100 protein-coding genes and 1 pseudogene are annotated in these 112,687 nt (G+C 63.3%); 55 read left to right on the top strand and 46 right to left on the bottom strand.

The window, feature by feature from the left end:
- The first annotated feature begins 9 nt into the window (after positions 1 to 9).
- Both typA and EWM57_RS06365 read left to right on the top strand, forming a co-directional pair.
- On the top strand, positions 10 to 1,818 hold the full coding sequence (gene typA, locus EWM57_RS06370; RefSeq protein WP_129920302.1) for a translational GTPase TypA: 1,809 nt from the start codon (positions 10 to 12) through the stop codon (positions 1,816 to 1,818).
- Between the two features lie 114 nt (positions 1,819 to 1,932).
- Complete coding sequence (locus EWM57_RS06365; protein ID WP_129920301.1) at positions 1,933 to 3,273, top strand: carboxylesterase family protein; 1,341 nt, start codon at positions 1,933 to 1,935, stop codon at positions 3,271 to 3,273.
- Here the strand turns inward: EWM57_RS06365 and EWM57_RS06360 are convergent.
- Complete coding sequence (locus EWM57_RS06360; RefSeq protein WP_129920300.1) at positions 3,270 to 3,542, bottom strand: acylphosphatase; 273 nt, start codon at positions 3,540 to 3,542, stop codon at positions 3,270 to 3,272. The two genes, EWM57_RS06365 and EWM57_RS06360, sit on opposite strands and share 4 nt — an antisense overlap.
- Before the next feature lie 258 nt (positions 3,543 to 3,800).
- Between EWM57_RS06360 and EWM57_RS06355 the strand changes: the two genes are divergently transcribed.
- Complete coding sequence (locus EWM57_RS06355) at positions 3,801 to 6,881, top strand: DUF7948 domain-containing protein (protein WP_129920299.1); 3,081 nt, start codon at positions 3,801 to 3,803, stop codon at positions 6,879 to 6,881.
- A 93-nt stretch (positions 6,882 to 6,974) separates the two neighbouring features.
- Here the strand turns inward: EWM57_RS06355 and EWM57_RS06350 are convergent, their stop codons facing one another.
- On the bottom strand, positions 6,975 to 7,781 hold the full coding sequence (locus EWM57_RS06350; RefSeq protein ID WP_129920298.1) for a TrmH family RNA methyltransferase: 807 nt from the start codon (positions 7,779 to 7,781) through the stop codon (positions 6,975 to 6,977).
- Positions 7,782 to 7,880: 99 nt separating this feature from the next.
- Between EWM57_RS06350 and EWM57_RS06345 the strand changes: the two genes are divergently transcribed.
- The 7 genes from EWM57_RS06345 (at position 7,881) to EWM57_RS06315 (ending at position 13,093) form a co-directional block, all read left to right on the top strand.
- Positions 7,881 to 9,389, top strand: a complete 1,509-nt coding sequence (locus tag EWM57_RS06345) for a sensor histidine kinase (protein ID WP_129920297.1) — start codon at positions 7,881 to 7,883, stop codon at positions 9,387 to 9,389.
- A gap of 73 nt (positions 9,390 to 9,462) precedes the next feature.
- Positions 9,463 to 9,873, top strand: coding sequence for a response regulator (locus EWM57_RS06340; protein ID WP_129920296.1), 411 nt, complete (start codon positions 9,463 to 9,465; stop codon positions 9,871 to 9,873).
- Positions 9,874 to 10,021: 148 nt separating this feature from the next.
- Positions 10,022 to 10,915 (top strand): hypothetical protein, encoded by an 894-nt coding sequence (locus EWM57_RS21375; RefSeq protein ID WP_207218273.1) that lies wholly within the window; start codon positions 10,022 to 10,024, stop codon positions 10,913 to 10,915.
- Between the two features lie 37 nt (positions 10,916 to 10,952).
- Positions 10,953 to 11,693 (top strand): endonuclease III domain-containing protein, encoded by a 741-nt coding sequence (locus tag EWM57_RS06330; protein ID WP_129920295.1) that lies wholly within the window; start codon positions 10,953 to 10,955, stop codon positions 11,691 to 11,693.
- A 61-nt stretch (positions 11,694 to 11,754) separates the two neighbouring features.
- Complete coding sequence (locus tag EWM57_RS06325; RefSeq protein WP_129920294.1) at positions 11,755 to 11,940, top strand: hypothetical protein; 186 nt, start codon at positions 11,755 to 11,757, stop codon at positions 11,938 to 11,940.
- Between the two features lie 5 nt (positions 11,941 to 11,945).
- The gene (locus EWM57_RS06320; protein WP_165370435.1) at positions 11,946 to 12,236 is read left to right on the top strand and encodes a DUF167 domain-containing protein; all 291 of its coding nucleotides are present in this window, start codon (positions 11,946 to 11,948) and stop codon (positions 12,234 to 12,236) included.
- 59 nt (positions 12,237 to 12,295) lie between these two features.
- The gene (locus EWM57_RS06315) at positions 12,296 to 13,093 is read left to right on the top strand and encodes a ZIP family metal transporter (RefSeq protein WP_129920292.1); all 798 of its coding nucleotides are present in this window, start codon (positions 12,296 to 12,298) and stop codon (positions 13,091 to 13,093) included.
- Between the two features lie 86 nt (positions 13,094 to 13,179).
- Here the strand turns inward: EWM57_RS06315 and EWM57_RS06310 are convergent, their stop codons facing one another.
- Positions 13,180 to 14,499: an ammonium transporter gene (locus tag EWM57_RS06310; protein ID WP_129920291.1), complete on the bottom strand. Its 1,320-nt coding sequence runs from the start codon at positions 14,497 to 14,499 to the stop codon at positions 13,180 to 13,182.
- 260 nt (positions 14,500 to 14,759) lie between these two features.
- Entirely contained in the window at positions 14,760 to 15,635 is an 876-nt protein-coding gene (locus EWM57_RS06305) for a class D beta-lactamase (protein ID WP_129920290.1), read from the bottom strand.
- A gap of 100 nt (positions 15,636 to 15,735) precedes the next feature.
- On the opposite strand from EWM57_RS06305, the gene EWM57_RS06300 reads away from it, so the two are divergent.
- Positions 15,736 to 17,919, top strand: a complete 2,184-nt coding sequence (locus EWM57_RS06300; RefSeq protein WP_129920289.1) for a penicillin acylase family protein — start codon at positions 15,736 to 15,738, stop codon at positions 17,917 to 17,919.
- Between the two features lie 63 nt (positions 17,920 to 17,982).
- A complete protein-coding gene (locus tag EWM57_RS21100; protein ID WP_165370434.1) occupies positions 17,983 to 18,123 on the top strand; it encodes a hypothetical protein in 141 nt (46 codons plus the stop codon).
- A gap of 86 nt (positions 18,124 to 18,209) precedes the next feature.
- Here the strand turns inward: EWM57_RS21100 and EWM57_RS06295 are convergent, their stop codons facing one another.
- Positions 18,210 to 18,446, bottom strand: a complete 237-nt coding sequence (locus EWM57_RS06295; protein WP_129920288.1) for a hypothetical protein — start codon at positions 18,444 to 18,446, stop codon at positions 18,210 to 18,212.
- Positions 18,447 to 18,608: 162 nt separating this feature from the next.
- Here EWM57_RS06295 and EWM57_RS06290 point away from each other — a divergent pair, with 162 nt between their 5' ends.
- The gene (locus EWM57_RS06290) at positions 18,609 to 18,887 is read left to right on the top strand and encodes a DUF202 domain-containing protein (protein WP_129920287.1); all 279 of its coding nucleotides are present in this window, start codon (positions 18,609 to 18,611) and stop codon (positions 18,885 to 18,887) included.
- Here EWM57_RS06290 and EWM57_RS06285 read toward each other — a convergent pair.
- Positions 18,879 to 19,424, bottom strand: a complete 546-nt coding sequence (locus tag EWM57_RS06285) for a hypothetical protein (RefSeq protein ID WP_129920286.1) — start codon at positions 19,422 to 19,424, stop codon at positions 18,879 to 18,881. The genes EWM57_RS06290 and EWM57_RS06285 overlap by 9 nt on opposite strands.
- A gap of 191 nt (positions 19,425 to 19,615) precedes the next feature.
- Here EWM57_RS06285 and EWM57_RS06280 point away from each other — a divergent pair, with 191 nt between their 5' ends.
- Positions 19,616 to 25,180, top strand: coding sequence for an alpha-2-macroglobulin family protein (locus EWM57_RS06280; protein WP_165370433.1), 5,565 nt, complete (start codon positions 19,616 to 19,618; stop codon positions 25,178 to 25,180).
- A gap of 235 nt (positions 25,181 to 25,415) precedes the next feature.
- Here EWM57_RS06280 and EWM57_RS06275 read toward each other — a convergent pair whose 3' ends face one another.
- Together EWM57_RS06275 and EWM57_RS06270 are read right to left on the bottom strand one after the other, a co-directional pair.
- Positions 25,416 to 26,957: a SusD/RagB family nutrient-binding outer membrane lipoprotein gene (locus tag EWM57_RS06275; RefSeq protein WP_165370432.1), complete on the bottom strand. Its 1,542-nt coding sequence runs from the start codon at positions 26,955 to 26,957 to the stop codon at positions 25,416 to 25,418.
- A gap of 64 nt (positions 26,958 to 27,021) precedes the next feature.
- Positions 27,022 to 30,180, bottom strand: a complete 3,159-nt coding sequence (locus EWM57_RS06270; protein WP_129920283.1) for a SusC/RagA family TonB-linked outer membrane protein — start codon at positions 30,178 to 30,180, stop codon at positions 27,022 to 27,024.
- Positions 30,181 to 30,589: 409 nt separating this feature from the next.
- On the opposite strand from EWM57_RS06270, the gene pbpC reads away from it, so the two are divergent.
- The 9 genes from pbpC to EWM57_RS06225 all read left to right on the top strand — a co-directional run bounded on the left by pbpC (position 30,590) and on the right by EWM57_RS06225 (position 43,579).
- Positions 30,590 to 32,890 carry a penicillin-binding protein 1C gene (pbpC, locus tag EWM57_RS06265; RefSeq protein WP_129920282.1) on the top strand — a complete coding sequence of 767 codons (2,301 nt, stop codon included), beginning with the start codon at positions 30,590 to 30,592 and terminating at the stop codon, positions 32,888 to 32,890.
- A 334-nt stretch (positions 32,891 to 33,224) separates the two neighbouring features.
- Entirely contained in the window at positions 33,225 to 34,577 is a 1,353-nt protein-coding gene (locus tag EWM57_RS06260) for a TolC family protein (protein WP_129920281.1), read from the top strand.
- A gap of 153 nt (positions 34,578 to 34,730) precedes the next feature.
- A complete protein-coding gene (locus EWM57_RS06255; protein WP_129920280.1) occupies positions 34,731 to 35,864 on the top strand; it encodes an efflux RND transporter periplasmic adaptor subunit in 1,134 nt (377 codons plus the stop codon).
- A gap of 81 nt (positions 35,865 to 35,945) precedes the next feature.
- Positions 35,946 to 39,173: an efflux RND transporter permease subunit gene (locus tag EWM57_RS06250; protein ID WP_129920279.1), complete on the top strand. Its 3,228-nt coding sequence runs from the start codon at positions 35,946 to 35,948 to the stop codon at positions 39,171 to 39,173.
- Positions 39,174 to 39,403: 230 nt separating this feature from the next.
- Positions 39,404 to 40,009: a nitroreductase family protein gene (locus EWM57_RS06245; protein WP_129920278.1), complete on the top strand. Its 606-nt coding sequence runs from the start codon at positions 39,404 to 39,406 to the stop codon at positions 40,007 to 40,009.
- Positions 40,010 to 40,260: 251 nt separating this feature from the next.
- Positions 40,261 to 40,977 carry a nitrogenase component 1 family protein gene (locus tag EWM57_RS06240; protein WP_129920277.1) on the top strand — a complete coding sequence of 239 codons (717 nt, stop codon included), beginning with the start codon at positions 40,261 to 40,263 and terminating at the stop codon, positions 40,975 to 40,977.
- Positions 40,978 to 41,363: 386 nt separating this feature from the next.
- On the top strand, positions 41,364 to 42,284 hold the full coding sequence (locus tag EWM57_RS06235; RefSeq protein ID WP_129920276.1) for an alpha/beta hydrolase: 921 nt from the start codon (positions 41,364 to 41,366) through the stop codon (positions 42,282 to 42,284).
- Positions 42,285 to 42,481: 197 nt separating this feature from the next.
- Complete coding sequence (locus EWM57_RS06230; protein ID WP_129920275.1) at positions 42,482 to 43,021, top strand: glycine zipper domain-containing protein; 540 nt, start codon at positions 42,482 to 42,484, stop codon at positions 43,019 to 43,021.
- An 87-nt stretch (positions 43,022 to 43,108) separates the two neighbouring features.
- Positions 43,109 to 43,579: a DUF4440 domain-containing protein gene (locus tag EWM57_RS06225; protein WP_129920274.1), complete on the top strand. Its 471-nt coding sequence runs from the start codon at positions 43,109 to 43,111 to the stop codon at positions 43,577 to 43,579.
- A 50-nt stretch (positions 43,580 to 43,629) separates the two neighbouring features.
- Here EWM57_RS06225 and EWM57_RS06220 read toward each other — a convergent pair whose 3' ends face one another.
- From EWM57_RS06220 to EWM57_RS06210, 3 genes are all read right to left on the bottom strand, one after another.
- Positions 43,630 to 43,938, bottom strand: coding sequence for a hypothetical protein (locus EWM57_RS06220; protein WP_129920273.1), 309 nt, complete (start codon positions 43,936 to 43,938; stop codon positions 43,630 to 43,632).
- A 67-nt stretch (positions 43,939 to 44,005) separates the two neighbouring features.
- The gene (locus EWM57_RS06215) at positions 44,006 to 44,413 is read right to left on the bottom strand and encodes a DUF779 domain-containing protein (protein WP_129920272.1); all 408 of its coding nucleotides are present in this window, start codon (positions 44,411 to 44,413) and stop codon (positions 44,006 to 44,008) included.
- Between the two features lie 156 nt (positions 44,414 to 44,569).
- Positions 44,570 to 46,096: an aldehyde dehydrogenase family protein gene (locus EWM57_RS06210; protein ID WP_129920271.1), complete on the bottom strand. Its 1,527-nt coding sequence runs from the start codon at positions 46,094 to 46,096 to the stop codon at positions 44,570 to 44,572.
- A 183-nt stretch (positions 46,097 to 46,279) separates the two neighbouring features.
- On the opposite strand from EWM57_RS06210, the gene EWM57_RS06205 reads away from it, so the two are divergent.
- The 3 genes from EWM57_RS06205 (at position 46,280) to EWM57_RS21095 (ending at position 49,415) form a co-directional block, all read left to right on the top strand.
- A complete protein-coding gene (locus tag EWM57_RS06205; protein ID WP_129920270.1) occupies positions 46,280 to 47,209 on the top strand; it encodes an AraC family transcriptional regulator in 930 nt (309 codons plus the stop codon).
- Positions 47,210 to 47,307: 98 nt separating this feature from the next.
- The gene (locus tag EWM57_RS06200) at positions 47,308 to 48,525 is read left to right on the top strand and encodes an MFS transporter (protein WP_129920269.1); all 1,218 of its coding nucleotides are present in this window, start codon (positions 47,308 to 47,310) and stop codon (positions 48,523 to 48,525) included.
- Between the two features lie 734 nt (positions 48,526 to 49,259).
- A complete protein-coding gene (locus EWM57_RS21095; RefSeq protein WP_165370431.1) occupies positions 49,260 to 49,415 on the top strand; it encodes a hypothetical protein in 156 nt (51 codons plus the stop codon).
- Positions 49,416 to 49,497: 82 nt separating this feature from the next.
- On the opposite strand, the gene rfbD is transcribed toward EWM57_RS21095, so the two are convergent.
- The 5 genes from rfbD to EWM57_RS06170 all read right to left on the bottom strand — a co-directional run bounded on the left by rfbD (position 49,498) and on the right by EWM57_RS06170 (position 53,913).
- Entirely contained in the window at positions 49,498 to 50,367 is an 870-nt protein-coding gene (gene rfbD / locus EWM57_RS06190) for a dTDP-4-dehydrorhamnose reductase (RefSeq protein WP_129920268.1), read from the bottom strand.
- Positions 50,368 to 50,479: 112 nt separating this feature from the next.
- On the bottom strand, positions 50,480 to 51,412 hold the full coding sequence (locus EWM57_RS06185; protein ID WP_129920267.1) for a TIGR03915 family putative DNA repair protein: 933 nt from the start codon (positions 51,410 to 51,412) through the stop codon (positions 50,480 to 50,482).
- Positions 51,413 to 51,427: 15 nt separating this feature from the next.
- Entirely contained in the window at positions 51,428 to 52,294 is an 867-nt protein-coding gene (locus tag EWM57_RS06180; protein WP_129920266.1) for an alpha/beta fold hydrolase, read from the bottom strand.
- A gap of 44 nt (positions 52,295 to 52,338) precedes the next feature.
- Positions 52,339 to 52,518 carry a hypothetical protein gene (locus EWM57_RS06175; RefSeq protein WP_129920265.1) on the bottom strand — a complete coding sequence of 60 codons (180 nt, stop codon included), beginning with the start codon at positions 52,516 to 52,518 and terminating at the stop codon, positions 52,339 to 52,341.
- A gap of 129 nt (positions 52,519 to 52,647) precedes the next feature.
- On the bottom strand, positions 52,648 to 53,913 hold the full coding sequence (locus tag EWM57_RS06170) for a putative DNA modification/repair radical SAM protein (RefSeq protein WP_129920264.1): 1,266 nt from the start codon (positions 53,911 to 53,913) through the stop codon (positions 52,648 to 52,650).
- 326 nt (positions 53,914 to 54,239) lie between these two features.
- Here EWM57_RS06170 and EWM57_RS06165 point away from each other — a divergent pair, with 326 nt between their 5' ends.
- From EWM57_RS06165 to EWM57_RS06150, 4 genes are all read left to right on the top strand, one after another.
- On the top strand, positions 54,240 to 56,156 hold the full coding sequence (locus tag EWM57_RS06165) for a BamA/TamA family outer membrane protein (RefSeq protein WP_129920263.1): 1,917 nt from the start codon (positions 54,240 to 54,242) through the stop codon (positions 56,154 to 56,156).
- A 159-nt stretch (positions 56,157 to 56,315) separates the two neighbouring features.
- On the top strand, positions 56,316 to 57,152 hold the full coding sequence (locus EWM57_RS06160; protein WP_165370430.1) for a CvfB family protein: 837 nt from the start codon (positions 56,316 to 56,318) through the stop codon (positions 57,150 to 57,152).
- A gap of 101 nt (positions 57,153 to 57,253) precedes the next feature.
- On the top strand, positions 57,254 to 57,934 hold the full coding sequence (locus tag EWM57_RS06155) for an NAD-dependent epimerase/dehydratase family protein (protein WP_129920262.1): 681 nt from the start codon (positions 57,254 to 57,256) through the stop codon (positions 57,932 to 57,934).
- A gap of 49 nt (positions 57,935 to 57,983) precedes the next feature.
- On the top strand, positions 57,984 to 58,574 hold the full coding sequence (locus EWM57_RS06150; RefSeq protein WP_129920261.1) for a hypothetical protein: 591 nt from the start codon (positions 57,984 to 57,986) through the stop codon (positions 58,572 to 58,574).
- A gap of 78 nt (positions 58,575 to 58,652) precedes the next feature.
- Here the strand turns inward: EWM57_RS06150 and EWM57_RS06145 are convergent, their stop codons facing one another.
- The 6 genes from EWM57_RS06145 to EWM57_RS06120 all read right to left on the bottom strand — a co-directional run bounded on the left by EWM57_RS06145 (position 58,653) and on the right by EWM57_RS06120 (position 63,844).
- Entirely contained in the window at positions 58,653 to 58,916 is a 264-nt protein-coding gene (locus EWM57_RS06145) for a hypothetical protein (RefSeq protein ID WP_129920260.1), read from the bottom strand.
- Between the two features lie 163 nt (positions 58,917 to 59,079).
- Complete coding sequence (locus EWM57_RS06140) at positions 59,080 to 59,733, bottom strand: OmpH family outer membrane protein (protein WP_129920259.1); 654 nt, start codon at positions 59,731 to 59,733, stop codon at positions 59,080 to 59,082.
- Positions 59,734 to 59,895: 162 nt separating this feature from the next.
- Positions 59,896 to 60,963: a succinylglutamate desuccinylase/aspartoacylase family protein gene (locus EWM57_RS06135; protein ID WP_242509997.1), complete on the bottom strand. Its 1,068-nt coding sequence runs from the start codon at positions 60,961 to 60,963 to the stop codon at positions 59,896 to 59,898.
- 126 nt (positions 60,964 to 61,089) lie between these two features.
- On the bottom strand, positions 61,090 to 62,043 hold the full coding sequence (gene rimK, locus EWM57_RS06130; protein WP_129920258.1) for a 30S ribosomal protein S6--L-glutamate ligase: 954 nt from the start codon (positions 62,041 to 62,043) through the stop codon (positions 61,090 to 61,092).
- Between the two features lie 64 nt (positions 62,044 to 62,107).
- Complete coding sequence (locus EWM57_RS06125; protein WP_129920257.1) at positions 62,108 to 62,581, bottom strand: ATP-dependent zinc protease family protein; 474 nt, start codon at positions 62,579 to 62,581, stop codon at positions 62,108 to 62,110.
- Between the two features lie 144 nt (positions 62,582 to 62,725).
- Positions 62,726 to 63,844 (bottom strand): PQQ-dependent sugar dehydrogenase, encoded by a 1,119-nt coding sequence (locus EWM57_RS06120; protein ID WP_129920256.1) that lies wholly within the window; start codon positions 63,842 to 63,844, stop codon positions 62,726 to 62,728.
- Between the two features lie 181 nt (positions 63,845 to 64,025).
- Here EWM57_RS06120 and EWM57_RS06115 point away from each other — a divergent pair, with 181 nt between their 5' ends.
- On the top strand, positions 64,026 to 65,150 hold the full coding sequence (locus EWM57_RS06115) for an MBL fold metallo-hydrolase (RefSeq protein ID WP_129920255.1): 1,125 nt from the start codon (positions 64,026 to 64,028) through the stop codon (positions 65,148 to 65,150).
- Positions 65,151 to 65,160: 10 nt separating this feature from the next.
- Here the strand turns inward: EWM57_RS06115 and EWM57_RS06110 are convergent, their stop codons facing one another.
- Positions 65,161 to 65,466 carry a 2TM domain-containing protein gene (locus EWM57_RS06110; protein WP_129920254.1) on the bottom strand — a complete coding sequence of 102 codons (306 nt, stop codon included), beginning with the start codon at positions 65,464 to 65,466 and terminating at the stop codon, positions 65,161 to 65,163.
- 175 nt (positions 65,467 to 65,641) lie between these two features.
- Between EWM57_RS06110 and EWM57_RS06105 the strand changes: the two genes are divergently transcribed.
- Positions 65,642 to 66,211, top strand: a complete 570-nt coding sequence (locus EWM57_RS06105; RefSeq protein WP_129920253.1) for an O-acetyl-ADP-ribose deacetylase — start codon at positions 65,642 to 65,644, stop codon at positions 66,209 to 66,211.
- Between the two features lie 6 nt (positions 66,212 to 66,217).
- Here EWM57_RS06105 and EWM57_RS06100 read toward each other — a convergent pair whose 3' ends face one another.
- From EWM57_RS06100 to EWM57_RS06070, 7 genes are all read right to left on the bottom strand, one after another.
- The gene (locus tag EWM57_RS06100; RefSeq protein WP_165370429.1) at positions 66,218 to 67,012 is read right to left on the bottom strand and encodes an alpha/beta fold hydrolase; all 795 of its coding nucleotides are present in this window, start codon (positions 67,010 to 67,012) and stop codon (positions 66,218 to 66,220) included.
- A gap of 78 nt (positions 67,013 to 67,090) precedes the next feature.
- A complete protein-coding gene (locus EWM57_RS06095; RefSeq protein WP_129920251.1) occupies positions 67,091 to 67,648 on the bottom strand; it encodes a DUF502 domain-containing protein in 558 nt (185 codons plus the stop codon).
- 68 nt (positions 67,649 to 67,716) lie between these two features.
- Positions 67,717 to 68,598 carry a 4-hydroxy-3-methylbut-2-enyl diphosphate reductase gene (locus EWM57_RS06090; protein WP_129920250.1) on the bottom strand — a complete coding sequence of 294 codons (882 nt, stop codon included), beginning with the start codon at positions 68,596 to 68,598 and terminating at the stop codon, positions 67,717 to 67,719.
- Positions 68,599 to 68,664: 66 nt separating this feature from the next.
- Complete coding sequence (gene cmk / locus EWM57_RS06085; protein ID WP_129920322.1) at positions 68,665 to 69,390, bottom strand: (d)CMP kinase; 726 nt, start codon at positions 69,388 to 69,390, stop codon at positions 68,665 to 68,667.
- A 47-nt stretch (positions 69,391 to 69,437) separates the two neighbouring features.
- Positions 69,438 to 69,830 carry a hypothetical protein gene (locus EWM57_RS06080; RefSeq protein WP_129920249.1) on the bottom strand — a complete coding sequence of 131 codons (393 nt, stop codon included), beginning with the start codon at positions 69,828 to 69,830 and terminating at the stop codon, positions 69,438 to 69,440.
- 13 nt (positions 69,831 to 69,843) lie between these two features.
- Positions 69,844 to 70,446, bottom strand: coding sequence for a hypothetical protein (locus EWM57_RS06075; protein WP_129920248.1), 603 nt, complete (start codon positions 70,444 to 70,446; stop codon positions 69,844 to 69,846).
- Positions 70,447 to 70,550: 104 nt separating this feature from the next.
- Entirely contained in the window at positions 70,551 to 71,240 is a 690-nt protein-coding gene (locus EWM57_RS06070) for a hypothetical protein (protein WP_129920247.1), read from the bottom strand.
- A gap of 291 nt (positions 71,241 to 71,531) precedes the next feature.
- Here EWM57_RS06070 and ade point away from each other — a divergent pair, with 291 nt between their 5' ends.
- Positions 71,532 to 73,184 (top strand): adenine deaminase, encoded by a 1,653-nt coding sequence (gene ade, locus EWM57_RS06065; protein WP_129920246.1) that lies wholly within the window; start codon positions 71,532 to 71,534, stop codon positions 73,182 to 73,184.
- Positions 73,185 to 73,266: 82 nt separating this feature from the next.
- On the opposite strand, the gene EWM57_RS06060 is transcribed toward ade, so the two are convergent.
- Positions 73,267 to 73,689 (bottom strand): response regulator, encoded by a 423-nt coding sequence (locus EWM57_RS06060; RefSeq protein ID WP_129920245.1) that lies wholly within the window; start codon positions 73,687 to 73,689, stop codon positions 73,267 to 73,269.
- 63 nt (positions 73,690 to 73,752) lie between these two features.
- A pseudogene (locus tag EWM57_RS06055) lies at positions 73,753 to 74,727 on the bottom strand (PLP-dependent cysteine synthase family protein); the annotation flags it as partial.
- Positions 74,728 to 75,040: 313 nt separating this feature from the next.
- On the opposite strand from EWM57_RS06055, the gene sucD reads away from it, so the two are divergent.
- From sucD to EWM57_RS06040, 3 genes are all read left to right on the top strand, one after another.
- Complete coding sequence (gene sucD / locus EWM57_RS06050) at positions 75,041 to 75,922, top strand: succinate--CoA ligase subunit alpha (protein WP_129920243.1); 882 nt, start codon at positions 75,041 to 75,043, stop codon at positions 75,920 to 75,922.
- 122 nt (positions 75,923 to 76,044) lie between these two features.
- A complete protein-coding gene (locus EWM57_RS06045; protein WP_129920242.1) occupies positions 76,045 to 77,733 on the top strand; it encodes a T9SS type A sorting domain-containing protein in 1,689 nt (562 codons plus the stop codon).
- 106 nt (positions 77,734 to 77,839) lie between these two features.
- Positions 77,840 to 78,940, top strand: a complete 1,101-nt coding sequence (locus EWM57_RS06040; protein WP_129920241.1) for a hypothetical protein — start codon at positions 77,840 to 77,842, stop codon at positions 78,938 to 78,940.
- Positions 78,941 to 78,945: 5 nt separating this feature from the next.
- Here the strand turns inward: EWM57_RS06040 and EWM57_RS06035 are convergent, their stop codons facing one another.
- Positions 78,946 to 79,701, bottom strand: a complete 756-nt coding sequence (locus EWM57_RS06035) for a hypothetical protein (protein WP_129920240.1) — start codon at positions 79,699 to 79,701, stop codon at positions 78,946 to 78,948.
- A gap of 154 nt (positions 79,702 to 79,855) precedes the next feature.
- Between EWM57_RS06035 and EWM57_RS06030 the strand changes: the two genes are divergently transcribed.
- Positions 79,856 to 81,250 (top strand): mercuric reductase, encoded by a 1,395-nt coding sequence (locus EWM57_RS06030; RefSeq protein WP_129920239.1) that lies wholly within the window; start codon positions 79,856 to 79,858, stop codon positions 81,248 to 81,250.
- Between the two features lie 103 nt (positions 81,251 to 81,353).
- Entirely contained in the window at positions 81,354 to 82,346 is a 993-nt protein-coding gene (gene rlmF / locus EWM57_RS06025) for a 23S rRNA (adenine(1618)-N(6))-methyltransferase RlmF (protein ID WP_129920238.1), read from the top strand.
- On the opposite strand, the gene EWM57_RS06020 is transcribed toward rlmF, so the two are convergent.
- Together EWM57_RS06020 and EWM57_RS06015 are read right to left on the bottom strand one after the other, a co-directional pair.
- Positions 82,343 to 83,143: a hypothetical protein gene (locus tag EWM57_RS06020; protein WP_129920237.1), complete on the bottom strand. Its 801-nt coding sequence runs from the start codon at positions 83,141 to 83,143 to the stop codon at positions 82,343 to 82,345. The genes rlmF and EWM57_RS06020 overlap by 4 nt on opposite strands.
- 52 nt (positions 83,144 to 83,195) lie before the next feature.
- Positions 83,196 to 83,969, bottom strand: a complete 774-nt coding sequence (locus EWM57_RS06015; protein WP_129920236.1) for a hypothetical protein — start codon at positions 83,967 to 83,969, stop codon at positions 83,196 to 83,198.
- Positions 83,970 to 84,329: 360 nt separating this feature from the next.
- Between EWM57_RS06015 and EWM57_RS06010 the strand changes: the two genes are divergently transcribed.
- Positions 84,330 to 85,817 (top strand): serine hydrolase domain-containing protein, encoded by a 1,488-nt coding sequence (locus tag EWM57_RS06010; protein WP_129920235.1) that lies wholly within the window; start codon positions 84,330 to 84,332, stop codon positions 85,815 to 85,817.
- Between the two features lie 69 nt (positions 85,818 to 85,886).
- Positions 85,887 to 86,351 (top strand): GNAT family N-acetyltransferase, encoded by a 465-nt coding sequence (locus EWM57_RS06005; RefSeq protein WP_129920234.1) that lies wholly within the window; start codon positions 85,887 to 85,889, stop codon positions 86,349 to 86,351.
- Positions 86,352 to 86,431: 80 nt separating this feature from the next.
- On the opposite strand, the gene rny is transcribed toward EWM57_RS06005, so the two are convergent.
- The 4 genes from rny to pheT form a co-directional block, all read right to left on the bottom strand.
- Positions 86,432 to 88,129 (bottom strand): ribonuclease Y, encoded by a 1,698-nt coding sequence (gene rny / locus EWM57_RS06000; protein WP_129920233.1) that lies wholly within the window; start codon positions 88,127 to 88,129, stop codon positions 86,432 to 86,434.
- 126 nt (positions 88,130 to 88,255) lie between these two features.
- Positions 88,256 to 88,546, bottom strand: a complete 291-nt coding sequence (locus tag EWM57_RS05995) for a cell division protein ZapA (protein WP_073109462.1) — start codon at positions 88,544 to 88,546, stop codon at positions 88,256 to 88,258.
- 33 nt (positions 88,547 to 88,579) lie between these two features.
- Positions 88,580 to 88,876: a hypothetical protein gene (locus EWM57_RS05990; RefSeq protein WP_073109464.1), complete on the bottom strand. Its 297-nt coding sequence runs from the start codon at positions 88,874 to 88,876 to the stop codon at positions 88,580 to 88,582.
- Between the two features lie 348 nt (positions 88,877 to 89,224).
- Positions 89,225 to 91,660, bottom strand: coding sequence for a phenylalanine--tRNA ligase subunit beta (gene pheT, locus EWM57_RS05985; protein ID WP_129920232.1), 2,436 nt, complete (start codon positions 91,658 to 91,660; stop codon positions 89,225 to 89,227).
- A gap of 400 nt (positions 91,661 to 92,060) precedes the next feature.
- Here pheT and EWM57_RS05980 point away from each other — a divergent pair, with 400 nt between their 5' ends.
- Positions 92,061 to 93,671 (top strand): sensor histidine kinase, encoded by a 1,611-nt coding sequence (locus tag EWM57_RS05980; protein WP_129920231.1) that lies wholly within the window; start codon positions 92,061 to 92,063, stop codon positions 93,669 to 93,671.
- Positions 93,649 to 94,701: a response regulator gene (locus EWM57_RS05975; RefSeq protein WP_129920230.1), complete on the top strand. Its 1,053-nt coding sequence runs from the start codon at positions 93,649 to 93,651 to the stop codon at positions 94,699 to 94,701. The genes EWM57_RS05980 and EWM57_RS05975 overlap by 23 nt, the downstream gene beginning before the upstream one ends.
- Positions 94,702 to 94,717: 16 nt before the next feature.
- Here the strand turns inward: EWM57_RS05975 and EWM57_RS05970 are convergent, their stop codons facing one another.
- Positions 94,718 to 95,209: a hypothetical protein gene (locus EWM57_RS05970; RefSeq protein ID WP_207218272.1), complete on the bottom strand. Its 492-nt coding sequence runs from the start codon at positions 95,207 to 95,209 to the stop codon at positions 94,718 to 94,720.
- Positions 95,210 to 95,399: 190 nt separating this feature from the next.
- Here EWM57_RS05970 and EWM57_RS05965 point away from each other — a divergent pair, with 190 nt between their 5' ends.
- Positions 95,400 to 97,823 carry a heavy metal translocating P-type ATPase gene (locus tag EWM57_RS05965; protein WP_242509996.1) on the top strand — a complete coding sequence of 808 codons (2,424 nt, stop codon included), beginning with the start codon at positions 95,400 to 95,402 and terminating at the stop codon, positions 97,821 to 97,823.
- 120 nt (positions 97,824 to 97,943) lie between these two features.
- Here EWM57_RS05965 and EWM57_RS05960 read toward each other — a convergent pair whose 3' ends face one another.
- Together EWM57_RS05960 and EWM57_RS05955 are read right to left on the bottom strand one after the other, a co-directional pair.
- A complete protein-coding gene (locus tag EWM57_RS05960) occupies positions 97,944 to 98,591 on the bottom strand; it encodes an NADPH-dependent F420 reductase (protein WP_129920228.1) in 648 nt (215 codons plus the stop codon).
- A 75-nt stretch (positions 98,592 to 98,666) separates the two neighbouring features.
- Positions 98,667 to 99,098 (bottom strand): MarR family winged helix-turn-helix transcriptional regulator, encoded by a 432-nt coding sequence (locus EWM57_RS05955; protein ID WP_129920227.1) that lies wholly within the window; start codon positions 99,096 to 99,098, stop codon positions 98,667 to 98,669.
- A 122-nt stretch (positions 99,099 to 99,220) separates the two neighbouring features.
- Between EWM57_RS05955 and ccoS the strand changes: the two genes are divergently transcribed.
- Positions 99,221 to 99,367: a cbb3-type cytochrome oxidase assembly protein CcoS gene (gene ccoS / locus EWM57_RS05950; protein WP_129920226.1), complete on the top strand. Its 147-nt coding sequence runs from the start codon at positions 99,221 to 99,223 to the stop codon at positions 99,365 to 99,367.
- Between the two features lie 13 nt (positions 99,368 to 99,380).
- On the opposite strand, the gene EWM57_RS05945 is transcribed toward ccoS, so the two are convergent.
- Together EWM57_RS05945 and EWM57_RS05940 are read right to left on the bottom strand one after the other, a co-directional pair.
- Positions 99,381 to 100,079 (bottom strand): hypothetical protein, encoded by a 699-nt coding sequence (locus EWM57_RS05945; RefSeq protein WP_129920225.1) that lies wholly within the window; start codon positions 100,077 to 100,079, stop codon positions 99,381 to 99,383.
- A 73-nt stretch (positions 100,080 to 100,152) separates the two neighbouring features.
- On the bottom strand, positions 100,153 to 100,797 hold the full coding sequence (locus EWM57_RS05940; RefSeq protein ID WP_242509995.1) for a Crp/Fnr family transcriptional regulator: 645 nt from the start codon (positions 100,795 to 100,797) through the stop codon (positions 100,153 to 100,155).
- 111 nt (positions 100,798 to 100,908) lie between these two features.
- Here EWM57_RS05940 and ccoN point away from each other — a divergent pair, with 111 nt between their 5' ends.
- From ccoN to hemF, 9 genes are all read left to right on the top strand, one after another.
- Positions 100,909 to 103,119, top strand: a complete 2,211-nt coding sequence (gene ccoN / locus EWM57_RS05935) for a cytochrome-c oxidase, cbb3-type subunit I (protein WP_129920224.1) — start codon at positions 100,909 to 100,911, stop codon at positions 103,117 to 103,119.
- A 77-nt stretch (positions 103,120 to 103,196) separates the two neighbouring features.
- Positions 103,197 to 103,409: a hypothetical protein gene (locus tag EWM57_RS05930; protein WP_129920223.1), complete on the top strand. Its 213-nt coding sequence runs from the start codon at positions 103,197 to 103,199 to the stop codon at positions 103,407 to 103,409.
- Positions 103,403 to 103,726, top strand: coding sequence for a hypothetical protein (locus EWM57_RS05925; protein WP_129920222.1), 324 nt, complete (start codon positions 103,403 to 103,405; stop codon positions 103,724 to 103,726). The genes EWM57_RS05930 and EWM57_RS05925 overlap by 7 nt, the downstream gene beginning before the upstream one ends.
- On the top strand, positions 103,723 to 104,601 hold the full coding sequence (locus tag EWM57_RS05920) for a cbb3-type cytochrome c oxidase N-terminal domain-containing protein (RefSeq protein WP_129920221.1): 879 nt from the start codon (positions 103,723 to 103,725) through the stop codon (positions 104,599 to 104,601). The genes EWM57_RS05925 and EWM57_RS05920 overlap by 4 nt, the downstream gene beginning before the upstream one ends.
- A gap of 3 nt (positions 104,602 to 104,604) precedes the next feature.
- Entirely contained in the window at positions 104,605 to 106,014 is a 1,410-nt protein-coding gene (ccoG, locus tag EWM57_RS05915; protein ID WP_129920220.1) for a cytochrome c oxidase accessory protein CcoG, read from the top strand.
- A 51-nt stretch (positions 106,015 to 106,065) separates the two neighbouring features.
- Complete coding sequence (locus EWM57_RS05910) at positions 106,066 to 106,539, top strand: FixH family protein (RefSeq protein WP_129920219.1); 474 nt, start codon at positions 106,066 to 106,068, stop codon at positions 106,537 to 106,539.
- 74 nt (positions 106,540 to 106,613) lie between these two features.
- The gene (locus EWM57_RS05905; RefSeq protein ID WP_129920218.1) at positions 106,614 to 107,357 is read left to right on the top strand and encodes a sulfite exporter TauE/SafE family protein; all 744 of its coding nucleotides are present in this window, start codon (positions 106,614 to 106,616) and stop codon (positions 107,355 to 107,357) included.
- Between the two features lie 51 nt (positions 107,358 to 107,408).
- Positions 107,409 to 108,329, top strand: a complete 921-nt coding sequence (locus EWM57_RS05900) for a universal stress protein (protein ID WP_129920217.1) — start codon at positions 107,409 to 107,411, stop codon at positions 108,327 to 108,329.
- Between the two features lie 38 nt (positions 108,330 to 108,367).
- The gene (gene hemF, locus EWM57_RS05895) at positions 108,368 to 109,291 is read left to right on the top strand and encodes an oxygen-dependent coproporphyrinogen oxidase (protein ID WP_129920216.1); all 924 of its coding nucleotides are present in this window, start codon (positions 108,368 to 108,370) and stop codon (positions 109,289 to 109,291) included.
- Between the two features lie 96 nt (positions 109,292 to 109,387).
- Here the strand turns inward: hemF and EWM57_RS05890 are convergent, their stop codons facing one another.
- Both EWM57_RS05890 and radC read right to left on the bottom strand, forming a co-directional pair.
- Complete coding sequence (locus tag EWM57_RS05890; protein WP_129920215.1) at positions 109,388 to 110,029, bottom strand: DUF1684 domain-containing protein; 642 nt, start codon at positions 110,027 to 110,029, stop codon at positions 109,388 to 109,390.
- Positions 110,030 to 110,131: 102 nt separating this feature from the next.
- A complete protein-coding gene (gene radC / locus EWM57_RS05885; RefSeq protein WP_129920214.1) occupies positions 110,132 to 110,875 on the bottom strand; it encodes a RadC family protein in 744 nt (247 codons plus the stop codon).
- 114 nt (positions 110,876 to 110,989) lie between these two features.
- On the opposite strand from radC, the gene EWM57_RS05880 reads away from it, so the two are divergent.
- Together EWM57_RS05880 and EWM57_RS05875 are read left to right on the top strand one after the other, a co-directional pair.
- Complete coding sequence (locus EWM57_RS05880) at positions 110,990 to 112,252, top strand: metallophosphoesterase (RefSeq protein ID WP_129920213.1); 1,263 nt, start codon at positions 110,990 to 110,992, stop codon at positions 112,250 to 112,252.
- Positions 112,253 to 112,434: 182 nt separating this feature from the next.
- Positions 112,435 to 112,687: hypothetical protein (locus EWM57_RS05875; RefSeq protein WP_207218271.1), on the top strand; the 253-nt coding region annotated here is incomplete at its 3' end.

Genomic DNA, 112,687 nt, shown 5'->3' with positions numbered 1-112,687 from the left:
ACCCTTTGTATGCAGAACATCCGGAATATCGCAATCATTGCGCACGTTGACCACGGCAAGACCACGCTCGTGGACAAAATCATTCACGCCTCGAAGCTATTCGACGAGCACCAGCAGTTCGACGACCTGATCCTCGACAACAACGACCTGGAGCGCGAGCGGGGCATCACCATCGTTTCCAAGAACGTGTCCGTCCGCTACAAGGACGTTAAAATCAACATCATCGACACCCCCGGTCACGCCGACTTCGGCGGTGAGGTGGAGCGCGTGCTCAAGATGGCCGACGGCGTGCTGCTGCTCGTCGACGCCTTCGAAGGCGCCATGCCCCAGACCCGTTTCGTGCTGGGCAAAGCCATCGACCTGGGCCTGAAGCCGATTGTGGTGGTCAACAAAGTCGACAAGGAAAACTGCCGCCCCGACGAGGTGCACGAGCAGGTATTCGACCTCATGTTCAACCTGGGCGCCAACGAAGACCAGCTGGATTTCGTGACCCTGTACGGCTCTTCGAAGCAGGGCTGGATGAGCACCGACTGGAAAACCAAAACCGACAGCATCATTCCGCTGCTCGACGCCGTGGTGGCCTCCATTCCGCCGGCTCCGACTCTGGAAGGCACCCCGCAGATGCAGGTGACCTCGCTCGACTACTCCTCGTTCGTGGGTCGTATCGCCATTGGCCGCGTGCACCGCGGTACGCTGCGCGAAGGCGCCAACATGAGCCTGGTGAAGCGCGACGGCACCATCAAGAAAGTGAAGATCAAGGAGCTGCAGGTGTTTGAAGGCCTCGGCCGCACGAAAGTAGCCGAGGTGAGCTCGGGCGAAATCTGCGCCGTGACCGGCATCGAAGGCTTCGACATCGGCGACACCCTCGCCGACGCCGAAAACCCCGAAGGGCTGACCACCATCAGCATCGACGAGCCGACGATGAACATGCTGTTCACCATCAACAACTCGCCCTTCTTCGGCAAGGAAGGCAAGTTCGTGACCTCGCGCCACCTGCGGGACCGGCTGTTCAAGGAAACCGAGAAAAACCTGGCCCTGCGCGTGAAGGAAACCGACCGCGAAGACACCTTCCTGGTGTACGGCCGCGGCATTCTGCACTTGTCGGTGCTCATCGAGACCATGCGTCGCGAAGGCTTCGAGCTGCAGGTAGGCCAGCCCCAGGTACTGTTCCGCGAGGACGAAAACGGCAACCGCACCGAGCCCATCGAACACCTCGTGGTGGACGTGCCGGAGGAAACCGCCGGTAAGGTTATCGAGCTGGTGACCATGCGCAAGGGCGAGCTGACCATCATGGAGCCCAAGGGCGACCTGCAGCACCTGGAGTTCAACATTCCGGCCCGCGGCCTGATCGGTCTGCGCAACAACGTGCTGACCGCCACCGCTGGTGAGGCCATCATGAACCACCGCTTTGCTGCCTACGAGCCCTACAAAGGCGTAATTCCCGGCCGTATTGCTGGTTCGCTGATTTCGATGGACACCGGTGCCGGCACCGCGTACACCATCGACAAGATGCAGGACCGCGGCGAGTTCTTCGTTGATCCGGGCGAAGAAGTGTACGCTGGCCAGGTTATCGGCGAGCACACCCGCCCCAACGATCTGACCATCAACATCCAGAAAGGCAAGAAGCTCACCAACATGCGTGCTTCCGGCTCCGACGACAACGCCAAGATTATCCCGAAGCGTCAGTTCTCGCTGGAAGAAGCCATGGAATACATCCAGAAGGATGAGTACCTGGAGGTAACGCCGAAGTCGATGCGGATGCGCAAAATCCTGCTCGACGAAAACGAGCGTCTGCGCTCGGCCAAGAAGGTTGACTAGATTATAGTCTATTCAGTTGCAAAAAGGGGCCGCCATGCGCGGCCCCTTTTTTTGTCCCGGGCCCTGCCGTTTTTCTCCGCGGCAGCTCGGGGAGTAATTCGTATCTAATCCGCCATGTCCGCAGCTTCTGCTCCCCAGTTTCACGCCCCGGCGGGCACCATTATCGGCTGGACCGACGGCCCCGTGGTACGAGCTACCGGCATTCGGTACGCCCGGGCCGCCCGGTTTCAGCCCCCGGTAGCCGAACCCGCCGCCGTTGAGCCAATTCTGGCCACGGCGGCGGCGCCGGCCTGCCCGCAGGTGGCCGACCCGCGCCTGGCCGTGGCCTTTGGTGACTTCTACGCCGATGCCACCTTCGACGAGGACTGCCTGCGCCTGTCCGTAACCCGCCCCGCCGACTTCCGCCCCGGCGAAACCCTGCCCGTGCTGGTGTGGGTGCACGGGGGCTCCTACGTGACGGGGGCCGGCGACGTGCCCCTATACGACCCCGCCGCCCTGGTGCAGGAGCAGCGGGTAGTCTTCGTGGCTGTGACTTACCGGCTTGGGCTGCTGGGCTTTCTGGGTGGCCCTGGCGGCAGCCCGCCCAACCTGGGTCTGCTCGACTTGCGGGAAGCCCTACGCTGGGTGCAGCGCAACAGCGCAGCCTTCGGGGGCAACCCGGCCCTGGTCACCCTGCTGGGCCATTCCTCCGGGGCCGACGCCATTGCCCACCTCATGGTGGCCGAAGGCACGGCAGGCTTGTTCCGGCGCGTTATCCTGCACAGCGCCCCGCTGGGGCTGGCGCCCAACCGCGGGGCCATGACCCAAGCTATGCGGGCCGCCGTCGGCGACGTGGAGCCCGCGGCGGACGTGGCGCAGGTGCTGGCCCGGGAAGAGTCCGTTAACCAGGCCGTACGCCGGTTTGGGCTGAAAAGCGGCATGCCCTTCGGCACCCAGTACGGCGCCTACCCCTTGCCAGCCGAAGCAGATGTGGAGCAAGCCTGGCGGGCCGTGGCCCCGGCCGTCGATGTGCTGGTAGGGGCCACGGCCGAGGAAACCCGGTTCTTCGCCTTCATCGACCCGCGCCTGGCCTGGATTGAGCGCGTGCCAGTGGTGGGCGGGCTGCTGACGCGGGCCTTGGTGCGCATCACCTCCAACCGGATTTACCTCAAGCCGGCCCGAACGTTTGCCCGGCGGCAGTCCGAAGCCGGCGGACGCGCTTACCGCTTCGAGGTGCTGTTCAGCCCGGCGGGGCCGGCCCTGGGCGCGGCCCACACCGTCGATTTGCCCCTACTGCTGGGCACTCGCGCGGGCTGGGCGGCCACGGCGTTGCTCGGAGCCTCGTCCTGGGAGAGAGTAGACGCTGCCGGCCGGCAGGTGCGCCAGCTCTGGACCGACTTTGCCCGTACCGGCGTGCTGCCCGCCGCGGTGGATATTCCGGGAGTGCTGCGCCTGCGACAGGAACCCGCCGCCTAGCGCCGAACTTCGAACGTGGCGTACTGCTGCACTGGCCCCGGCTCCACTTCCACTTTGTCGACCCGGGCGGCCGGGGGTCCCTGGCGGCACCAGGCTTCGAGTTGGTCGAGGGCGGCGGCCGGGCCCTCGGCTTCAATGGTCACGGTGTCGTCGGCATTGTTGCGGGCATAGCCGGTGAGGCCCAATTGCTGGGCCTGCTGCCGGGTGCTCTGACGGAAGAAGACGCCCTGAACGCGGCCGTGAATGCGGAAGGTGCGGTGCTGAGTCATGGAGGGAAAGTAAGGGTAGTTTGGAGCGGTCTTACGGCGCCGGGCCCGCGGGGGTAGAGACGGGTTGCGGGGATGCCGAAGTGCTGCACAGTGATGCAACCAATTGCTCCCCGGCCTGCTCAGCAATTAGATTGCTGGCCTCTAGAATACTTGCCCAGGATTGGCCAACTTTGTCAGCGTTCAAGAATGCCCACTTTACACTATTAGCGGCACTGTTGAACGTCTTTTTATCGACTTCCCCACCTTTATCTTTTTGCTATGAGGCTACTGCTTACCCTCAGTTTACTGCTTTCCGCGCTGCTGGCCACGGCCGGCCCGGGCCCCGCTTTCAGCTTTGCTCCCAACCAGCGCCAGTGGCCCGCGCAGGTGCGCTACAGCACTACTATTCCGGGTGGGCGGCTGTTTTTCGAAAACTCCCGCTTCACCTACTCCATCGTGGAGGGCAGCCCTGAGCCGCACGCCGCTCCCGCCAAGCCCCAGCCCCGCAAGGGCCACGCCTTCCGCATGCAGCTCGTGGGGTCTCAGACCACCCCCGTTATCAGCGGGGAAGCCCCGAGCGAAACTTACCAAAACTACTTTCTGGGCAATGACCCGCAGCAGTGGGCCAGCCACGTCCCCGAATTCGGGCAGCTGCGCTACCGCCAGGTGTACGCCGGCATCGACATGCTCTGGCATTCGGAAGCCGACCAGCTCGAGTACGACTTCGAAGTGGCCCCCGGCGCCGACCCGGGCGCCATCCGCATGCGCTACGAGGGCCTCGACCAGCTCACCCTCTACAACGGGCAGCTTCAGCTCCACACCAGCCTCGGCATACAAACTGAGCAGGCCCCGGTGGCCTACCAGTTGGGCCCCAACGGGCAGCGGGAGCTGGTGGCCTGCCGCTTCCGCCTCCGCGGCCAGGAAGTGAGCTTCGAGCTGACCGGCACCTACGACCACCAGCGCCCCCTCATCATCGACCCGACGCTGATTTTCTGCACGTATTCCGGCACCACCGGGGGCTTATCGGCCAACTGCACGGCCTCGGATGCGGCCGGCAACGTCTACTCCGCCGGCCTCGTAATTGGCACCCCCTACCCCGTCACGGTCGGGGCTTTCCAGGTGAACGGGCAGGTAGGCAACATGGGCATTTCCAAGTTCAGCCCCGACGGCCGCACGCTGCTCTACTCCACCTACCTGGGCGGCTTCGGCAGCGGCGGGCCCAGCGGCTACAGCGAGTATCCGCTGAAGCTGCTCGTGAATGCCGCCGGCGAACTCCACATTGTGGGAATAACCAGCGCCAACAACTACCCGGTGACGGCCAGCGCCTACCAGCGTCAGCTGCGCGGGTCGCAGGATTTGTGCATCACCCACTTTTCGGCCTCCGGCACCAGCCTGCTGGGCTCCACTTACCTGGGCGGCAGCGCCCAAGAAGCCGGCAGTCTGTCGAGCATTCCCGCGGCCCTGACCCTGGACGCCGCCGGCAACATTCTCGTTGGCAGTACCACCACCTCCCGCGACTACCCCATTCTGGCGGGCCTGCAAACCGTGGCGCCCTCCCTGAGCGGCTTCACCACCGACGGCTTCGTCAGCAAACTCAACTCGAGCTTGTCGACCATGATCTGGTCGACGTACCTGGGTGGCGGCAGCAACGACCAGGTGCACGACATTCGGGTGGCGGCCAACGGCACGCTCTACGTGTGCGGGCAAACCGAAAGCAACAATTTTCCCACCACGGCCACGGCCCTGAACCGGCTGCAACCCGGCGGCATCGACGGGTACGTGACCAACCTGAGCGCCACCGGCAACACCCTACTGGCCTCCACCTACCTAGGCACCAACAATATTGAGTCGGCCCGCTTCCTGGACTTTGATTCGCAGGGACGAGTATGCGTAGCTGGTGAAACCCTGGGTTCCTACCCCGTCAGCACCGGCGCCTTTTCCTTCAGCGGCAATTTCAACAGTCAGTCGGTATTTATCCACTGCCTGAACCAGACGTTGAGCGCCACGGCCTACTCCACCCGCATTGCAACCAGCAACAACAACAGCTTCGGCGGCCCCGTTTCCGGCGTTACGGCCTTCGGCATGACCGACTGCGACCAGATCATGTTCAGCGCCTACGCCAGCCAGGGTATCAATCAGCCTACTACCAGCGATGCCTTCAGCCGCTCGTTTCGCAGCATCTACCTCTGCTCGTTGAATCCCAGCGCCCAGAGCATGTCGTACGGGTCATTCTTTGGCAGCCTCAACGACTTCTCCACGCACCTGCACCCCGCGGCCTCCAGCCAGATTACCCGGTCCGGCATTCTGACTCACATTGAGTGCACCACGGCTTCCGACTACCCTACTTCCCCCGGCGTAGTGGCCCCCATCAAGCGCACGTTCAGCAACGACGGGGCCATCTTCAAGTTTAGCGTCAACGGGGCGCTGATATCCGACTTCAAGGCGGCGGTAGCCCCAGTACCAGCGGCCTGCGCGCCCTATCAGGTGCAGTTCACCAACACCAGCGTGGGTGCCAAAACCTACTCCTGGAATTTTGGCGACGGCAGCGCCCTCGACACGGCCCGCTCCCCCAGCCACGTGTTTGCCAACGCCGGCACCTACCAGGTGCAGCTCATTGCCCGGCGCGTGCTGACGGGCTGCGGCCGCACCGCCGATACTACCCGCACCACGGTGACGGTAAAGCGCGTGCCGGCCGACGAGCACCGCACGCTGTCGTTGAACTGCAACGCGAACCTGACGCTGGACGCGGGGGTGGAAGCGGCGGCCTACGAGTGGTCGACGGGCGAAAAGACGCGCACCATCCTGCGCGTCAACCAGCCCGGGCACTACATCGTGCGCATTCTGGATCCCGCCAGCTGCCCGTACCAGATTGATTTCGAGGTGGTGCAGGGCGGAAATCCCCCGACCAGCAGCCAGCAGACGATACCACTGAACTGCAACAGCGAGCTAATCCTGGACGCGGGCACCGCCGCCACTTCCTACCAGTGGTCGACGGGCGAAAAAACCCGTACCCTTCAGCACGTCAAAAAAACCGGGCACTATATCGTCCGCATCGTTGACCTGTCGGGGTGCTCCTACCAAATCGATTTTGAGGTGGTAGGCAGCCTGGAGAAGCTGGAGCTGCCCAACGTTATTACCCCCAACAATGACACGTTCAACGATGCCTTCCGCCTGCCGGGCACGCTGGCCGGCAGCAAGCTGAAAGTGTTCAACCGCTGGGGAAGAATGGTCTACCAGAGCGGCGCCTACGCCAACGACTGGCAGGGCGAAGGGCTGCCCATGGGCGTTTACTACTACGAAGTCAGCCCGCCCTCCGACTGCGGGGGCGTGCTCAAAGGTTGGGTGGAAATAGCCCGTTAGCGGCTCCCTTCCCGTAGGCTGCTTAACCCAACGGCCCCCTGTTCTTCCCAGAGCAGGGGGCCGTTGGGTTAAGCAGCAGTCCTTTGAGCCGGCTTAGCTGCGCTGGCGCACGGCTTCGAAGGTCAGGATGGCCGTAGCGGTGCTCACGTTGAGCGAGTCGATGTAGCCGCCCATCGGGATGATGATGGTCTGGTCGCAGGCGTGCATAAGCTCCGGGGTCAGGCCGTCGGCTTCGGTGCCCATCACGAAGGCCGTAGGACCGCGAAAGTCGAACTCGGTGTAGGGCCGGGCGTGGTCGGTGAGGGCGGCCGCGTAGGTGCGGATGCCGCGCTGGGCGCACCATTCCAGCAGCTCGGCGCGGGTGGTAGCCACGGTGGGTACCGTGAAGATGCAGCCGATGCTGGAGCGGATGGCGTTGGGATTGTAGAGGTCGGTGCGCGGGTCACAGATGATGACGGCGTCGGCCTGGGCCGCGTCGGCGGTGCGCAGGATGGCGCCCAAGTTGCCGGGCTTCTCTACCGCCTCCAGCACCAGCAGCAGCGGGTTGCGGGGCAGCTCCAGGTCGGTGAGGGTGCGGCGTGGGGGCCGGGCCAGGGCCAGCACGCCGTCGGAGCCTTCCCGGTACGCTACTTTCTCGAACACGGCCCGGGACACCGAAAACCACTCTGTAAGCTGCCCAAACCGGCTTTCCAGCTCCCGCATTTTGGTTTCGCCGGCCAGCTCGGGGCACACAAACAACGCCTGCACCGCCACGCCCGCCTGGTGGGCAATGGTCAGCTCCCGGTGCCCCTCGATGATGGTCAGGTCCTGAGCGCGCCGCTCGGCGGGCTTCTGCTGGAGCCGAAGCAGGTTCTTGATGCGCGGATTCTGGGGGCTGGTGATAAGGTCGGCGGCGGGCATGGCGGAAAGCGGCGGGTGAAAGGACGAAGATAGGGCCTAACTTACCGGCTCAGCTTACGTTGGGAGCCTGACGGCCCCTGTTTTTCCACTTCGCTGCCTATGCGCCTCAAGCTTAATACCAAAATTATCCTCGGCTTCGGCATTGCCCTTACCATGCTGCTGGCCACGTCCCTGACTGCTTACTACAGCATTCAGAAGCTGGCTTTCTACACTCGCATGGTGGAGCACACCTACGAAACCCTGCGCGCTTCCAGCCAGATCAGCCAGCACACCCGCGACGGGCAGATGTACGTGCGCAGCTACCTGCTGCTCAACGATACCACTTACCAGAGCATGTACCAACGGTCGGTGCGCGACGGCCAGCTGGCTGCCGCCCAGCTCGAACGCCTGACGGCCGACAACGGCCCCCAACAGCTGCGCCTCGATACCCTGAACCGGCTGGTGCGGGAGGAGCGCCAGTTGCTGGGCACCTGGCTGCAGCGCCCGCCCAGCCCCACCGCCGCCCGCGACCTGGTGCAGGCCGACCGGGGCCGCATTGAGGTGCTGCGCCGGCTGATCGGGCGCATCACCCGGGAAGAGACTATGCTGCTCCAGCAGCGCAACCAAGGCCAGGCTTTCTACGCCTCGGTGGCGCCCATTGCCATTGTGGTGTCGGCCATTTTGGCCATTATCATCGTGCTGTGGCTGTTTTTCAAGATTTCGCGCGAGCTCACGGCCAATGAGCAGCTGCAGCAGGAACTCACGCTCACCAACCAGGACACCGCCCGCCGCATCGAAATCGTGGAGCACCTCGCCGCCCAGGTTCTCGACGGCGACTACACGGTCAAAATCAAGGACAAGGAAAAGGACAGCCTGGGCAATTTGGCTAACCTGCTCAACCGCATGACCCAGCGGCTCGACGAAAGCTTCGGGGCCCTCGAAAACCGCAATAAGGAGCTGGATCAATTTGCCTACGTGGCTTCCCACGACTTGAAGGCCCCGTTGCGGGGCGTGACGACCATCGTGAAATGGATTGAGGACGAGCTGGCCACCGAGCTCAGTCCGCAGATGCATCAGTACTTGGACATGATGAAGGGCCGGCTGGCGCGCCTGGAAGACCTCATCAACGGCCTGCTGGCCTACGCCCGCATCGGGCGCACCGAGCAGAAAACGGAGGAAGTAGATGTGCGCCAGCTCGTGAGCGAAGTCACGGATCTGGTGGTACCGCCCGATTTCAAAGTAGAGCTTCCCGACTCGCTGCCCACGTTTTTCACCGACCGGCTCAGCCTCCAGCAGGTGTTTACCAACCTGTTCAGCAACGCCGTCAAGTACCACCACCGGGGCGCGGGCACCATCACGGTCCGTTGCCAGGAAAACCGCAAAGACTACGAATTTACCGTCGCCGACGACGGCCCGGGCATTGCGCCGGCTTACCACGAGAAGATCTTTTTGATGTTTCAGACCCTGCGCGACCGAAATACGGCCGAAAGCACCGGCATCGGGCTGAGCATCGTCAAGAAAATCATTGATGAGCAGAAGGGTACGATGCGCGTCAGTTCGGCGGAAGGCCAGGGCGCGGCCTTTATTTTTACCTGGCCCAAGCAGCCGGTTACCGGCAAAATGGCGTAATTCCCGATTCCGGCCCGCTTTGTGTAACGCCGCCCGCTCGACCTGCTTCTATTCTTCTCCTGACCCTACCGTTATGCGCTCCGTTCTGCTCGTGGAAGACGACTTTTTTGACACGATGACCGTGAAAAAGTCCTTCGAAAAATTCAGTGTTCAGCACCACCTCCACACGGCCTTCAACGGCCTGGAGGCCCTGGACATGCTGCTGGGCCGTAACGGCATGGAAGCCATCAGTCCACTGCCGGAAGTGATTCTGCTGGATTTGAACATGCCCAAAATGAACGGGCACGAGTTTCTGACCGAAATTCGCCAGCACGAGGACCTGCGCCATATTCCGGTGTTCGTCATCACTACCTCGGCCATGGACGTGGACCGGCTCAGCGCCCAGAACCTGGGCGTGGAAGGCTACATCATCAAGCCCCTGGACTTTGAAACCAGCACCGACATGGTCGACAGCATCAGTCTGCTGGAGCGCCTGCTGAAGTAAGGGCGGAACCCGGCCGGGCGGCTCCGTGGTTTTTTCCGGTGAAAAGTGTTGTTTCGCCCTGGCAACGCGTTGTAGCGAACCGGCGGAGCAGGGCTTCACCAAAACTCCACCGACGCTCCGTTTTTTGCTGCTCCTCACGTCCTCTCCTATGCGCGCCCGCCTTCTTTTCCTGCTGCTGCCCCTGTGGGCCACCACCCCGCTGGCCCAGGCCCAAACCACGCCCCGCCAGCTCAACACCCTGCCCAGCCTGCCCGACTCCACCCGGCAGCAGCCCGCCCGGCGCCCGGCGCCCACTCCGGCCGCCGTGCCAGTGCCGGCACCCGCTGCCATCACCGGCTCCGACGTGGCCGCGCCCACCGCTCCTTCGCGCTACTCCGTAGGCCTGAAAAATGGCCAAGTCTACCGCGTTTACGACGTGGAAGTAAAGCAGCCCGTGTTTGGCCGCTCCTTTCTGCTGCTCGACGGGCAGCAGCGCCTCGACATGAGTGAGGTAAAATATTACGACGACGAGACGGGCCACTACGTGCGCGCCATCCTGCCCGGCTCGTCCCGCGAAACCACCCTGCGCCGCGACAAAATCGGGCGCATCAGCCTGTACTCAATCCTCAGCTCCCAGTACGCCGGCAACTACGGCGGCTACGGGCCGGGCTACGGGCGCTACGGCGGCTATGGTTACGGGGGCTACGGCATGGGTGGGCCGGTGTACCGCACGGTCAAGACCGAGTATTTCACCAAGGACAACGGCCCGGTGCAGGACATGAGTGTGAAAAACCTGGCCCTGGCCACCGCCGACAACCCCGCCAGTACGGCCCTGCTGCTCGACGCCCGCCGCTACCAGCGCTACGCCACGGCCAGCTACGTGGCGGCCGGGGGCCTGCTGGTGGCCGGCCTGGTCAGCTCCCTGCGCAACGACGGCAGCGGCCCCAGCGTGTCGCCGCTGATGTTTGCGGCCCTGCCCTTCTCCATTATCCCGGTAATCGTGCAGAGCAAGCAGCAGCGCAACATCAAGCAGGCCATTGCCCTCTACAACCGCGCTCAGTAGCAAACCCCGGCGGGCCCGGGCTGCGTAAGCCGCTACCATGCCCGCTTCCTCCGCCCCCACCCTTCCCGACTTTGCCACCCTCCAGGCCAAGGCCCTGCTGGTCCACGAGCGGCTGTGCGCCGCCTACGGGGCGCCGTTTCGCTTTTTCAGCGACAAAGACGCCCTGAGTGAGCTTATCAGCGCCCTGCTTTCTCACCGCACCAAGAATGCCGACTCGCACCGGGCCTACCAGCAGCTGCGGGCGCGGTTTCCCACCTGGGACGAGGTGCGCGACGCGCCCGTGGCGGAAGTAGAAGCCGCCATCAGCCCCTGCACCTGGCCCGAACAAAAAGCGCCGCGCCTGCAGGCCGTGCTGCGCGAAGTAAGTGCCCGCTGCGGCGGCCCCTGCAACCTCGATTTTTTGGCCGACCAGCCCGTGGCCGAGGCCCGGGCCTGGCTGGAGTCGATTTCCGGGGTCGGGCCCAAAACCAGCGCCGCCACCCTGCTTTTCAGCACCCTGCGCATCCCGGCCATGCCCGTCGACAGCCACCACCACCGCGTGGCCCAGCGCCTCGGGCTCATCGGCCCCAAGGTGGGCGAAGGACCGGCTCATAAGCTGCTCGAAGCCCTGCTCCCGCCCGACTGGAACGCCCAGCAGGTCTACGACCACCACGAGGCCTTCATGTTTCACGGGCAGAAATGCTGCTACTTCCACGCCCCGGCCTGCGGGCGGTGCGTAGTGCTGGACCAGTGCCCCTTCGGGCAAGCCCGCCTGGGCGGCGAAGCGGTGAAGGCGTGAAACGTTATTATTACGTATTGCTGTCTGCCTTTCGACAGCGTCCTCTTTCACAACGTCACCCATGCGACCAACCTACGGAGTGCCCGCCCATTTTTCCTTCATAATTTCCGGCCTGGGGCAGCTGGTGAAGGCGTTTATCATCTGGGTCGTGGGCGGCGCCATCGGCTTTCTGCTGGCCTGGACCCTGGTTGTGCCCTTCGGCATCTGGGCCTGGAACGTGTACGACGCCTACAACTCCCCGGCCTAAGCGACGTGGCCATTCTGCACCTCAAAGCCAAACCCAACGCCCGCGCCAACCAGTTGCTGGTGGCCCCCGACGGCTCCGTGACCGTGCGCTTGCAGGCTCCTGCCCAGGATGGCCGGGCCAACGCCTGCCTGCTGGCCTATCTAGCCGAGGTATTTGGCGTCAGTAAGTCCAGCCTCACGCTGCTGGCGGGCCACGCGGCGCCCTTCAAGAAAGTGAACCTGCCCACGGTGGACGCGGCCACCCTGCTGGCCGTGCTGGACCGCTACCAGAACAGCGGACCAGCGGCCGGCGCGTAACCCTGGGCCGCGGGCACGTATAACGGCCCAGCTTTTTACCCGCTCATTATTCTTTCACTATGACTTTTCCTACCTGGGCTCTGGCCGGTTTTTGGGGACTGGTTTCGGGCTCGGCTCTGCTGCTCGGTGCCGCTATTGGCTACTACGCCCACGTACCCCAGCGCCTGATTGCCGCCGTAATGGCCTTCGGCAGCGGCGTACTGATTTCAACGCTCTCCCTCGAGCTGATGGAGGAAGCCTACAAAAAGGGCGGGCTCGACTCCACGGCCCTGGGCTTTGTGGGCGGAGCGGCGGCTTACACGCTGGCCAACTGGGTGCTGGCCCGCGCCGGCGCCAAGCACCGCAAACGCTCGGGGGAGCACCAGCGCACGGAGCGCGAAAAGGTGCAGACCGGGCAGAAAGAAGGCACCGAGGCCGGCGACGACAACGGTATGGCCCTGGCCATCGGGGCCCTGCTCGACGGCATTCCGGAAAGCATCGTTATCGGGCTGAGCATGCTGGCCGGGGGCTCGGTGAGCATGGTGGCGGTGGTAGCTATTTTTATGTCGAACCTGCCGGAGGGCCTTTCCAGCTCGGCGGGGATGAAGAAAGCCGGCCGCCCGGCCCGCTACGTGTTTTTGCTCTGGGCCGGCATCATGCTGATTTCGGGCGTGGCGTCGTTGGCTGGCTACTCGGTTTTCAGCCAGTTCTCGCCCGAGGTGGTGGCCGCCACCACGGCCGTAGCCGCCGGCGCCGTGCTGGCCATGATTGCCGACACAATGATTCCCGAGGCCTTCGAAACGGCGCACAATTTCACCGGCCTAATTACGGTGCTGGGCTTTCTGGCCTCGTTTTTCCTGAGCAAGATGGGAGGCTGAACCGGCACCAGCACGCATTAGAAAAGGCCGCCAGAATCTCTTCCGACGGCCTTTTCTGCCTGAGTCCCCCCGGAATCAGGACTTGGTTATACCTGCGCCACGACGGGTTCTTTGCGGTAGGTTTGCTCAAACTCCTCGTCGATGTGGTAAGTAGATTCCTCGTGCTGGCTCAGGTCGAGGCCCAGCTCTTCGTCGCTGGCTTTCACGCGCAGCCCGAAAAGGGCATCCGTAACCTTGAGCAGCAGCCAGGAGCCCACAAACGTGTACGCTACCACAATCAGCAGGCCCAGCACGTGGTAGCCAAACAGCGTAGCGCTGCCGTGCACCAGTCCGCCTTTCTCGGCAAAGACGCCCGTGAGCAGCATGCCCACGATGCCGCCCAGCCCGTGGCAGGGAAACACGTCGAGCGTGTCGTCGATGCTGGTGTAGCGGGTCTGCCAGTGCACGGCGGCTTGGCTGATCAGCGAAGCTACCACCCCAATCAGGATGCTTTGACCGTAGGTGACGTAGCCGGCCGCGGGCGTAATGGCCACCAGCCCCACCACGGCCCCGATGCAGGCTCCTACGGCCGTGGGCTTGCCCCCACGGGCCAGTTCGATAAGCATCCAGGCAATCAGGGCCGCCGCCGAGGCCAGGTTGGTATTGACGAACGACTGGGCCGCCAATTCGTTGGCTCCCAGGGCCGACCCGGCATTGAAGCCAAACCAGCCAAACCACAGCAGGCCGGTGCCGAGCAGCACGTAAGGCACGTTGGGCGTGGAAAAAGCCTGATGCTTGGCCCGCCCCGACCGGGGCCCCAGCACTAGGGCCCCCGCCAGCGCCGCAATGCCGGCCGAAATGTGCACCACCGTGCCGCCGGCAAAATCCAGCACGCCCCAGCGGTGCAGAAACCCTTCGGGATGCCAGGTCCAGTGGGCCAGGGGGCAGTAGATAAACAGGCAGAACAGCACCATAAACGCTAGGTAGCCCTTGAAGCGGACCCGCTCGGCGAAGGAGCCCGTAATCAGGGCCGGGGTGATGACGGCGAACTTAAGCTGGAAGGCAAAAAAGAGGATAAATGGAATGCCGGGTGACAACACCGGGTGCGGGGCCGTGCCTACGCCCCGCAGCAGCACAAACGTGAGCGGGTTGCCAATCAGCCCCCGCCAGGAGTCGCCGTAGGCGAGGGAAAATCCCACAAAGTACCAGACCAGCGAAATCACGCCCAGGGCCACGAAGCTCTGGAGCATGGTGGAAATGACATTTTTGGGTCGGACCATGCCGCCGTAGAAAAACGACAGCCCGGGCGTCATTATCAGCACAAAGGCGGTGGCGGTGAGCATCCAGGCCACGTCGGCGGTGTTGAGCGAGCCAGCCGCAGCCACGGGGTGCGCTACCTCAGTAAAGGCCGCCAGAAAGCTGAACATGACCAGACTAAGCAGGGCAAATAACCCATACCCAAATCGAAAACCAGCGCCGGTACTCATAGCCTTGTAATAACCCGTTGTTGTGCGACGGCACCCTGCCGTTTCATGGGCAATATATTGAATACGTTGCTTATTTTAAAAATACCCCCCTTCAATACTAAGCCTAATTTTGAAATTATTGCCATTTACGTCCAAACACCCCTCATATCTCACACCCATAATCTTTAAAATCTCGCACATTATCCTCCACCCCCTAAAATTTACTGGGCTGAGGTCAGCAGCCCGAACTCCTGCCGCAGAATCTGCTCCGTGACGGCGCGGCGGCCCTGAATAAACTTGTTGGTAGCTGCGCCGCGGCGGGGCTCTGCGTTCAGGGCAAAAAAGCAGGCGCGGCCTCTCTGTTCCACCCAGCCCACAAACCAGCCGTTGTCGCGGCCGGCCTGCATGGTCCAGCCAGTTTTGCCGCGCAGGGTCCAGCCTGGCCCGCGCGCCAGCACCAGCAACGCCTGGGTAATTTCCTGGTTGCGGGACGTAACGGGCAAGGCTCCACGCTGCAGACGGCGCAGAAAGTCGATTTGTTCAAACTGGGTGATGCGCGACGAGCCGGCCAGCCAGAATGTGTCGACGGTGGCGGGCGTGACCTGCATGCGTCCGAACCGAAGCCGAGGCAGCCACTGCCCGTACCGCGCGGCACCTACCCGGCGAGCCAGTTGCTGGTAGCAGGGCACGCACGACACGCGCAGGGCTTGGGCCATGCTCATATTCTGGTTCCACTGCGGAAACCGGCGCGGCACCCCGTCCCAGCGACACACCTCGGCCGTATCCCGAATGGCCCCGGTTTCGAGCCCGATCAGAGTGTTGGGAATCTTAAAGGTGGAGGCGGGCAGGAAGCCCTGGCGGCAGCGGGCCGGGTTGTAGGCCGCGTAGCGTCCGGTGCGGGCATCGAGCAGCAAAAAGGAACCCTGCAGGTCGTAGGCCGCGAAATAGGCGCTGAAATCCCGTTCCGTCACGCGGGGCTCGGCCGGCGCGGCGCCCAGGCCCACCAGCAGCCCCAGCCTCAGTGCCCACCGGCGCAGTACCGTTTTTGAAAGCAGCTGCCGGCTCCGGCGCCCTGCAGATTTTATATAGCTTGCCATGCCTACCACAACGAAAAAAGCGTTGCGGGCGTGTCCGGGCCGAAACTACCCGGCCGCGACCCTCGCTCTGTGCCGCAGCCTCACTTCCAAGCTACTTGCTATGCGCTTCCTTTGCACCCTCACGCTGCTCCTGGCCGCCCTCGGCACCCGGGCCCAGGCGTTCAGCGCCGCCGAAATAGCCAGCTGGCAGCAGCAGGCCCAGCAGGTTACCATCACGCGCGACACCTGGGGCGTGCCGCACATTACGGGCAAAACTGACGCCGACGCCGTGTTTGGGCTGCTGTATGCCCAGTGCGAAGATGACTTTGCCCGGGTCGAAGACAACTACATCGTCAACATCGGGCGGCTGGCCGAGGTGGAGGGCGAGGCGGCCCTTTACCAGGATCTGCGGGCCCGCCTGTTTCTCGACAGCACCCAGGCCATCAGCGTCTACCAGAAAAGCCCCCAGTGGATGCGGCAGCTACTCGATGCCTTTGCGGCCGGCACCAACTACTACCTGCACACCCACCCCACCGTGCGGCCCCGGCTGCTGCGCCGCTTCCAGCCCTGGATGCCGCTGATGTTCAGCGAGGGCAGCATCGGCGGCAATATCAGCGTGGTGTCGGTGGAGCGGCTCCAGGCATTTTACAGCCAGAAAAAGTCGAGCTCCTGGCTCGACACCGACTTCCAGCGTCCCGACCGGGAACCGACGGGCTCCAACGGTTTCGCCATTGCTCCCCAGCGCACTGCCGCCGGCCACGCCCTGCTGCTGATTAACCCGCACACCTCGTTTTATTTCCGGCCGGAGGTGCAGGTGACCAGCCAAACGGGGCTGAATGCCTACGGGGCCGTGACCTGGGGGCAGTTTTTCGTGTATCAGGGTTTCAATGAGCACTGCGGCTGGATGCACACCTCCAGCAATGCCGACTCCATGGACGAGTACCTGGAAACCATCGAGCAGCAGGACGGCAAGTTCGTGTACCGCTACGGCAACAAGACCCGGCCGGTGCAGGTGGGCACCGTGTCGTTGGCCTACCGCAAGGACGGCCGGCTCCTGCGGCGCGAATTCACCACCTACCGCACCCACCACGGCCCGGTGGTGGGCCAGCAGGACGACGCGCACTGGGTGGCCGTGCGCATGATGGACACGCCGCTGGAAGCCCTGGAGCAGTCGTACCTGCGCACCAAGGCCACCGACTACGCCAGCTTCCGGAAAGTCATGAAGCTCAATGGCAACGCTTCCAACAACACCGTTTTTGCCGACTCCAAGGGCACCATTGCCTACTGGCACGGCAATTTCATGCCCCGCCGCAACCCGAAATTCGACTGGAGCCGGCCCGTGGACGGCAGCAACCCGGCCACCGAATGGCGCGGCCTGCACAAGGTGGGCGAACTGGTGCAGGTGCGCAACCCGGCCAGCGGCTTTATTCAGAACTGCAACTCCACGCCCTTCACCGTGGCCGGCCCCGGCAGCAGCCCCGACAAAGCCCGTTACCCAGCCTACATGGCCCCCGACGCCGAAAACTACCGCGGCCTCAATGCCGTGCGGGTGCTGCGCCGCCACCGGGCAGCCTTTACGCTCGACACGCTCATTGCCGCCGCCAAGGACCCGTACCTGGCCGGCTTCGAGGAGCTGCTGCCTTCCCTGCTGTCGGCGCAGGCCGGCCCCCAGCCCCCGGCCGTGGAGGAAGCCCGCACCGTGCTCCGTCGCTGGGATTTGCGCTACAGCAACGCGTCGGTAGCTCAGACCCTGGCCATCTACTGGGGAGAAAAAATCCAGAAGCTGGCCCGCGCCCGCACCACTCCCGACCAACGCTTCGACAACCTCACGTTCACCGACTTCACCATTGCCCACACCACGGCTTCGGAGAAGCTGGCCGCCCTGGCCGAGGTGCAGGCTGAGCTCACCCGGGACTTTGGCACCTGGAAAATGCCCTGGGGCGAAGTCAACCGGTTTCAGCGCCTGACCGGCAACATTCAGGAAACCTACGACGACCGGCAGCCCAGCTTGCCCGTGGCCTTCACCTCGTCGGCCTGGGGCTCGTTGGCGGCCTATGGCTCGCGCACTTTTCCGGGCACCACGAAGCGCTACGGCACGGTGGGCAACAGCTTTATTGCCGTCGTCGAGTTTGGGCCCCGGGTGCGGGCGCGCTCGGTGCTGACCGGCGGCGAGAGCAGCCACCCCGATTCCTCCCACTTCCGCGACCAGGCCGCGCTCTACTGCGAGGAGAATTTCAAGGAAGTACTGTTCTACCCCGAAGACGTGCAGCGGCACGCCGAGCGCACGTATTCACCCGGGCAGTAGCTATATAGGCTAACTCATGTGCCCAAGAAGCGTATCTTTGGGCAGAACTTAATTTTTTTCAAGATGTCGACTAAGACCACCAACACCGAAAATACCCAGTCGGAAGCCGCCCCGCGCGTAGAAAGCGCCGTGGAAGCCCTGCACCGCCGCGTAAAGCAAAACCAGGAGCGTCGTCGCCTGAAGCTGAAGCACGTGAATCCGTAATTACGGACTTCGTGCCTACGAAAAAGCCCTGTCTACTCGCGTAGCCAGGGCTTTTTGCTTTCCTGAGGGTGTAGCGCAGGCAGAGCTTAGCGCTTGTCCTGCCCGGGCTTCGACCGGCTGTCATCTTCGGGCGTTTCGCCGTTGATATAGTCCTCGTCGCCCTTGCTCAGGCTGTGCAGGTGATGAATACCGTCGCCCATCGTGACGCCGGCTTCGGTGTCGATGGTCGGGGAGGTGGTTTGCGGATCCACGGGCGTGGCGCGGGTGGCGCCTACGGCTTCGGAAGTATCGTCGGCGGGGGTAGGTTTCTTGTTGTCGGCCATGATTGGTTGCGCATAGGCTGCCGGGGCAGCGGTGGAAAAGACGGGCGCCGTGCTCACCGGCAGGCGGCCCCTGCTGTCTATACGGGTGGTCTTATCGGTGGTTTCTGTCCGGCGCGGCGGCCCGGGCTGCGTATACGGCTGCTCATCCGTTTCTCTTCCCGTATGCCCTCCCCTACTGACTCCCACCTCAGCCTCAGCGACGTGCTGGCCCTGGAACGCACCCGCCTGGCCAATGAGCGGACCGTGTTGGCCTACCTGCGCACCGGCATGGCCCTGCTCATTGCCGGGGTGTCGTTGATCAACTTTTTCCACGAGAATATCTACGTCTGGCTCGGCGTGCTGTGCCTGCCCCTGGGCCTGGGCGTTATCGGGCTGGGCTGGGTGCGGTTTCGGGCTAGGCGCCGCCACGTGGCCGCGGCCGTGGCCGCGCGCCTACAGTAGCACGTCGAGCGACAAAGCCGGCAGCACCAGCAGCCGGCGCTCCACGATCCGCATGTCATTCTCCACGTACTCGGCCCGGAAGCCGTTGGCGGCCAGCAGGCTGAAGCCGGCCCGAAAGCCGTTGCTGAAGCGCAGATTCATACCCGCGCCCCCGCCCAGGTTGACGTCCTGCAGGTTGCCCTTGGTATTGCGCATATTGGTTGTGATGCCCAGATTCCAATGGTAGAGTGAATACACCGCGCCCACACCCAGCACCGGCTCAATGCGGGAGTTGCGCACCGGCAGATAGTAGGTAAGCAGACCCAGCCCACCGGCGCTGAACTCATTTTGGCGCTGGTGGTAGTCGAACACCTGGGTGGCGGCGAGGCGCAGGCCGAAGTGCGGACCCACCCGCCGCTCGGCCTGAATGCCCAGCAGGCGCGGATTGGCCAGAATCCCGACGGCGGTTTTGTAGGGCTCGTAAGGTGAAGCCGGTATATCCTGCGCCGCCAGACCAGTGGAAAGCAGCAGCAAGGGCAACAGTAGCTGTTTTTTCATAGCAATACTTGAATCGAAGCCTGAATGTAGAGCTTTCCCCACCGGGTTCAATGCTTGGCGGCAGCCCAAGCCCGGAGAAGCTTCAGAACGGCTTCTGGCAGCCGAATTTACCCGGGCAAACTCCTTTATAAATAGCTGCAAACATGCCGTTTTATCTATACCTTCCGCCGTCCCTTAACCCCTTTATTCTTATGGTTATTCCCCGTTTATCCCGCCTGCCCCTGCTGGTGTTGCTGGCCGTGCTGAGCGCCTGCTCCAAGTCCGGCTCTAGTGCTGATTCCAGCGCCGAGGGCGAAGAAATCAGTCCCTACCAGAACCTTACCTTCACTTTCGACGAGCCCATCGGGGCGGGCAAAGTCAGCCGCTGGGACACGCTCCAGTACGTGCAGTTTGAGCCCGCCGTACGCGGCAAGTTCAAGTGGACCAGTGACCGGGAGCTGACCTTCTCCCCGGCCGAGCCCTTCCGGCCCGCCACTTCTTTTCAGGCCCAGTGGCGGCCGGTGGCCCTGGCCTCGCTCAACCTCAAGAAAGAGCCCAGCCTGAGCAAAACCCGGTTTCACACCCCCGGCCTGCAGATGCACGAGCCCCAACTATTCTGGAGCCAGAGTCGGCGCGTGGCGGGCACGGCCGAAATGCGGGCCAACCTGCTGTTCAACTACGCCGTGAAGCCCGCCGATTTGCAGCCCTTGCTTAAGGTCACGCAGGATGGCAAAGCCGTGGCCTTCGAAGTGGTGACGGCTGAGGCCGACAGCGTGGTGGGCGTGGCCCTGACCCAGGACGTGCGCGCGGGCTCCCCAGTCACGCTCGAAATCGGGCCCGGCCTGCACCCGGCGGGCTCCGACCAGACCACCAAACAGCCCCTGACGGCCCAGGTAGCCGTGCCCGACCAGCAAACCCTGCTCGTGCGCGAAGTCGTGGCCTCCATCGTGGAAGGCGACCCGGTTATCACAGTGCTCACCAACCAGCCGGTATCGGCCACCGACGTGCCGGCCCTGCTCACGGTAGAGCCGGCCGTCGACTACGCCGTGGAAGCCCTGGAAAGCGGCTTTGTGCTGAAAGGCGGCTTCGACGTGGATAAAACCTACCAGCTCAGTTTGCGCAGCGGCCTGCGCGGGGCCTTGGGCGGGCAGCTGGCCGAGCCCTTCACCCAAACGGCCTCCTTCGTAGATGAGCGGCCCAGCCTGAGCTTTGCCAACGGCGACAAGGCCATGTACCTCGACGCGCTGGGCACCCGCAACCTGGGCGTGCGCATTGCCGAAGTTGAGAAGGTGCAAGTCACCATTGCCAAGGTCTACGCCAACAACATCCAGCAGCTCCTGCGCGGCGGCCAGCAGTACGGCTACGATTACGAGGAGGACGGCGAAGAAGGCGGGGACGGGGGCGAGTACGAAAACAAGTCCTACCACTACTATGACGTCGAGAACCTGGGCAACGTGCTGACCGAGCGTACCTACACCGTGGCCGGCCTGCCCAAGGAAAACGGCCTGCGCCTGCTCAACCTGAGCTTCAAGGACCTGGAATTCACCGGCCCGATGAAAGGGCTCTACATTGTGAAGGTCCAGGACACCGAGCGGCAGTGGTTGCAGGTCAGCAAGCTGGTGTCGGTGTCGGACATCGGCCTGATTGTGAAGCAGGGCAAGGCCGGCCGCACGCTGGTCTTTGCCAACTCCATCCGCACCGCCCAGCCCCTGAGCGGGGTCAGCGTGCGGTTTGTAAGCTCCAACAACCAGGTTATCCGCACCGGCACCACCAACGGGGCGGGCGTGGCCGTGTTCGACAGCACGGCCGCCACCAGCCGCTTCCGCCTGACGATGGTCACGGCCCAGCGCGAGTCCGACTTCACGTTTCTGAACCTGCCCACGAGCCGGGTGGAAACCTCCCGCTTCGAGGTGGGCGGCCTGCAAAGCAACGCTGCCCGCTACCAAGCCTTCCTCTACGGCGACCGGGACCTGTACCGCCCCGGCGACACCATCCAGACGAACACCGTGATTCGCACCGAGGGCTGGCAGGCACCACCTTCGAATCTACCGGTGAAAATCCGCCTGCTGCTACCCACGGGCAAGGAATACGCCAGCCTGCGCAAGAAGCTTTCGGCCGACGGCTCGTTTGAGTCGCGCTTTATTCTGCCCGCCAGCGTCATGACCGGCCTCTACACCCTGGAGGTCCTCACCGGCAACGACGTGCTGCTGACCTCGCGCAAACTCTCGGTGGAGGAGTTTATCCCGGACCGCCTCAAGGTAACCGTGACGGCTGCGCCCGCCGTGGTGGGTCCGGGCCAGGCGGTGAATGCCAACATCACGGCCCTGAACCTGTTTGGCCCGCCCGCCGCCGACCGGAAGTTTGAGGTGGAATTCTCGCTGAAGGAAAAACGCTTTAACCCCAAAAACTACCCCGGCTACTCGTTCGGCATCAGCTCGGGCGAGACGAAGCGCCGCAACTACAACGACGAAGAGGAAAACACTTCGATTTCGGACCGCTTCGAGAAAACCACCCGCGAAGGCACCACCGACGCCACGGGCAAGGGCACGGCCACCTACGAAGTGCCCAACTACGAAGACCTCGGCACCCTGGAAGGCGCCGCCTTCGCCACCGTCTTCGACGAATCGGGCCGGCCGGTCAACCGCCTCGCCACGTTTGAGGTGCAAACCCAGCGGGTGATGTTCGGGGTGCAGGACGTGCCCGAGCTGGTCAGCACCCGCCAGCCGCTGGCCCTGCGCTTCGTGGCCCTCACGCCTAAAGGTCAACCTACCAGCGCCCCCGCCCAGATCAAGGTGGTGCGGCTGCTGTGGGAAACGGTCATTGCCCGTCAGGGGGGCCGCTACCAGTACACCTCCCAGAAGCGCGAGCAGGCCATCCTGACCCAGACCCGCACCGTGGGCACCGAAACCACGCTCAACTTCACCCCGGCTTCCTCGGGTGAGTACGAGGTGCGCGTGGCCCGGCCCGGCGCCGAAACCTACGTGGCCAGCCGCTTCTACGCCTACGGCTACGGCGACACCCAGAGCAACGCCTTCGAGGTCAACAACGAGGGCGAAGTCACCATCGAGGCCGACAAGGCGAAGTACCAGCCCGGCGACGTGGCCAAGCTCCTGCTCAAAACGCCCTTCGCCGGCCGCGTGCTCGTGACGGTGGAGCGCGACAAGGTGCTCGACCATTTCTACGTGACCACCGACGAGAAGTCGGCCCGGGTAAGCATCCCAATTCGGGGGAATCACGTGCCCAACATCTACGTGACGGCCACCGCCATCCGCGAAATCACCGACAACCGCCTGCCGCTCACCGTGGCCCGGGGCTTCGTGCCGCTGACCGTGGAAAAACCCGGTACCCGGCTGCCCATTGCGCTGAAAGTGCCCGCCCAGAGCCGCTCCCAGACCTGGCAGACCATCGAGGCCAGCACCGCCCCCGGGGCTTCGGTCACCTTCGCGGTGGTGGACGAGGGCATTCTGCAGATGAAGGACTACCGCACGCCCGATCCTTACGCCTACTTCTACCAGAAGCGCGCCCTGGAAGTGCAGGCCTACGACGTATACCCCTTCCTGCTGCCCGAGCTGGGCACCAGCTCCTCCGGCGGCGACGGCGCCGACCTCTCCCGCCGCACCACGCCCGTGCCCTCACGCCGGGTGAAGCTGCTGGCTAAGTGGAGCGGGGTGCTCCGCGCCGACGCCAGCGGCAAGGTGCGCTACAAAGTCCGCATTCCGCAGTTCAGCGGGGCTGTGCGGGTGATGGCCGTGGCCTACAAGGGCGACGCCTTCGGCTCGGCCGAGCAAACCATGCGCGTGGCCGACCCGGTAGTTATCAGCACCAGCCTCCCCCGCTTCCTCAGCCCCGGCGACACGATTGACGTGCCGGTGACGCTGACGAATACGACGGGGAAAGTGCTGGATTTCTATGCTGGCGGCCCAACAAGTCAGTTGTTAAATAGAGTTGCCGAAAATCCAAAGAACGACTTGATAGTTTCAGGCAAGCATTTTTCAGCAATGGCTATATACTCTGGGCCGTTGCAACCTAACGCTGAGAAAAGGATAGTTTATCGTTACACTGCTTCAGCTATAGGTTCTGGATTTATTGATGTCAAAATCAACGTCTACGTCCGTAAAAAACCGAATGTACCGGGGAATGACGATGATGCAGCTACCCCAACTTATGTATTAAATGAACGAGTCGAAATACCCGTTCGCCCAGCTTCCCCGCTGGAAAAAGTATCCGGCTCGGGCGTGGTGAAGGGCGGCAGCGTCCAGAATCTGAACTTGAAGACGGCCTTTATTCCGGCCACCCTGCGCAGTCAGCTGGTGGTGAGCCGCTCGCCGATGACGGAGTTTGCCAAGGACTTGCGCTACCTGCTGCAATATCCCTACGGCTGCCTGGAACAAACCGTGTCGGCCGCTTTCCCCCAGCTCTACTACGGCGACCTGACCGCCACGCTGGGCCAGAAAGCGGGCAAGCAGCTTAAGGGCACGCGCTTCAACCCCAACTACAACGTGCAGGAGGCCATCCGCAAAATCGAGGCCCAGCAGCTCTACAACGGCAGCCTGAGCTACTGGCCCGGCGGCGATTACGACAACTGGTGGGCCACCACCTACGCCGCCCACTTCCTGCTCGAAGCCCAGCGCGCCGGCTTCGACGTCAATAAGTCCACGCTCGACAAGACCCTGCAATACCTGCAGGCCCGCACCCGCCGGCGCGAAACCGAGGAGTATGATTACTTCGACGTGAATCAGATTGCCCGCCGCAAGGTCATTGCCAAAAAGGAAATTGCCTACTCCGTGTACGTGCTGGCCCTGGCCGGCCGCCAGGATGCCGTGGCCCTGAATTACTACAAGGCCAACCGCCAGCTGCTGGCCCAGGATTCGCGCTTCCTGCTGGCCGCGGCCCAGGCCGTGGGCGGCAACCAGACCGGCTTCCGCGACCTGCTGCCCACCACGTTCACCGAAACCGCCGCCCGCCGCGCCTTCGACGGCTCGTTCTATTCCCCCGTCCGCGACCTGGCCCTGGAGCTCAACGCCCTGCTCGAGGCCGACCCCGGCAATGCGATGGTGCCCAAAATCACCCGCCTGCTGAGCCGACAGGTGAAAGCGGCCCGCTGGCTCAGCACCCAGGAGCGCGCCTTTTCCCTGCTGGCCCTGGGCAAAGTAGCCCGGCAGAACGCCGGCAGCACCGCCACCGCCACCCTGCTGGCCGACGCCAAGGAAATCGGCCGGTTCTCGGGCCCCGACCTGACGGTCAACAACGTGGCCAACCGCCAGGTGGCGTTGCGCACGGCCGGCACCGGCAGCCTCTACTACTTCTGGGAAACCGAGGGCGTAGCGCCGACCAACACCGTGCGCCAGGAGGACTCCTACCTGAAAGTGCGCCGGCAGTTTCTGGACCGCAACGGCAACCCCGTGGGCTCGGCTACCTTCCGGCAGAATGATCTGGTGGTCGTGAAAATCACGCTGCAGGCGGCCGACGCGGCGGGTTCGGTGCCGAACGTGGCCATCACCGACCTGCTGCCCGCGGGTCTGGAAATCGAGAATCCGCGCATCGGGGCCGTGCGCGACATCAGCTGGGCCAAGGACGCGGCCACGCCCGACTACCTCGACCTGCGCGACGACCGGATCAATCTGTTCACCACCGCCACCACTTCGCCCAAGTCGTTTTACTACGCGGCCCGGGCTGTGTCGAAGGGCACCTTCCGCCTCGGCCCGGTCAGCGCCGACGCCATGTACAATGCTGAGTACCACTCCTACAACGGGGCCGGCATGGTGCGGGTGCGGTAGCGCCCGGCCCTGCCGCGGCCAGACGTTGGAAGCATCGGCCGCGGCAGAACCAGCAGGCTTGAATAGACGGCCAGAGCCTAGTAGCCAGAGTTGAAGCGCTGGCCTTACGTTCTCTCCGAAAGTAACCTGACCGCCTAGGAATGATGCCCTGAATACTAAGACGACCAGTGGCTGGAAGACACAAAAAAAGCCCCGACCACTTGGTCGGGGCTTTTCTTATTTGTAAGTCAGACGCTTAGTTTACGTCCCACCATACGCGGGTCTGGATGTCGCCGGGGGCCAAGCCCGTGGCCGAAACGTTGGCAGTGTTGCGCTGCAGTTCCGAGTCAACGTAGGGCAGGCGGTTCACGAATTTACCCGCGCCCAGCGTGTTCACGATTGGCGACGTCAGCGGCGGGTTGTTCGTCCGACGCTGATCCGACCAAGCTTCCATACCGTTGGTGCCGTAGTACGACAGCCACTTCTGGGTGCTGATGGCCTTCACTTTGTCGGCCGTGCTACCCGTGGTTGGGAAAGCTACGCGGGTCTGCGCCAGGTAAGCCGTGGCACCGGCGCCTACGCCGTAGCGCGTCAGCGAGGCCGTTACGGCGTTATCGTACAGCGTTTTGGCAACCTCGCCAGCCGGAGCCCAGCCGCGGGAAGCCGCTTCCGAGCGCAGGAACAGGCTTTCTTCGTAGGTCAGCAGCAGCGTGGGGCGCGACTTAGCCGCGGCGTCCGTAGCCGAAATGCCAGCGTACGTGCTACCAAGCGCGCCGGAGTTCGTGAAGTTCTGGCCAATGAACCACGTTCCGGGCCACGAGTAACGAATTGCGTTGAGCGTGGTTCCGGGAGGGTTGATGTAGTTGTTCACGTACACGTTACGACCGGGCTCCACGAACAGGTAGTCGATAGGCGTCGTCTTCAGGTCAGCATCCAGGAAGTACACCGGCAGACGGGGGTCGTTGGTGCTGGTCATGATGTTGCCAATCGTGGCGCTGCCCGCCAGGTTGTTGGGCAGACGGAAGTTGGCCTGGTAGAACGGGTTCTCCGTGTTGGTCGCCGTGCCGTTGTTGAACTGGAAGCTTTCACCCGAGCGCATGAACAGTGCCGTCACGTCGGTGTTGCGAGCGTACAGGGCTTTGATGCCGGCTTCAGCACCCGCTGGATCCACCTCGCTGGTGCGCATGTACATGCGCAGTTTCAGCGTGTTGGCCAAGCGCACCCACTTCGCCATGTTGGCTTCGTTGTTGGCCTGGTAGTTCAGGTCAGCGTTGGCAGGGAAACGACCCTGCTGCTTGTTGATGTCGTTGATGGCCTCGTCGAGCAGCAGCTGCAGGGACTTGTAGATGTCCTGCTGCTTGTCATACTTCGGCGTGGTGTTCACCCCGGTCAGGGCCTCGCTGTAGGGCAGGTCGCCGTACAGGTCGGTCAGCACCTGGTAGGTGTGCGCCTTCAGGATCTTGGCAATGCCCACCATGCGGAGTTCACCGGCCGGAGTGCCCTGGTTGATGACGTTCTGGAAGTCTTCCAGCGCGCCGGCGTACAGGTTCTGGAACTGGCGGCCGTCGAAGGTGCCCGAGTTGATGTTGAACTGGTCGTAGCTGCGGTACTGGTTGGCACCGTTGGGAATACCCATGTGCTGCGCCAGAATCTCACCCATGATGTTGTACTGACCACCCACCACGAAGCTTACGAAAGCCTGGCCCGAGGGCAGTACCAGCGCAATGTCCGCGCTGGTTGGGTTGTTCGGATCAGTATTGATGTCGAAAATGTCCTTTTTGCAGGCACCAGTGCTCAATAAAAGCCCAATGAGTGCAATAGACCGTATGTTTTTGAATTTCATCGGTTGACTTTTAATAAGATTACAGGGTGAGCTTCAGGCTGGCACCGTACGAACGGGTCGTCGGATAAGCGAAGAACTCGTAGCCCTGGTTGTTACCCGAACCAAAAGAGCTTACTTCCGGATCCATGTGCTTCTGCGACTTTGGGGTCCACAGAGCGAGGTTACGACCAATCAGCGAGAACTGAACGCCGGTCAGCTTCACTTTGCTTACCAGGTTCGTTGGCAGGCTGTAGCTCAGGCTGGCCTCACGGAATTTAACGTACGAAGCGTCAAACAGCGTGTTTTCGCCGATGTTGGCAACCTGCGACCAGTAGGTGAAGCCGCCGTTGGCGAGAACAGTCGTGTTGGGGGTAAAAGTGCCATCGGCGTTACGCAGTACCGAGTTGGGGTAGAGGAAGGGCTGACGGTCGTTGGCCGTCGTCTCTTCCAGAGCACCCGTGAAGTAACCCGAGGTGATGGTCTGCGAGTAGAATTTGCCACCCTGCTTGGTGTCGAACAGCACGTTCAGGGCCAGGCCCTTGAACGAGAACGTGGACGACAGGCCAGCCAGGTAGTCCGGCTGGATCGAGCCCAGAGGAGCCAGAACCGGATCAGCCAGCGGGAAGCCCGTGGTTGGGCTTACTACTACGCGGCCTTCGGGGTCGCGCAGCATTTTGCTGCCGAAGAAGCTCTGGTAAGGCTGGCCTACGCGGGCTTCCAGCGATACGCTGCCCAGACCACCTACGCCGATGTTAGGCGTGTTGCTGGTCACGGCCGTCACGCGGTTGCGGTTGCGGGTGTAGGTCATGTTCACGTCCCACTTGAAGCCGTTGGTCAGCTGCACGGGGGTCAGGTTCAGCGCTACTTCGATACCCTTGTTCTCCATCGAGCCGGCGTTGGCGTACTGCGAGGTGAAGCCCGAGGTGCTCGATACAGGTACGGCTACGATGATGTCCTTGCTCTTGGCGTTGTAGTACGTGAAGTCGATGCCGATGCGGTTCTTCAGGAAGTTCAGCTCGGTACCTACTTCGTACGAGGTGGTCAGCTCCGACTTCAAGTCGGGGTTGCCCAGGGTGTTACCCACGCGGAAGCCGGGTACGGAACCCAGGGGGAATACGTACTGGCCGCTGAAACCATCGTCAATCGAGGACTTGGTGAACACGGGCTGGATCGAGTACGGCGGAGCCGACTTACCTACCGAGGCGATGTTGGCACGTACTTTACCCGACGAGAAGATGTCGTTCTGGATCTTCAGAGCGTCCGAGAACACGAAGCTCACGTTGGCGCTTGGGTAGAAGAACGAGCGGTTTTTCTTGGGCAGCGTCGAAGCCCAGTCGTTACGACCGGTCAGGCCCACGAACAGGTAGTTGCGGAACGCCAGCTGCAGGTCGGCGAAAGCACCGGCTACGCGGGTCTGGGTCTCAGTCTTGGTCACCAGTACGGCGGCGGCCGAGTTGCTCAGGTCGTAGAAATCCGGAACTACCAGACCTACGCCGTCCATGTTGTTGCGCTCAAACGACTGCTGCTGGTACTGACCACCCAGAATTGCTTTCACAACGAAGTCTTCGTTGATGCTCTTGGTGAAGTTGAACAACAGGTCGGTGGTAGCGTTGCGGCCGTAGAGTACGTCCTCAATGTAACGACCGGTAGCGTTGTTGATAGTACCCTGCGCGATGCGCTGACGACGACGGTCCGAGTAGAAGTCAACCCCCTGACGCAGCGTCACGTTCAGCCACGACAGTGGGTCGTAGCTAACGGCAGCCGTACCCAGGATACGGTCCACGTTGTCGGTGAGCAGGTTTTTGTCGAGCAGGAAGTACGGGTTGTTGCGGAAACCAGCCAGGTAGTAGGTCGACAGGTTGTAGCGCGGATCGTTGTAGTCCTTCTGATCCTTAATTTCAATGTCGCGGGGCGTGTTGGCAATCGTCTGGATGATGTTGGCACGCGACTGACCCTGGATACCACGGTCACCGCCCGACTTCACGTAGGTTACCGAACCGTTGGTCGATACGCGGTTGAACAGGCGAGTGCCGCCGCTCAGGCTAACCGAAGTCCGCTTGTAGTTCGTGTTTGGAATGATCGACTTGGTGCGAACATCCGACAGCGACACGTAGTAGTTCGAAGCCTCGTTCGAGCCAGCGAAGGAAATCGAGTTGTTGAAGGTCTGACCCGTCTCGTAGAAGTTACGAACGTTGTCGGGGTGAGGAACCAGCTTGATGGAGTCAGCAGGCTGACCGGCGGCATTGCGGATGCCGATGGTGTGCCAGTCGGCTACGTTCTGACCCAGCATTTTCGGACCCCAGCTCGTGTTGTTCTCGGGGTCGTACACGCCGTCGTTACCGCTACCGTAGGTGTTCTGGAAGTTGGGCAGACGGTTTACGCGGTCCAGCGTGAGGGAGCTGTTGAGCGTGATCTGCGACTGGCCTTTCGTACCGGTGCCTTTCTTGGTGGTAATAACGATAGCACCCGAAGCAGCGCGGGCGCCGTAGAGGGCGGCAGCGGCGGGGCCTTTCAGAATCGTAATCGACTCCACGTTGTTGGGGTCGATATCACCGGCGCGGTTGGGAAGGTCGACGCCGTTGTTGAGGTCACCACCCGAGCCAGCCGAGCTGTTCACGGCGCTGTTGCTGATGATGTTACCGTCTACTACGTAGATCGGCTGGTTATCGCCCGTGAACGACTGCGAACCCCGGATTACTACGCGGGTAGCACCACCGGCCGAGCCGGAAGCACCCGAGATCTGTACCCCGGCTACGCGGCCCTGCAGCGAGCGAACCAAGTTGGATTCGTTGGCGCGGGTGATTTCCTTGTTATCCAGCGTCTGCACAGCGTAACCCAGCGACTTGCGCTCCCGCTCGATACCCAGAGCGGTTACCACAACTTCGCTCAGCTGCTTGGAGTCGGTAGCCAGACCGATGTTGATTTGGGTGTCGGTGCCCACGGGACGCTCCTGAGTCAGGAAGCCAATGGAGCTGAATACCAGCGTAGCACCGCTTTCTGGTACGTTCGTCAGCGTATACGTACCGTCGGAATTGGTAGAAATACCATTCGACGTACCTTTTACCAGGATGGTGACACCGGGTACACCTTCACCAGTTTGTCTGTCCGTGACCCGCCCAGAAATACTCCGGGTTTGAGCCGTCACCTGCTGTAGCAAGGTGATCATGAGCAAGAAACTCATGAGTAAGATTTTTTTCATGCAAAAATGGTGTTGAGTAAAAAAGTGTAAGTGTGAGGAGATGCGTACAAGCCTCCAATTTAATACAAAGAGTGCGAACAACGGCAATACACCAACTTACTATTTCTGTTTTTAACCCTATTCTAATTTCTAATCCGGTGGCGACTAATTGGATATATCTAACCCTATACAAGGAAAATTAAGCCCCCGAGCCAACAAACGCTTGTTAGTTTCCCGCTGATTAGTACAATCTTCATGTTCATGCTAGTCGCCTGCCGAGCCGCCGGGCCGACAAAAAACTCGCTCCACTTCGGCACCCAATCTGGTCGGCGGCTCGGCACCTATATAAATAAGGTGTCGGGAGCACTGCTAAGTCAGTATCTTGTTGCTTTCGACCACTGACCCCCGAGCGCCCGATGGGCTGGAGTGCATGAAACGACGCGTAGCCATAGTGGCGGGCACTCTGCTGGTCCTGGCCGGGCTGCTTGGCGGCCTGAACTGGCTGTTTCCGCTGCCCCCAGCCCCTCAGTACTCTCCCCTGGTGCTGGCCGCCGACGGCACCGTGCTGCACGCCTTTCTGAACCCGACCCAGAAGTGGCGCATGAAAACCGAGTTGCGCGAAATCACCCCGGCCCTGCGCCAAACCATCATTGAGAAGGAGGACCGTTACTTCTACTACCATCCCGGCGTCAACCCGCTGGCCATTCTCAAGGCCGCGGGCCGCAACCTGACCGGCTCGGGCCGCACCACCGGGGCCAGCACCATCACCATGCAGGTGGCTCGGCTGCTGGAGCCCAAGGAGCGCACCTGGCCCAACAAGTTGCTCGAAATGCTGCGCGCCCTGCAGCTGGAGGCCCACTATAGCAAGGCCGAAATTCTGCAGCTCTACCTGAACCTGGTGCCCTACGGCGGCAACGTGGAAGGCGTTAAGTCGGCCGCGCTGCTGTATTTTCAACAGCCCCCTGACTACCTTTCACTGGCCCAGACCGTGACGCTGGCCATTATTCCGAACCGTCCGCGCGGGGTGGTGCTGGGCCGCCACAACGCGGCCATCCGGCAGGAGCGTAACCGCTGGCTGCGCCGCTTCGATGCTCAGCGGCTGTTTCCCCACCAAGCCATTGCCGATGCTCTGCTCGAACCTCTGGATGTGCAGAGGCACGCGGCCCCGCGCCTGGCCCCCCACCTGGCGCGGCGGCTGGTGCGGCAATTTCCCGGCCAGCCCAGCCTGCGGGCCACGCTCGTGCGCAGCAAGCAGGCCAAAGCTGAGGACCTGACCCGCAACTATGTCCGCCGACTGCAGGAACTGGGGATTACCAACGCCGCGGTGCTGGTGGTCAACAACCGTAGCCGGGCCGTGGAGGCGTACGTGGGCTCGGCCGACTTTCGGGATGCGGCCAGCAAGGGCCAGAACGACGGCGTGCAGGCCATCCGCTCCCCGGGCAGCACCCTCAAGCCCCTGCTCTACGCCGTAGCCCTCGACAAAGGCTTGGTCACGCCCAAGCTGCTGCTGCCCGACGTGCCCACCAACTTCAACGGCTACCAGCCCGAAAACTTCGACAAGCGCTGCAACGGGGAAGTGCCCCTGGACCGGGCCCTGGCGTATTCGCTCAATATTCCGGCCGTGCGGGTGCTATCGGAGCTGGGCGTACCCACGTTTACCGACAAGCTGCGGGCGGCCGGCTTTCGGCGCGTGGCCCGCGACGCGCCCCACCTGGGTCTGAGCACCATCCTGGGTGGCTGCGGGGCGACGTTGGAGGAGCTGACCAACCTGTACGTGACCCTGGCCCGGGGCGGGCAGTACGCTCCGCTGCAATGGCAAGCCCCGGCTCGGCCGCAGGCTCCGACGGCGCTGTTTTCCGACGCTTCAGCTTTCCTCATCACCGACATCCTGGCCCAGCTCACCCGCCCCGATTTGCCCGTTGGCTACGAAGCCAGCCTCCGTCTGCCCAAGGTTGCCTGGAAAACCGGGACCAGCTACGGCCGCCGCGACGCCTGGAGCATCGGCTATAATAAGGAGTATACCATCGGGGTGTGGGTGGGCAACTTCAGCGGACAGGGCAGCCCGGCCCTCACCGGCTCCGACGTGGCCACGCCCCTGCTCTTCGACTTGTTCAACGCCCTGGCCTATAACTCACCCAACAACTGGTTTCAGCCCCCGGCCAGCCTCGACTTCCGGCTGGTGTGCGCCGAAACGGGCCTGCCCCCGGGGGAAACCTGCCCCAACCAGCTCATCGATTACTTTTTGCCCGGTATTTCCACCACTAGGCGCTGCCAGCACCAGAAGGAAGTGTTGCTCTCGGCCGACGGGCAGTATGCCTACTGCCGGGCCTGCGCGCCCCCCGCGGGCTACCGCCGCGAGCTGTACCCAAATTTGCAGCCCGAAGTACTGGCTTTCAAGGAAGCCCAGGGCATTCCGTACCGCCGCCTGCCGCCCCATAATCCCGCCTGCCAGCTCGTGCGCGGGGGCCGCGACCGGGCCCCCAGCATTACCTCGCCCCTGGCCAACTCGGAGTACGTGCTGACCAAAGGGGAGCGGCAGCAGCTCTTGCTCAGCTGCACCACCGACAACGAGGTGCGCCAAGTGTACTGGTACGTCAACGACCGGTTTCTGCGCGCAGCGGCGGCCAACGAGCGGATCTTTTTCCGCCCGCCCGCGGGCTCGGTCAAGATTTCCTGCGCCGATGACCACGGCCGCAATACCGACGTGCGGGTGCTGGTAACCGAGCTCTAGGCCCGAGAATCGGCTTTTGCGAGGGTAGTGGGCCACCGACTGGTTCGGCTCGGTCTGCAACCTTTTGCCCGGCCGCTGGTTTAGTGGACTTGTATTCCTGTCCACCCCGGAATGCTCCGCCCTGCGTCGGCCGCACTATCCCACCCCACCGGCGCCCTTCTAAGCCTACCCCCCCGCCAGGCCGGCCGGGTTTGCCCGCTCGGCTTCGGGCCCTCGCGCAGCGCAGCTTTCCGGGCTGGGTTCGCGCTATTGGGCTGCCGCTCTATCCGCCCCTATTGGGTTATCCCGCCCAGCACCTTTCGGCTACTGAAGTGGTAGCTGTCTTTTCTTTGCTATGAAACAACGGATTCAGACGCTTCGGCTTCTGCTCGGCCTGCTCCTGTTTGCCCCGCTTGGGGTGCGGGCGCAACTGGTGGCCACGCCGCCACCGCCCAGCCAGCTCACCCTCGACCAGTGCCTGCAGTTTGCCCTGCAAAACCAGCCCTTGCTGCGCCAGGCCCGCATCGACGAGGAAACCAACGAGGCCAACATCCGCATCGGGCTGGCCGGCTGGCTGCCCCAGGTCAACCTCAACGCCACCGGCCAGCACTACTTCCAGCTGCCCTACACCGTGTTTCCCAACGCGGAGGGCGTGAACGTACCCCGGCAGATTGGCCTGCGCAACACGTCCACTATCGGGCTGGCCGGCACCCAGGCCATTTTCAACAACGACGTGCTGCTGGCCTCCCGCAGCGCCCGGCCTTCCCGCCAGCTCTACCAGCAAACCACCGCCAACGTGCGTATCGACGTGGTGGCAGGCGTGAGCAAGGCCTTCTACGACGTGCTGCTCTCCCAGCGCCAGCTCGACGTGCTGGGCGAGGACATCGTGCGGCTGCAGCGCAGCCTGAAAGACGCCAAGGCCCGCTACGACGCCGGCATCGTGGATAAAATCGACTACAAGCAGGCAGAGATTTCGCTCAACAACTCCATCGTGGCCCGCAAGCAGGCCGTGGAAGCCATCAAGGCCAAGTCGGCCTACCTGAAGGACCTCATGGGCCTGCCCGGCGCCCAGCCCCTGGCCCTGCAGTACGACACGCTCCAGCTCATGCGCGACGCCGTGGCCGACACGGCCCTGGGCCTGGACCCCGCCAACCGCATCGAGCTGCAGCGCCTGCAAACCCAGAAGGCCCTCCAGGAAGCCCAGATCAGCTTTTACCGCTGGGGATTCCTGCCCTCGCTGTCGGCCTTCGGCAACTACAACGCGGCCTTCCAGAACAACAACTTCGGCGACCTGTACTCCCAGCGCTTCCCCAGCTCCTACGCGGGCCTGCAGCTGAGTCTGCCCATTTTCCAGGGTACGCGCCGGCTGCAGAACCTGCGCCGCGTCCGCCTCGGCGACCAGCGCCTCGACCAGGATATTGTGGCCACCCGCAACAGCATCAACACCGAGTATGAACAGGCCCTGGCCAGCTACAAGGGCTACTATACCGACTACCTCATCGGCCAGCGCAACCTGGCTTTGTCGAAGGAGGTGTACTCGGTGGTGGACTTGCAATACCGGGAGGGCATCAAAACCTACCTCGACGTGATTGTGGCCCAGACCACGCTGCGCACCGCCCAGCTCAATTACTACAGCGCCCTGTTTCAGGTGCTGAGCAGCAAAGTTGACCTGCTCCGCGCCCAGGGCAGCCTGCCGACTTCGTACTAACGGCTGAACGGCTGTAGAGACGCGTATTCGCGTCTTTTCGTCCACGCCGCACCACCGGGGACGTTGCCTACCGTAGTTCAACACCGAGACGCGAGTATGCGTCTCTACATCGGTCAACGATTCCTTTTCCTTCGCTCCCGCTTACCTCTTCATATGAACAAGCTTTTCCTGGCCCTATCCTGCTCCGCCGGTCTGCTCACCCTCGCCGCCTGCGGCAAGAAAGACGAAAAGGCCGCCGGACCGCCCCCGCCCACGCCCGTGACGCTGGTGGCGGCCCGCACCTCCGAGGCGGTGTACTACGACGAGTACCCGGCCACGGTGGTGGCCATCAACAACGTGGAGCTGCGCAGCCAGATTACTGGCTTCGTGACGGCCATCAGCTTCCGGGAAGGCGACATCGTGCCCAAGGGCAAAACGCTCTACGAAATTGACCGGCGCAAATTCGAGGCCGCCTACCAGCAGGCCCTGGCGGGGCTGCGTACGGCCCGGGCCCTGGCTCAGAATGCCAAGGTGAATCTGGACCGCTACCAGCGCTTGTTGCAGCAGGACGCCATTGCCCGCCAGATTGTCGATAATGCCGCAACTTCCTACGCCACGGCCCAGGCCCAGATTGCCCAGGCTCAGGCCGTGGTCAACTCGGCCCGCACCGACCTCGACTTCGCTGCCATCAAGGCTCCGTTTACCGGGCGCATCGGCATCTCGCAGGTGCGGCTGGGCTCCCAGGTCAGCGCGGGCAGCACCCTGCTCAACACCGTCAGCGCCGAGGACCCGATGGGCGTAGACTTCGTGGTGCCCGAAGCCGACCTGTCCCGCTTCGTGGCCTTGCAGAGCCAGCGCGCCGCCGCTTCCGACTCCACCTTCCGCCTCGACCTGCCCGATGGCACGACCTACGCCCAGCCGGGCAAAATCCTGGCTATTGACCGCGGCGTGGACCAGCAAACCGGTACGGTGCAGGTGCGCGTGCAATTTCCGAACCTCGACCGCAAGCTCAAGGACGGCCTGAGCGGGGTGCTGCGGGTGCTCAACCGGCAGTCGGGCCGCCGCCTGGTGGTGCCCTTCAAGGCCGTGGTGGAGCAGATGGGCGAAAACTTCGTCTTCATTGCCGGCGACTCCAGCAAGGCCGACCAGCGCAAGGTGCAGCTCGGCCCGCGCCTACGCGACCAGATTGTGATTATGTCCGGCATCAAGGAAGGCGACCAGGTGATAACCGAGGGCCTGAACCGCCTGCGCGACGGCGGCCAGATTCAGACCGGCCCCGCCCCGGCCCCAGCTCCCGCCGCTAAATAAAGAGCCCGTCTTGCCGAGCGCGGCCGTGCCAGGCGGCCTGGACGAGTTGCCGGCATTGGCTCCAAGCATAACTATCGAACCATGATTGCAGAAACCTTTATCCGGCGCCCCGTCACGGCCATTGTCACCTCGGTGGTGATTGTGCTGGTGGGCCTGCTGGCCATTTTGAACTTGCCCGTGGGCCAGTACCCGGAAATCACGCCGCCCACGGTGTCGGTGAGCGGCACTTACACCGGCGCTGACGCCCAGACCGTGGAGCAGACCGTGGCCACGCCCGTGGAGGTGCAGGTCAACGGCACGCCGGGCATGACTTACCTGCAAAGCAACAGCACCAGCAACGGGCAGATGAGCATGACGGTCAATTTCGAGGTCGGCACCGACATCAACATCGCCGCCCTCGACGTGCAGAACCGCGTGGGCATTGCCCAGCCGACCCTGCCCCAGGAAGTGCAGCGCCTGGGCCTGGTAGTGCGCAAGCGCAACCCCAGCATCCTGATGCTGGTGGCCATGTATGCCCCCAAGGGCACCCACAACACGACCTTTCTCGACAACTACGCCAACGTGTTCATCAAGGACGCCCTGCTGCGGACCAAGGGCGTGGGCGACATCGTGAGCCGGGCCGATGACTTCTCGATGCGGGTCTGGCTCAAGCCCGACAAGCTCAGCCAGCTCGGCGTGACGGCCCAGGAAGTCACGGCCGCCATTCAGGAGCAGAACGCCCAAATTGCCGCCGGCTCCATCGGAGCCCCGCCCGCCCAGACCGGGCAGACGTTTGAGTACATCGTATTCGTGAAAGGCCGCCTGACCAACACCGAAGAGTTCGGCAACGTCATCGTCAAGACCCGGCCCGAGGATGGCTCAGTAGTGTACCTCAAGGACGTGGCCCGCCTGGAGCTGGGCAAGTTCAACTACGCCAACAACTCGTTCGTGGACGGCAAGCGCGCGGCCTATCTACTCGTCTACCAAGCCCCTGGCGCCAACGCCCTCGAAACCTACGAGAACGTGAACAAGACCATGGAGCAGCTCAAAAAGCAGTTCCCTGCCGACCTCGACTACGTGGTACCGTTTGAGTCGGCTACGGTGGTCAAGGTGTCCATCAACGAGGTACTGCACACGCTGGTGGAAGCCCTGGTGCTGGTCATTATCGTGGTGTTCCTGTTTCTGCAGAGCTGGCGCTCCACGCTGATTCCGGTGCTGGCCATTCCGGTGTCCATCATCGGCACGTTCATCATGTTTATCCCCCTGCACTTCACCATCAACACGCTGACCATGTTTGGCTTCGTGCTGGCCATCGGCATCGTGGTCGACGACGCCATTGTGGTGGTGGAAGCCGTGGAGCACAACATGAACGAGCGGGGCCTTTCGCCCCTGGAAGCCACGCTGGCCGCCATGCGCGAGATTTCCGCGCCCGTTATTGCCATTGCCCTGATTCTGGCGGCCGTGTTCGTGCCCGTGGGCTTTATTCCCGGCATTACCGGCCGCCTCTACCAGCAGTTTGCCATTACCATTGCCATTTCGGTGGTCATCTCGGCCTTCGTGGCCCTCTCGCTCACGCCGGCCCTGTGCGTGCTGCTGCTCAAGCCCCACAAGCGCGACGAGAACTCGCGGGGCCTCGACAAGTTCTTTTACCGCTTCAACACCTGGTTTGACAAGGTAACCGGCCAATACGGCCGGGGCGTGCAGCGGGGCATTAAGAACTCCCGCTTCGTGGTCATCCTCCTGCTCTGCATCGTGGTGGGCACTGGCCTGTTGTTCCGTGCCAAGCCTTCGGGCTTCATCCCGACCGAAGACGAGGGCCGCCTGTTCGTGACCTTCACCCTGCCCGAGGCTTCCTCCACGGAGCGCACCGTAAGCACCCTGAAAGAGGTGATGAAGGAGCTGGGCCAGATCAAGGGCATCAAGCACTACGCCGGCCTGGGCGGCCTGAACGTGGTCAACTTCTCGTCCAAGTCGAACAGCGGCACCGTATTCTGCCAGCTCGAGCCCTGGGACGACCGCAAGGAGAAGGAGCAGCAGCTCCAGGGCCTGATTGCCACCGTGCAGCAGCGCCTGAGCCGGCTGCGCGAGGCCAACATCGTGGTCATCTCCCCGCCCGCCATTCCGGGCCTGGGCAACAGCGGGGGCTTCAGCTTCATCTTGCAGGAGCGCGAGGCGGGCGGCGACATCAAGAACTTCGACGCCACGCTGCAAAACTTCATCGGGGCCCTGCGCAAGCGGCCCGAAATTGTGAATCCCTTCTCGTTTTTCACCGCCAACACCCCCGGCTATCAGCTCACCATTGACAGGGAGAAGGCCAAGAAGCTCGGCGTCTCGATTTCCGACATCGGCACGGCCCTGCGCACCTACCTGGGTTCGGCCTACGTGAACGACTTCACCGTCTATGGCCGCAACTTCCGCGTCGTCACCCAGGCCGACAGCATGTACCGCGGCGACATCTCCAACCTGGGCCAATACTACGTGCGCAACAGCCAGGGTGGCATGGTGCCGCTGAGCACGCTCACGACCTACAAACGCACGGAAAGCGCCCCGCTCATCTCCCACTACAACCTGTTCCGCTCGGCGGAAATCAACGGCAACGCCGCCCCCGGCTATTCCTCCGGCGACGCGCTGAAAGCCCTCGAAGAAACCGCGGCCCAGAGCCTGCCGGCCGGCTACGGCTACGAATTCTCGGGTCTGAGCCGGGAAGAGCAGCTGGCCGGCGGGCAGACGGTGTACATCTTCGCCCTGTCTTTGACCTTCGTGTTCCTGTTTCTGGCGGCCCTCTACGAAAGCTGGTCGGTGCCCTTCTCGGTGCTGCTGGCCGTGCCCCTGGGTGCGTTCGGGGCCATCCTGGCCCTGTTTTTCCTGCCCAAGCTCACCAACAACGTCTACGCCCAGATCGGTCTGATTACCCTCATTGGTTTATCGGCCAAGAATGCCATTCTGATCATCGAGTTTGCCAAGGAGCGGGTCGATAAAGGCATGCCGTTGGTCGAGGCCACACTCGAAGCCGTGCGCCTGCGCCTGCGCCCCATCGTGATGACCTCGCTGGCCTTTATCCTGGGCGTGCTGCCGCTGGTATTCGCCTCCGGCGCCGGCGCCCAAAGCCGGCAGACCATCGGCTGGACCGTGCTCGGCGGGATGCTGTCTGCCACGCTGCTGGCCATCTTCATCGTGCCGGTGCTCTACGTGCTGATTACGCGCTTCGCCTACGGCAAGGAGAAGCTCGCCGAGCTTGAGGCCAACTACCAGCCCGACGAAGAGCACGGCGGCTCCGCCCCCGACCAGCCCGCCGGCGAAGGCCAGCACCCCACCCCGAGCCCGGCATAAATTGGGTTAAGTAAGAACCTCATGCCGAACGAGACCGAGGCGTTTCGCACGCGCCCGTTGCCAACGCAACTGTCATCCTGAGCTTGTCGAAGCATCTCTCCCGCTTCGTTGGAGGGGTATTTACTATGGCGGGAGAAATGCCTCGACTACGGCTGCACCTTCGCCCAGCCTGACGTTCTTCTCTACCTGATTTCTTCTTCCCCTGATTCCTTCGTTCAATCCTCCTGCTCATGTCCGACGCCCCCGACACCACTGCCCTGCCCACGCCCGCCCAGTTTGACGCCCTCATCCGGGCCCGGCGCAGCATCCAGCCGATTCAGTTTGAGCCCGGCCGCGTGGTGCCCGACGACATTGTGGAGCAGATGCTGGAAAATGCCAACTGGGCGCCCACCCACAAGCGCACCGAGCCCTGGCGGTTCGTGGTGTTCAGGGGTGCGGGCTTGCGGAAGCTGGCCGAGTTTCAGTCGGGCCTCTACCGGCAGCAGGCCGGGGAGTTCGTGGATGAGAAGAAGGCCCAGAAGCTGGCCCAGAATCCGCTGCTGGCCTCCCACGTCATTGCCATCGGCATGAAGCGCCACCACGTGCTGCCCGAAATCGAGGAAATTGAGGCCGTGGCTTGCGCCGTGCAGAACCTGCACCTGACGGCCGTGGCCCACGGCGTGGGCGGCTACTGGGGCTCAGGCGGCATTACTTACCTGGAGGAAGCCAAGCCCTTCTTCGGCCTCGGCCCCGAGGACAAGTTGCTCGGCTTCTTCTACCTGGGCTACGTGGCCCAGCAACCCGGCCGCAACCTGCGCAAGCCCATCGAAGACAAGGTGACCTGGGTGACGGAGTAGCTACCATTACAAAGGCCCGCTGCACGCAGCGGGCCTTTTTTTGTGCCTTTACGCCCCGACTTGCGCCGGACGCAGCCCGCCGACAGCTGGCGCACGGTTCGTAGTGCACGGGTTGTATTTCTTGACGGTTCTGTGCATCTTACCTCCAGTTACCGCTACCCTATCCGCCTGGCCCGGGCCCCGTTACACACCGCGCTTATCCCCCGCTCCGGCCACTTGTCCTATCCTTTTCCTTTTTCCTACTCCCCGTTATGTACGACGAACGGTACGACAACCATTTCCGGCGCCTACAGGCCTCGCGCGACGCGCTGGCCGCCTTTGCCGACTTCACCCTGGAAGCCCTGCGGCCCGCCGCGGTAGCCAAACTATTGCGCGATGAGCGGCCCGCCCTGCAAGCCGCCCTCGAAGCCTTCCGTAGCCGCCTGAGCGGGCGCACCGCCGGCGGCGGTCAGCGGCAAAGCGGTACCCAAACTGAGGACGAGGCCTTCGAGAGCCTCAAGAAGCAGGTGCAGGCCACCGACAAGAAGCTACTCCAGCCGCGCTTCTATGATTACCCGGCAGAAAAGGCGCTGTTTTATCCCGATAAGCTCAGCGGCCTCACTCAGGCCTCGAAGGTAAAGCGCCTGATCCGCTTCACGGCCTACGTGGAGCAGCTCGAAAAGCACGAGGAAACGGCCATCCAGGCTGCCGGGGCCCAAACCCGCGCTCTGCTCACGGCCTATACCGGCGCCACGGCCACCAAAAATCAGGGCCGCAAGGCCATAAAAGATACCATTCTGGCCCTTGGTCCCGAGGCCTTGGCTCTGGCCGACGCACTGTGGACTGTACATTGCGCGGCCCTGTACGTGCACCGGCTGCACCCGGCCACGGCCCGCACTTACTTCGCTTACGACCGGCTTCCCACGCGCAACCCCAAGCGCAAGGCTCCGCTCAAAAGCCCGGTAGTAGCCCTGCTGCCGCCTCATTAAGTCCGGCAGCAGCATTGTTTTCTCCAAAGCCCTCGGGATAGGTTCAGCACGTGTGCAGGACGTATCCCGAGGGCTTTGCTTATAGCTAGCACCGGTGCTGAGGCTTTCCTAAGGGCTTCGGATATATCCTGCACGTGTGCTGATCTTATCATAAGGTCTCGGGATAAAACCAGCACACGTGCTGATGCCTTCCGAAAGGTTCGGGATACGTCCTGCACACGTGCTGGACCTATCCCGGGGCATTAGAGGGGTAGTCGGCTCTGCTCCGGACTTTCCGCACAGGGCGGCGCACGACCCAGGACCCGGCCCCGGGCTGTTAGGAAAACTCCCTACTGGCGGCAGCGTGAAACGCCACCTATCTTACGCCCTCCAACGTATGTTTCTCCATGAAAAAGCTACTTGCTACTCTCCTGATGATTGGCGCTGCTACTCACTTGACCTCGGCCCAGGCGGTGGTGTCGCTCTACAGCGGCACGATTCCCAACTCCATTGCCTCCGACGTGAAAGAAACCAGCATCACGCTGCCCAACGGTGGGGTGCGGGTGTCCAATGTGGTGCAGCCTACGCTCCAGGTGTTTCGGCCAGCCAAGGATAAGGCCAACGGCACGGCCGTCATCGTGTGTCCGGGCGGCGGCTACGTACGCCTGTCGATGGACCACGAAGGTACCGACGTGGCCAGGCGCCTGACCGAGTTGGGCATCACCGCTTTCGTGCTCAAGTACCGCCTGCCCAACGACCACAGCCAGGTTGACAAAGCCACGGCTCCGCTCCAGGATGCCCAGCAGGCCCTGCGGCTGGTACGGCAGAAGGCTGCCGAGTACGGCGTTAACCCCGCCCGCATCGGGATGATGGGCTTCTCGGCCGGCGGGCACTTGGCGGCCACCGCCGGCACGCACTTCGCCAAGCCCGCCGGCGAAACCACCGACAACACCTCCGTCCGGCCCGACTTTCTGGTCCTGCTCTACCCCGTTATTAGCTTCACCGACAGCCTGGCCCACGGCGGCTCCCGCAAGAGCCTGCTCGGCGACGCTCCTACCCCCGAGCAGATCCGCCTGTACTCCAACGAGCAGCAGGTCACGGCCCAGACGCCGCCCACGTTTCTGGTCCACGCCCAGGACGACAAGACGGTGCCCGTGCTCAACAGCGTGCGGTTCTACGAAGCCTGCGTGCAGCACCGGGTGCCGGCCGAAATGCACCTGTATCCGAAGGGTGGACACGGCTTCGGGCTGAACAACAAGACCACCAAGGACAGCTGGATGGACCGCCTGCAGAACTGGCTCGATGCCAACGGCTGGCTAACCAAATAACGGCGCCCAGAGGCCTGAATCAGCAAAAAACGAGGCTACGGCGCAGTGCAGTCGTTGGGGGCAAGGGAACCAAATACCCCCCGAATGGCGTATATGCAGCCACTTCGCTAAAACGTGGCGACCTGCCTTGGCACGGTGCTTGCAAAAGTCCCGGTAGAACTGACCAAGCAGGTTGCTTAACCCCTAAAGATTTAGCCATGAAAAAGTTCAGTTGGATTCTCGCCCTGGTAATGATGGTTACGGCTGTATTCAGCAATCAGACCCAGGCTCAAAATGGTAAATGGAGCCCCCAGGCTAAAGGTGCCGTTATCGGCGCGCTGGGTGGTGGTGCCGCCGGTGCCCTCATCAACAAGCGCAACCGCGTAGTGGGTGGGGCCGTGGGTGGCGTGGCTGGTGCCGGCGTAGGTTACGCCATCGGTAAGCACACCGACAATAAGCGCAAGCAGGCTGCCGCCGCCGCCGCCGCCCGTCAGGCTGCCGCTAACCGCGCCGCTAATGAGCGGGCCGAGCGCCAGGCCCTGGCCCGCCGCGTCGATGCTGCCGAGCGTAAGGCCGAGCTGGCTCAGGCCAAGCAACAACAGCAGTACCCCGCCATGGCCAGTGGCTTCGCCGCCTCCACGCCCATGATGCTGACGGCTAGCAACGGCCCCGTAGCTTCAGGCTACCTGCCTAACGAGTCGTACGGTGACCGGAACAGCGCCTACTCCACCTCGGAAGTACGCAGAAAGAGCTGGTAAGTCCCGATTTCCGCTAATTTCGCCGACTCCAGCCCTGCGCCGGGGTCGGCGAAATTCTTTTTACATCATTCACCAAAACCTGGATTTATGAAGTCCCTCCTTTGGATGTTGCCTCTCTCCGCGGCCCTGGCCACTTCCTGCACCAAGACGGCCGACACGGCCGCCAACCCGGCAGTAACGGCGCAGACCCTTGATCAGCAGTTTATCAGCGCCTGGAACAGCAAAAACGCCATCCAGCTGGATACGATGTTCGCGGACGATGTGCACTTTTTGCAGGGTGAAACTCATTTTCAGGGCCGATCCGAAGTTTCCAACCGCTGGGTGCGCGAAACGATGGGCACTATTTCCAATCTGCGCCTGAACGTAGCCAGCTCAGGCACCGACGCGCAGACGGCCTACGAAGGCGGCACCTATAACGTGGACGTCATCCCAACCTCGCCCGGCGTTCCGATGGGTCAGGGCGAAGGCAACTTCATCCTGCTCTGGAAAAAGAACGCCAAGGGCATCTGGAAGCTCAGCTACGCCCAGCTCGAAGGCTTGCCCGTACGGGTGCGCTAGTCCGCTAGCCTCTCTTTGAAAAGCCCGTTGTGCCCCGCACGACGGGCTTTTTACATTGCCGCCGGCTCCGCCAGGAACACCCGCGTGCCGGTGGGCACGGTCGCGGCTCCTTCGTGCGTCAGCAGCAGGCCCCGCTCCTGGGTTGCCCCACCGCTCGCGCTGCTGCCAGGCCGGGTTATTTCCTCCACGCTCGCCACGGCCGCCTCCCGGTGCCCGTCGGGCCACAGTACCTCTACCGCCCAGACCGTGTGCAGGTCTAGCTGGGTGAGGGCGGGCACGGAGCCGGCGGGCAGCAGCAGCACGCCCAGCCCGGTGAGGGTAAAACTGTCCTTTACTTGCAGCAGCAGGTCCGAAGTCATGCCCGTACTACGCGCAAAAGGCCCGGCTGGTAGCAGCCGGGCCTTTTTTCTGGCCTCAGAATTTCACTTAGACCTCGGGAGGCCGGGTCAGGTACTGCTCCCCGTCGTAGATGGGCGCCATGTGCCGGGCCTCTTCCTGCGTAAACAGCCGGGAGCGAATCAGGAACCGCACGCCCAGCGGAATTTCCAGGGAGAAGCTCGCACCCCGGCCCCTGGTCACGTCGACGGTGAGCTGGGTGTGCTGCCAGTACGCAAACTGGGCGGCGCTCATAAAGAAGTCGCAGCCGTGGATCTGGCCCAGCCACACGTCGGAGGCGCCCACGCGGAACTCGCCTTGGGTGAAGCACATCGGCGAGGACCCGTCGCAGCAGCCCCCGCTCTGGTGAAACATCAGCGGGCCGTGCTCGTCGCGCAGCAGGTCAATGGTAGCTTCGGCGGCCGGGGTAGACAGGACGCGGGGAGTGAGAGCGGACATGGGGGCGTGCACAAAGGGAAAAGATAGAACGCCATGCTGAGCTGAAGCATTTCATGGGCTGGCCTCGGATTGGTACTCCAACCAGGGCACGCCAGATGCTTTGACTTCGCTCAGCATGACGTCCTTTTACGTGCTACTTACGCAGCGGCAGCCGGTCTAAAAGAACCCCAGCGGTTTCTGGCTGTAGCTGATGAGCATGTTTTTGTTCTGGCGGTAATGGCTGAGCATCATCTTGTGGTTTTCGCGGCCGAAGCCCGAGGCCTTGTAACCGCCGAAGGGCGCACCGGCGGGGTAGTCGTGGTAGCAGTTGACCCAAACCCGGCCGGCCTGAATGGCCCGAGGCACCTCGTAGAGCTCGTGGGCGTCGCGGGTCCAGACGCCGGCGCCGAGGCCGTAGAGCGTGTCGTTGGCAATGTCAATAGCCTCTTCCACCGTTTTGAACGTGGTAACCGACAAGACCGGGCCGAAGATTTCCTCCTGGAAGATGCGCATCTTGTTGTGGCCCCGAAACACGGTGGGCTGGATGTAGTAGCCTTCGGCCAGGGCGCCGTCCTGCTGCTGGTAGGCGTCGCCGCCGCAGAGCACCTCGGCACCCTCGGCCTTACCGATTTCGAGGTAGCTCAGGATTTTCTCAAACTGGTCGTGGCTGGCCTGGGCGCCCATCATCGTGTCGAGGTCGAGGGGGTTGCCGAGCTTGATGGCCTTCACCCGCTCGATGACGCGGGCCACGAACTCGTCGTAGATGTCTTCCTGCACCAGCATGCGCGAGGGGCAGGTGCAGATTTCCCCCTGGTTCAGGGCAAACATGACGGCGCCCTCAATGGCCTTGTCGAGGAAGTCGTCGTCGGCATCGAGTACGCTCTTGAAGAAGATATTCGGCGACTTGCCACCCAGCTCCATCGTGACGGGAATGATGTTTTCGGCGGCGTACTGCAAAATCAGGCGGCCGGTGGTGGTTTCCCCCGTGAAGCTCACCTTCTGCACCCGCGGCGAGGAGGCCAGGGGCTTGCCGGCCTCCAGCCCGAAGCCGTTGACGATGTTGATAACGCCAGCGGGCACCAAGTCCTGAATCAGCTCCATGAGCACCAGAATGCTGGTTGGCGTCTGCTCGGCGGGCTTCATCACCACGGTGCAGCCGGCGGCCAGGGCCGGGGCCAGCTTCCAGGTGGCCATCAGCAGTGGGAAGTTCCAGGGAATGATTTGCCCAATCACACCCAGCGGCTCCTGAATGTTGAGCGAGAGGGTCGTTTCGTTCAGTTCGGTAGCGGAGCCCTCCTCGGCCCGAATCACGCCGGCGAAGTAGCGGAAGTGGTCCACGACCAACGGCAGGTCGGCGGCCATGCACTCGCGCACGGCCTTGCCGTTTTCGATGCACTCCACGGCCGCCAGGTGGGCCAGGTTTTGCTCGATGACGTCGGCAATCTTCATCATCATGTTACTGCGCGTGGTAGCCGAGGAGTGCTTCCAGGTCTTGAACGCCGCGTGGGCCGCATCCAGGGCCATTTCAATGTCTTCCTTGGTCGAGCGGGCCACCTGACAAAACACCTGCCCGTCGACGGGGGAGCTGTTGTCGAAGTACTGTCCTTTGACGGGCGCGACCCACTGGCCGCCAATGAAGTTGTCGTACTTGGCTTTGAACTCGGGGCGGGCCACGAGGGTGGAGGGTTTTTCGAGAGTTTCCATGGGGTAGCTGTTGGAGTGGGAAGGCGGTGCGTTTTTGACGAGGCCAAGCTAGGTTGCTGGGCGGCCCGGATCAGTCTCTTATCGTCGCACAAATGCGGTGTATCGTCGCAACTTTGGTGAGGACTTACTACCTTAAGTAACAGCTTGCTATTTTCGGTTTTCTGCCCGCCTAACCCGCCGCTCATGTCCGCTGCTCACCTGCCCACTGCCTTGCCCCTGCACCCCACGGCCCAGCTTTCCACGCTGGTCGAAAACCGCACGGTCTACAGCCGGGAGGCGATTGAGCTCAACGTGTTCGAAACCCACCGCCAGGCTCACCAGGTGCCGCTGAGCATGGGCAACCTGGTGCTGACCACCATGCTGCGGGGCAAGAAAGTGATGCACTTGGCCGGCCGCGCCGCCTTCGAGTACCTGCCCGGAGAATCGGTGATTGTGGGCGAAGACCAGACCATGGTCATCGACTTCCCCGAGGCCGACGCAGCCACGCCCACCCAGTGCCTGGCCGTGGCCATTCCCACCGATACCATCCGCCAGACCATCGACCTGCTCAACGAGGAGCATCCCCGGGCCGAGGCCACCATGCCCTGGCAGCTCGACACCACCGAGCACGCCCACTTTCAGAACACGCCCGAACTGACCGGCACCCTGGAGCGCCTCGTGCAGCTCAGCCAGGATACGGGCCGCGTCAAGGACGTGCTGGCCGGTTTCACGGTGCAGGAAATGCTGGTGCGCCTGATGCAGACCCAGGCCCGGCAGCTGATTTTCCACAACTACCAGCAGCACGTTACCACCCACCGCTTCGCCCACGTGGTGCAGTACATCAAGCAGCACCTCACCGAGCAGCTCACCGTCGATAAGCTCTCGGCCCTGGCCTGCATGAGCAAAGCCACGTTCTTCCGGGTGTTTAAGCGGGAACTGGGCATCACTCCGGTCGAGTACATCATTCAGGAGCGGCTGGCCGAGGCCAAGCGGCTGCTGCGCCATCCTCTGAACACCGTCGCCGACGTTTGCTTCCGGGCCGGCTTCAATAACACGGCGTATTTTCAGAAGCTGTTTAAGCAGTACGAAGGCATGACGCCGGGCTTGTACAAGAAGCAATACGCGGCGGGGTAAAGCCCAAATAGTGCCGGGCCACCAACTTTCCCGTCCTGCTGGCTGTTTACCAAGGCCAACCACGCCGCCGCTACCCCGCGGCGGCGGTATTTTGCCTTATGAAAGTAGCCGTAGCGGCTGAAGCCCAGCCCGTGACAGAGGACCTGCGTCCTAGTTTCTCTCCCCCCTCTTCTCCCCTCGCGCCGGCCCTGGTGTGGCTGATGGCCATTACCTGCGGGCTGGTCGTGGCCAATATTTACTACAACCAACCCCTGCTGGCCGAAATCGGGAAGACCTTCGGCGTGTCCGACAGCCGAGTGAGTTTGGTGGCCACCGTCACCCAGGTCGGCTACACGCTGGGGCTCTTGTTCGTGGTGCCCCTCGGCGACAAGCGGGAGCGGAAAAGCCTGATTCTGGGCTTGCTGTTGTGCTCGGCCGTGTGCCTGGCGGGTGCAGCAGCGGCTCCTTCATTTGCTCTGCTGGCCCTGGCCAGCCTACTCATCGGCATTTTCTGCGCCGTGCCCCAGCTGCTGATTCCGATGGCGGCCTCCCTGGCCAGCGACGAAGAGCGGGGCCGGGTTATCGGCAAGGTGATGAGCGGGCTGCTGATTGGCATTCTGGTGTCGCGCACCATCAGCGGCTACGTGGGGGCTCATTTTGGCTGGCGCACTATGTTCTGGCTGGGCGCGGGCCTGATGGTAGCGCTCTGCGGCATTCTGGCCCGGATGCTGCCCCGCAACCAGCCCGTGTTTGCCGGCAGCTACGCCAGCCTGCTTAAGTCGTTGGGCCCACTGATTCGAGACCTGCCCATGCTGCGCCGCTCGGCGCTGGTAGGGGCCTGCATGTTTGCCGGCTTCAGCGCCTTCTGGACCTCGCTGGTGTTCTTTCTGGAAAGCACCTACCACTACCACAGCGACGTGGCCGGGCTATTCGGCATCATCGGGGCCAGCGGCGCCTTTGCGGCCTCTTTCGCCGGCAAGTCCGCTGACCGCAAAGGTGCCGACTACGCGCTGAACCTGGGGATTCTGCTGTTTTTGGGCGCTTACGCCCTGCTGGCCGGTGGCGGGTTGTACCTGATTGGGTTGATCCTCGGCGTCGTGCTGCTGGACGTGGGCCAGCAGATGACCCACATTTCCAACCAGGCCCGCATCTTCCTGCTGCTGCCCGAGGCCCGCAGCCGGCTCAACACGGTGTATATGACGGCCTGCTTTATCGGGGCCTCCGCTGGCTCCTACCTGGGTGCTCTGGCCTGGACCCACCTGCACTGGCCGGGCGTGTGTGCGGTGGGCCTCGGGTTTGGCGTCACGGCGTACCTAGTCAACCGCTTTTACGGCTGATATACCGCGAAAAAGCCGTGCGTTTCCGTTCGTTTTTTAGTATATTCATATTCTAATATTCACTCCTGACCGGCGACCGGAAAGACGCTAACGGGATAGTACGCTCTAAGCGGCGCAAGTTTGTTGGGGGAGTGATGAGGCCGGTTAACACGGTTCGGGCGCAGGCAGGCAAACAGGGTTAGGTTGCGAGTTGCGCGGGCCGCAATAGAAAGTCAGGTCGGGCTTGGCCCGTTTGTTTTTCACCCTTTTCCTTCTTTCCAATGGACGCGCAAGACCATTCCACCCCGCCGGCCGACTCTTCCAACGCGCCGGCCCCGGTTCCCACTCCCGCCCCGGTTGCGGAAGCACCAGCAGCCCCTACCGCGGCCGCAGCACCCACTCCGCCTTCGGCGTTAGCTCCGGCTCCGGCAGCTACCGCGGCCCCGGCCCCAACCGCCCAGGTAAACCTTGTTGCGCAGCCCCAAGGCGGCCCGGCTCCAGCCCCGGCAGCGGCGGCAGGTCAGAGCCCAGCGCCCGCCGCGACGGTGGTGAACCTTCCCGTCGGCGCCCTTAGCGTTGCGCCGGCGGCGGAAGCGGCGGCTCCTGCGGGCGGGATACTTGGCAATGCTGGCTCACCCGCCGTTCCGGAAAATCCTGCCAAGCTGACCTTCTCCATTCCGATAGAAATATCCGTCAGCACGCCGCTCCAACCAGCTGCTGCGGCCGCTCAGGCCGTTGGGAGCATGCCGCCCCCAGTGCCCGCACCTACTCCCGAGGTTCCGGCCGCCGACAAGCCCGCCATTGGCTTTCAGTACGCGGCCAATCCGGGAGTGGCGGCCACGGCGGCAGAGCTGCAAAATCCACCGCCTGCTCCTACCGCGCCCGACCCGGCCGCGGAGCCAGGACAGTAGCTGCCGGTACTGAAAATGCGAAAAAGCCGCCCGAAACCTTATGTTCGGGCGGCTTTTTCGCAGCAGATTGGTTTACTCTGCCTTAGGCGGGCTGCTGCTGGGCCAACCGGCTGATGCACTCGCGCAGACTTTCGCGCCAGTGCGGAATGGCAATCTGCAGCTGAGTTTTCGCTTTGGTTTTGTCCATCACGGAGTAAGCGGGCCGGGTAGCTTTGGTCGGGTACTCGGCCGTGCGAATGGGCACCGTGCGCGTGGGCAGGCCCCCGAGCTCAAAAATAGCCACCGCAAAATCGTACCACGACGTGACGCCCTCGTTGCTGTAGTGGTAGACGCCGTAGGCCTTGTTCGCGCTTTCGATGATGGTCAGGATGCAGCCGGCCAGGTCAATGGCGTAGGTAGGCGTGCCGAGCTGATCCCAGATAACGCGCATCTCGTCCCGCTCCCGGCCAAAGCGCAGCATGGTCTTGACGAAGTTGTTGGCGTATTCGGAGTACAGCCAGCTGGTGCGCAGAATGAAATACTGGGCGGTATGGGCCGGAATCACCTGCTCTCCTTCGAGCTTGGTGAGGCCATATACGCTGATGGGCGCCGTTTCGTCGGTTTCCACCAAGGGCTGGTTACCGGTGCCGGCAAACACGAAATCGGTGGAAATGTGAATGAGCGTAGTGCCATGCTTGCCGCACAGCCGGCCCAGGTTTTCCACTCCCTCTTTGTTGATGCGGCGGGCCAGCTCCAGCTCGTCCTCGGCCTTGTCGACGGCCGTGTAGGCGGCGCAGTTGATGCAGTAGGCGGGTTGATGTTGGGCAAAAGCCGCTTCCAGCACCTGCACGTCCAGGATGTTGGCCTGCTCTTCCGGCAGAAAAATAATGTTCGTCAGGTTTCGGTCCTGCGAAACGCGTTGCAGGCATTGGCCCAACTGGCCGGAGCCCCCGAAAACGAGTACGTTACCCATGAAATACGCTGGTTGAGAAGGTGCGACCCGGCTTCCGGTGGCAGTAGTTGGCCGGAAGCCATACGCCACCGCCGGAAGTTTGGCCGGCGAAAGCGCCGCAAATTAGCGCTTTTCATTCCAGCAACGCATTTCCCGGCTGAATCGGGCGCTTATTCTTAATGGGCTCGAAGCGCTGTTCCCGGGGTTGTTTTTCGCTCAGGTATTTCCAGTAGCGCAGGGGCATGTGGCGGCGGTGCAGCTTGATGTTGCGGCGCTCCGGGATGTTGACGTGGTCGAAATACGCCTGCCAAAGCACCTTGAACAGCGGCTCCCGCTCGTCGAGCACGGTGGCCGAAATATCGGTGGTGCGCTGGGGGCTGGCGCCGGCATCAAACTGCACGACGTCGGTCCGGTGCAGGTCGTAGTACAGGCCGTAGCGGCGACGCTTGTCGAAAATCAACCAGCGCTGGTCGGCGTAGCGCTTGGTGAAGTGCGGGGCAATGAGGGGCAGCACGTCGAAGTCGGGCTCGATGGTGGCGTGGAACAGGCCATCGGCGGTTTTCTCGAAGCGTACGAAAGCCTCCATCCGGTGCTTTTCGCGGTACATCTGCTGGGCAATGCGGGCCACGCGGCGCACGTTGTCGTCGGCGTAGTTGTCCGCAATGTCGCGGGCAGAGCGCATGGCCAGGTCGGCGTAGCGGAAAATCAGCAGCTCCCGGTCGGGCTGCTCGCTCAGAAAGGTGTGAAACAGCCGGGTACGGGCCTCTTCGTCCATGTGGCGCAGCAGCCCGTCCCAGACCCGGGCGGCCGTGGCCTCGTGGGTTTCTACTTCCACGGCCTGGGCAAACAACCCGCCTTGTACCGCGTCCGTGGGCTGGATGCTGTTGGGCGCCGCCCGCCGGTCGTAGATGGCAAACAAAACCGTCAATAGCCCCTCAAACGAGCCGTCGTAGGTGTAATCGAGCGGGGCGTTGGTCAGGGCCGGGGCCGCCGGCCGTGGCAGGCGCGGTTCGGTCGGGCCGGGCACGTGCTGGGGCCGGCGCAGCGGCAAGCGGGAAGAAGCCATACGAGGAGAGGATAACTAAGCGCCGCCTAGGAAGTCGAGCAGCAGGTGGTTTACGGCCGCGGACTCTTCCTGGTGCAGCCAGTGAGTGGCCGAATCAAAATACGTGAGCTGGCCCTGCTCGCACTCCTGCAAACTCAGCTCGGCCAGAATCGGCTCCAGAAAGGCATCCTGCCGCCCCCAGAGCAGGCGTACGGGAATGCTGACGCGCCCGATTTTCTCCCGCCGCCCTCCCCGGCGAAAAGCCGCCCGGTACCAGTTAATCATGCCGGTAAGGGCCCCGGGCTGCGACCAGGCGGTGGTGTAGCGACGCAGGTCGTCGGCGCTGAACGTGCCGAGGCGGCTGGTGCCGCGCAGGGCGCCGCGGCCAAACCGGAAGTGGCGCCGTCCAAACAGCTTTTCGGGCAGCCACGGCAATTGGAAAAAGAAGATGTACCAGCTTTTAAGCAACTGCCGCGGCGTACGACGCAGGGCGCGTCCCAGCACCGCCGGGTGCGGCACGTTCAGCATAGCGACCCGCGTGAGCCGGTCGGGGTGCTGCGCGGCCAGCCACCACGCCACGGCCGCGCCCCAATCGTGCCCGACCACAACGGCTGTTTTTTGGCCTGCCGCTTCTAACAGCCCCAGCACATCGGCGCCCAGCGTGGGCAGGCGGTAGTCGGCCACGCGGGCAGGTTTGTCGCTGAGATTGTAGCCGCGCTGGTCGGGAGCCCACACCCGGTAACCGGCAGCTGCCAGGGCCGTCAGCTGATGCCGCCAACCGTACCAAAACTCCGGAAAACCGTGCAGCAACACCACCAACGGCCCGGCGGGCGGTCCGCACTGCACCACGTGCAGGGTGATGCCGTTGGTGGAAACAAAGTGGTGCTCGAGGTCAAAGGTCATTGTCCTCCTACCCCCGCCGGTCTGGGCGGGTTGCCCAGCCCCGCTTAGGCTGCCTCCGAACGCTGGCGGGCGGCAGCCGAGGCCCGGGCGGCTTCGTGCAGCTGCTGCACCAGCGGCAGCAGGTCCGAAAGCTTGCAGCAGCAGGCCATGCGGGCCACTTTCACGGATTGAAGAGGTTCGAGGGGAGTTGCCGGCGCGTCGGCAGCGCGGTGAGAGACCGTCATGGCAGAAGAAAGAAAGGCAGGCGAAGAATTGCGAAGTGAGTTCATGCGGGGGTAGGTGAAGCGGTGGATATTAGGGGCTACTTCTCTCGTCACAAACTCTTCAGCAGTTTAGCCTGGGATACATTGGGGTCAGCTGGCTTGGGCAAACAGGTCAAGCTGCTGGGTGACCAGGGCCGAGCGGACCGAGCCGGCCCCGAACAGAATCTGGCGGCGGATGGTCTGCTCGTCGTAGTCGCGCTTTTCCAGGGCCTGGCCGCGGCAGGTCAGGAAGTACTTGGCCCGCTTCAGCACCACGCCGAACTTGTGCAGGTGGTCGAGGGTAATGGTGGTAAAGCGCCGGGCGGCCACAATACGCTTGGCCGAGCGGGCGCCCACGCCGGGAATGCGCAGGATCATCTCGTATTCGGCCGTATTCACGTCGACCGGGAACACGTGGCGGTTGCGCAAGGCCCAGGCCAGCTTGGGGTCAATTTCGAGGTCCAGAAACGGGTGCTCGGGGTCCAGGATTTCGTCAGCCTCGAAGCCGTAGAAGCGCATCAGCCAATCGGTCTGGTAGAGGCGGTGCTCCCGAATCACGGGCGGCTGAGTGAGCTGGGGCAGGCGGGCGTCGTCGGTAATCGGAATGTAGCCCGAGTAGTAGACGCGCTTGAGGCCGTAGCCCTTGTAAAGCGAGTCGGTGAGCTGGATAATCTGCCGGTCGTTTTCAGCCGAAGCCCCCACGATAAGCTGAGTGCTCTGGCCAGCGGTGGCAAACTGCGGGACTTTCTTGAACAGGGCCTTTTCCTCCTTGTTCTGGCGGATGCCGTCCCGGATCTGGGCCATAGGCGTCAGAATCTCCTGGTAGTTTTTCTCGGGCGCCAGGGTGGTCAGGGCCATTTCCGAGGGCAGCTCAATGTTCACGCTCAGCCGGTCAGCGTACAGGGCCGCTTCGGTAATGAGCTCCTCGGAAGCGCCGGGAATGGCTTTCACGTGGATGTAGCCGTTGAACTTATGCTCGGTGCGCAGCTTCTTGACGATGCGCACGAGCCGCTCCATGGTGTAGTCGGGCGAGGAAAAGATGCCGCTGCTCAAGAATAAGCCCTCGATGTAGTTGCGGCGGTAGAAGTTCATGGTCAGGTCCACGACTTCATCGACGGTGAAGGCCGCGCGCTTCACGTCGTTGGAGCGGCGCGAGACGCAGTAGGCGCAGTCGAAGATGCAATGGTTGGTGAGCAGAATCTTGAGCAGGCTCACGCAGCGGCCGTCCTCAGTGTAGGAGTGGCAGATGCCCATACCCTCGGCATTGCCTAAGCCACGGTTCTCGTTTTTGCGCTTACCGCCGCTGCTCGAGCACGACACGTCGTACTTTGCCGCGTCGGCTAATATGCTTAGCTTTTCCTGAATCCGCTCGTTCATGTAGGCTGGTTTTCGGCTTAAAAATAGTTGCCTCTTCTGGATTTAGCAACCTATTGTTAAGCTAATTTTTTTAGGAATAGTTTCTTCACAGCCCAGGTTATTTCTGCTTTTCGCGGGCCGAATCAGCCTCCCGCCATCCGCCGGCTACCCCAAGTGCCGGAGCAGGATTTTCTCCGGAGGGGCCGGCAGCCGTCGGGACACCGCAGCCCAACAATCCGGCGGGGCCGAGTTGCGGCTGCGGCCCGGCAATGCGTACCTTGCTGCCTTCTGCGCCGGCCGTCGTGACTGCACTTGCTGCGCGGCGGCTGTGTTGTATCTTTTAGCTGATGTCCCGCGCCGTTTTCGCTTCGTTTTTGGTTCGCTGCTGCCTGGGGGTGGCGCTGCTGCTCGTGGCCGGTGCCGCCCGGGCCCAGCAGCCCGTACCCACTAAGCCCGCCATTACCGACTCGGCCCGCACCCAGCCCGAGGTGCGGCGCGACTCCCTGCGCCGCCGCTTCGACCAGGAGAAGGTGCTGCTGGGTCTCAAGAACTACACCCGCCGCAAAACCATTGCCGGCAAGGCCGCCTCGGTGCTGTTCAACTTCACGGCCCGCAGCGAGGACCGCGCCGGCCTCGACGCCCAGCTGCTCGACCGGCAGTTCGACCAGCACAACTACAAGCTGATTCGCAGCATCAACATCAGCACCCTCGATGCCTTCGGCTACAGCATCACCGACCCAAACCGGCAGCCGAAGAACATTCTGGAAAAAACGGCCAACACCCTGCACATCAAAACCGTCCGCTCCCGGGTGCGGCAGGTGCTGCTGTTTCGGGTGGGCGAAGAGCTCAAGCCCCAGGCCCTGGCCGAGTCGGAGCGTCTCTTGCGCCAGACCCCGGAAATTCTCGATGCCCGCGTGTTCGTCAACGAGGCTACCACCGACCAGGACAGCGTCGACATCCAGATTATCACCAAGGATTTGTTCAGCATCGGCGGCTCGATTCAGCTGCGCGACGTGGGCGCGGGCGTCATTGCCCTGCGCGACGTGAACTTTCTGGGCCAGGGCCACCAGTTCCGCAACCGCTTCGAGTACGGCCGCTCCGAGCCCCAGAGCTGGAGCTACGAGGGCAGCTACGTGGTGCCGTTCCGCAACTTCGTGAATGCCCAGGCCAGCTACCGCAACACGTTTCAGTACCGCGAAACCGGGGTGGCCGTGGCGCGGGGGTTCTACTCGGTTAATACCAAGTACGCCGGCGCCGCCTCGTTCAACATGATTGACCAGGGCGTGACGCTCGACCAGCCCCCGCCCGGGGAGCCCTACGTGTTTTACCCGCTGCGCTTCAACCGCCAGGATCTGTGGGTGGGCCGCTCCCTGCGCCTGCCCAGCTACGATCTGGGCTACGAAAACCCCGGCCGCGTCATCATTTCGGCCCGCACCATCAACACCAATTACCTGGAGCGGCCCAACACAAGCTACCTCGACAACACGCTCCTGCTCGGCACGGTCGGCTACAGCGTGCGGCGCTACTACAAGGACAAGTACCTGTTCGGCTTCGGCCGCACCGAGGACGTGCCCACCGGCACGCTGCTGAGTTTGACGGGCGGCTTTGAGCGGAATGCCGATGCCAACCGCCACTACTTCGCCCTGCGTGCCTCCACGGCCGGCTATAGCGTGCGCAGCGGCTACCTCTACCTGAGCGGGGAGTTTGGCTCCTACATCCGCAACCGCGACGGGGACTGGCAGCAGGGCCTGCTGCACACCGAGCTGCTCTACTTCACCCGCCTCTACCACACCGGCAACTGGCAGTGGCGGCACTTTTTCTGGAACCGCGCCATTTTCGGCTTCAACCGCTTTCCCGGCGAGCAGCTGCTGGCCATCGACGGAGAACGGGGCCTGCGCGGCTTTCAGCCCACCGTGGACTTGCGGGGCACGAGTCGCTTCGTGATAAACTACGAGGCCACAGTGTACACGCCGGTGTCGTTTCTGGGCTTCCGCATGGCGGCCGTGGGCTTTCTGGACGCGGCCTGGCTGGCGACCAAGCCCGGCCGGGAGCTGCCTTTCCAGGATACGCCCTACAGCGGCGTGGGCCTGGGCCTGCGCTTTCGCAACGAGTACACCGCCATCCGCACCGTGCAGATCCTGCTGGGCTTCTACCCCCGCGGCCAGAACTCGCCCAACGGCCTGCGCATCTTCGAAAGCTCCCGCCCCTACTACGACTTCAGCGACTTCAGCTTCGCCCAGCCCGGCCTGGTGCGGTATGAGTAGTGGTGAAGTGGTGAGCTTTTCGGCCAGCCGGCGCGGGAGTCTTGTTACTGGCTTGGATGGAACGTTTGCCAGCTGCGGCGTATGAAGGCTGTGGGCGCCGCCAGGAACGTTACCTTTGCTGCCCCCACCCACAACTTCACCATTTCACACCTCCACCATATGTTGGCGCTCGGCGATTTTAACGAACTGGAAGTAGCCCGCGCGGTCGACTTCGGCCTTTACCTGACCTCCGACGACGGCGACCTGCTGCTGCCCGGCAAATACGTGCCCGAGGGCACCCAGATCGGCGACAAGCTGCGCGTGTTCGTGTACCGCGACTCTGAGGACCGCCTGATTGCCACCAATCTGGAGCCGCTGGCCAAGATTAATGAGTTTGCCGCCCTCACCGTGCGCGACGTGTCGGAAGTAGGTGCGTTTCTGGACTGGGGCCTGGAGAAAGACTTGTTTTTGCCCTACCGCAACCAGCGCCGCGCCCTGCGCCCCGGCCAGCGCGTGACGGTGTTCGTGTACCTGGATGAGACTTCCGACCGGATTGTGGCCAACGCTAAGTGGGAGCGGTACCTGCCCGACGTGGAATTCACGGGCCAGGCCGGCGACCAGGTGCAGCTGTTCGTGGCCGATGAAACCGAGCTGGGCTACCCCGTCATCGTCAACGGCACCCACCAGGGCCTGCTCTACCACAACGAGGTGTTTCGGCCCCTGCGCCTGGGCGACACGCCCACCGGCTACGTGCGCCAGGTGCGCCCCGATGGCAAGCTCGACATCAGCCTGCAAAAAGCCGGCTACGACGAAGCCCTCGACGCGGCCGACACCCTGCTGGACGTGCTGCGCAAGGCCGGCGGGGCCTTGCCGCTGTCGGATAAAAGTGAGCCCGACGATATCTACCGGCGTCTGGGCATGAGCAAGAAAGTGTTCAAGAAAGCATTGGGTACGCTCTACAAGCGCGGCCTCGTACAACTCTCGCCCGAGGAAACGCGTCTGGTCAGCGGAGAATAGCCCGCGTTGAATTCTTCGGCGGCGGTTTCATTCCCGGCCGGCATTCCTGCGTATGCAACTGCCGGACTTCTCTGACCTCCCGACGACTTCACCACCGCGCCATGAAACTTCAGAAAACCGCCCTCATTGCCGGCGCCAGCGGCTTGGTTGGCCAGCAGCTACTGCCGTTGCTGCTGGCTTCCGACCGCTACGCCAAAGTCATTGCGGTAGGGCGGCGACCCGTGCCCCACGTGCACCCCAAGCTGGAGCAGCGCGTGCTGGAACTCGACTACCTGGAGGAGCACCGCCTCTCGCTCATTGCCGACGACGTGTTTTGCTGCCTGGGCACCACCATGCGGCAGGCGGGCTCGAAGGAGGCATTTTACAAAGTCGATTACCTGTACGTGGTAAAGCTGGCGGCCATTACGGCCGGCAACTTTGCCGCCCAGTTTATGGTCGTGTCGGCGATGGGAGCGGATGCCGAATCCCGGATTTATTACAACCGGGTAAAAGGTGAGATGGAGCAGGCCGTGCGCCAGGTCCCGTTCCGGGCCATCCATATTTTCCGCCCTTCCCTGCTGCTCGGCGACCGAACCCAAAAGCGGGCCGGGGAGCAACTGGGCGCCGTATTGCTGCGGTTTATAAACCCGATTTTAGTGGGTCCGCTGCGCAAGTACCGGGCAGTGCCGGCCCAGGCTGTGGCCCAGGCCATGCTGGTAGCCGCCGAAGACGACGGAGGTGGCGTGCGCGTCCACCTCTCGGATGAAATAGCGCGGGAAGGGACAAAAATGCGGCAGGTTTAAGCTGCGTTGCTTACTTTTGTCCTACTTTCCATTTCTCCCTCCTTCAGCTATGAAGCGTTCTACAGTTTCGTTCTTATTTGCCCTGCTTCTGCTTGCGGGTTTCTCGGCTTCGGCCCAATCCAAAAAGAAAAGCGGCAGTGGCGGCGGTAGCAGCAACTCAGGCTACAGCACCGGCATCGGTCTGCGCGGCGGCGGCTACTCCTCGGGCCTCACCATCAAGCACTTTATGGGCGGCAAAAACGGCGTCGCCATCGAGGGGCTGCTCACGACGGAGTACAAAGCCCGCGGTGCCCGCCTGACCCTGCTCGGTGAAAAGCACCTGGGCGTGGCCGACGTGAAAGGCCTGCAGTTCTACTACGGCGCGGGCTTCCACGCCGGGGCCTACCAGGGCCGCTACTACTTCACCGATGCCCGCTACTACTATAAAGGCCGCAAGGGTGACATCTACGTTGTCCGGGACTACCGCTACGACGAGGACACCTACCTCGCCATCGGCGCCGACCTGATTCTGGGCCTCGAATACAAGCTCCAGGACCTGCCCTTCGTGGTGGGCGTCGACTACAAGCCCTTCTTCGAAGTATTCCACGGTTACACCGGCTTCTACAACGATGCCGCCGTCAGCCTGCGCTTCACGTTCTAGTTTCGCCTTTCCCGTGAATGGCAACAAAAAAGCCCCGGCCGCTCTGGCCGGGGCTTTTTTGTTGCTGAAGAGCAGCCGTTAGCGCACCCGCACGTAGCGGTGCGGGCGGGCGTTGTAGCGCTGATAATAGTAAGGCCGGGCCGGTACCACCATCATCGGGCGGGGTCGCACTACCACTGGCGCCGGCACTACCACCACGGGCCGGGGCGGGTAGTAATAGGCGCGCCGCGGCGGGTAAGGGCGCACGGCCACGGCCTGGGTGGAGGCCACGCAGCTGGTCAGGCCGCTGCCGAGCAGCAGAAGCAGCCCGAGCAGCGCAGGAAGTTTGAGCAGATTTTTCATAGCCAGAAGGCCGCGGTTTTTAGAGGCGGCACTGCTGCTTGGATGGCGGACGCGGGCCAGGGTTTAATGCTGACGGGCTGGTCGGGCAAAACGTAAACGACAAAGCGCCGGCCGTTTCGGAAAACAGCCGGCGCTTTGCGAAGCCTAACGTTAGCCTGGGGGCCTACTTTTTGGCGCTGTATTCGTCGTTGAGGTGCTTGAGTACCTTGGTGGTGATGTCGATATCCTTGCGGCCGTAGGCAATGGTGCCGCTGGGAGCCGCAATCAGAATCAGCTTGTAGCCGTTGGCTTTGCCATAGGCTTCCACCTGCTTGTTGATGCGCTCCAGTACGCGCTGGGTCATCTTGGCCTCTTCCTCCTGGGCCTGGCGCTGGATTTTCTCCTGGGCTTGCCCGGCCTGCTGCTGCTGGGCCTGAAGCTTCTGCTCGGTGGCGGCGCGCTGCTCGGCCGTCATGCTTTCGGCCGTTTTCTGGTACTGCTGCACGGCGCTCTGGAAGCCGCGAATCAGGCTGTTGTTCTGCTGCTCCCAGCCTTTGGCCTTGGCCTCAAACGCCCGGCGGGCGTCCTGCATGCCCTTGTAGCCATCGAGCAGCTTGCCCGACTCCACGTAGGCGACCTTGTTGGTGTCGGCCACGGCGACGGTTGTTTCAGGCTCGGGCTCTACCACCTCGGCGGCGGTGGTATCGGTGGCGGCCTTTACCACGACGGGCTTGGCGACGGGTGCCGCGGCGGGACGGGACGAGAAATGCAGGTAAAACAGCACGGCTACGGCAAGTACCAAAACCGCGTCGATAATCAGGCGCAAGGGGTTGTTCATTCAGAAAAGGGGTTGCGAAATAAAAAGCGCCGGACGCAACAAGCGGGTACTGCTGAAGCAGAAGCTCCGGGTCCGGCAAAAGCACCCCAAAGAAACGGAAAAACCCGTACGCCAGCCCGATTTTTAGCGCTGCTCATTCCGGTCTACTACTTCTGCGGCCCGTTAGGGCTGGGCGTCTTCCTCCTCGGCGTGCTCATCAAAATCGGTTTCCGGAGGTCCGCCGGGCTTTTCCTGAAACGGCGGGCTCAGCTCCGCCCGGGCCGGCTTGGGGTCGGTGAGGCCGATATGCAGCAGTGCGTCGCCCTGGTTGACGACCGGCATGTGGTTGAGCCCGATGATGTAGCCCGTCACCGGCGACTCCAGCCGCACCGACGTTTCGCCGTAGGGGTCGGCCACGCTACCGTAGACCTGGCCCTTTTCCAGAAAGTCGCCGTTGCGCACGTTGCTGTGAAACAACCCCGCAAACTTGGCCCGCAGCCAGGTATGGCGCATGCAGATAACGGTCGGCTGGACCGGGGGCGCGGCGTCGGCTACCATCTGCAAGTGGTGCAGCACCCGAAACGTACCCGCAATGGCCACGTCGATGCCCGCCTCATCGAGCCGCAGCGACTCCCCGGCTTCATAGACGATAATCGTTTTTTGCTGCTGAAACGCGGCTTCGCGCAGGGAGCCAGGCCGCAGGGCGGCGTGCAGGGTAAAGGGCGCCGCAAAGGCCCGGGCCAGCGCGTCGGTGTCGGGGTCGCCGAGCAGGCCGCGCACCTGGGGCATGTTGGAGCGGGCCGCCCCGCCCGTGTGAAAATCGATGCCACAGTCGACCAGCGGCATGATTTCGCGCATGAAGCGGTGGGCCACGCGGCTGGCCAACGACCCGCGCGGGTGCCCCGGAAAGCTCCGATTCACGTCCTTGCCGTCGGGCACTTCCCGGCTGAAATTGAGAAAGCCGTATATGTTAAGAATCGGAATGGCAATGATGGTGCCGCGCAGGGGCCGCAGCAGGTCGCGCCGAATCAGGCGCCGGATGGTTTCAATGCCATTTACCTCGTCGCCGTGCATGCCCGCCATCAGCAGCACCGTGGGGCCGGGTACGGTGGAGCGAAACACGTGCACCGGCACGTCAATCACCGTTCCGGAGGGCAGGCGCGAAATCACCAGGCGCGTCAGCACCCGCTCGCCGGGCCGGATGGTCAGGCCGTTCAGCAGCATGTCGGTCGGGGACCTGGGAGGCAGCAAGGACAACGGATTTAGAGGCGAGGCGGCGAAACAAAGCGACGGTTGCGCATTCTGACAACGCGCCGCCCCGGCCCGGGGTTGCGCGCCCCGCGTCCTCCCCTACCGGCTGCCCTTTGCCCTTCAGCCCTAAGCCGGCACGTCCGACTGGCTGTCGGGCATAGCCGGGGCAGACTTGGCTTTGGTGGCTGTTTTGGCCTTGGTCTTGCGCTTGGTGAGCTGCTCGGTGTACTCGATGATTTTGCCGGCAATATCGAGGCCGGTGGCTTTTTCGATGCCTTCCAGCCCGGGCGAGGAGTTCACCTCCAGCACCAGCGGGCCCCGCTTGCTTTGCAGCATATCCACGCCGGCAATGCCCAGACCCAGGGCTTTGGTGGCCAACAGAGCAGCGGCTTTTTCGGCTCGGCTGAGCTTGACCAGTGTGCCCGAGCCGCCCCGGTGCAGGTTGGAGCGAAACTCGCCCTCCTTGCCCTGCCGCTTCATGGCGCCCACCACTTCGCCATTGACCACGAAGGCGCGCAAATCGGCGCCCTTGCTTTCGGCAATAAACTCCTGCACGATAATGCGGGCCTTCAGGTTATGGAAGGCTTCAATCACCGACTGCGCGGCCTTGGCTGACTCGGCCAGCACCACGCCCAGGCCCTGGGTGCCTTCGAGCAGCTTGATGATAACCGGGGCGCCGCCCACGAGGTCAATCAACTCCGACACCTCGTTGGAGTAGTTGGTAAACGCCGTTTTGGGCATGCCCACTCCGGCCCTCGACAGAATCTGCATGGAGCGGAGCTTGTCGCGGGAACGGATAATGGCCTGGCTTTCGACGGCGGTTTTCACTTTCATCATCTCGAACTGCCGCACCACGGCCGTGCCGTAGAACGTGGCCGAGGCGCCAATGCGCGGGATGATGGCGTCAATCTTTTCGAGCGGCGCATCATTATAGACAATACCGGGGGCGCCCTTTTCGAGTACCAGGTTGCATTTCAGGTGGTCGATAACCGCCACCTCGTGCCCGCGCAGCTGGGCGGCTTCCACCAGGCGGGAGGTAGAGTAAAGCTTCGGCTCACGCGACAGAATCGCCAGTTTCATGGGGAGGGTGCTTGGGGTGGTGAGGGAGCAGAAGCGAAGGGAGCGGTAAAAGTACGCAATGCCGCTATGGCCGCGACTTAGCCGCATTCAAAAACCGGTAAGAAACATTGCGCCGGGCCACGTCGACCACGAAGCGCCCGCGCCGCAGCAGCAGCCGCCCGATCAACACCGGGTAGCGCATGTCGGAGCGGTCCGATAGGGAGAATTCCGTGTCGAAGTCCTCGCCGAAGAGCCGGATGACGGTGCGAATCACGTAGCGCTCCTGCACGTCGCCGTTGGAGCTTTTGATGTCGCGCAGGGTGAAGTCGGCAAATTCCAGGGGGCGGCCGTTGAACTGCGGGTGCTCGGCGTCGAGCAGGAGCACCCGCAGCACGGGCCGGCCGTCGGGCAGAGGCTCCACGTGGATGTTGGAGCAGTGCAGGGCCCCGGTGAAAGCGCCGGTATCGACCTTGGCCTCCACGCCCCAGAGCTTGAACTGCGGAAAATCAACCAACTCGCGCCGCCCCACTACCCGCTTCGGAATCCGCTGCTTTTTCATCGTGCGGGCAAGATAGAGGGGAAATGGTGAAATAGTGAGGTGGGGAAATGGTGAGGTGTCATTCTAGTTGCGCCCGTGGCGCGGATAGCGCAGAACTGCACCACCAGAACGTCGCACTCACCATTTCACAAGTTCACCATCTCACTACTTATAGCTGATGCGGTAGACGGCGTCGTTCTGGTCGTCGGAGACGAGCAGGGAGCCGTCGGGCAGGGTGAGCAGGCACACGGGGCGGCCCCAGCTTTTCTGGCCCTGCAGCCAGCCATCGGCGAAGGTTTCATAGCTCACAGCCTGCTTGCCGCTGGCGTCGAGCTTAACCAGCGTAATGCGGTAGCCGATTTTGCTGCTGCGGTTCCAGGAGCCGTGCTCGGGAATAAAGATCTGGTTGCGGTACTGGGCCGGAAACTGCTTGCCGGTGTAGAATTTCATGCCCAGCGCAGCCACGTGCGGGCCCAGCTTGCGGGCGGGCTTGGTGTAGGTAGCCGCCGACTTGCCGGCGCTGAGCTCGGGGTCGGCCACGTCGCCGGCGAAGAAGTAGGGAAAGCCGAAGTGCAGCCCGGGCGCGGCCATGCGGTTGAGCTCATCGGCCGGGGTGTTGTCGCCGAGCTGGTCGCGGCCGTTGTCAGTGAACCATAGCGCCTTGTCGACCGGGCTCCAGTCGAAGCCCACGGTGTTGCGCACGCCCTTGGCCACGGTTTCGAAGGCCGTACCGTCGGGGTTCATACGGTTGATGGTGCCAAAAATGGGCTCCTCCGGCTCGCAGGAATTGCAGGGCGCCCCCACCGGCACGTAGAGCTTGCCGTCGGGCCCGAAGGCAATGTAGCGGTAGCCATGCCAGTCCTTGTTGGGCAGCTGGTTGTAGACCACGGCGGGCTTGGGTTTCTGCCTGAGGGTTTTGGCGATGTTGTCGTAGCGCACCACCCGGTTGATTTCGGCCACGTAGAGCGCGCCGTTGCGCACTGCCACGCCATTGGGCGCGTTCAGGCCCGTAGCAATGGTGACAACTTCATCGGCACGGCCGTCCTTGTTGCGGTCGGGCAGGGCAAAGACCTTGTCGTCCTTAGTGCCCACGTACACGGTGCCGTCGGGCCCCAGGGCCAGCTCCCGGGCGCTTTTCACGCCTTGGGCGAAGTAGCTGATGGTGAAGCCGGCGGGCAGCTTGATTTTGCTCAGGTTGGCATCGGCAGCAGCCAACGGGGATTCGGTGGTGAAGCCAAACGCCAGTGGCGTGAGCAGGGCGAGGGGAAGTAGGCGACGCATCATACTGCCTCAAACCCGCGCCCCCGGCCGAAGGTTGCGCCGCGCCGGACATTCCCCGCCGCCCGAGCCGCAAACCGCCGGCGCTAAAGTATTTGTCGTATCATTTCGTCAGAGTAAACACGCCGGGCGCCCAACTTCCGTACACAACCTCCCGCCCCGCGGGCCGACTTTTTATCCGTTGCTGATGTATCGAATCTTTAAACTCTTGGCCCGGCTGGCGCTGGGTGTGGTAGCCTTACTGCTATTGGCGGGCGTGGCCTTCGCCAACTTGAGCCCCGAGCTGGGTGGCAAGCCCACCAAAGCCCAGCAGCAGGCCTACGCCCAGTCCGGGCACTATCTCGACGGCGAGTTTCAGAACCTGATGCCCACCACCATGATGACCGGCGGCAGCACGTTTTCGGCGCTGTGGCGGTTTCTGTTCGCCAAAAACCCCGCGGCGGCCCCGGCCGCGCCCCTGCCCTTCCAGCGCCTCGACTCGCTCAGCATCACCCGCAAAACCCCGGAGTTGGTGCGCGTGACCTGGTTTGGGCACTCGGCCAGCCTGGTGGAAATAGCGGGCCAGAACATCCTGCTCGACCCGATGCTGAGCGTGAAGATGGGGCCGCTGTCGTGGGTGACGCCCACGCGCTACAACCCCCAGCTGGCCATTACGGCCGAGCAGCTGCCGCCCATCGACGCGGTGCTGATTTCCCACGACCACTACGACCATCTCGACTACCAGACCATTCTGCGGCTCAAGGACAAGACGGCCCATTTCTACGTGCCCCTGGGCGTGGGAGCCCACTTGCTGGCCTGGGGCGTGGCCCCGGAAAAAGTGCGGGAACTGGATTGGCACGACTCAGTGCGCCTGCCGGGTCTCACCATCGTCAGCACCCCGGCGCGACACTTTTCGGGTCGGGGCCTGACCAACCGCAATTCCACGTCGTGGAGCTCCTGGGTGTTGAAGTCGGCCACGAAGCGGGTGTTTTACAGCGGCGACGGAGGCTACGGCCCCCACTTTGCGGAAATTGGCCGGCAACACGGGCCATTTGACCTGGCCCTGATGGAATGCGGGCAGTACGACGCGCAGTGGGCCCAGATTCACATGCTGCCCGAGCAAAGCGTGCAGGCCGCCCTCGACGTGCGGGCCCGGGTGATGCAGCCCGTGCACTGGGGCGCCTTTACCGAAGCTCACCACGCCTGGAATGAGCCGCCGAAGCGGGCCGCCGCCGAGGCCGCCCGCCGGCAATTGCCTCTCGCTACGCCCGAGCTGGGGCAGCCCGTCACGCTGGGCGCCGGGCCGCTGCCCAACGCGGCGTGGTGGCGGTAGCAAGGTGGCGTTAGCGGCCTTCCCGCTCGCGCACCAGCCGTTCGTACTCGCGCTCCGACATCTGCCCGCCGAAGCCGCTGTACACGCGCACTCCATTCATGAACACGCCTAAGCCCCAGAATACGGTCGACCAGACGGGCCAGGGGATGTTGAAGCCGTGGCGGCCCATGTGCCAGTCGTCGTGCTGGCCCGCGGTGAGGGCCCAGATAATCCAGAGCAGCGCGTTGACCCACAGGTAAGTGAACAGGTGGGATTTAAACTTCGCGCGGGATTTGGCAATGCGCCACAGTTCGGGGTCACGGTTGGTAGCTTCCATGGGAAGTAGGGCTTGGGGGTGAAGAATGGTCTAAAAGTAGCGCACGACCCTACATTTCGCAATTCTAATATTCCCAGCCGGCAACCTTTCCGGCCGAAGCGTGGAATAGCCCGGATGAAGCGTCGGCGGCTCCCGACCAGCCGGCGCCTTTTTCCTCATTTTACTTCTGCTTACGATGCCCGCTCCCCTCCCCGACTGGCGTGCCCAGACCCAACACTTCGGCCGCATCTGGCTCTACCAAGGCGACATCACCAAAGTCGATACCGCGGCCATCGTCAATGCGGCCAACTCCAGCCTGCTCGGCGGGGGCGGCGTGGACGGGGCCATTCACCGCGCCGGCGGCCCCCAGATTCTGGAAGAGTGCCGCTACCTGCGCGAACGAAACTACCCGCATGGGCTACCGACGGGCGCGGCAGTCGCCACTACTGGTGGCAACTTACCAGCCCACTACGTCATCCATACTGCGGGACCCGTTTGGCACGGTGGGCACCAGCACGAGGCCGAAGAATTGATAAAGTGTTACCAGAGCTGCCTGCGGTTGGCCGCGGCACGCTCGTTCAGCAGCGTTGCCTTTCCTGGCATCAGCACGGGTGTCTACGGCTACCCCAAGGCTAATGCCGCCGCTGTGGCCGTGGCGGAAGTACGGGCCTTTCTGGCCGCTCACGATACGCCGGAAGCGGTGGTTTTCGTGGTGTTTGACGAGGAAACCCGCCGCTTGTACGAAGCGGAGCTGGGCCGGCCATAAGCGCGGCTACCACTGCATTTGCTGCGGGTGACGGTGCATGTAGGCGGCCACGTCGTAGATCAGGCCAGCGTGGCCGGCGTCGAGCAGCACGGTGCGGGCATTGTGCAGGGAGCCGATAAACTCCTGCAACCCGGCGTGGGGAATCACCCGGTCGTACTTGCCCAGGAAGAACGTGACGGGCGTGGGGCGGCGGTTGAGCACGGCCGCCAGCTTTTTCAGGTCGAAAACCAGCTTGCGGAAGCCCGTCCAACTGCGGTACACGCGCAGGCGCTTCTCGCGGCTATCGAGCTGCCACTGGGCAAAGCGCACCAGCCCCGAGTCGACGAGGCGGCGCTGGGCCAGCGTATCGATGAAGCGCAGCAGGCGCTGAGGGCGCAGCACGGCCCGGCCCAGTACTCCGCGCATCCAGGGCGGATACGTGGCCAGCGAATACCAGAACTGGGTGCGGATGCCGTCGGGCGCAATCAGCCAGACCTGCTCCACCCGGGGCCCGAACTGCTCAACGGCCGTCAGGGCGTACTTGGCGCCCATGCTGAAGGCCAGCAGCCCAAACGTGTCGATGCCGTGGGCCGTCAGAAACTCATCCAGCAGCTCACCCAGGCGCTTTTTACTCAGGGGCGCATCGACTTTGGCCAGCCGGCTCTGGCCGTGGTAAAACAAATCGAAGGAGTAAATGCTGACTCCTGGGCCAAGCGCAGTTGCCAAGCCCCGCCAATGGCTCTCACTCTGCCCGTAGCCGTGGAAGGCCAGAATAGGGCGCGGGCCGGTGCCGTAGCGGCGGTAATGAAGCGTGGTTTTCAAGTCAGATTTGGGAAGTGATACTGCGCGGCAGGCTGCCAGCCTTCCTTAACCCCATTGCCGCCCGATTAGCTCCCGCTCCTACAGCTTCGACACGCCGCCCGAGACGATGAACTTCATAACCTCACTGCTGGGCAGATCCAGGAACGACACATTTTCTTCGGGTACCAGCACCAGCTCCCCGGAGAAGTTGTAGGAGTGCGGAAAGTACACGGCCATCAGCGCGGGCCGGTGAATGGCCGCCATGCTTACCTGCGTCACGAAGCCCATTTTGTAGGTTTGGTCGGCCGCATTCAGGCGCACCAGCACGGGCTGGTTGAACTTCTGGTTGTCGCCGACGAAGGCGTCGAACAGGTCCTTGATGCTGGAATAGATGATGCTCACCAGCGGGGTGCGGTGCAGCACCCGCTCGGCCAGAATCAGGAAGGGCCGCACCATAAACGACTTGGCAATGAATCCCACGGCCGTCACCATGGCCATGACCAGCAGCAGCCCCAGGCCGGGAATGTGCTGGTCGTTCCACTTCAACTCAAACGTGTTGTCGAGCCAGCTGATGAAGGCAAACAGGATGTACACCGTCAGGCCGATGGGCGCGATGATGAGGAAGCCGTTGAGGAAGTAGTTGAAAACCTTACGCATCAGAAAAAGCCAAAAAAATGCCCGACCGAAACCGGCCGGGCAAATAACGAAACTTCGCGGGTGCGGTCCTACGCCCCCACCGGCACCTGCTCAATGCGGTCGGCCACGCGCTGCATCAGCCACATGGGCGTGCTGGTGGCCCCGCAAATGCCCACGCTGCTGGCGCCCTCAAACCACTCTTCCTGCAGCTCCTCCTCGTTTTCGATAAAGTAGCTGCGCGGGTTGGTTTTGTTGACCACGCTGAACAGGGCCTTGCCGTTGGAGCTTTTGCGCCCACTCACGAAGATAATTACGTCGTGGAGCAGGGCGAACTTGGCCAGGGCCGGCTCCCGGTTGCTGACCTGCCGGCAGATACTGTCGTTGGCATCGAACGAGGCCAGCTCGCCACCGGCGGCCGCAATGCGCTCCTCCATTACCTGCTTCATGTGGTAGAAGCCGGCGGTGCTCTTGGTGGTCTGGCTGAACAGCGTCACGGGCCGGGTGAAGTCAATCTGGTCCAGGTCGGCCTCGTTCATAACGATGATGGCGCGGTTGCCGGTCTGGCCCGTGAGGCCCGCCACCTCGGCGTGGCCGGGTTGCCCGTAGATGACAATCTGGCCGTTTTGGCGCTGGCTGGCGTCGAAAGCGTGCTTGACGCGGTTCTGGAGCTTGAGCACCACCGGGCAGGAAGCGTCGATGAGCTCAATGTTGTTGCGCAGGGCCAGCTCGTAGGTTTCCGGCGGCTCGCCGTGGGCCCGGATCAGCACCTTGCAGTCGTGCAGGGTTTCGAGCTGCTCCCGGTCGATGATGCGCAGGCCGTGGGCGTGCAGGCGCTCCACCTCCATGCGGTTGTGCACAATGTCGCCGAGGCAATACAGCGTTTCTTCCTGGGCCAGCTCGTCCTCGGCCATCTGAATGGCAAACTCGACGCCGAAGCAATAGCCGGAATTTTTATCGATGGTAACGTCCATAGTTTTCTCTCAACAATCTGACCGTGGCGTTAAGTGCAAGTTTCGCGCCCTAGTTCGCTCTACTTCTCAAACAACAGCCTCGCGGCCATTTTGGTCGTTGCCCAGGGCTGCCAGCGAAAACAGGCTCGCCGACACCCGCTCCAGGACGAAATCTACCTGCTCCTCAATCACCATGTGGGTCGTGTCGAGCAGCACCGCGTCGGCGGCCCGGCGCAGGGGGCTTTCAGCCCGGGTGGAGTCGATATGGTCGCGCTTGCGCAGGTTTTCCACAATGTCCTCCAGGGCTACGTGCTCGTCTTTGGCGGCCAGCTCCTGCTGGCGCCGCTCGGCCCGGGTCACCACGTCGGCGGTCATAAACACCTTCACCTCGGCGTCGGGAAACACGGTGGTGCCAATGTCGCGGCCGTCCATGACCACCCCGCGCTTGCGGCCCATGCGCTGCTGCTGGCGCACGAGCGTGTGGCGCACGGCCGGAATCACCGACACCTCACTCACGGAGTTGGAAATGCGCATCTGCCGGATTTCGTCCTCCCGAATCACGCCGTCGAGGCAGAGCTCGTTGCGGCCGGTTTTACGGTTGCGCTTGAAGGCAATGTGAATGTCGTGCAGGGCCTGCTCGATGCGGGGCAAGTCGTCGAAGGCAATGTTGCGCTCCAGCAAATAAAGCGTCACGGCCCGGTACATGGCCCCAGTGTCGATGTAGGCGTAGCCCAGCTCGGCGGCCACGGCCTTGGCCGTGGTGCTTTTCCCGCACGAAGAGTAGCCGTCGATGGCAATGACGATTTTTCTCATGGCAAAGTCGGTCGGCGCGGAAGGGCGGGTGGGGCTAGAATCAGACACTAAATCCAGGTTTTACGACGGGGCTCAGCGGCCAACCGTGCGGGAATACTCGCAAAAAAAGCAGCTACCGATTCTTTCTGCCCCAGCGCTAGGTGCTGGGACACGCGGAAGAAGGGATTGAAAAAGTGGTTGCCGTTGATGCCCACGCCGGTGGTGGCGTCGGGGCCGGTGGCCCAGGTGCCGTGGTAGGTATCGACCAGGCACTGGCCCAGAAAGCAGCCTAGGGCTTTGATAACCCCTTCCCGGTCTTCCTCTTTGATGGTAGCGCGTTGGGTTTCAATGAACTCGTCGAGCCGCTGTACGGCAGTTTCGTCGTAGCTGTTGAGCTGCAGCTGCTGGCGCACGGCTTCGGCAGCATTTCGCAGGGCAACCAAGGGGTTTTCAGAGGTCATAGGAAAGAAACAGTTAGTTGCCACCTGCCGGCGCGGTCTGCTGCCAGCGGGCGTAAGTCTGCAAAATGCTTTTCATGTGCTGCCGCCCGACCTTGCCGGCCTTGATTTTCTGGGCCAGCTCCGGACAGTCGCCAAACAAAGGCAGCATAGTTTTTTCGAAGGCGCCCCGGGAAGCCGGCACCCGCACTGCATCCCCGAGGCGGGGCTGCAGCACCAAGTCGTTTTGCGGGGTTTGGCCGCCGAGCATCACCGTGGCGGCCCCGGCAGCGCCGTGCTCGAAGTCCAGCAGCGTAAAATTGCCGCAGCGGTAGAGTTGCTTGGCAAACGCGCTGGCCACGCGGCGGCGGGCCGAAATATCAATGTTCCGAATCACGCTGAAGGTGTCGCCTTCCACCACGAAAGCCTTCACCTCCAGGGGCTGGTACTCGGTTATCTTTTTATCGTCCGGGTTGCGCACGCGCAGGTGCTCTCCCTGGTCGGGATAAAGTTGTCCGCCGTGCCAGCTACCATCGGCCAGCTGGTACGAGCCGGGCTGGTACTTGATAATCTTGGGCAGGGCGTAATTGCTGTACTGGGCCTGCACCGAGCCAGCACTCAACACCAGCAGGCCGAGCAAGCCTACCAGCCGGAAACCCGTTGCCCTAAGCGGCCAAGCTCGGAGCGTGGCTGCGCGGTCATTTTTTGCGGATGCCCCCTTACTATACTGCATAGCTATTGGTGTTAGGGCCGAGGACGGGCGGCAGTTTGCAAAAAGTACGTGGTGCGCGCTTCGGCGTATCGGGCGAGCAGGGGCAGCAGCCGGGGGCGTCCGACCCGGCCCGTGCGCAGCTCGGCCACGGCCGCCGGGTCGTCGGCGAGCAGCACGAGCATGAGCTGTTGAAAAGCCTTTTTCTGCCGGGGCACCACCAGCCAGCCGTCCGCGTTTTTGCGCACCACCAGTTTATGGGGCGTAAACAGAATGCCAATCAGGCTGGTGGGCTGCTCGGTCACGTCGACCAGCTGCATGCCGGCGGCGCGAAATTTCTGGCGGCCAAAGACGGCGGCAAAGCGCCCCAGCTTCCCGGGGGGCAGCCCCGTCACGGTAATCACCGTGTCGGCGTACTTATCCACGAAGGCGGTCATGTCTTCGGGCGAAAAAGCCCGGTAGTAGACGCCGGTTTCGTTCATGTATACCCGGTCGATAAGCCAGTCGGCAATCTGGACGCTATGCCACTGCCCGTCGAGGCCGCGGAAGGAGCCGGGGTGGCTGCCGGGCTCGTAGCGCAGCGTCGGGTCGCGGGTGAGCTTGTCGTAGCTGCCGGGCGCAATAAAAGCCGCGCGGGCCTGCCCGACGACGCCGCGCCCAGCTACCAGCAGCGCGGCCAGCAGGCAAAAGCGGAAGACGTGGGCAACGACGCAGCGGTGATTCACAAGGGAAGGAGCAGAAATTAAAGCGAATGGCAGAAAAGCCGGCCCGGCTAGTGACTGTCGCAAGGACAGGGGGCCTTGCCGAATTTGGTTTTGCGCTTGTACGAGGCAGTTTTCTTCTGCTGGGTGGTGCGGCGCGCACAGCCCGTCGTCACGAGGCCGGAACCTGATATCAGGGCAGCCAACAGCAAAGTCACAATCTTTCTCACCGGCGCAGATTTTCGGCAAATATACGGTTCTTTACCCGTTCGCACCCGACCAATCTCAACTCCCCGCCTTCTTTCCGCCTGCCCTATGCCCGCCGAATTCAGTTTGCGCGCCAACGTCATCAACCTGTTTGCCAACTCCATAGCCCCGGGCACCATTCACGTGCGCGAGGGCAAAATCCACGCGGTGGAACTGACCGATTCCGCCCCCCCCGACCCGACCCTGCCCTACGCCCTGCCGGGTTTCGTGGACGCCCACGTGCACGTGGAAAGCTCCCTGCTCGTGCCGGCCGAGTTTGCCCGTCTGGCCGTCACGCACGGCACGGTTGCCACCGTGTCGGACCCCCACGAAATTGGGAACGTGCTGGGCGTGGCCGGAGTGGAGTACATGCTGGAAAGCGGCCGCAGCGTGCCGTTTAAGTTTTGCTTTGGCGCGCCCTCCTGCGTACCGGCCACCCCGTTTGAAACCGCCGGCGCCACCATCACCGCCTCGGACATCGAGCAGCTGTTTCAAAACCCGGCTATCGGCTACCTGGCCGAAATGATGAACTGGCCCGGGGTGCTGCACCGCGACGCGGAGGTGATGGAAAAAATTGCGTTGGCCCAGCGCTACGGCCGCCCCGTGGACGGGCACGCCCCCGGCCTGCGCGACGAGGATGCCCGGCGCTACGCCGAGGCCGGCATCAGCACCGACCACGAGTGCTTCACGGCCGAAGAGGCCCTCGACAAGCTGGCCGTGGGCATGAAAATCCTGATCCGGGAAGGCTCGGCGGCCCGCAACTTCGACGCCCTGATTGATCTGCTACCCGAGCACTTCGAGAATATGATGTTTTGCTCCGACGACAAGCACCCCGACACGCTCGTGCTGGGCCACATCAATCAGCTCGTGCAGCGCGCCGTGGCCCGCGGGCAGAACGTGCTCAAGGTGCTGCGCGTGGCCTGCCTGAATCCGGTGCTGCACTATACGTTGCCCGTGGGCCTGCTCCGGGAAGGAGATGCCGCCGACTTTATCGTGGTCGACAACCTGACGGACTTTCTGGTGCGCCAAACCTACCTGAACGGCGTGCTGGTGGCTGAAAACGGCGAAACCCGGATTCCGTCGGTGCCCTGCCCGGTTCTCAACAACTTCCACGCCCGCCCCGTGCAGCCCCAGGATTTCGAGTTGCAGGCCCCGAATGCCGCCCCCACCGTGCGCGTCATCGAGTGCTTCGACGGCCAGCTCATCACGGCCCGCCACGATTTGCCGGCCACCGTCGCCAACGGGCTGGTGGTGCCCAACGTGGACCAGGACGTGCTCAAGCTGACCGTGGTGAACCGCTACGCTCCGGCGGCCCCGGCCGTGGCCTTTATTCAGGGCTTCGGCTTGAAATTCGGCGCCCTAGCCAGCAGCGTCGGCCACGACTCCCACAACATCACCGCCGTGGGCTGCGACGACGCGAGCCTAGCCCGGGCCGTGAACCTGGTCATTGAGGCGCAGGGTGGGCTGGCCGCCGTGGGCCTCGACGGGGAGGAAATCCTGCTGCCCCTGCCGGTGGCGGGGCTGATGTCGGACCAGCCCGGCTACCGCGTGGCCGACGCCTACGCCGCCGTCGATGCCCTGGCCAAGCGCCTGGGCAGCCCGCTGGGCGCCCCGTTTATGACCCTCTCGTTTATGGCTCTGCTCGTTATTCCCAGCCTCAAGCTCAGCGACAAAGGCTTATTCGACGGCGAAGCCTTCCAGTTCGTGGACGCAGTGGTGTAGCCAGCACCCCGCTTTTTTTACGCCAAAAGGCCACTGCAAATACTTGCAGTGGCCTTTTGGCTATACTGAGCTTCCGTCTGGATTAGTTGTCGGAGAAGCGCTTTTGCAGCAGCTTTTCCATCTTCTCCTCCGTCAGGGGCTTGGCCAAGTACTCCACGCCCTCGAACTTGGCCACGCGGGCCGTATCGGCCGAGTGCATGGAGGTTGTCAGCACGGCCAGCACCGTTTTTTCCTTGATCGGGGCGGGTAGCTGGCTGTATTGCTCCAAGAACTCAAAGCCGTCCATACCGGGCATTTTCAAGTCCACAAACACCAGCTGCGGCACGTCGGGCGCCATCGAACCGGCGTTTTCACCCTTGCCCCAGAGAAAGTCATAGGCTTGCTCGGCGCGGGTAAAGGTGTAGACTTTGTCGGCCACGCCCAAACGATTGAGCAGACGGTTGTTCAGAAAGCTGGTCGTCTCGTTGTCGTCGACCAGCACTACGTTGCGCAGCTTCTTAGCCATGTTCGGGGGAGGGGGCGTTAACGTGCTTAAATCCGGCTCTTGCGGGCCGGGACCGGGGTGCTAGAGCCAGCCCTGCTCGCGCATCCAGTCGTCGTTGTAAATTTTACCGAGGTAGCGCGTGCCGTGGTCGGGCAGGATAATGACCATCACGTCTTCCTCTTTCAGATGCTCCTTGGCGTATTCCAGAGCGCCGTGCACCGCCGAGCCGCATGACCAGCCTACGAACAAGCCCTCTTCCTTGGCCAGGCGGCGCGTCATGACGGCCGCATCCTGGTCAGTGACTTTGATGAACAGATCAATCAAGTCAAAGTTAACATTCTTGGGCAGAATATCTTCGCCAATACCCTCGGTCTTGTACGGGTAGATTTCGTTTTCGTCGAAGATTCCGGTTTCCTTGTACTTCTTGAAGACCGAGCCATAAGTATCGAGCCCGACAGCCACTATGGCCGGGTTTTGCTCCTTCAGGTACTTGGCCGTGCCGCAAATGGTGCCGCCCGTGCCCACGCCGCAGGCCAGGTGGGTGATGCTACCTTCGGTCTGCTTCCAGAGTTCGGGGCCGGTACCTTCGTAGTGGGCCGCCGTGTTCGACATGTTGTCGTACTGGTTGGGGTAGAACGAGTTGGGGGTTTCCTCGCTCAGACGCTTGGCCACCGAGTAGTAGGAGCGCGGGTCTTCGGGCGCCACATCGACGGGGCACACCACCACCTGGGCGCCCACGGCGCGCAGAATGTCCTGCTTCTCCTTGCTTTGCTTGTCGCTCATCACGAAGATGCACTGGTAGCCCTTGGCAATGGCGGCCAGGGCCAGGCCCATGCCGGTGTTGCCGCTGGTGCCCTCGATGATGGTGCCGCCGGGCTTCAGCAGGCCCGCCTGCTCGGCGTCCTCAATCATCTTGATGGCCATCCGGTCTTTCACCGAGTTGCCGGGGTTGAAATATTCGACTTTGGCCAGCACGGTGCCCTTGATGCCGTCGGCGACCTTATTGAGCTTTACCAGCGGGGTGTTGCCGATGGCCTCAATGACGTTGTTGAAGTACATGAGAGAGATGAGAGTGAGTGAGAGGACCGCAAAGGTACGGATTTGCCCGCGGAGCCCCGGCCTGCCGCGCACTATTTACGCCCGGCTCCGGGCTGCCCCGCCCATGGCGGCTCAAACCACGCCCAGCCGGCTTGCGGCCCGCGGATTGGGCCCGGGCCCGGCGTCCGATTTGCCGGCCGGGCGCCGGGGCTGCCCCCGAACCGGCGGCTGGCTTGTCCCACCCCCAAATAAAGCCTACTTTTGCACACCGGTAGCCCGGCAGGGCGCACTGGTTCCCACGTCAAACCGATAGTATTCTCTAATCCCTCCCCGAATGAGCGTTCTGGTCAACAAGGATTCCAAAGTGATTGTGCAGGGTTTTACGGGCTCCGAAGGCTCGTTTCACGCCCAGCAGATGATTGAGTACGGCACCAACGTGGTGGGCGGCGTCACGCCCGGCAAAGGCGGCACCCAGCACCTCGACCGGCCCGTGTTCAACACGGTGGCCGAAGCCGTAGAGCAGGCCGGCGCCGACACCAGCATCATCTTCGTGCCCCCGGCTTTCGCCGCCGACGCCATCATGGAAGCAGCGGATGCCGGTATCAAAGTCATCGTCACCATCACCGAAGGCATTCCGACCAAGGACATGATTGCGGTGAAGGAATACCTCAAGGGCCGCGAGGGTCTGCGCATGATCGGGCCGAACTGCCCCGGCGTGATGACGGCCGGCGAGTGCAAAGTGGGCATCATGCCCGGCTTTATCTTCACCAAAGGCAAAATCGGCATCGTCTCCAAGTCGGGCACGCTGACCTACGAAGCCGTGGATCAGCTCACCAAAGCCGGCCTGGGCCAGACCACGGCCATCGGCATCGGCGGCGACCCGATCATTGGCACCACCACTAAGGAAGCCGTGGAGCTGCTCATGAACGACCCCGAAACCGAGGGCATCGTGATGATCGGTGAAATCGGGGGTGGCATGGAAGCCGAAGCCGCCCGCTGGATCAAGGAAACCGGCAACAAGAAGCCCGTGGTAGGCTTCATTGCAGGCCAGACGGCCCCTCCCGGCCGCCGCATGGGTCACGCCGGCGCTATTGTAGGTGGTGCCGACGACACGGCTGCCGCCAAGATGGCCATCATGCGCGAGTGCGGCATCCACGTGGTGGATTCGCCCGCCGAAATCGGCGACACGATGCTGCGCGTACTGAGCGGCAAGTAATTCCGGCTCCTGCCGTTAAGAATAGAAAGGCCCCGGCGCAAGTCGGGGCCTTTTTGCTGGCTGGCAATTTCTATCTTTAAAAAGTACCCTGGCTTCAATTTTTACCGTTACCCGCTGCCACTATGAGAAAACGTTACTCCTTTGTGCTGACGCTGCTGCTCGTGCTACTACCCGGCCTGGCCGCCTTCAGCCAAACCGGCCCCACCCTGACGGTGAGCCCCAGCAGCCTGGGCGGCTTCACAACGGCCGTGGGGACGCCTTCGGCCCAGCAAAGCGCCCTGGTAAACGGCACCGGCCTGACCGGCAACGTGACGGCCACCGCCCCGGCCGGCTACGAGGTTTCCTGGATCTCGGGCAGCAGCTTCGGCCCCAGCATCACCCTCACCCAAGCCGGCGGACTGGTAACCAACGTGCCGCTCTACATCCGCCTGGTTGGCGCGGCCCTGGGCCCGCTGAGCGGCACCGTGACGGTGAGCAGCCCCGGCGCCACCACCCAGAACGTGGCCGTATCGGGCACCGTAACGGCTGCAGCCACGCCCAACCCGCCCTGCGTGCTGACCAGCATCTCGCCCACGTCGGGCATTGGCGGGCGGCCCCTGCTGATGACGTTCTATGGCACTGGCTTCGTACCGGGTGCCACGGTCAGCATTCAAATCAACGCGGCCAGCTTCACGGCTACCTACATTTCGTCGACGCAGCTGCAAGCCCTCGTGAACCTGCCCAGCGTGACCAGCCCCCAGCTGACCTACCTGCTGGCCGCCAACCCGCCGCCCGGGGGTGGGGGCAGTTCCCCGCAAATGCGCTTTTTCACCGTCAACCCCGGGCCACCTATTATCACCGGTTTTTCGCCCGCCAGCGGCCCGGTAGGTACGCAGGTGACAATTCGGGGCAGTAATCTATCCGTCCCGGGCACCTCCATCGGGGTTTCGTTTAACGGCACTGCTGCGCAGCTCGCCCCGCGGGTGCCCTTGGAATCGGAGGTGTACGTGGTGGTGCCCGCCGGCGCCACCAGCGGCCTGATTACGCTCACTAACTCCAATGGTGCGGCCGTCAGCGCTCAGCCCTTCACCGTAACGGCCGCTCCCCCGGCGTTTTTTGAAAACTTCGAGGCCGGCACCAAAACCAGCTACGCGGCGGCCTCGGTGGCCCTCAGCAGCGGCGGCTGGACCCTGGCCGAAGCCCTGCTTGGCACGACGGCCGGCATCGATAAGTTCAATGGGCTGCAGTCGGCGCGGCTGCGCGGGGGCGGCATCCTGGAAATGGATACCGACAAGCCCAACGGCGCGGGCGTGGTCACGATCCACGCGGCGGCGTACAGCAACGAAACCGGCGCGACGTTCCTGCCGGAAATTTCCACCGACGGCGGCGTGACTTACTCGAGCTTGCTGGGCACCAGCCCACCCCCGACGCTGACGGCCAACCTGACGGCCTATTCCTTTACGGCCAACCGCGTGGGCCCCGTGCGCCTGCGCATCAGCAGCAGCAACCGGGCCACGGCGCTGCCGCCCCGCCTGAACCTGGACGATATTTCCATCACAAACTACACCGCCACCAGCACCCGCCCCGGCCAGCGCCTGGCTGGCCTGCAGGTGTGTCCCAACCCGGCCCACGGTACCCTGACGGTGGCTTTGCCCCAGGAATACCCGGCCCAGGTGACGCTTTACGACGTGGCCGGCCGCTGCGTGCTGGCGGCCGGGAGTCTGCCCGCCACCCGCCAGCTTACGCTGCCCAGCACGCTGCCCGCAGGCCTGTACCTGCTCCGGGTGCAGGTACAGGATGAGCAGCGCACCGTGCGGGTAGTGAAAAACTAGCTCAGATTCGGGTTCATCGGGCCTAAGTCAGCCGAAAAGCTCCGCTCAGCAAGCGGAGCTTTTTTGTTAGCTTCGCCGATAGTTATCCCGTCACTACGCTATTACAATGATTAAACACGCTTTATTCGGCGGCGCTCTGCTGGCCTCCACCCTGCTGCTGTCCTGCAAAAAGGAAGTGGAGGTCATCAAGATTCAGGAAACGGAAAAGCAGTACAGCTGGGCGGAAGTGCCCTTTCTGGGCAGCTTTAAAATCCTGCTCGGCATCGGGCGCGGCCCCAACGCACTGTACTTCCAGCAGCCCGGCGGATTCTGCGCGCTGCGCTACCAGCAGAACAGCCCCGACATCACCCAGTATATCTATCCGTTTTCCACTGACATCAGTCTGCGCGTGCCGCTGGGGCCCGACTTCTTCGCTACTTACCGGGATACCCTGCTGGCCGTTACGCCTAATGCGTATCCGGTGCTTTCCGGCGCAAGCAATTACCTCTACCTGAAACGCCTGGACAAGCAAGCCCTGCGGGTACAGCGCAACTACTTCACCTTCGCCAAGTTCGGCGCCATTAACCGCAACAACTACCTGCTGTTTCCCTACGAGACCATGGCCGGTACTGCCGATGGGCAGCTGCACCTAGTGCTGACCGAGGTACAGCCCAGCGCCGACCCTTTCACCCATCAGCCCAGTTTGCGGCCCAAGGTTATCCGTATCCCCTTCAAAGACATCGGAATCTACCCGTCGTTTCCTACCCTGGTCACGGCTATCGACGACTATTTCCTGGTCGACTGCGGCAATGAGGGACTGTATAAAATCAAGCAGGACGGCAGCTGGCGGCAGGTATTGAGCACTTGGACGGGTGCCCAGACGATTTATAAGTGGAACAACCGGGTGTACATGCACGGGGCCAAGCTCGGCTACTCCACTACTGACGGCGAAACCTGGGTTTTCAGCGGCAACACGCCCAGCGGCTTGCAGTTCAACTCCATGCACCCCGTCGGCGACAGCTTGGTGGGCGTCTTCCATGGCTTTGGCAACAACTTTATCTTCACCCTCAAGCTCACCGACACCAACTTCCGGCTGCGCCCCCTGAAGGACGACGGACTGCAGCGCGCCGACATCACCGGCCTCGAAGCCCTGGGCGACACGGTGTTCGTAGCCACCACCGGCGGCCTGTTTAAGCGGTCCAAAGCCAAGTTTTTCGAAAGCAAGTAAGCTGCTTACCGCTTGCCTTCCTGCCCGCCCAGGTTTACCACAATGCCGAGCTGAAACACGGAGTTGGCCGCCTTCAGAAACTTGCGGTGGCGCAACCCGAAGTTGCTGCCGCTGATGAGCTGGAGCTGAATGGGCCCCACGGCCTGGATGCGGGTGAAGGTAATGGGCTCGAAGAAGATGTTGTCCTCGGCTTCGTGCTTCTGGCCGTCGATGGTGAAGTTGTTGAGCTGCACGTAGCTGGCCCGCATGGCCGCCCCGTAGGACATCGGAAAGTCGCGGCCGAACAGATGCAGGGTCTTCGCCTCCTTTTTGCTGTAGTTGACCTGAAAAAAGTACTTATCGAGGCTGCCTTCCAGGGTTTGGGTGGTCAGCCCCTCCCGGCTTTCGGTGCGCTTGGTGTGGCCCAGCCCGTAGCCGCCGTAGAATTCAATCACGCGCTGGTCGCGCAGGCGAGTGAAGTAGCCCATGCCCACTTCACCGAAATCGTGGTCGACAAACTCCCGGTTGGCTTTGCTGCCGAAGAACGACTGCTTCTTGTTGGAGTGCAGAAACGAGGCGCTGCCCAGCACCCCAATATGGTCGCCGAGGGCGTAGGCGCCCTGCAAGGCGGTATTGTTGCTGAAGTTGGTGTGCAGCCCGCCGCTGAATTCGCCTTTCTGGGTGAGCAGGGGCGCCTGGGGCGGGGGCGGAAAATACAGCGACGCGCAGCCCGCCAGGGCGGGCAGCAGGGCGAGGAAAGCGAAACGAACCAGAGCGTGCATGAGGAGCGGCCGGGTGGAAACAAGGGCAGAACGAAAGCCGGGCGGTTTTAGTGAATAGCCGCGGGGGCCGGCGGCCCGTATAGCCAACACTTGAGCTTCGGGCCAGCCCCGGCTCCGTCGCCCGGGCTGCTTTCCCCGCCAATTTCTGCTTTTTATGCCTACTTCCTACGATGTTGTAATTATTGGCTCCGGTCAGGCCGGCAATCCGCTGGCCTACGCCATGGCTGACGCCGGCCGCCGGGTGGCTTTGGTGGAAGAAAATCACTTGGGCGGCTCCTGCGTCAATTACGGCTGCTCCCCCACCAAAAACCTGCTGGCGGCCGCCGAGCGGGCCCACCAGGTACGCACCGCCGCCGACTACGGCATCCGCACCTCCGCTCCCGAGGTTGACTTTCGGGCCATTATGGCGGCCAAAAACGCGTTGGTGCAGCACTCGCGCGACGGACTGCGCAAAAACCTGACCCAGGAGCACCCCGGCATCACGGTGCTGCGCGGGCACGCGGCCTTCACTGGTCCGCACGCCCTGCGCGTGACGCTGGTGCAGGGCGACGAGCAGGAACTCGAGGCGCCCCTGATTTTTCTCAACACCGGCACCCGGGCCGCCGTGCCTGAACTCGACGGCCTCGACGCCGTGCCCTACCTGACCACCACCGAACTGCTCGACCTGCCGGAGTTGCCCGAGCACCTGCTGATTCTGGGCGCGGGCTACATCGGGGTGGAGTTTGGGCAGATGTTTCGGCGCTTCGGCTGCCGCGTCACGCTCATCGAGGCCGGTAAGCGCCTGCTGGCCCACGAAGACGCCGACGTGTGCCAGGCCATGAAGGAAATGCTCGAAGCCGAGGGCGTGGAGTTCGTGCTGGGCGCCGAAGCCCGGCGGGTGTCGCAGAACGCGGCCGGGGAAATCACGCTGTCGGCCACCACTCCCGAGGGGGAAAGGCGACTGCGCGGCTCCCACCTGCTCATCGCCACCGGCCGCACGCCCAACTCCGATACGCTCGACCTGAGCAAGGCTGGCATCAAAACCGACGAGAAAGGCTACATCCAAGTCGACCGCAACTTGCAAACCGCCGCCCGCGGCGTGTACGCCCTCGGCGACGTGCACGGCGGCCCCCAGTTCACCCACATCAGCTACGACGATTACCGGGTGGTGCGGGATGCCATTTTGCACGGCAAACGCCGCTCGGCCAAGCGGCGGCCCCTGCCCTACACCGTCTTTACGGAACCTCAGCTGGGCCGCATCGGGCTCAATGAGGACCAGGCCCGGGAGCAGAACATTCCGTACCGCGTGGCCACCATGCCGGTGCGCACCATCGGGCGGGCCCGGGAAACCGGCCGCACCACCGGGTTCTGGAAAGTTCTGGTTGACGACAAAGACCAAGTGCTCGGCGCGGCCATCTTCGGCGCCGAGGGCGGGGAAATCATGACCATGTTTCAGCTGGCCATGCTGGGCAAAATTCCTTACCCCACGCTGCAGAACATGATTATTGCCCACCCCACCTGGGCCGAGGGGCTTAACAACGTGTTTACCAAGCTGCGGCGCCCGGCGTAGCGGCCTTTCCGCTGCTCGCAGCACCACGGCGCCGGAGCTGCTGGCGCGGTAGCCGGAAAGCTTCCGTTATGTTTGTCTTTTGCTGACCGCCATTTTCCTTGCCATGCCCGCCAAACCAACGCCTGCCGCCCCCGAAACGCCCCTGCTGCATCCGCGCAACGCCCACCAGGGCCGCTACGACTTTGCCCAGCTCGGGCAGACCCTGCCGGCCCTGCAGCCCTTCGTGACCCAGAACGCCTACGGCAGTGAGTCGGTCGACTTCAACAACCCGGCCGCGGTGCGCATGCTGAATCGGGCCCTGCTGAAGCAGTTTTACGGCATCGAGCACTGGGATATTCCGGCCAACTACCTCTGCCCGCCCATTCCCGGCCGCGCCGACTACGTGCATTACCTGGCCGATTTGCTGGCCAGCGTCAACGACGGGCAAGTGCCCCGGGGCAAGGGCGTACGGGTGCTCGACGTGGGCGTGGGCGCCAACTGCATCTACCCCATTATCGGCCACCAGCAGTACGGCTGGCACTTCGTGGGAGCCGATACCGACGCGGGGGCGCTGCGCACGGCCAAGGCCATTGTGGGCGCCAATCCGGCGCTGACGGGCCACGTGGAGCTGCGCCAGCAGGCCGACGCCCGGCACGTGCTCCAGGGCGTGGTGAAGCCGCGGGAGCAGTTTGACCTGACCTTGTGCAACCCGCCGTTCTACGCTTCCCTGGCCGAGGCCACGGCCGATAACCGCCGCAAGCAGCACAACCTGGGAGTCAAGTCGGGCTCGAAAGCGGCCCCTGGGCTGAACTTCGGCGGCCAGCCCGGGGAGCTGTGGTACCCGGGCGGAGAAGAAGCCTTCGTGCGCCGTCTGGTGCAGGAAAGCGCCCAGATTCCGACGCAGGCCTTCTGGTTTACGTCATTGGTAGCAAAGAAAGTCGCCCTGCCCGGCATCTACAAAGAGCTGCAGTGGGCCAAGGCCCACGAAGTGCGCACCATCGACATGGCCCAGGGCCAGAAGAAAAGCCGCTTCGTCGCCTGGACGTTTCTCGATGCCGAGCAGCAGCAGGCCTGGCGGGCAGCGCGCTGGAGCAAGGAAAAGCCGGCGGCCGGCTAGTCTTTGAACTTACGGTAGATAACCACCGGGAAAGCCAGCAGGCTCACCGCTACCCGCGGCCGGACATGCGGAAAAACGCTGTTGTTGGGTTGCGCCACCAACCCCAGGGTGTACCCTAGCTGAAATTCCGCCCGCAACCCCTGTCCCTTGGTTCGAAATAGGCCCGCCGGCTCGATGTACCAGTTCGCCGGCCGGGCCAACTCCTGCCCGTCGAAGGTGAGCCGGGTGCATTCGACGCGGCTCAGCCGCAGCAGCAGGCCGGTCTGTCGGCTGCCGGGCCCTTCTCTGTCCCATAAGCCGCTGACTTGCCCGGCTACCGTCCTGAACTCGCCGATCTGGTCGGGAAGGCCGCGGGTAGCCTTGCCCCCAGTGCCGCCGCCTGGCACCGGCGAGCCGTAGCTGAACGGGTCGATGACGGCGTCGCCGTGGGCCAGGCTACGGCTTTTGCCAACGCTGCCACTTACTTCCACCACCCCACGGCCCTGGCTTACCCCGAAATAGTACCCGGCGTCCACTTGGTAAGCCCGGCTGCGCAGGTAAGAGTACGTGTCGCTGCTATCCGGCGACGCTTCGCCACTGTGGCAGGCAGTGATTGTGCCGCCCAGCCGCACGTGCTCAACCGGCGACCAGGCCACCGTCGCCTGACCCGTTTCCGACAGCAGCCAGCTGCCAATGACGGCCACTTCGCCGCGGTGCCGTACCAGGGGCGCCGAAGGCAACGTAGCTTGGTAAAACGGGGCGCAGCTTCCGGCTCCCAAACCCAGAATCAGTAACGAACAGCGTAGCAAATTCATCATCCAAGCTGATTGAGTAAGAGTATTGAAAAGCTACGTGGCAGGTGAGGACGGCTTATTTTTCGCGCCGTAGCGTAGGCCGAAACACGACGCCCAGGCCGACCGTGGGCACCGGCAGCAGCACCTGGTTCACCTGGTTGTAGCGCGCATCCTCCGAGGTGCTGTGGCGGCCCTGGCCCGCCATAGAGAGGCCCAGGGTCCCCTGCAGCTGCCAGCGGCCCCCGGCACCCAGGTTGCGGCGGCCGAAGACCAGCGCCTCGTGTCGCACCAAGCTGCGAAGCGGCAATCCGTAGGCCGGAAAATGCTCCGCGGAGTAGTCGATCTGGTCGAAGCCGAGGTGGGAAAGACGGTACACCGCGCCTACCGCTCCCCGCGAGTCTTCGTGGGTGAGGCTGGCCTGCCCAAACACCTTGCGGTAGCGCATCTGGTAGGTTTCGAGCATTCGTTCCCCCCAGATCAGGGGCTCCTCTACGTAGGCCCGGTGGGTGTGGGCGGTGCCGTAGCCAGCCAGGCCCGTAAGCTGCCAGCCGCTGCCCAGGGGTAGATAACCGCCCAGCCCGGCTTCCCACTGCCGAGTCTGGTAGAAGGTAGAATCGCCGAGGTTGGGCCGGAAGGTGCCCGCGCCCATTACCAGCACGTTGGGCAACGGCGAATACACCACGCTGCTTTCTACCCGGCCGCTGGCCTGGACCCCGCCGCTGATTTCAACCTGGCCCTTGACGTGAATAGTGGAAATAGTGGGCTGCATGGGCGCGTACACGGTGCAGCTGCCCAGCAGCAATAAGGTAGCAAATGAGGTAAGCCGGCGGGTAAGGAAACGGGGGTTCATAGGAAGTAAATCGGTGGCGGTGATTGATAGCTCAAACCTAGTCGGGCACGGGCCCGGGCGAAAACCAGATTCGGTTCCGGTCAGACTTTCCAAACGGTTGTCCGGCGTTGGCAGTCCGCTCTAAAAAAGGCCTTTCGAGCATGTCAACAAGGTTTTTCAGCAACCCGTCCCCGACCACAGCAGACATCGGACACCGCGTTGGAGAGTCGGTTTTTCCCGCTAACCGGCGCGCCGCTTTCCCCCGTCGATAAGCCAGGCTGGAGTTCGGGCGCTTTTCTTCGTTTCTTTAACGCACTACTCCCGCTAGCGCCACCTATTGCCTTATTCAGTCCTCCTCTACCCATAGCACTACTATTTTTTATGCGTCTTCTTCTTGCTCTACTGCTGCTTGGCAGCCCTGCCCTGCTGGCCCAAAACCGTCCCGCGCCGGCTCCCCGCACGACGGCCCAGCAGCTGGCGTATTTTCTGCAGCTCACCGATTCGCTGCGCCAGAAAACTCACAATCCGGGCCTAGCCGTGGCAATTGTAAAAGACCGGAAGCTGCTCTACAAGGGTGGGCTGGGCTACCGCGACGTGGCCCGCAAGCTGCCCGTAACGACCAATACGCTGTTTGAAATCGGCTCCTGCACCAAGGCCTTTACCGGTGTCATTGCCGCCCAACTCGTGCAGGAAAAACTGCTAAGCTGGGACGACCGGGTGCGTCAGCACTTGCCGGAGTTCAAGCTGTCTGACGACTACGCCGGCGCCAACGCTACCCTCCGCGACCTGTTTACCCACCGCGTCGGCCTCGACCAGCACTACTATCTGCAGTACGGCCCGCGCATTGCCCGCCAGGAGTTGATCGGCAAACTGCCGTACCTGAGCTTCAAGGGCACCTTTCGGGAGAATTTTCTTTACAACAACCTGCTCTACACCGTGGCGGGCCTTGCCGAGGAGCGCGCCGCGCACTTGTCGTGGGAGGAGCTGGTGCGTACCCGCATCTTCCGCCCCCTGGGCATGAGCAGCTCCTTTGCCACGTTCGAGGAGTTTCAGAAATACCCCGAGCCGACTGTCAGCTACCGTCCCGACGGCCGGACGGTGGTGCCAGCCCTGGACATGGCCGATATGGCGCCGGCCGGCAGCATCACGTCCACCATCACCGACATGGCCCGCTGGCTGGAAATGCTCGTCAATCAGGGCACGCTCGAGGGCAAGGAGTTTCTCTCGCCCCGGCAATTTGCCTACCTCACCAGTCCGCTCACGGTGCGCAACGCCCCGGAGGAAATCTTCTACGGCATCGGTTGGGACGTCGATACCCGCCGCCGCATTATCTACCACGACGGCCGCACCGCCGGCCAAAGCAGCCGCATTCTGCTGGCTCCGCAGAGTGGTTTTGGCATCGTCATTATGTGCAACCAGCAGACCGAGCTGCAGAACCTGCTGATTCGCTACGCCACCAACATCTTCGTCGACGGCAACTACGGGAAGATGGCCGACTTTGAGCAGTTTGTGGTTGCCAAAGCCCAGCCCGCACCCACCGCCCCGGCGCCGGCTGCCGGGCTGCTCCACGACCCGCAGGTGCTGGCCGCCGCGGACCAGTACGTGGGCACCTACGCGCATCCGGCCTACGGCACCATCACCCTTTCCCGCCCGGCCAAAAAGCAGCTGGCCTTTGCCTACTACGATTTCAAAGGCCCCATCAAGCACAACTCGGGACTCAACTTTACCGCCCTTACCAGCCACTACACCGGCAACGACCAGTTCGATTTTCGTATTCTGCCGGGCCCCGGGCAGTCCGTGGCGGGCATTGAAGTGCGGTTTCCTTACTCCCAGCCGCTGGTGTTCACCAAGGTTGGAGCCGTGCCGTAACCAAGCCCGCGCCCAATCGACAACCCTAGGCCTTCGTGGTATTTTCGTTTGCCCAATCAATACTTCTGCATGCTAACTCTCCGCCCCGTTGAGGCCAACGACCAGCCCTTTATTGCCCAGCTGTACGGCAGCACCCGGGAAGCTGAATTCCAGCATTTGGTTTGGCCGGAAGCGCAGAAACAGGCTTTTCTGACCATGCAGCTGCGGGCCCAGACCACCGATTACGCCAGCCGCTACCCCGACGCCAGCCACCAGCTGATTCTGCACCAGGAGCACCCCGTGGGCCGGCTCTACCGGTGGGAATCCGGCGCCGAGGTCCGCATCATCGATATTTCCCTGCTGCCCGAGTTCCAAGGCCAGGGCATAGGCCGCCGCATCCTTACCGACGTTCTGGAATCGGCCCGCCGCCAACAGCTGGCCGTGACGCTCCACGTGGCCCACGGCAACCCGGCCAAACGGCTCTACGAGAGTTTGGGCTTCTACCAGGTTCGGGATACGGGCACGTCCTACTTCATGGAATGGCGGCCAGCATAGCGGCTAGCTTAACCCGGTTTTCACCAAAAAGCCCCCGCAACGTCCGTTGCGGGGGCTTTTTCGAATTGTACTCTGGCGGTCTACTTAGCGTAGGCCACGGCGCGCATTTCGCGGATAACCGTGATTTTGATCTGGCCGGGGTACTGCATTTCCTTTTCAATCTTCTGGGAAATTTCGTAGCTCAGCTCCTGGGCGCGCTCGTCGGTCACGTTGTCGGCATTCACCATCACGCGCAGCTCGCGACCAGCCTGGATGGCGTAGCACTGCAGCACGCCGTCGAACGAAACGGCCGTTTCCTCGAGTTGCTTGAGGCGCTTGATGTAGCTTTCCATCATCTCGCGGCGGGCGCCGGGGCGGGAGCCGCTGATGGCGTCGCAGGCCTGCACGAGCGGCGAAATCATGGCCGTCATCTCGATTTCGTCGTGGTGGGCGCCGATGGCGTTGACCACGTCAGGGTGCTCCTTGTACTTCTTGGCCATCTCCATGCCCAAAATGGCGTGGGGCAGCTCAGGCTCCTCGGTGCTCACTTTGCCGATGTCGTGCAAGAGGCCGGCGCGCTTGGCGTGCTTCACGTTCAGGCCCAGTTCGGCGGCCATCGTGGCGCAGAGATTGGCGACTTCGCGGCTGTGCTGGAGCAGATTCTGCCCGTACGAGGAGCGGAAGCGCATGCGCCCCACCATTTTGATCAGCTCGGGGTGCAGGCCGTGAATGCCCAGGTCGATGATGGTCCGCTCGCCGATTTCAACGATTTCCTCGTCGATGTTCTTGCGGGTTTTGGCCACGATTTCCTCGATGCGGGCCGGGTGAATGCGGCCGTCCTTTACCAGCAGGTGCAAGCTCAGGCGGGCCACCTCGCGGCGCACCGGGTCGAAGCCGGAGATGATGATGGCCTCAGGCGTGTCGTCGACAATGATTTCGACGCCGGTAGCGGCTTCCAGGGCGCGGATATTGCGACCCTCGCGGCCGATGATTTTGCCTTTTACGTCGTCCGACTCGATGTTGAAGATGGACACGCAGTTTTCAATGGCGTGCTCGGCGGCGGTGCGCTGAATGGTTTCGAGCACCACTTTCTTGGCGTCTTTCGTGGCCGAGAGCTTGGCCTGGGCCACCACGTCCTTGATGTAGGAGCTGGCCTGAATCTGGGCCTCGTTCTTGAGGCTTTCGACCAGCTGCTCGCGGGCTTCGGCGGCGGTCAGGCCCGAAATGGTTTCGAGCTGGTGCTGCACCTGCAGCAGCTGGGCGTTCAAGGATTCACGGGTGCTTTCCAACTCCTCTTCCACTTCTTCCTCCCGGCGCTGGAGCTTGGCCAACTGGGTTTCCAGGGTGGCACGGCGCTTCTCGTCCTGGGCGTCGAGCCGCTCGCGCTGCTGCTGGGAGTCATTCTGGAGCTTTTCGCGCAGGGCTTCGAGGTCCTGCTCCTTCTTCTGCAATTGCTCGAGCTGGCGCTGGGTGGTCTGGGTGAGCTGCTTGATACTCTGCTCCTGCTCCACCACGCCCTGGCGGCGCTGGGTGAGCTCGGCGTCGAGCTCCTGCTTCTGGCGCTTGCTGTCCTGCTCAAATTCGTTCTTGAGCTGGCGGAACTTGTCTTTCGACTGCTGGATCCGCTCGTCGCGGGTGCGGGTGGCCTGGCTTTCGGCCTCCTGGATGATGAGCTGGGCGCGGGCTTTGGCGTCGGATTCGTGGTCAAGCTTGACCTTGCCGGCCAGTTGGCGCCCGACCACAATGCCGACCCCAAGGGCAAGCACGGCGGCCAGGATGATATACAAAATGTCGGGCATTGAGCTATGGTTTTAGGGGGTGGGTAAGAAACCATAACACGGAAAAATCTGCCGACGACGAACGAATGGCGGAGCCGATTGCCCCACCCGATTCGAGTCTGAAACGTATGCCAGCGCCCGGCCTCCTTAGCCGAGCACCACTCCCGAAAGCAACTCGTCCAAACGCGCTAAGCGTTCGGTGAGGGCCGCATCCGTGCCGTCCTTTTCCTTGCTGACCTTCAACCCGTCAGCCATGGTGGACAAGGCAATCATGGCCAGCAGATCCTGCTTGTCCTGAATGCCGTACTGCTCGCGAAATTCCTTGATCCGCTCGCCCAGCAGGCGGCCCGCCAGGCGTAGGCGTTCCTCTTCCTGCGGGGCTACCCGCATAGGGTAATCCCGGTCGGCAATGCGGATTTTGATGGAAAGCTCGCTCATGGAAAGAGCAGGTGTCGTAAGGTTTGATGGTGGTTATTCCCTCAAATAGGCAAGGCACTTATCGATTTCGCGGATATATTCGTTGAGGCGAAGTTTCAGCTCGTTTGCGTTGGCAGGTTCCCCTGCTATGGTATTGACAAGTTTAGCGATATTCTCTTGATTCTGGAAATCCTTCAACTGTCGCTCCCGGTCGCGCACGTCGGCGCGCAGCTGCTGGATGGTGGTGTTGGCGTCGGCCAGGTCCTCGCGCAAGCCTTGATAGGCAGCCACTAACGACGTGACTTGTCGCTCGAGACGGTCTAACTGGGCAAGCTGCTGGGAGGAGGCCATGGGAAGGAATTATTTTAGGCTAATGTAAGACGAAGTTACGGGCAATAGTACTTCGCGCTTAAAGTTGGGCTTTAAGTCGTCGCCGCTGAGTTACCGGCCGGCCTTACGTTGACCGTCATCCGAGCTTGCCGAAGAGTGCTGCTTGACGGCGTTGCTGGAAAAGAACGTCATGCTGAGCTTGTCGAAGCATCTTTAACACGCCGCTTGAACGCTAGTCCAATGAAGCGGTAGAGATGCTTCGGCAAGCTCAGCATGACGGTTACTCTGGCAACGACAGCACGCGAGGTTCCTCGGTCTCTGCTTGAAGCGCAGAATGCTCGGAATGACGTTCTATTTCTCTAAACCGACTTAGCGCCGAATCACCGCGCCGGCCTGCTTTTCGAACTGCTGGATTAGGCGCTGCATCACCGAGTCGATGGCCTGCTCGGTGAGGGTCTGGGTCGGGTCCTGCAGGGTGAAGCTGACGGAGTAGGACTTCTTGCCCGCGCCCAGGTTTTCGCCCTCGTACACGTCGAACACGTTTAGGCTTTGCAGCAGTTTCTTCTCGGTGCGCTGGGCAATCTGGCGGAGCTGGTCGAAGGTCACGGTTTTGTCGACGACTACCGACAGGTCGCGGCGCACCTCGGGGAACTTGGGCAGCTCCCGGGCTACCAGGGTGTTCTTGTACTTGCGCATCAGCCACTCCCAGTCGAGCTCGGCGTACCACACCGGCTGGCTCACGTCGAGGCGCTTGAGCACGGCCCCGGACACGGCACCGAGGTGGGCAACGGGCTGGTTCTGGGCCAGCAGCGTGAGGCCGCCCGCGAGGTAGGCGTGCTGTACCGGCTGCGACATGGGCTGCGGGAAGCCGAGTGAAGCCAGCACCTGCTGCACGGCCCCGGCCAGCTGGTGGTAAGTAGCCTTGTCGGGCTTCTGCTGCCAGGTTTCGGAAGCCGAGTTGCCGGTCAGGTAGAGGACGAGCTTGTTCTTCTCCGAGTACTTGCCGTCGGCCTCGCGGTGGTAGGTTTTACCGAACTCGTAGAGCTTCAGGTCGCGCTGGCGACGGTTCACGTTGTAGCGAATCACCTCCAGGCCCGAGTGCAGCAGCGTGGGGCGCATCACGTTCAAATCGGCGCTGTTGTAGTTGAGCACCGGCACCAGCTCCTCGTTTTTCTCCCCGGCTTTCTCAAAGTAGAGCGAGTTGGTGAGCGAGTTGGTAATGATTTCGGAGAAGCCCTGGCCGCTGAGCAGGCGGGCCGTGTTCTGGCGCAGCACCTCGGGGTCGGGGTTTGGGAACTTGGCCAAATACGAGGCCGAGTTGTGGGGCCGCAAAGCCACGTGGTTGTAGCCGTAGATGCGCAGGATTTCCTCAATCACGTCTGCCTCCCGGGTCACGTCCACCTTGTGCGGGGGAACCGACAGAATCCACTCGGCGTGGCCGGCGGCGTCTTGGCTTTCCTCGGAGATGAGAATATCGAGGTCGGTAAGAATCTGGCGGATTCGCTCCGGGGCAATGAACTGGCCCACGAGCCGCTCCACCCGGGGCAGGCGCAGGCGCACGGCGGTGTGGCCGATGTGGTGCGGGTACTCGTCGACGATGGGCGCGGCCACGGTGGCGCCGGCCACTTCCTGGAGCAGCAGGGCGGCGCGCTTCAAAGCCACGGGCACCATGTGCGGGTCGGTACCCCGCTCGAAGCGGAAGGAGGCGTCGGTTTTGAGCTGGTGGGTTTGGGACGTCTTGCGGACGGCGGCGGTCTGGAAGTAGGCGCTTTCCAGGAACACGCGGGTGGTAGCGTCCGATACCCCCGAGGTTTTGCCCCCGAACACCCCGGCCAGGGCCATGGGTGCGCCATTGGCGTCGGCAATGACCAGGTCGGCGGCCTTCAGGGTGCGCTCCGTGCCGTCGAGGGTGACGAACTTCTCCCCTTCCGCGGCACGCTTGACGATAATCTTGTGGCCGGTAATCTGGTCGGCGTCGAAGGCGTGCAGGGGCTGGCCCAGCTCGTGCAGCACGAAGTTGGTCACGTCCACCACGTTGTTGATGGGCGAAAGGCCAATGCTGCGCAGGCGGCGCTGCAGCCACTCCGGCGAAGGGCCCACCGCCACGTTTTCGAGCAGCAAGCCGGCGTAGCGCGGGCTGGCCTCCAGGTCCTGGATTTCAACGGCAATATTCCGCTCGGCCGTGGCCGGGGCGTGAAACTGGCTGATGTCGGGCAGGTGGCAGGGCTGGCGGAGCAGGGCCCGCAGCTCCCGGGCCACGCCGTAGTGGGAGGCCGCGTCGGCGCGGTTGGGCGTGAGGCCGATTTCGAACACCGAGTCGGAGCCCAGGCCGAAGTAGTCGGCGGCGGGGGTGCCGTTGGGCAGGTCGGTGTCCAGCTCCATAATGCCGGCATGGGACGTGCCCAGCCCGATTTCGTCCTCGGCGCAGAGCATGCCCTCGGAGGCCGCGCCCCGGATTTTGGACTTCTTGATTTTGAACGGTTCCCCCTGGGCCGGGTAGAGCTGGGCGCCTTCCAGGGCCACTACTACCCGCAGCCCGGCGCGCACGTTGGCGGCCCCGCACACGATGTTGCGCGGGGTACCGTCGCCCACGTCCACGGTGGTCAAACTCAGCTTGTCGGCGTCGGGATGCTTTTCGCAGGTCAGCACCGTGCCCAGCACCAGGCCGCGCAGGCCGCCGGGGATGCTTTCGAGCTCCTCAATGCTTTCCACCTCCAGCCCCGAGCCGGTGAGCAGCTGGCCGATTTCGACGGCGGGTTGGGTGGTAGGAATAAGCGTGCGGAGCCAGTCGAGGGATATTTTCATGGGTCTAGTTGCCAGTTGCGGGGTGCCGGGGCCCGGGGGCGGCCGACGGGGTTGGCGGCAAAGGTACGGATTCGGGCGGGCGGTCAAATTATGCAACACGGCGGCCGGATTCAGTGCCAACTCCCGGGCGGGCACCCTGTCCCTTTGCAAGCGGCTCGCAAGGTGGGCCGCTGCTTGCCTTGCAAAGCTGCCCCGCGCTTAGCCCCGACGACCAATGGAGCCGACCACCAAAACCGCCACCCTCGACATTGAAGGCATGACCTGCGGCATGGGAATGTGGCACGGCAGCTTGGTGGTGAACTAGGCCGCTTTCGGATGGCGCAATATGCTTTATCTTCGCCAGCGGCAAAGCGGAAGCAGCAAGGCCTGCCCGGACCCGCGGCCTTTTGCCATTCTGACGATGCCTACCGAATCTTCCGCCCAGTCGCTCACCGATATTCTCTTCGAGGAGCCCCGCAACTTCGTGGGCCTCTACGACGTGGAGCAGGGCTGGTACTCGCGCGTCAACGCGGCCGGGTGCCGGCTGCTGGGCTACGCCTCGGTGCAGGACCTGTACGCCGACCCAAGCCGCACCCTATTTCAGCAAAAGCTGCTGCCCGACGAGTGGAGCCGGATTCAGGAACGGGTGCTGCACGACGGCTTCTACGAGTTTGAGGCCGAGATTCAGCGCCAGTCCGGCACTACGTTCTGGGCCCACATCGACCTGACCCGCTGCCTGCTCGACGGCCGGCTGTACGTGCTGGTGCGTTTCGCCGACACCGACCGGCTGCACGACGCCGAGCGGAGCCTGGCCCAGAGCGTGGGGCGCTTCGAAGCCGTGGTAGCCCACGCCACCATTGGCATTATCATGTGCAACGCCCAGGGCGAGATTGTGCTGGCTAATGACCTAGCCCAGCAGCTCTTTGGCTACCCCCCGGCCACGTTGCTCGGTCAGCGCATTGAGGCCCTGGTGCCCGACGCGGTGCGGGCCCGGCACACCCACCTGCGCGAGTCGTTTAATGCCCACCCCCAGGTGCGCGCCATGGGCGCCAACCGGGATTTGCAGGCCCGCCGCCGCGACGGCACGGTGTTTCCGGTGGAAATCAGCCTGAGCTACTTTCACCTCGACGCCGAGCTCTACGTGGTGGCCTACATCATCGACATCACTCTGAAGCGGGAGGCGGAGCGGGAACTCAGGGCCCAGCACCAGCGGGTGGAGCGCCTCAACACCGAGCTGGAGCAGAAAGTATCGGAGCGCACCCACGCCCTGATGACCACGCTGGCCCAGCTGGAAAAGCGCAGCCAGGAGCTCACCCAGGCCCTGGCCGCCGAGCAGGAACTGGGGGAGCTGAAGTCGCGCTTCGTGAGCATGGCCTCCCACGAGTTTCGCACGCCCCTGACCGGCATTCTGACCTCGGCCAGCCTGATTGAGAAGTACCCCGCCACCCAGCAGCAGGACAAGCGCCAGCGTCATTTGGAGCGCATTCGGGGCTCGGTGAAGCACCTGACCGACATTCTGGAAGAGTTTCTGTCGGTGGGCCGCATTGAGGAAGGCAAGATTGAGGCCCACCCCGCCGACCTGGAGCTGGCCGCCCTGCTCGAGGAAACCATCCTCGACGTGCAGGGGCTGCTCAAGGCCGGGCAGCGCATCGAGCGGCGGGTGCAGGGCCCCGGCCGGGTCCGCCTCGACCCGTCGTTGCTGCGCAAGATTCTGGTCAACCTGCTCTCCAACGCCCTCAAGTATTCGGGGGAGCACTCCGTGGTGCTGGTGCAGGCGGAGGGCGGGCCCAGCCAGCTCACGCTGCGGGTGCAGGACCAGGGCATGGGCATTTCCCGGGAAGACCAGGAACACCTGTTCGAGCGGTTTTTTCGGGCCCGCAACGCCGCCAACCTACCCGGGACCGGCCTGGGCCTGTATATTGTGGCCCGCTACGTGGAGCTGATGCGCGGCACTATTGCCCTGCGGAGCGAGCTGAACGTGGGCACGACCGTCACCATCACCATTCCCTATGAAAACTATCCTGCTGATTGAGGACAACGAGGTGATTCGCGAGAATACCGCCGAAATTCTGGAGCTGGCCGGCTACGCGGTGCTGGTGGCCGAAAACGGCAAAATCGGGGTGGAAAAGGCGCTGGCTACCAAGCCCGACCTTGTCGTGTGCGACATTATGCTGCCCGTGCTCGACGGCTACGGCGTGCTGCAGATCTTCAACCAGAACCCCCAGCTTTCCGGGGTGCCCTTCATCTTTCTGACCGCCAAAACCGAGCGTTCCGACGTACGCCGCGGCATGGAGCTGGGCGCCGATGACTACCTGACCAAGCCCTTCGACGAGGCCGAGCTGCTGAGCGCCATCAACGGCCGCCTCAACCGCTTCCGCCACCTCAAGTCCGACTACGACCTGCAGGCGCCCGAGGGCCTCAACGAATTTCTGGACGACGCGCGCGCCGTGGGCAACCTGGCCAGCCTCTCGGCCGACCGCAAAGTCCACAGCATCCGCAAAAAGCAGGATATCTACCTCGAAGGCGACGAGCCCACCCGGGTGTACTTCGTGAAGGCGGGCCGGGTGAAAACGATTAAGGCCACGGCCGGCGGCAAGGAACTCATCACCGGCATCTACGGCCCGGGCGAGTTTTTCGGCTACCTGCCCCTGCTCGAGCAAACCCCGCACGGGGAGTCGGCCGTAGCCGTCGACGACTCGGAGCTGGTGTACATTCCCGGCGACGATTTTGCCCAGCTGCTGCGCAATCCGGCCGTCGGGCAACAGTTTATTAAGCTGCTGGCGGGGCGGGTGATGGAGCGCGAGGAGCAGCTGCTGGGCATGGCCTACAATTCCATCCGCCGCCGCGTGGCCGACACGCTGCTGCGCATGCATGCCCAGGCCGCCACCACCCCCGACGCGGCCATCTACCTCTCCCGCGACGACATGGCCGCCCTGGTCGGCACGGCCCCGGAGTCGTTGATCCGGACCCTGAGCGAGTTCAAAAATGACGGCCTGATCGAATTGACGCCCAAAAATATCCGAGTGCTCCAGCCCGACAAGCTGCGGCGGGCACACTGGTAAACCGCAGCAGTCGGCGCTAGGCGACCTGCCGGGCCCGGCGGTTGAGGGTTTGCCCCTGCGCCACTTGCAAGGCCCAGCGCAGCGCCCCGGCGCCGGTGAGCAGCAGCGCGAGCAGCTTGCTGGCTTCCAGCCCGATGTAGAGCAGGTGCAGGGAGTTGGGCGGGGCCGGGCGGCCGGCCAGCAAGGCCAGGGCGCGCACGTCGAGGGCGGGCAGCAGCCAGAAGGTTTGCAGCAGCAGAATGGCGCTGACCAGCCCGAGTCCGGCCGCCACCCGCGTCGGCACCCGCACCAGTCCCGCGCCCACTACCGCTAACGTAGCCAGTCCCAGCTCCGCCTTGTTGAGGGCCGCAAACACGAGGCGGCCAATGCCCAGGCCCAGCGGCACGGTGATGCCGGGGGCGGTGAACTTCAGCGGGGCTTCCAGAAAGGAAATGCCAGCCACCATGCCGGCCCAGACAAACAGAGCCAGCACGAGCAGCAGCACTCCGGCGGCGAAAAAGCGGGACATACGCAGCGAGAAAAAATCCGGCCGGCCGGTCAGCAGCGGCCACCCGACCGGATTGTGGGAACAACGGGGCAAAGATGCGGATTCGGGCGCGGCGGCGGGCCTGATTCATCTCAGGCCCGCGGCTGACGTTCGTCAGCTTTCCGCCGGGCCGGGCGCCGGAGCTTTGGGCTTCCAATTGCCTTGCCTGCCCGTGCCAACTGCCGCTGCCTCCGCCCCGCCCCTCACCCATCTGGCCTGCGCCCACTGCGGCGACGCCTGCCCCACCGAACCCATCCGGCTGGCGGCCCGGCCGGCGCTGGCCTTCTGCTGCCCGGGCTGCAAGGCCGTTTACGAGCTGCTCGACGCCAGCAACCTGTGCACCTACTACCGCCTCGACGAGCGGCCCGGCCGGAAAATACAGGAAGTGGAGCTGCCCGGCCGCTTCGACTATCTGGCCCTGGAGTCGGTGCAGAGCCAGCTGCTCGCGTTTGCGTCGCCTACGCTGTGCCGGCTCACGTTCACCATTCCGCAGATGCACTGCGCCTCCTGCATCTGGCTGCTCGAAAACCTGTTTCGGCTCAACTCTGGCATCACCACCTCGCGGGTCAACTTCCTGCGCAAGGAGCTGACCGTAAGCTACCAGCCCCAGACCACCAGTTTGCCGGAAGTGGTGCAGCTGCTGGCCTCGGTGGGCTACGAGCCCCAGATTACCCTGGCCGAGCTGGGCGCCCAGCCCCACGCCGCCAGCCGCCGCCTCACCTACCAGCTGGGGGTGGCGGCCTTCGCCTTCGGCAACGTGATGCTGCTGGCCTTCCCCGACTACTTTTCCTTCACTGAGCAGCTGCAAACGCTGTTTGGGCGCTTTTTCGGCGCGCTGAGCTTTTTGCTGGCCTTACCCGTGCTGCTGTTCAGTGCCCGCGACTTTTACCGCTCGGCTTGGCAGGGGCTGCGCCAGCGCTACATCAACCTCGACTTTCCCATCAGCCTGGGCCTGACGGCGCTGTTTGCCACCAGCATTTTCGACATCGTGCTGCAGCACGGCCCCGGCTACTTCGACTCCTTCACGGGGCTGGTGTTCTCTATGCTCATCGGTAAGTGGGTGCAGCAGCGCACCTACGACGCGCTGCGCTTCGACCGGGACTTCACGTCTTACTTCCCGGTGGCCGTGACGGTGCTGCCCAAGGCCGGCGGGGAAGTGTCGGTGCCGGTGCGGGAGCTGCGGCCGGGGCAGCGCATCCGGGTGCGCCACCAGGAAATCATTCCCGCCGATGCCGTGCTGCTGCGCGGCGCCGCCCAGATTGACTACAGCTTCGTGTCGGGGGAAAGCCTGCCGGTAGCCAAAGTGAGCGGGGAAACCGTGTACGCCGGCGGCCGGCAGATCGGCGAAGCCCTGGAGCTGGAAGTGGTGCGGGAAGTGTCGCAGGGCTACCTCACCCAGCTCTGGAACAACCCGGCCTTCGAAAAGCAGACCCACCCCTCGCTGGAAACCTACGCCAACAAAGTCGGGCGTTACTTCGTGGCAGTCACTCTCACCCTGACCCTGGGCGCGGCCTTGTACTGGTATCCCCGCGACCCGCACATGGCCTTGCGCGCCTGCACGTCGGTGCTGGTCATTGCCTGCCCCTGCGCCCTGTCGTTGGCTACGCCCTTCGCCCTGGGGGCCGCGCTGCGGGTGCTGGGACGGCACCGGCTCTACCTGAAAAACTCGGCCGTCGTCGAAACCCTGGGCCGCGCCGATACGCTCGTATTCGACAAAACCGGCACCCTCACCGACACCCAGCGCGCGGTGGTCAGCTTCCAGGGGCTGCCGTTGTCGGCCGAAGACGAGCAGCGCGTGGCGGCCCTGGTCCGGCAGTCGACGCACCCGCTGAGCCAGCGCCTGGCCGAAAAGCTGGGGTCCTCCACTTGCCCGGTCGAAGCCTACGCCGAAACTCCCGGGCAGGGCCTGAGCGGCTGCGTGGCCGGGCGCGACGTGCGCCTGGGCTCGGCAACCTTCGTGGGCCTGGCCCTGGCCCCGCACGGGGAGCGGCAGTCCCGGGTGTACGTGGCCCTGGGCGGACTGGCCGTGGGCTGGTACGAGGTCAGCAGCGGGTACCGTCCCGGCCTGCCCGGCCTGCTGCGGGAGCTAAGCAAAACCTACCGCCTGGCGTTGCTCACCGGCGACAACGCCGCCGACGAGCCCGGGCTGCGCCAGCTGTTTGGCCCCGCGGCCGAGCTGCACTTCAACCAATCGCCGCTCAACAAGCTGCGCTACGTGGAAGCCCAGCAGCAGCGCGGCCACCGCGTGGTGATGGTCGGCGACGGGCTCAACGACGCCGGGGCCCTGCAGCGCGCCGACGCCGGTATTGCCCTGAGCGAGACGCTCACCAACTTCTCCCCGGCCTGCGACGCCATCCTGGACGCGGGCAGCATCGGGCAGCTCAGCACCGTGCTGCGGTTTTCCCAGGACTGCCTGCAGATAGTTTTGGCCACCTTCGTGCTGTCCTTTTGCTACAATGGCATCGGGCTGGGCCTGGCCGTGCAGGGCCGGTTCACGCCCATCGTGTCGGCCGTGCTGATGCCCCTCAGTTCGCTGAGTGTGATGGTATTTGCCACCCTGCTGGTGCGCTACGCGGCCCACCGGCGCGGACTTTAATGCCCGCTGCTCATGCTATTACGCCTTCCGTCAACCGCCGCCCAAAGAAGAACCCCACCCAAACGCCTTCGGCGTCCGGGTGGGGTTCGCTACCGCCCCCAGCGGGGCTGCCGCTATGGCTTAGGCATGTACAAACTGAAGGGCGTGGCCCCAGGTATTATGCTTCAGGCCGTACCGCACCCACAGCAACACCAACGGCTCGGTAGCCCGGGCTTCCCCAATACCGCCCAGGTCGGTGATGCGCTGCCAGCCCAGGTCGCGCAGCAGCTGGGTGGTCTGCTCTTTGGCCCCGGCATCGTTGCCGCACACAAACATGTCGGGCTGGCCGCCGGTCGAGGCCGGGTCAATCATTTGGTTTACGCTGACCATGTTCAGCGTTTTCACCACGTGTGCCTGGGGCAGAGCGCGCTGCACCTGCTCGCCCAGCGAGTCGGTGAGGCCCACGAAGAGCGTCGGCGGCATGCCCTGGGAGAAGTCCAGCGGGTTGGTCAGGTCGATAACCGTTTTGCCCGCGAAGTGCGCCGCGCCGGCCTGCTGCACGGCCTCTACCGTGGCCGTGCCCAGTGTGGCGACAATCAGCAGGTCGCCGAACGCAGCCGCATCGGCGAAGGAGCCTTCGCGGGCCCCGCCGCCGTGCTGCTGCACCCAGGCCACCGCTTTTTCGTTGCCGGCCGCGCGGGACCCGAGCAGGACGTGGTGGCCCAGGGCCAGCAATTTGGCACCCAGCGTCTGTCCGACGCCGCCCGTGCCCAAGATTCCAATGTTCATGGGGAAAATGAGGTAAAAAGTGAGAGAAGGTTATTTAATTTGTTTGTACATGCAATAATTACGGGGCAAAAAAAATCAGCTGCTCTGCTCGAATTTTTTTGCGGCCTCGTAGGTGGCGGTGGTCAGCTGGGCGGCCGCTTCCGGGCCCAGCAACGCGGTGTAGCGGGCATGGAGACGCCGCCAGGCGGCCTTCACGGCGGGCAGCAGTTCGGCGGCGGCGGCCGTGGGCGTCACGCGGGTGCTGCGCCCCACCGACTCGCGTTCCAGCAGCTTGCGCTGCTCCAGCTTCTCCACCAAGCGCGTGACGGTGGAGGGCGTCAGCTGCATTTCCCGGCTGATTTCCCCGGCCGGCAGCCCGGGCTTGTGGCACACGGTCATGAGCACGAAAGCGTGGGAGGGCGACAGGCCCGTAACGGCAAACTCCTCCTCGGCCATGCTCGTCAGCAGGCGGGCCACGGCGTTAGCCGAGAAGAACAGACAGTTACAGTAGCGGGATTCAGTTGCCACGACGTGCGGAGGATTAGTGGGGCAAAGCTACTGCCGACATTTGCATATACAAACTTCAGCCCCGTTTTTTTCGCCGCCTTTTTCCCGAATCATCTCCCCACCCTTCCAAACGCATTCCAACCATGACCATCATCTTTCTGCTTATCGGCATCAGCCTGCTGGTGGCCCTGCTGTTTCTGGGCGCTTTTCTGTGGGCCGTGCGCTCGGGCCAATACGACGACGACTACACGCCCTCGGTACGCATGCTTTTCGACGACGAGCCGGAGTAAGCGCCGGCTTGGCTTACCGGCGCTGGTCGGGAGCCGGCACCCCACGTTTTATCAGCTGCCGGATGGCGGCCAGGTGAGCCAGCAGCACCAGGGGCACCACCACGGAGGGCAGCCACTGGAAGGGAAAATGCAGCACGGCCACATTGGGCTGCTCGAAAGCCAATTGCTGCACCGGGGAGGGAACCGCCAGCACGGCGTGCAGCACCACGTTCAGCAGCAAGGCCAGGCCCAGGCAATTCCAGACCAGCAGTCCGGCTACTCCCAGCTGCCGCCGCCGAAATGCCAGGTAATACACCACCGGCGCGCTCAGGCCGGAGAGAATATCCCAGTTGCGGCCCTCGAAGGTTAGCAGCTGAGGCACGGCACCGGCCAGCCACAGACCCAGCAGCACCAGCTCGACCGGCAGCCGTACCGCGTGCAGCAGCGTGAGCCAATCCAGACGCAGCGAGTCGAGGTAGGCCCGGCCCCGGGCGGTGAGAAACAGCCCGGCTATCAGAAGTAGCGTAGGCGCCAGAGCCAGCAGTAGCCGGGGCGGCACGGTCGTCGTGACGGCGTAGAACCCGGCCTTGCTCAACGCCGCCTGCCCCAGCAGCCAGATAAGGAGCAGATAAAGCGTAGGGCGCGAAAGCCGGGCAGCTTTGTAGAACAGCCCCACGGCGAGGGCCGTGGTCAGGACGAAGGAAAAACTGAGGGCGGCGGGGACATTTTGCATGAGCAGCAGGCAGTAGTTACGCTGCAAAGGAAGCGCCGCCGCCCGGCTCCGGCCCTTGCCAAATGGCAAGAAATCAAGACGCCTCCGCAGCTCCTTTAGCCGCCGCGGCCCGGAGGCGGCTCAGCGACGAATCGGTGACGCCCAGGTAGGAAGCCAGGTACTTCAGGGGCACGCGCTGCAGCAGTTCGGGGCTGGCCTGCCGCAGGGCTTCGTAGCGGACCGCCGCCGAGTCGATGGCCAGGCCGAGCAGGCGGGTTTTGAGGCGCATCAGCTCCCGCACGAGCAACGAGCGGCCAAACTCCCGAAACTCCGGCCGCGCGTGAAACAGCCCGTTGAGCTGGGCATAGGTGATGCTCCAGCCCTGGCAGTCGGTCAGGGCCTGCAGGGTTTCGGGCGAGGGTGTGCGGTTGAAAAACGACGACACTTCCAGCGCCACCTGCCCGCCCGCGTACAGGCCGGTCGTTACCTCCTGCCCGGCGGCATCGAGGGCAAAGGCCCGCACGATGCCGCTGTCGAGAAAGAAGTACTCGTCGCTGATGCGGCCAGCCCGGAGCAGGTCCTCGTGCCGGGCCAACTGCCGGGGCGCAAAGCCGGCGGCAATGTCGGCGGCCTGGGCGGCGCTCATCAGGCCGGTGCTCTGGAAAAACTGGATTAACTGCTGCCGGGCCATCGTCGGGAGGGTGAGGCGGCAAGCTACGACGCGCAGCGGCGGCGACAATTCCCCCCGGCCGGGTCTGACATCAATCAGGCCCGGGGCTGACATTCGTCATCTTTTCCGAGTGCGCCTGCCAGGACCTTTGGACCAGTAAATAATCCATTTCTGCAGGCTATGCAAGTTGAATCCCGACCACTGCTGGCGGTGCCCCACCCGCCCCTGGTTCCCACTGCTCCCGCCCGGGCCGTTGACACCTTCTTCTACGACAACCGCATCGTGCGCGACTTCGGCATTGCGACCATCGCCTGGGGCATAATCGGGATGCTGGTGGGCGTGCTGGCCGCTTTTCAGCTGGCCCGGCCCGAGCTGAACATGGGCACGGCCGCCACCACCTTCGGCCGCATCCGCCCGCTGCACACCAACGCCGTCATCTTCGCCTTCGTCGGCAACGGCATCTTCACCGGGGTGTACTACTCCCTGCAGCGCCTGTGCAAAACCCGGATGTTTTCGGACCGGCTTAGCAAAATCCACTTTTGGGGTTGGCAACTGATTATCCTGTCGGCCGTGGCCACGCTGCCCCTGGGCTTTACCACTTCCAAGGAATACGCCGAGCTGGAATGGCCCATCGACGTGGCTATAACGCTGGTCTGGGTGGTGTTTGGCTGGAATATGTTCGGCACCATTGCCCGGCGCCGGGAGCGGCATTTGTACGTGGGCATCTGGTTTTACATTGCCACCTTCCTGACCGTGGCCGTGCTGCACATCGTCAACTCGATGGAAGTGCCGGTGTCGTTTCTGAAAAGCTACTCGATGTACGCCGGCGTGCAGGACGCGCTGGTGCAGTGGTGGTACGGGCACAACGCGGTGGCCTTCTTCCTGACCACGCCCTACCTGGGGCTGATGTATTACTTCCTGCCCAAGGCGGCCGAGCGGCCGGTGTATTCCTACCGCCTGAGCATCATTCACTTCTGGTCCCTGATTTTCATCTACATCTGGGCCGGCCCCCACCACTTGCTCTACACCGCCCTGCCCGACTGGGCCCAGAGCCTGGGCGTGGCCTTTAGCGTGATGCTGATTGCGCCCAGCTGGGGCGGCATGATCAACGGCCTGCTGACGCTGCGCGGGGCCTGGGACAAAGTGCGCGAGGAGCCCGTGCTCAAGTTTTTCGTGGTGGCCGTCACGGCCTACGGCATGGCCACCTTCGAGGGGCCGATGCTGAGTCTGAAGAACGTGAATGCCATTGCCCACTTCACCGACTGGATTGTGGCCCACGTGCACGTGGGGGCCCTGGGCTGGAACGGCTTCCTGACCTTCGGCATGCTCTACTGGCTCTGGCCCCGCCTCTACCGCACGCCCCTGTACTCGCGCCGCCTGGCCAACGTCCACTTCTGGCTCGGCACGCTCGGCATCCTGTTCTACGCCCTGCCCATGTACTGGGCCGGCTTCACCCAGGGCCTGATGTGGAAGCAGTTCAACGCCGAGGGCATGCTGCAGTACCCCAACTTCCTGGAAACGGTGATGCAAATCGTGCCCATGTACTACCTGCGCGGCATCGGCGGGGTGCTGTACCTGAGCGGGGTGTTCGTGCTCATGTTCAACCTGTACCGGACCGCCCGGGCCGGCTCCCTGCTCACCGACGAAAAATCCCAGGCGGCTCCGCTGCTGCCCGAGGCCCAGGACCCGCACGCTCAGGGCGGGCACTGGCACCGCTGGCTCGAGCGTCGGCCCTTCCAGCTGGCCGTGGGCGCTACGGTGGCCATCCTGATTGGGGGCGCCATCGAGATGATTCCGACCTTCCTGGTGAAAAGCAACGTGCCCACCATTGCCTCGGTGAAGCCTTACACTTCGCTCGAACTGCAGGGGCGCGACCTCTACATCCGGGAGGGCTGCTCGAACTGCCACACCCAGATGGTGCGCCCCTTCCGTTCCGAGACCGAGCGCTACGGCGAGTACAGCAAGGCCGGCGAATTCGTCTATGACCGGCCCTTCCTGTGGGGCTCGAAGCGCACCGGCCCGGATCTGCACCGCGTGGGCGCCAAATACCCGCACTCCTGGCACTATAACCACATGCTCGACCCCACCAGCATGTCGCCCGGCTCGATTATGCCCGCCTACCCCTGGCTGTTTGAAAACGACCTCGACTACGGTACGCTGCCCCGCAAAATCACCGTGCTCCGCGACCTGGGCACACCCTACCCGGCCGGCTTCGAGCAGCAGGCCGTGGCCGACGCCCGACGCCAGGCCCAGGGCATCGTGGCGGAGCTGAAAAAGGAGGAAATCGAGGTGATGCCCGACAAGGAAATCGTGGCCCTGATTGCCTACCTGCAGCGCCTGGGCACCGACATCAAGGTGAAGCCCGAGCAGGCCCCGGCCGCCGCCCAATAATTCTCCTTCATCATCGGGCCCGGCGCGGCCTCCCGACGGAGGCGGCCACCCCAGCCTGGCCCTAGCTTTCCAAACCCATGGACAAGAACGTGTTGCAATCCATTGCGGGCATCGAAATCTACCCGCTCATCTCTTTCGTCATCTTCTTCCTCTTCTTTCTGGCTTTGCTCGGCTACGTGGCGCTGGCCAACCGCCAGCATCTGCGCGCCATGAGTGAGCTGCCCCTGACTGCCGACCAAGACGCCGCCGAAACCCTGAACCACCACTTTACCTCCGACGTGCTATGCTAACCAAGCGACCCTTCCTGCTGACGACCCTGAGCCTGCTGACCAGCTACGCCGCTGCCGCCCAAACCGCTGCCGCACCGGCCGGCCCCCAGCCCACCGATATTCTGAGCTGGCTGGCCGGCGGCCTGGCCGTCGTAGTGTTGATTTTCGGACTCATGACGGCTACGTCCCTGGCTGCAGTAGCCGCCGACGCGGCCCAGTCGGCCCCCACTGATAACGCAGCGCGCCCCGCCACCCCAGTACCCGAGGCCGCCGCGGAAGCAAACGTCGTGCTGCCCGCCCCGGCCGCGGTGCCCACCGAGCAGGTTGTGGCAGCATGAGGCAGACGTTCAACCTGCTGCGCACCTCCGGCGCGGCCTTGCTCCTGGCCCTGACGGCCGGTCCGGCCCGGGCGGCGGAAATGGCCGCCGCACCCGCCGCAGCTGCTTCCCAAACCCTGCTGCTCTGGTTTCTGCTGGGCACGCTGGCCGTGGTGATCCTGCTCATTGTACTGGTTGTGGCCATGCTGGTCGTGCGGCTGCGGCCCCAGCTGCGCCGCCTTTACGAGCTGCCCACCGTGCGCCCCACCTGGAGCGGGCGGGTGCTGGGCTTGCTCGTCGGCGACCCGGCTTTGGTGCGCGGCGAGGTGCGCGACGAAATCCTGGACCACGACTACGACGGTATCCACGAATTCGACAACGACCTGCCCCCGTGGTGGAAATACAGCTTCTACGCCACCATCGTGTTTGCCATCGGCTACGTGAGCTACTACCACCTGGCCCAAGCCGGGCCGTTGCAGGGCGCCGAATACGCCGCCGAAATGCAGCAGGCCGCCCTGTTCGTCTCGGCCGACGCCGACGACCCCAACCAGCTCACCACCTACCAGCCCCTCACCGCCCCCGGTGATTTGAGCAGTGGCAAAAGCCTGTTCGCCACCAACTGCGCGCCCTGCCACGGCGTCAACGCCGAAGGCAAGGTGGGCCCCAACCTCACCGACGAATACTGGCTGCACGGCGGCGAGGTCAACCACGTCTACAAAACCGTCAAGTTCGGGGTGCAGGGCAAGGGCATGGTGGCCTGGAAAGGCAAGCTTTCGGGCAAGCAGATTCTGCAAGTCAGCTCCTACGTGCTGAGTCTGCAAGGCTCGAAACCCGCCGGGGCGAAGGCGCCCCAGGGTGAGAAAGAAAGCCCCAGCCAGCCCACGGCCAAACGCTAGCCCATGTCTGCTCCTTCCACCAAGCCCGCCGCGTCCTTCCGCGACTCCATTGCCACCGTCGACGCGGCCGGCCAGCGGGTGTGGCTGTACCCGAAGCAGCCCCAGGGCCGTCTTTACCGCCGCCGCAAGTGGCTCAGCTACGGCCTGCTGGCCCTGCTGTTTGCCGGGCCTTGGCTGCGAGTTAATGACTTGCCCCTGCTGCTGCTGAACTTGCCGGCCCGGCGCTTTATCATCTTCGGGCAGATTTTCTGGCCCCAGGACTTTTTCATCCTGCTGCTGGCCACGCTCACCTTCGTGCTGTTCATCATCGTTTTCACGGTGGCCTACGGGCGGGTGTTCTGCGGCTGGGTCTGCCCCCAAACCATCTTCCTGGAAATGGTATTCCGCCGCCTTGAGTACTGGCTCGAAGGCGACGCGCCCCAGCAGAAGGCCCTCGACCGCGCCCCTTGGAACTGGAACAAGATCTGGCGCAAAACCACCAAGCACACCCTGTTTCTGGCTTTGTCGTTTCTGATTGCCAACACGTTTCTGGCCTATATCATCGGCTCGGATGCGCTGGTGCAGATTGTCACGGACCGGCCGGCCGAGCACCTGGGCGGCCTGGCGGCTATGGTCGGGTTTACGGGCTTGTTCTACGCCGTTTTTGCCCGGTTTCGGGAGCAGGTCTGCACCATTGCCTGCCCCTACGGGCGCCTGCAGGGCGTGTTGCTCGATAAACACAGCCTTGTGGTGGCTTACGACTACCAGCGCGGGGAGCCCCGGGAGAAAATGCGCAAACACCAGGCGCGCACCGCCGGCGACTGTATCGACTGCCAGCAGTGCGTGCAGGTGTGCCCCACCGGCATCGACATCCGCAACGGGGCCCAGCAGATGGAATGCACCAACTGCACGGCCTGCATCGACGCCTGCAACACGATTATGAACCTGGTGAATCTGCCCGAGGGCCTGATCCGGCACGCCTCCGAAAACGACATTGTCCAGAGCACCGCGTCCCGGTTTACGGGTCGGCTGAAGGTGCTCTCGGGGGTGCTGGCCGCCCTGCTGGTGGTGCTGACGGCGCTGCTCAGCTCGCGGGCCAACGTGCAGGCCACGGTGCTGCGCACGCCGGGGCAGCTGTTTCAGAAAACCGACCACGGCACCATCACCAACCTCTACAACGTCTCGGTCATCAACAAAACCAACCGCCCCTACCCGCTCACGCTGCGGGTGCTGGAGCCGGCCGGCGGGCAGATTTCGCTCATCGGGGCCACCGGCCTGACGCTGCCCGCCCAGGGCATGGCCGAGGGCGTGTTTTTCGCCGAGTTGCCGCGCCGCGCCCTGCGCCATACCAACCAGCAACTCCGCATCGGCCTGTACAGCGGCCCCGAGCTGATTGCGGAGGCCCAAACCAAGTTTCTGGGTCCGGTGCAGTAGCCAATTCCCGCTACTCGCCGCCTTCCAGCCCCGCCAATCCATTCTTCTCCAATGGCTGCTTCCACTCCTTCCAAACGCACTTTCTGGCCCTACGCCATCATCCTGACCTTCGTCCTGTTTGCCGGCTACATCGGCTACATGGTGCAGCAGGCCATGCGCACGAGCGTCGACTTAGTCAGCGCCGACTACTACCAGCAGGAGCTGGCCTACCAGCAGCGCATGGAAACCGTGGCCCGCACCGCCGCCCTGCCCGCGCCGGTGCAGCTGCGCCTGGATGCCGCCGCGGAACGCCTCGCTCTCCAGCTGCCCGCCGCGCTGGCCGGGCGGGCGGTGCAGGGCCAGCTGCACTTTTTCCGGCCCTCCGACCAGCAACTCGACTTCACCCTCCCCCTGCAGCTCTCCGCCGACGGCCGCCAGCAGCTCAGCACTGCCCGCATGCAGCCCGGCTACTGGCGCATCCGCCTCGACTTCACCGCCGGCGGGCAGGCGTATTTCGTGGAGAGAAATGTCAGCCTGCCCGACTGATTTTCGTCATGTGGGCCCGGGCCCGGCGGACGGTACTTGCCGGCCGAATCAGTTCTCTCACCTTTCTGCCGTCAATGCTCTGGGCCGGGTTTGTTTTTGGATTATTGGGCAGCTTCCACTGCGTGGGCATGTGCGGAGCCATTGCCCTGGCTTTACCCGGCCGCGCGGAAGCCGGTTCGGGTTCGGCCTCGGCGCGCTACCTGAGCGGACGGCTGCTCTACAATCTGGGCCGCATCACGACTTACGCCGCGTTGGGCGCCACGGCCGGCCTGCTGGGCCACGGTTTGCGCCTGGCCGGGCTCCAGCAAAGCCTGTCCATTGCCTCGGGCCTGCTGATTCTGCTGCTGCTGGGTTTGCCGCCCCGCGTCGCCGACCATCTGTCCAGCGCCTTGGGCGTAGACCGGCCCCTGGCTTGGGTGAAAAACGCGCTAGTTCGGCTGTTTCAGCAGTATTCTTGGCGGGCTTTGTACTTGGCTGGGGTGCTCAATGGCCTGCTGCCCTGCGGGCTGGTGTACCTGGCGCTGGCCGGGGCGCTGAGTGCGCCGGGCGTGGGGGGCGCGGCGGCGTACATGGCCAGCTTCGGCCTGGGCACGCTGCCGCTGATGCTAGGCCTGAGCCTGACCGGCCGCCTCGTGCCGCTGGTCTGGCGCCTGCGCCTGCGGCAAACGGTGCCCTACGCGGCCTCGGTACTGGCCGTGCTGCTCATTGTGCGCGGCCTGGGACTGGGCATTCCCTACCTGAGTCCGCAACTGAATGCCCCGGCCGCCCAGCGCTCCAGTTCCGCCGGCCTGCCCCGGTCGATGCACTACTGCCGCTGATTTTCTGCCTCACCTTTCTTAGTGTCACCGTTTTTGCCGTTTCCGTCCCGAATGAAAACTCTGCTTGTTCCCATCGACCACACTGCCGCCGCTGAGCACACCCTGGCATACGCCAACAAGCTGGCCGTGCGCTGGCCCGCCGAAGTGGTGCTGCTCTACTGCCACCCCACTGCCCCGGGCATTCAGGCGGCGGCGGCGGAGCCGGCCGAACAGGAACAGCGTCTGCGCAGCCTCGTGGAACGCCTGCGCTACCAGCAGCTCACCCGCCAGGACGGCCGCCGGATCCGGTACCGCTACCGCCTCGTCGGGGGCTGCCTCCACGACCACGTGCAGGCCGAAGCTGCCCGCTGCGCCGCCAATTTGGTGGTGATGGGCCTGGAGCACCTCGACGGCGGGCGGCAGGCCGCGCCCGGCAACCACGCCGCCGCCATTACCGAGCTGGTCACGTGCCCGGTGCTGGTAGTGCCGCCGGGCCGCCGGACCTTGCCCAGCCGCCTGGTTTTCTCCACCGACTTCAGCGCGCTGAATCCGCATATTCTGCCCCGGCTGTCGGCTCTGCACGACGCGTTTCCCGCGCCCCTGGACTTGGTGCAGTTTTACTCGCCCGGCCAGCGCCCCCTGCGCCGCCAGCTCAAGCAGGCCGTGGGCCGGGCGGCGGCCCAGCTCACTTGGCCGGCCGCTACTGCCCATCTGCTCGAAGATGATGCCCCACTGGAAGGCATCAGTGAGTTCTGCCACCGCCACCAGGCCCAGCTGCTCATCATTGCGCCCGCCAATGCGGCCCAACTGCTGCGCTACTTCGACTCCTGCTACACCACTACCCAGGCCTACCACACCCGGATTCCGGTGCTGGTGCTGCGCCCGCAGGAGCGCCAGGCCACGGTGAGCTGCTGCGAACGGTGCGCCGAACGGCTCGGGCAGCCCAAGCCCCAGGCCGCTTTGCCCGACTACCACGCCGTGCGCTGGGCCTGAGCGCCGCATTATTCCTTACCAACCCGATTCCCCGCTTTATGAACCCCGTCGCTGCCCCTGCCCTTGCCCCGCCCCGCGTGCTCGTTGAAAACTGGATGCGCCAGTTTCAGGACTGGCTCTGCCACCGCCTCGAAGCGGCCGACGGCGGCGGGGTGCGCTTTCAGGAAGATGCCTGGCAGCACGCCGGCGGGGGCGGGGGCGCCACCCGGGTGCTCCAGCACGGGGCCGTGCTGGAAAAGGGCGGCGTGGCCTTCTCGGCCGTGTGGGGCACGATGAGCGAGCAGGCCGCCCGCCAGCTGCTCATGCCCGACCCCGAGTACTTCGCCACCGGCGTCTCGGTGGTGCAGCACCCGCGCAGCCCCCGGGTACCGATTTCGCACATGAACGTGCGCTACTTCGAGGCTGGCAACGCCGAGGCCTGGTTTGGCGGCGGCCTCGACCTGACCCCGATTTACGTCGATGAGACGCAGGCGCGCTGGTTTCATCAGCAGATTCAGGCCGTGTGCCAGCGCTACGATACCAGCTACTACCCGCGGTTCAAGCAGTGGGCCGACGAGTACTTTTACCTGCCCCACCGCCAGGAAACCCGGGGCGTGGGCGGCATCTTCTTCGACCGGCTCACCGTGGGCCAGGACGGCTCGTTTGAGGAACTGTTTGCCTTCGTGCAGGATGTGGGTGAGGTATACGGCCGCGTTTACGGCACCATCATGCGCCAGAACGCCGGTCTGCCCTACACTGCGCGCGAAAAGCAGTGGCAGCTCGTGCGTCGAGGCCGCTACGCCGAGTTCAACCTGGCCATTGACCGGGGCACCCGCTTCGGCCTCGAAACCGGAGGGCGCACCGAAAGCATTCTGATGAGTTTGCCGCCCCAGGCCGAATGGCACTACAACCTCGTCCCGGAGCCCGGCTCGGCGGAGGACGCCTCTCAGCAGTGGCTGCGCCAGGGCATCGAGTGGGTGTGACTCCGCCACTGAACCCGGGCCGCAACAACGCACCAGCGCCTCCCTCGTCCGGTAGCCGGGTAAGGGAGGCGCTGCTATTATGAGGCGGGCCCGGTGCTAATGCTGGTGGCCGGTGTGGTCGGTTTCGGGAAAGCTCTGCTCCCCGGCCCGTACTTCCACGCTCAGCCGGTTTTCGGCCGGCGGCACGGGACAGGCGAAACCCGCTCCGTAGGCGCAGTAGGGGTTGTAGGCCTGGTTGAAGTCAAGCGTGACTTCCTTTTCCCCGTTCAGGGGCGCGGCCACGTCGAGGTAGCGGCCCCCGCCGTAGGTGGTGAAGCCGTTGGTTTTGTCGGTGAAGGGAATAAACAGCTTGCCGTCCTTGTCGTCGAGCTTGAGCAGCACCAGCAGCTGCTGGGGCGCCTTATTCAGCTCAAAGTTGACCCGTCCCCAGCGCAGGTACGACTCCGTTTTGCCGTCGGTGAGTGGAATCTGCACGGTTTCGCCCTTGTCGAAGCGCTCCAGAGTGGCATCCACCACGTAGTCCTTATCGGGCAGAAAATACCGCAGGCTGTCGAACTGGTCACGCTGCTCGGCGGTCAGGGGGGAGTTTTTGGCCCGGCGGAAGGAGTCGTCCTTTTCCCGCCGCACCTTGCTGATGCCGGCCGCGTACTGGCTGCTGCCGAGCACGAGGTCCTGCAGAAAATAACCAACGACCACGAGCAGGCCCAGGGCCAGCAGAAGTTTGGGATGGATGCGCATACCGCAAAGGTAGCTTCAGTTGCCGGTTGTCAGTTGTTGGTTGTCAGTTGTTAGGTCGTTCAAGTACTAACAACTGACAACTGACAACCAACAACTAACAACTCACAGTATTCCCTCATCGGCGAAGCTGTAGTAGCCCAGGTCGGTGTAAATCAGGTGGTCGAGTACGGGCAGATCCAGAAACTGGCCGGCGTCCTTGAGCTTGCGGGTCAGGGCAATGTCGGCGGCGCTGGGGCTGCGGTTGCCGCTGGGATGGTTGTGCACCAGGATAATGCTGCTGGCGAGTTGCTCGAGGGCTTCCTTGAAAATCAGCTTGGGGTCGGCCACGGTACCAGCCACGCCCCCGCTGCTGATGCTGGTTTTGCGCATCACCACGTTGGCCCGGTTGAGCAAAATCACCCAGAACTCCTCGTGGGGCAGATCCTGCAAATGGGGCCGCACCAGGTTGAAAATATCGAGGGAGCTGGTGATGGTAACCCGAGCCGCCGCCGCGGTTTCCTTGCGGCGCCGCCCCAGCTCCAGAGCCGCCACGATGGTAATAGCCTTGGCCTCGCCAATGCCTTTGTGGCGCATCAGCTCCTTGAGCGACAGGCGGGCCAGCGCGTTGAGGTCATTGTCCACGGCGGCCAGAATCAGCTTGGCCACGTCCACGGCGGAGAGCCGGGCCGTGCCCGAGCCGAGCAGAATGGCCATCAGTTCGGCGTCGGAGAGGGCCGTGCGGCCCTTTTGCATTAGCTTTTCCCGGGGCCGGTCTTCCTCGGCCCAGCTCTTGATGCTGAAGCTGGCCGGGGTTTGGTAGGGACGGGCAATAATAGATTCTTCGGACAGATTGTCAAACGTTTCCATCGGGTATTGGTGTTGTAGGGCGTAACGTATAAAGTAATAGCGGGCGGTATCCGTCTGGTAAAGTAGCCACCGGCGGGCAAAACTTCCTTCTGCCGGGGTAGTTTCCTTTTCATTATGCAAAAAATCATCACCAGCGCGCTGTTCGTCGTGCTTTTGTTAGGCGTCGACTGGTACGTATTTCAGGCCGTGCGCACCGTGAGTCAGGGCGCGTCGGCCGCCGCCCAGCGCCTGATTACCGGCGGTTACTGGTTTGTCACCTTGGTTTCGTTGCTCGGCATTGCCTGGATGGCCGTCTCGCGCGGCACCCCGCCCACGGCCCTGCGCACCTACCTGACCAGCGCCATTCTGATTCTGTTCGTCTCGAAGCTGGTCGTGGTGCTATTTCTGCTCGTCGATGATGCCGGCCGCCTCGCGCGGTTTGCCTTCCGCAAGCTCAGCAACCCGCCCGCCCCCGCGGGCGCCGACGGCAGCCCGGGCATTTCGCGCAGCCAGTTTATCACCCGCTTAGGCTTGGTAGCGGCCGCCATTCCGTTCACGTCCCTGCTCTGGGGTATGGCCAAAGGCGCCACCGACTACCAGGTGAAGCGGGTGGTACTCAAGTTTCCGAACCTGCCCGCCGCCTTCGACGGCTTCAAGCTGCTTCAGATTTCGGACCTGCACACGGGCTCCTTCAACGCCAACCCCGAGCCCTTGGAGCGGGCCGTGGCGCTGATCAACCGGCAGAACGCCGACCTCGTGTTCATGACCGGCGACCTGGTCAACAACATTGCCACCGAGGTAGAGCCCCACATCGAAACGCTGGCCAAAATTCAGTCGAAGCACCCGATCTACTCGATTCTGGGCAACCACGACTACGCCGACTACGTGGACTGGAGCACCCAGGGCGGGGCTTCGGCCAAGCAGGCCAACCTCGACCGGCTCAAGCAGAACCACGCCAAAATCGGCTGGAAGCTGATGCTCGACGAAAGCCACGTAGTGGAGCAGGGCGGCGAGAAAATTGCCATTCTGGGCGTGCAGAACTGGGGCGCCCAGATGCGCTTCCCCAAGTACGGCAACCTGGCCCAGGCCCACGCCGGCAGCGGCGACGCGTCCTTTAAGATCCTGCTCAGCCACGACCCCTCCCACTGGGAAGCCCAGGTGCTCGAGTATTCCGACATCGACCTGACGCTCTCGGGCCACACCCACGGCATGCAGTTTGGCGTAAACCTGCCGGGCTTTAAGTGGAGCCCGGTGCAGTACGTCTACAAGCAATGGGCGGGCCTCTATTCCCAGGGCAAGCAGCATTTGTACGTCAACACGGGGCTGGGCTTTATCGGTTACCCGGGCCGGGTGGGCTTTTTGCCCGAAATCACCGTGTTTGAGCTACGCCGCGCCTAACCCGGCCGGAGGGTCGGGCTCAGGCCGGCACTAACGTCCAGCTTCTGCAAAAAAGCCTTCCATTGCACAATGGAAGGCTTTTTTGTGCTTAACGAAGATTAAAAGGTAACCGCAGACAAAACCGCCCCGTATATGCGCCATCATAGATTTTTGGACATTTCCTCTCTCAACCACACCGGATTATGAAAACCTCCCTCCTGTTTTTGTCCTGCGCCGCCACGCTGGCCATGGCTTCCTGCTCGCAGGAAAAAACCACTGATACCACAACCACCGACGGCGGGGCCGTAACGACCACCACGACCACCACGACCACGACGCCGGCCATGTACACCGATGAGGCTTACAACAGCCGCGCCGACCGGATTGCCGCCGACATGGCCGCCAAGATGAAGCTCGACGATGCCACCCGTACCAAGGTGCGCACCGTGTACTACA

Source organism: Hymenobacter persicinus, from assembly GCF_004167665.1.
GTDB lineage: Bacteria > Bacteroidota > Bacteroidia > Cytophagales > Hymenobacteraceae > Hymenobacter > Hymenobacter persicinus.
Note: the sequence above shows the minus strand (reverse complement) of the source record. Positions and strands in the feature narration are given on the sequence as shown.

What these genes read in the sequence shown, in the direction of transcription:
- typA (WP_129920302.1), top strand. Translation starts at nt 10, where the DNA reads ATGCAGAACATCCGGAATATCGCAATCATTGCGCACGTTGACCACGGC.
- EWM57_RS06365 (WP_129920301.1), top strand. Translation starts at nt 1,933, where the DNA reads ATGTCCGCAGCTTCTGCTCCCCAGTTTCACGCCCCGGCGGGCACCATT.
- EWM57_RS06360 (WP_129920300.1), bottom strand. Translation starts at nt 3,542, where the DNA reads ATGACTCAGCACCGCACCTTCCGCATTCACGGCCGCGTTCAGGGCGTC.
- EWM57_RS06355 (WP_129920299.1), top strand. Translation starts at nt 3,801, where the DNA reads ATGAGGCTACTGCTTACCCTCAGTTTACTGCTTTCCGCGCTGCTGGCC.
- EWM57_RS06350 (WP_129920298.1), bottom strand. Translation starts at nt 7,781, where the DNA reads ATGCCCGCCGCCGACCTTATCACCAGCCCCCAGAATCCGCGCATCAAG.
- EWM57_RS06345 (WP_129920297.1), top strand. Translation starts at nt 7,881, where the DNA reads ATGCGCCTCAAGCTTAATACCAAAATTATCCTCGGCTTCGGCATTGCC.
- EWM57_RS06340 (WP_129920296.1), top strand. Translation starts at nt 9,463, where the DNA reads ATGCGCTCCGTTCTGCTCGTGGAAGACGACTTTTTTGACACGATGACC.
- EWM57_RS21375 (WP_207218273.1), top strand. Translation starts at nt 10,022, where the DNA reads ATGCGCGCCCGCCTTCTTTTCCTGCTGCTGCCCCTGTGGGCCACCACC.
- EWM57_RS06330 (WP_129920295.1), top strand. Translation starts at nt 10,953, where the DNA reads ATGCCCGCTTCCTCCGCCCCCACCCTTCCCGACTTTGCCACCCTCCAG.
- EWM57_RS06325 (WP_129920294.1), top strand. Translation starts at nt 11,755, where the DNA reads ATGCGACCAACCTACGGAGTGCCCGCCCATTTTTCCTTCATAATTTCC.
- EWM57_RS06315 (WP_129920292.1), top strand. Translation starts at nt 12,296, where the DNA reads ATGACTTTTCCTACCTGGGCTCTGGCCGGTTTTTGGGGACTGGTTTCG.
- EWM57_RS06310 (WP_129920291.1), bottom strand. Translation starts at nt 14,499, where the DNA reads ATGTTCAGCTTTCTGGCGGCCTTTACTGAGGTAGCGCACCCCGTGGCT.
- EWM57_RS06305 (WP_129920290.1), bottom strand. Translation starts at nt 15,635, where the DNA reads ATGGCAAGCTATATAAAATCTGCAGGGCGCCGGAGCCGGCAGCTGCTT.
- EWM57_RS06300 (WP_129920289.1), top strand. Translation starts at nt 15,736, where the DNA reads ATGCGCTTCCTTTGCACCCTCACGCTGCTCCTGGCCGCCCTCGGCACC.
- EWM57_RS21100 (WP_165370434.1), top strand. Translation starts at nt 17,983, where the DNA reads ATGTCGACTAAGACCACCAACACCGAAAATACCCAGTCGGAAGCCGCC.
- EWM57_RS06295 (WP_129920288.1), bottom strand. Translation starts at nt 18,446, where the DNA reads ATGGCCGACAACAAGAAACCTACCCCCGCCGACGATACTTCCGAAGCC.
- EWM57_RS06290 (WP_129920287.1), top strand. Translation starts at nt 18,609, where the DNA reads ATGCCCTCCCCTACTGACTCCCACCTCAGCCTCAGCGACGTGCTGGCC.
- EWM57_RS06285 (WP_129920286.1), bottom strand. Translation starts at nt 19,424, where the DNA reads ATGAAAAAACAGCTACTGTTGCCCTTGCTGCTGCTTTCCACTGGTCTG.
- EWM57_RS06280 (WP_165370433.1), top strand. Translation starts at nt 19,616, where the DNA reads ATGGTTATTCCCCGTTTATCCCGCCTGCCCCTGCTGGTGTTGCTGGCC.
- EWM57_RS06270 (WP_129920283.1), bottom strand. Translation starts at nt 30,180, where the DNA reads ATGAAAAAAATCTTACTCATGAGTTTCTTGCTCATGATCACCTTGCTA.
- pbpC (WP_129920282.1), top strand. Translation starts at nt 30,590, where the DNA reads ATGAAACGACGCGTAGCCATAGTGGCGGGCACTCTGCTGGTCCTGGCC.
- EWM57_RS06260 (WP_129920281.1), top strand. Translation starts at nt 33,225, where the DNA reads ATGAAACAACGGATTCAGACGCTTCGGCTTCTGCTCGGCCTGCTCCTG.
- EWM57_RS06255 (WP_129920280.1), top strand. Translation starts at nt 34,731, where the DNA reads ATGAACAAGCTTTTCCTGGCCCTATCCTGCTCCGCCGGTCTGCTCACC.
- EWM57_RS06250 (WP_129920279.1), top strand. Translation starts at nt 35,946, where the DNA reads ATGATTGCAGAAACCTTTATCCGGCGCCCCGTCACGGCCATTGTCACC.
- EWM57_RS06245 (WP_129920278.1), top strand. Translation starts at nt 39,404, where the DNA reads ATGTCCGACGCCCCCGACACCACTGCCCTGCCCACGCCCGCCCAGTTT.
- EWM57_RS06240 (WP_129920277.1), top strand. Translation starts at nt 40,261, where the DNA reads ATGTACGACGAACGGTACGACAACCATTTCCGGCGCCTACAGGCCTCG.
- EWM57_RS06235 (WP_129920276.1), top strand. Translation starts at nt 41,364, where the DNA reads ATGAAAAAGCTACTTGCTACTCTCCTGATGATTGGCGCTGCTACTCAC.
- EWM57_RS06230 (WP_129920275.1), top strand. Translation starts at nt 42,482, where the DNA reads ATGAAAAAGTTCAGTTGGATTCTCGCCCTGGTAATGATGGTTACGGCT.
- EWM57_RS06225 (WP_129920274.1), top strand. Translation starts at nt 43,109, where the DNA reads ATGAAGTCCCTCCTTTGGATGTTGCCTCTCTCCGCGGCCCTGGCCACT.
- EWM57_RS06220 (WP_129920273.1), bottom strand. Translation starts at nt 43,938, where the DNA reads ATGACTTCGGACCTGCTGCTGCAAGTAAAGGACAGTTTTACCCTCACC.
- EWM57_RS06215 (WP_129920272.1), bottom strand. Translation starts at nt 44,413, where the DNA reads ATGTCCGCTCTCACTCCCCGCGTCCTGTCTACCCCGGCCGCCGAAGCT.
- EWM57_RS06210 (WP_129920271.1), bottom strand. Translation starts at nt 46,096, where the DNA reads ATGGAAACTCTCGAAAAACCCTCCACCCTCGTGGCCCGCCCCGAGTTC.
- EWM57_RS06205 (WP_129920270.1), top strand. Translation starts at nt 46,280, where the DNA reads ATGTCCGCTGCTCACCTGCCCACTGCCTTGCCCCTGCACCCCACGGCC.
- EWM57_RS06200 (WP_129920269.1), top strand. Translation starts at nt 47,308, where the DNA reads ATGAAAGTAGCCGTAGCGGCTGAAGCCCAGCCCGTGACAGAGGACCTG.
- rfbD (WP_129920268.1), bottom strand. Translation starts at nt 50,367, where the DNA reads ATGGGTAACGTACTCGTTTTCGGGGGCTCCGGCCAGTTGGGCCAATGC.
- EWM57_RS06185 (WP_129920267.1), bottom strand. Translation starts at nt 51,412, where the DNA reads ATGGCTTCTTCCCGCTTGCCGCTGCGCCGGCCCCAGCACGTGCCCGGC.
- EWM57_RS06180 (WP_129920266.1), bottom strand. Translation starts at nt 52,294, where the DNA reads ATGACCTTTGACCTCGAGCACCACTTTGTTTCCACCAACGGCATCACC.
- EWM57_RS06175 (WP_129920265.1), bottom strand. Translation starts at nt 52,518, where the DNA reads ATGACGGTCTCTCACCGCGCTGCCGACGCGCCGGCAACTCCCCTCGAA.
- EWM57_RS06170 (WP_129920264.1), bottom strand. Translation starts at nt 53,913, where the DNA reads ATGAACGAGCGGATTCAGGAAAAGCTAAGCATATTAGCCGACGCGGCA.
- EWM57_RS06165 (WP_129920263.1), top strand. Translation starts at nt 54,240, where the DNA reads ATGTCCCGCGCCGTTTTCGCTTCGTTTTTGGTTCGCTGCTGCCTGGGG.
- EWM57_RS06160 (WP_165370430.1), top strand. Translation starts at nt 56,316, where the DNA reads ATGTTGGCGCTCGGCGATTTTAACGAACTGGAAGTAGCCCGCGCGGTC.
- EWM57_RS06155 (WP_129920262.1), top strand. Translation starts at nt 57,254, where the DNA reads ATGAAACTTCAGAAAACCGCCCTCATTGCCGGCGCCAGCGGCTTGGTT.
- EWM57_RS06150 (WP_129920261.1), top strand. Translation starts at nt 57,984, where the DNA reads ATGAAGCGTTCTACAGTTTCGTTCTTATTTGCCCTGCTTCTGCTTGCG.
- EWM57_RS06145 (WP_129920260.1), bottom strand. Translation starts at nt 58,916, where the DNA reads ATGAAAAATCTGCTCAAACTTCCTGCGCTGCTCGGGCTGCTTCTGCTG.
- EWM57_RS06140 (WP_129920259.1), bottom strand. Translation starts at nt 59,733, where the DNA reads ATGAACAACCCCTTGCGCCTGATTATCGACGCGGTTTTGGTACTTGCC.
- rimK (WP_129920258.1), bottom strand. Translation starts at nt 62,043, where the DNA reads ATGAAACTGGCGATTCTGTCGCGTGAGCCGAAGCTTTACTCTACCTCC.
- EWM57_RS06125 (WP_129920257.1), bottom strand. Translation starts at nt 62,581, where the DNA reads ATGAAAAAGCAGCGGATTCCGAAGCGGGTAGTGGGGCGGCGCGAGTTG.
- EWM57_RS06120 (WP_129920256.1), bottom strand. Translation starts at nt 63,844, where the DNA reads ATGATGCGTCGCCTACTTCCCCTCGCCCTGCTCACGCCACTGGCGTTT.
- EWM57_RS06115 (WP_129920255.1), top strand. Translation starts at nt 64,026, where the DNA reads ATGTATCGAATCTTTAAACTCTTGGCCCGGCTGGCGCTGGGTGTGGTA.
- EWM57_RS06110 (WP_129920254.1), bottom strand. Translation starts at nt 65,466, where the DNA reads ATGGAAGCTACCAACCGTGACCCCGAACTGTGGCGCATTGCCAAATCC.
- EWM57_RS06105 (WP_129920253.1), top strand. Translation starts at nt 65,642, where the DNA reads ATGCCCGCTCCCCTCCCCGACTGGCGTGCCCAGACCCAACACTTCGGC.
- EWM57_RS06095 (WP_129920251.1), bottom strand. Translation starts at nt 67,648, where the DNA reads ATGCGTAAGGTTTTCAACTACTTCCTCAACGGCTTCCTCATCATCGCG.
- EWM57_RS06090 (WP_129920250.1), bottom strand. Translation starts at nt 68,598, where the DNA reads ATGGACGTTACCATCGATAAAAATTCCGGCTATTGCTTCGGCGTCGAG.
- cmk (WP_129920322.1), bottom strand. Translation starts at nt 69,390, where the DNA reads ATGAGAAAAATCGTCATTGCCATCGACGGCTACTCTTCGTGCGGGAAA.
- EWM57_RS06080 (WP_129920249.1), bottom strand. Translation starts at nt 69,830, where the DNA reads ATGACCTCTGAAAACCCCTTGGTTGCCCTGCGAAATGCTGCCGAAGCC.
- ade (WP_129920246.1), top strand. Translation starts at nt 71,532, where the DNA reads ATGCCCGCCGAATTCAGTTTGCGCGCCAACGTCATCAACCTGTTTGCC.
- EWM57_RS06060 (WP_129920245.1), bottom strand. Translation starts at nt 73,689, where the DNA reads ATGGCTAAGAAGCTGCGCAACGTAGTGCTGGTCGACGACAACGAGACG.
- sucD (WP_129920243.1), top strand. Translation starts at nt 75,041, where the DNA reads ATGAGCGTTCTGGTCAACAAGGATTCCAAAGTGATTGTGCAGGGTTTT.
- EWM57_RS06045 (WP_129920242.1), top strand. Translation starts at nt 76,045, where the DNA reads ATGAGAAAACGTTACTCCTTTGTGCTGACGCTGCTGCTCGTGCTACTA.
- EWM57_RS06040 (WP_129920241.1), top strand. Translation starts at nt 77,840, where the DNA reads ATGATTAAACACGCTTTATTCGGCGGCGCTCTGCTGGCCTCCACCCTG.
- EWM57_RS06035 (WP_129920240.1), bottom strand. Translation starts at nt 79,701, where the DNA reads ATGCACGCTCTGGTTCGTTTCGCTTTCCTCGCCCTGCTGCCCGCCCTG.
- EWM57_RS06030 (WP_129920239.1), top strand. Translation starts at nt 79,856, where the DNA reads ATGCCTACTTCCTACGATGTTGTAATTATTGGCTCCGGTCAGGCCGGC.
- rlmF (WP_129920238.1), top strand. Translation starts at nt 81,354, where the DNA reads ATGCCCGCCAAACCAACGCCTGCCGCCCCCGAAACGCCCCTGCTGCAT.
- EWM57_RS06020 (WP_129920237.1), bottom strand. Translation starts at nt 83,143, where the DNA reads ATGATGAATTTGCTACGCTGTTCGTTACTGATTCTGGGTTTGGGAGCC.
- EWM57_RS06015 (WP_129920236.1), bottom strand. Translation starts at nt 83,969, where the DNA reads ATGAACCCCCGTTTCCTTACCCGCCGGCTTACCTCATTTGCTACCTTA.
- EWM57_RS06010 (WP_129920235.1), top strand. Translation starts at nt 84,330, where the DNA reads ATGCGTCTTCTTCTTGCTCTACTGCTGCTTGGCAGCCCTGCCCTGCTG.
- EWM57_RS06005 (WP_129920234.1), top strand. Translation starts at nt 85,887, where the DNA reads ATGCTAACTCTCCGCCCCGTTGAGGCCAACGACCAGCCCTTTATTGCC.
- rny (WP_129920233.1), bottom strand. Translation starts at nt 88,129, where the DNA reads ATGCCCGACATTTTGTATATCATCCTGGCCGCCGTGCTTGCCCTTGGG.
- EWM57_RS05995 (WP_073109462.1), bottom strand. Translation starts at nt 88,546, where the DNA reads ATGAGCGAGCTTTCCATCAAAATCCGCATTGCCGACCGGGATTACCCT.
- EWM57_RS05990 (WP_073109464.1), bottom strand. Translation starts at nt 88,876, where the DNA reads ATGGCCTCCTCCCAGCAGCTTGCCCAGTTAGACCGTCTCGAGCGACAA.
- pheT (WP_129920232.1), bottom strand. Translation starts at nt 91,660, where the DNA reads ATGAAAATATCCCTCGACTGGCTCCGCACGCTTATTCCTACCACCCAA.
- EWM57_RS05980 (WP_129920231.1), top strand. Translation starts at nt 92,061, where the DNA reads ATGCCTACCGAATCTTCCGCCCAGTCGCTCACCGATATTCTCTTCGAG.
- EWM57_RS05975 (WP_129920230.1), top strand. Translation starts at nt 93,649, where the DNA reads ATGAAAACTATCCTGCTGATTGAGGACAACGAGGTGATTCGCGAGAAT.
- EWM57_RS05970 (WP_207218272.1), bottom strand. Translation starts at nt 95,209, where the DNA reads ATGTCCCGCTTTTTCGCCGCCGGAGTGCTGCTGCTCGTGCTGGCTCTG.
- EWM57_RS05960 (WP_129920228.1), bottom strand. Translation starts at nt 98,591, where the DNA reads ATGAACATTGGAATCTTGGGCACGGGCGGCGTCGGACAGACGCTGGGT.
- ccoS (WP_129920226.1), top strand. Translation starts at nt 99,221, where the DNA reads ATGACCATCATCTTTCTGCTTATCGGCATCAGCCTGCTGGTGGCCCTG.
- EWM57_RS05945 (WP_129920225.1), bottom strand. Translation starts at nt 100,079, where the DNA reads ATGCAAAATGTCCCCGCCGCCCTCAGTTTTTCCTTCGTCCTGACCACG.
- ccoN (WP_129920224.1), top strand. Translation starts at nt 100,909, where the DNA reads ATGCAAGTTGAATCCCGACCACTGCTGGCGGTGCCCCACCCGCCCCTG.
- EWM57_RS05930 (WP_129920223.1), top strand. Translation starts at nt 103,197, where the DNA reads ATGGACAAGAACGTGTTGCAATCCATTGCGGGCATCGAAATCTACCCG.
- EWM57_RS05925 (WP_129920222.1), top strand. Translation starts at nt 103,403, where the DNA reads ATGCTAACCAAGCGACCCTTCCTGCTGACGACCCTGAGCCTGCTGACC.
- EWM57_RS05920 (WP_129920221.1), top strand. Translation starts at nt 103,723, where the DNA reads ATGAGGCAGACGTTCAACCTGCTGCGCACCTCCGGCGCGGCCTTGCTC.
- ccoG (WP_129920220.1), top strand. Translation starts at nt 104,605, where the DNA reads ATGTCTGCTCCTTCCACCAAGCCCGCCGCGTCCTTCCGCGACTCCATT.
- EWM57_RS05910 (WP_129920219.1), top strand. Translation starts at nt 106,066, where the DNA reads ATGGCTGCTTCCACTCCTTCCAAACGCACTTTCTGGCCCTACGCCATC.
- EWM57_RS05905 (WP_129920218.1), top strand. Translation starts at nt 106,614, where the DNA reads ATGCTCTGGGCCGGGTTTGTTTTTGGATTATTGGGCAGCTTCCACTGC.
- EWM57_RS05900 (WP_129920217.1), top strand. Translation starts at nt 107,409, where the DNA reads ATGAAAACTCTGCTTGTTCCCATCGACCACACTGCCGCCGCTGAGCAC.
- hemF (WP_129920216.1), top strand. Translation starts at nt 108,368, where the DNA reads ATGAACCCCGTCGCTGCCCCTGCCCTTGCCCCGCCCCGCGTGCTCGTT.
- EWM57_RS05890 (WP_129920215.1), bottom strand. Translation starts at nt 110,029, where the DNA reads ATGCGCATCCATCCCAAACTTCTGCTGGCCCTGGGCCTGCTCGTGGTC.
- radC (WP_129920214.1), bottom strand. Translation starts at nt 110,875, where the DNA reads ATGGAAACGTTTGACAATCTGTCCGAAGAATCTATTATTGCCCGTCCC.
- EWM57_RS05880 (WP_129920213.1), top strand. Translation starts at nt 110,990, where the DNA reads ATGCAAAAAATCATCACCAGCGCGCTGTTCGTCGTGCTTTTGTTAGGC.